This is a genomic window from Rhodobacter calidifons, assembly GCF_011174775.1.
Classification (GTDB): Bacteria; Pseudomonadota; Alphaproteobacteria; order Rhodobacterales; family Rhodobacteraceae; genus Tabrizicola; species Tabrizicola calidifons.
The window spans coordinates 110,938-218,595 of the sequence record NZ_JAANHS010000003.1 but is presented as its reverse complement, the minus strand read 5'-3'; the positions used below and the strand labels follow the sequence as shown (position 1 = coordinate 218,595).

The 107,658-nt window shown below is 67.1% G+C and carries 118 protein-coding genes and 2 pseudogenes (2 of these 120 cut by a window edge); 50 read left to right on the top strand and 70 right to left on the bottom strand.

Features of this window, described 5'->3' with window-relative positions; genetic code table 11:
- The 8 genes in view from G8O29_RS05935 to G8O29_RS05900 are tightly spaced (at most 58 nt apart) and all read right to left on the bottom strand, a layout consistent with a single transcriptional unit that may run on beyond the window.
- Positions 1-1,831, bottom strand: the 5' portion of a protein-coding gene (locus tag G8O29_RS05935) for a beta-galactosidase (RefSeq protein ID WP_166402315.1). Its footprint begins 71 nt before the window's first position; 1,831 of the gene's 1,902 nt are visible here — the first part of the coding sequence; its start codon is at positions 1,829-1,831; its stop codon lies beyond the left edge, outside the window.
- Positions 1,828-2,664, bottom strand: a complete 837-nt coding sequence (locus G8O29_RS05930) for an SMP-30/gluconolactonase/LRE family protein (protein ID WP_166402314.1) — start codon at positions 2,662-2,664, stop codon at positions 1,828-1,830. The genes G8O29_RS05935 and G8O29_RS05930 overlap by 4 nt, the downstream gene beginning before the upstream one ends.
- Positions 2,661-3,266: a 2-dehydro-3-deoxy-6-phosphogalactonate aldolase gene (locus G8O29_RS05925; protein ID WP_166402313.1), complete on the bottom strand. Its 606-nt coding sequence runs from the start codon at positions 3,264-3,266 to the stop codon at positions 2,661-2,663. The genes G8O29_RS05930 and G8O29_RS05925 overlap by 4 nt, the downstream gene beginning before the upstream one ends.
- Complete coding sequence (locus tag G8O29_RS05920) at positions 3,263-4,174, bottom strand: 2-dehydro-3-deoxygalactonokinase (protein WP_166402312.1); 912 nt, start codon at positions 4,172-4,174, stop codon at positions 3,263-3,265. Before G8O29_RS05920 ends, G8O29_RS05925 begins: the two co-directional genes overlap by 4 nt.
- Positions 4,171-4,938 (bottom strand): SDR family NAD(P)-dependent oxidoreductase, encoded by a 768-nt coding sequence (locus tag G8O29_RS05915; protein ID WP_166402311.1) that lies wholly within the window; start codon positions 4,936-4,938, stop codon positions 4,171-4,173. Before G8O29_RS05915 ends, G8O29_RS05920 begins: the two co-directional genes overlap by 4 nt.
- Positions 4,935-5,780, bottom strand: coding sequence for a carbohydrate ABC transporter permease (locus G8O29_RS05910; RefSeq protein ID WP_166402310.1), 846 nt, complete (start codon positions 5,778-5,780; stop codon positions 4,935-4,937). Before G8O29_RS05910 ends, G8O29_RS05915 begins: the two co-directional genes overlap by 4 nt.
- A gap of 1 nt (position 5,781) precedes the next feature.
- Positions 5,782-6,699, bottom strand: coding sequence for a carbohydrate ABC transporter permease (locus G8O29_RS05905; RefSeq protein WP_242678920.1), 918 nt, complete (start codon positions 6,697-6,699; stop codon positions 5,782-5,784).
- Between the two features lie 58 nt (positions 6,700-6,757).
- Positions 6,758-8,008, bottom strand: a complete 1,251-nt coding sequence (locus tag G8O29_RS05900) for an ABC transporter substrate-binding protein (protein WP_166402309.1) — start codon at positions 8,006-8,008, stop codon at positions 6,758-6,760.
- Positions 8,009-8,113: 105 nt separating this feature from the next.
- Here G8O29_RS05900 and G8O29_RS05895 point away from each other — a divergent pair, with 105 nt between their 5' ends.
- Positions 8,114-8,899, top strand: coding sequence for an IclR family transcriptional regulator (locus G8O29_RS05895; RefSeq protein WP_166402308.1), 786 nt, complete (start codon positions 8,114-8,116; stop codon positions 8,897-8,899).
- A gap of 18 nt (positions 8,900-8,917) precedes the next feature.
- Positions 8,918-9,967: an ABC transporter ATP-binding protein gene (locus tag G8O29_RS05890; protein ID WP_166402307.1), complete on the top strand. Its 1,050-nt coding sequence runs from the start codon at positions 8,918-8,920 to the stop codon at positions 9,965-9,967.
- A 159-nt stretch (positions 9,968-10,126) separates the two neighbouring features.
- Here G8O29_RS05890 and trxB read toward each other — a convergent pair whose 3' ends face one another.
- Positions 10,127-11,065 carry a thioredoxin-disulfide reductase gene (trxB, locus tag G8O29_RS05885; RefSeq protein WP_166402449.1) on the bottom strand — a complete coding sequence of 313 codons (939 nt, stop codon included), beginning with the start codon at positions 11,063-11,065 and terminating at the stop codon, positions 10,127-10,129.
- Positions 11,066-11,242: 177 nt separating this feature from the next.
- Here trxB and G8O29_RS05880 point away from each other — a divergent pair, with 177 nt between their 5' ends.
- Positions 11,243-11,743: an Lrp/AsnC family transcriptional regulator gene (locus G8O29_RS05880; protein WP_166402306.1), complete on the top strand. Its 501-nt coding sequence runs from the start codon at positions 11,243-11,245 to the stop codon at positions 11,741-11,743.
- A 3-nt stretch (positions 11,744-11,746) separates the two neighbouring features.
- On the opposite strand, the gene G8O29_RS05875 is transcribed toward G8O29_RS05880, so the two are convergent.
- From G8O29_RS05875 to lgt, 4 genes are all read right to left on the bottom strand, one after another.
- Entirely contained in the window at positions 11,747-11,941 is a 195-nt protein-coding gene (locus tag G8O29_RS05875; RefSeq protein WP_166402305.1) for a hypothetical protein, read from the bottom strand.
- A gap of 112 nt (positions 11,942-12,053) precedes the next feature.
- Complete coding sequence (gene pgeF / locus G8O29_RS05870; protein WP_166402304.1) at positions 12,054-12,812, bottom strand: peptidoglycan editing factor PgeF; 759 nt, start codon at positions 12,810-12,812, stop codon at positions 12,054-12,056.
- The gene (locus G8O29_RS05865; RefSeq protein ID WP_166402303.1) at positions 12,812-13,864 is read right to left on the bottom strand and encodes a class I SAM-dependent methyltransferase; all 1,053 of its coding nucleotides are present in this window, start codon (positions 13,862-13,864) and stop codon (positions 12,812-12,814) included. Before G8O29_RS05865 ends, pgeF begins: the two co-directional genes overlap by 1 nt.
- Positions 13,861-14,730, bottom strand: coding sequence for a prolipoprotein diacylglyceryl transferase (gene lgt, locus G8O29_RS05860; RefSeq protein ID WP_437440798.1), 870 nt, complete (start codon positions 14,728-14,730; stop codon positions 13,861-13,863). The genes G8O29_RS05865 and lgt overlap by 4 nt, the downstream gene beginning before the upstream one ends.
- Positions 14,731-14,874: 144 nt before the next feature.
- On the opposite strand from lgt, the gene G8O29_RS05855 reads away from it, so the two are divergent.
- The gene (locus G8O29_RS05855) at positions 14,875-15,129 is read left to right on the top strand and encodes an accessory factor UbiK family protein (protein ID WP_166402301.1); all 255 of its coding nucleotides are present in this window, start codon (positions 14,875-14,877) and stop codon (positions 15,127-15,129) included.
- Positions 15,130-15,221: 92 nt separating this feature from the next.
- On the opposite strand, the gene G8O29_RS05850 is transcribed toward G8O29_RS05855, so the two are convergent.
- The 10 genes and pseudogenes from G8O29_RS05850 to G8O29_RS05805 form a co-directional block, all read right to left on the bottom strand.
- Positions 15,222-15,980, bottom strand: coding sequence for a TIGR02186 family protein (locus G8O29_RS05850; protein ID WP_166402300.1), 759 nt, complete (start codon positions 15,978-15,980; stop codon positions 15,222-15,224).
- The gene (locus G8O29_RS05845; RefSeq protein ID WP_166402299.1) at positions 15,977-16,897 is read right to left on the bottom strand and encodes a sulfite exporter TauE/SafE family protein; all 921 of its coding nucleotides are present in this window, start codon (positions 16,895-16,897) and stop codon (positions 15,977-15,979) included. Before G8O29_RS05845 ends, G8O29_RS05850 begins: the two co-directional genes overlap by 4 nt.
- Positions 16,898-16,980: 83 nt before the next feature.
- Positions 16,981-17,784 (bottom strand): purine-nucleoside phosphorylase, encoded by an 804-nt coding sequence (locus G8O29_RS05840; protein WP_166402448.1) that lies wholly within the window; start codon positions 17,782-17,784, stop codon positions 16,981-16,983.
- Positions 17,785-17,882: 98 nt separating this feature from the next.
- Positions 17,883-18,681: pseudogene (locus G8O29_RS05835) on the bottom strand (ABC transporter permease).
- The gene (locus tag G8O29_RS05830) at positions 18,681-19,781 is read right to left on the bottom strand and encodes an ABC transporter permease (RefSeq protein WP_166402298.1); all 1,101 of its coding nucleotides are present in this window, start codon (positions 19,779-19,781) and stop codon (positions 18,681-18,683) included. The pseudogene G8O29_RS05835 and the gene G8O29_RS05830 overlap by 1 nt, the downstream one beginning before the upstream one ends.
- 178 nt (positions 19,782-19,959) lie before the next feature.
- On the bottom strand, positions 19,960-21,504 hold the full coding sequence (locus G8O29_RS05825; protein ID WP_166402297.1) for an ABC transporter ATP-binding protein: 1,545 nt from the start codon (positions 21,502-21,504) through the stop codon (positions 19,960-19,962).
- Positions 21,505-21,623: 119 nt separating this feature from the next.
- Positions 21,624-22,619 carry a BMP family lipoprotein gene (locus G8O29_RS05820; protein WP_166402296.1) on the bottom strand — a complete coding sequence of 332 codons (996 nt, stop codon included), beginning with the start codon at positions 22,617-22,619 and terminating at the stop codon, positions 21,624-21,626.
- 156 nt (positions 22,620-22,775) lie between these two features.
- On the bottom strand, positions 22,776-23,207 hold the full coding sequence (rimI, locus tag G8O29_RS05815) for a ribosomal protein S18-alanine N-acetyltransferase (RefSeq protein ID WP_166402295.1): 432 nt from the start codon (positions 23,205-23,207) through the stop codon (positions 22,776-22,778).
- Positions 23,204-23,806, bottom strand: a complete 603-nt coding sequence (tsaB, locus tag G8O29_RS05810; RefSeq protein ID WP_166402447.1) for a tRNA (adenosine(37)-N6)-threonylcarbamoyltransferase complex dimerization subunit type 1 TsaB — start codon at positions 23,804-23,806, stop codon at positions 23,204-23,206. Before tsaB ends, rimI begins: the two co-directional genes overlap by 4 nt.
- A 21-nt stretch (positions 23,807-23,827) precedes the next feature.
- Positions 23,828-24,391: a NifU family protein gene (locus G8O29_RS05805; protein ID WP_128513972.1), complete on the bottom strand. Its 564-nt coding sequence runs from the start codon at positions 24,389-24,391 to the stop codon at positions 23,828-23,830.
- Positions 24,392-24,530: 139 nt separating this feature from the next.
- On the opposite strand from G8O29_RS05805, the gene G8O29_RS05800 reads away from it, so the two are divergent.
- A complete protein-coding gene (locus G8O29_RS05800) occupies positions 24,531-25,652 on the top strand; it encodes a baeRF11 domain-containing protein (protein ID WP_166402294.1) in 1,122 nt (373 codons plus the stop codon).
- Positions 25,653-25,698: 46 nt separating this feature from the next.
- Here the strand turns inward: G8O29_RS05800 and G8O29_RS05795 are convergent, their stop codons facing one another.
- From G8O29_RS05795 to G8O29_RS05765, 7 genes are all read right to left on the bottom strand, one after another.
- Positions 25,699-25,851, bottom strand: a complete 153-nt coding sequence (locus tag G8O29_RS05795) for a hypothetical protein (RefSeq protein ID WP_166402293.1) — start codon at positions 25,849-25,851, stop codon at positions 25,699-25,701.
- A 122-nt stretch (positions 25,852-25,973) separates the two neighbouring features.
- Entirely contained in the window at positions 25,974-26,342 is a 369-nt protein-coding gene (locus G8O29_RS05790; protein WP_166402292.1) for a diacylglycerol kinase, read from the bottom strand.
- A 2-nt stretch (positions 26,343-26,344) separates the two neighbouring features.
- Positions 26,345-27,982 carry a phosphoethanolamine transferase gene (locus tag G8O29_RS05785; RefSeq protein ID WP_166402291.1) on the bottom strand — a complete coding sequence of 546 codons (1,638 nt, stop codon included), beginning with the start codon at positions 27,980-27,982 and terminating at the stop codon, positions 26,345-26,347.
- Positions 27,983-28,119: 137 nt separating this feature from the next.
- On the bottom strand, positions 28,120-28,575 hold the full coding sequence (locus G8O29_RS05780) for a universal stress protein (protein ID WP_166402290.1): 456 nt from the start codon (positions 28,573-28,575) through the stop codon (positions 28,120-28,122).
- Between the two features lie 80 nt (positions 28,576-28,655).
- Positions 28,656-29,966 carry an MATE family efflux transporter gene (locus tag G8O29_RS05775; RefSeq protein ID WP_166402289.1) on the bottom strand — a complete coding sequence of 437 codons (1,311 nt, stop codon included), beginning with the start codon at positions 29,964-29,966 and terminating at the stop codon, positions 28,656-28,658.
- Entirely contained in the window at positions 29,963-30,469 is a 507-nt protein-coding gene (locus tag G8O29_RS05770) for a PaaI family thioesterase (RefSeq protein WP_166402288.1), read from the bottom strand. The genes G8O29_RS05775 and G8O29_RS05770 overlap by 4 nt, the downstream gene beginning before the upstream one ends.
- Positions 30,466-30,888 carry a PaaI family thioesterase gene (locus tag G8O29_RS05765; protein ID WP_166402287.1) on the bottom strand — a complete coding sequence of 141 codons (423 nt, stop codon included), beginning with the start codon at positions 30,886-30,888 and terminating at the stop codon, positions 30,466-30,468. The genes G8O29_RS05770 and G8O29_RS05765 overlap by 4 nt, the downstream gene beginning before the upstream one ends.
- 108 nt (positions 30,889-30,996) lie before the next feature.
- On the opposite strand from G8O29_RS05765, the gene G8O29_RS05760 reads away from it, so the two are divergent.
- From G8O29_RS05760 to G8O29_RS18420, 3 genes are all read left to right on the top strand, one after another.
- Positions 30,997-31,371: a MerR family transcriptional regulator gene (locus tag G8O29_RS05760; RefSeq protein ID WP_166402286.1), complete on the top strand. Its 375-nt coding sequence runs from the start codon at positions 30,997-30,999 to the stop codon at positions 31,369-31,371.
- A 153-nt stretch (positions 31,372-31,524) separates the two neighbouring features.
- Positions 31,525-31,950: a hypothetical protein gene (locus G8O29_RS05755; RefSeq protein WP_166402285.1), complete on the top strand. Its 426-nt coding sequence runs from the start codon at positions 31,525-31,527 to the stop codon at positions 31,948-31,950.
- Positions 31,951-31,973: 23 nt separating this feature from the next.
- Complete coding sequence (locus G8O29_RS18420; protein ID WP_166402284.1) at positions 31,974-35,825, top strand: M10 family metallopeptidase; 3,852 nt, start codon at positions 31,974-31,976, stop codon at positions 35,823-35,825.
- A 61-nt stretch (positions 35,826-35,886) separates the two neighbouring features.
- Here G8O29_RS18420 and G8O29_RS05745 read toward each other — a convergent pair whose 3' ends face one another.
- A complete protein-coding gene (locus tag G8O29_RS05745) occupies positions 35,887-36,732 on the bottom strand; it encodes a universal stress protein (RefSeq protein WP_166402283.1) in 846 nt (281 codons plus the stop codon).
- A 226-nt stretch (positions 36,733-36,958) separates the two neighbouring features.
- Between G8O29_RS05745 and ccoN the strand changes: the two genes are divergently transcribed.
- From ccoN to ccoS, 8 genes are all read left to right on the top strand, one after another.
- Positions 36,959-38,557 (top strand): cytochrome-c oxidase, cbb3-type subunit I, encoded by a 1,599-nt coding sequence (ccoN, locus tag G8O29_RS05740; RefSeq protein WP_166402282.1) that lies wholly within the window; start codon positions 36,959-36,961, stop codon positions 38,555-38,557.
- Positions 38,558-38,569: 12 nt separating this feature from the next.
- Complete coding sequence (ccoO, locus tag G8O29_RS05735; RefSeq protein ID WP_166402281.1) at positions 38,570-39,313, top strand: cytochrome-c oxidase, cbb3-type subunit II; 744 nt, start codon at positions 38,570-38,572, stop codon at positions 39,311-39,313.
- A gap of 14 nt (positions 39,314-39,327) precedes the next feature.
- Complete coding sequence (locus G8O29_RS05730) at positions 39,328-39,519, top strand: cbb3-type cytochrome c oxidase subunit 3 (protein WP_166402280.1); 192 nt, start codon at positions 39,328-39,330, stop codon at positions 39,517-39,519.
- 4 nt (positions 39,520-39,523) lie between these two features.
- Positions 39,524-40,399 (top strand): cytochrome-c oxidase, cbb3-type subunit III, encoded by an 876-nt coding sequence (gene ccoP, locus G8O29_RS05725; protein WP_166402279.1) that lies wholly within the window; start codon positions 39,524-39,526, stop codon positions 40,397-40,399.
- 409 nt (positions 40,400-40,808) lie between these two features.
- Complete coding sequence (gene ccoG, locus G8O29_RS05720; RefSeq protein ID WP_166402278.1) at positions 40,809-42,224, top strand: cytochrome c oxidase accessory protein CcoG; 1,416 nt, start codon at positions 40,809-40,811, stop codon at positions 42,222-42,224.
- A complete protein-coding gene (locus tag G8O29_RS05715) occupies positions 42,221-42,673 on the top strand; it encodes a FixH family protein (protein WP_166402277.1) in 453 nt (150 codons plus the stop codon). Before ccoG ends, G8O29_RS05715 begins: the two co-directional genes overlap by 4 nt.
- 1 nt (position 42,674) lies before the next feature.
- A complete protein-coding gene (locus G8O29_RS05710) occupies positions 42,675-44,951 on the top strand; it encodes a heavy metal translocating P-type ATPase (protein ID WP_166402276.1) in 2,277 nt (758 codons plus the stop codon).
- Positions 44,951-45,109: a cbb3-type cytochrome oxidase assembly protein CcoS gene (gene ccoS, locus G8O29_RS05705; protein WP_128513989.1), complete on the top strand. Its 159-nt coding sequence runs from the start codon at positions 44,951-44,953 to the stop codon at positions 45,107-45,109. The genes G8O29_RS05710 and ccoS overlap by 1 nt, the downstream gene beginning before the upstream one ends.
- Before the next feature lie 96 nt (positions 45,110-45,205).
- On the opposite strand, the gene G8O29_RS18225 is transcribed toward ccoS, so the two are convergent.
- The 11 genes from G8O29_RS18225 to G8O29_RS05650 all read right to left on the bottom strand — a co-directional run bounded on the left by G8O29_RS18225 (position 45,206) and on the right by G8O29_RS05650 (position 56,583).
- On the bottom strand, positions 45,206-45,517 hold the full coding sequence (locus G8O29_RS18225; protein WP_207623676.1) for a type IIL restriction-modification enzyme MmeI: 312 nt from the start codon (positions 45,515-45,517) through the stop codon (positions 45,206-45,208).
- A gap of 174 nt (positions 45,518-45,691) precedes the next feature.
- Complete coding sequence (locus G8O29_RS05695; RefSeq protein ID WP_166402275.1) at positions 45,692-46,696, bottom strand: GlxA family transcriptional regulator; 1,005 nt, start codon at positions 46,694-46,696, stop codon at positions 45,692-45,694.
- Complete coding sequence (locus G8O29_RS05690; RefSeq protein WP_166402274.1) at positions 46,689-47,759, bottom strand: heme-dependent oxidative N-demethylase family protein; 1,071 nt, start codon at positions 47,757-47,759, stop codon at positions 46,689-46,691. The genes G8O29_RS05695 and G8O29_RS05690 overlap by 8 nt, the downstream gene beginning before the upstream one ends.
- A gap of 9 nt (positions 47,760-47,768) precedes the next feature.
- Complete coding sequence (locus tag G8O29_RS05685) at positions 47,769-48,731, bottom strand: PDR/VanB family oxidoreductase (RefSeq protein WP_166402273.1); 963 nt, start codon at positions 48,729-48,731, stop codon at positions 47,769-47,771.
- Positions 48,728-49,354 carry a dimethylamine monooxygenase subunit DmmA family protein gene (locus G8O29_RS05680; protein ID WP_166402272.1) on the bottom strand — a complete coding sequence of 209 codons (627 nt, stop codon included), beginning with the start codon at positions 49,352-49,354 and terminating at the stop codon, positions 48,728-48,730. The genes G8O29_RS05685 and G8O29_RS05680 overlap by 4 nt, the downstream gene beginning before the upstream one ends.
- Positions 49,355-49,409: 55 nt before the next feature.
- The gene (locus G8O29_RS05675) at positions 49,410-50,546 is read right to left on the bottom strand and encodes an aminomethyl transferase family protein (RefSeq protein WP_166402446.1); all 1,137 of its coding nucleotides are present in this window, start codon (positions 50,544-50,546) and stop codon (positions 49,410-49,412) included.
- A gap of 159 nt (positions 50,547-50,705) precedes the next feature.
- Positions 50,706-52,469 (bottom strand): trimethylamine N-oxide permease, encoded by a 1,764-nt coding sequence (locus G8O29_RS05670; RefSeq protein WP_166402271.1) that lies wholly within the window; start codon positions 52,467-52,469, stop codon positions 50,706-50,708.
- 347 nt (positions 52,470-52,816) lie between these two features.
- On the bottom strand, positions 52,817-52,978 hold the full coding sequence (locus G8O29_RS05665) for a hypothetical protein (protein ID WP_166402270.1): 162 nt from the start codon (positions 52,976-52,978) through the stop codon (positions 52,817-52,819).
- Positions 52,979-52,994: 16 nt separating this feature from the next.
- Positions 52,995-54,386, bottom strand: a complete 1,392-nt coding sequence (locus tag G8O29_RS05660) for an ammonium transporter (protein WP_166402269.1) — start codon at positions 54,384-54,386, stop codon at positions 52,995-52,997.
- A gap of 259 nt (positions 54,387-54,645) precedes the next feature.
- On the bottom strand, positions 54,646-55,989 hold the full coding sequence (locus G8O29_RS05655; protein WP_166402268.1) for a trimethylamine monooxygenase: 1,344 nt from the start codon (positions 55,987-55,989) through the stop codon (positions 54,646-54,648).
- Between the two features lie 180 nt (positions 55,990-56,169).
- Entirely contained in the window at positions 56,170-56,583 is a 414-nt protein-coding gene (locus G8O29_RS05650; RefSeq protein WP_166402267.1) for a universal stress protein, read from the bottom strand.
- Positions 56,584-56,692: 109 nt separating this feature from the next.
- Here G8O29_RS05650 and G8O29_RS05645 point away from each other — a divergent pair, with 109 nt between their 5' ends.
- Entirely contained in the window at positions 56,693-57,055 is a 363-nt protein-coding gene (locus tag G8O29_RS05645; RefSeq protein ID WP_149076108.1) for a cupin domain-containing protein, read from the top strand.
- Positions 57,056-57,309: 254 nt separating this feature from the next.
- Here the strand turns inward: G8O29_RS05645 and glnT are convergent, their stop codons facing one another.
- From glnT to G8O29_RS05625, 4 genes are all read right to left on the bottom strand, one after another.
- A complete protein-coding gene (gene glnT / locus G8O29_RS05640) occupies positions 57,310-58,617 on the bottom strand; it encodes a type III glutamate--ammonia ligase (RefSeq protein WP_166402266.1) in 1,308 nt (435 codons plus the stop codon).
- Between the two features lie 47 nt (positions 58,618-58,664).
- Positions 58,665-59,993 (bottom strand): FMN-binding glutamate synthase family protein, encoded by a 1,329-nt coding sequence (locus G8O29_RS05635; RefSeq protein WP_166402265.1) that lies wholly within the window; start codon positions 59,991-59,993, stop codon positions 58,665-58,667.
- Positions 59,994-60,093: 100 nt separating this feature from the next.
- On the bottom strand, positions 60,094-60,783 hold the full coding sequence (locus tag G8O29_RS05630) for a GltB/FmdC/FwdC-like GXGXG domain-containing protein (RefSeq protein WP_166402264.1): 690 nt from the start codon (positions 60,781-60,783) through the stop codon (positions 60,094-60,096).
- Between the two features lie 4 nt (positions 60,784-60,787).
- Positions 60,788-61,684 (bottom strand): class II glutamine amidotransferase, encoded by an 897-nt coding sequence (locus G8O29_RS05625; RefSeq protein WP_166402263.1) that lies wholly within the window; start codon positions 61,682-61,684, stop codon positions 60,788-60,790.
- A 230-nt stretch (positions 61,685-61,914) separates the two neighbouring features.
- Between G8O29_RS05625 and G8O29_RS05620 the strand changes: the two genes are divergently transcribed.
- From G8O29_RS05620 to G8O29_RS05595, 6 genes are read left to right on the top strand one after another with little or no spacing between them, the layout of a single operon-like run.
- Positions 61,915-62,214: a hypothetical protein gene (locus G8O29_RS05620; RefSeq protein WP_242678917.1), complete on the top strand. Its 300-nt coding sequence runs from the start codon at positions 61,915-61,917 to the stop codon at positions 62,212-62,214.
- Entirely contained in the window at positions 62,214-62,591 is a 378-nt protein-coding gene (locus G8O29_RS05615) for a hypothetical protein (protein ID WP_166402262.1), read from the top strand. Before G8O29_RS05620 ends, G8O29_RS05615 begins: the two co-directional genes overlap by 1 nt.
- Positions 62,592-62,596: 5 nt before the next feature.
- Positions 62,597-62,782: a hypothetical protein gene (locus tag G8O29_RS05610; RefSeq protein WP_166402444.1), complete on the top strand. Its 186-nt coding sequence runs from the start codon at positions 62,597-62,599 to the stop codon at positions 62,780-62,782.
- Entirely contained in the window at positions 62,775-64,211 is a 1,437-nt protein-coding gene (locus G8O29_RS05605; protein ID WP_242678915.1) for an APC family permease, read from the top strand. The genes G8O29_RS05610 and G8O29_RS05605 overlap by 8 nt, the downstream gene beginning before the upstream one ends.
- Positions 64,212-64,250: 39 nt before the next feature.
- The gene (locus tag G8O29_RS05600) at positions 64,251-64,925 is read left to right on the top strand and encodes a hypothetical protein (RefSeq protein WP_166402261.1); all 675 of its coding nucleotides are present in this window, start codon (positions 64,251-64,253) and stop codon (positions 64,923-64,925) included.
- Positions 64,922-65,197, top strand: coding sequence for a hypothetical protein (locus tag G8O29_RS05595; RefSeq protein WP_166402260.1), 276 nt, complete (start codon positions 64,922-64,924; stop codon positions 65,195-65,197). Before G8O29_RS05600 ends, G8O29_RS05595 begins: the two co-directional genes overlap by 4 nt.
- Before the next feature lie 54 nt (positions 65,198-65,251).
- Here G8O29_RS05595 and G8O29_RS05590 read toward each other — a convergent pair whose 3' ends face one another.
- Both G8O29_RS05590 and hemF read right to left on the bottom strand, forming a co-directional pair.
- Positions 65,252-65,605, bottom strand: a complete 354-nt coding sequence (locus G8O29_RS05590) for a hypothetical protein (RefSeq protein ID WP_166402259.1) — start codon at positions 65,603-65,605, stop codon at positions 65,252-65,254.
- A gap of 4 nt (positions 65,606-65,609) precedes the next feature.
- A complete protein-coding gene (gene hemF / locus G8O29_RS05585) occupies positions 65,610-66,470 on the bottom strand; it encodes an oxygen-dependent coproporphyrinogen oxidase (RefSeq protein WP_166402258.1) in 861 nt (286 codons plus the stop codon).
- Between the two features lie 76 nt (positions 66,471-66,546).
- On the opposite strand from hemF, the gene G8O29_RS05580 reads away from it, so the two are divergent.
- Entirely contained in the window at positions 66,547-66,936 is a 390-nt protein-coding gene (locus G8O29_RS05580) for a hypothetical protein (protein ID WP_166402257.1), read from the top strand.
- Here the strand turns inward: G8O29_RS05580 and G8O29_RS05575 are convergent, their stop codons facing one another.
- The 3 genes from G8O29_RS05575 to clpS are packed head-to-tail and all read right to left on the bottom strand — an operon-like array spanning position 66,937 to position 69,103.
- Positions 66,937-67,749, bottom strand: coding sequence for an SDR family NAD(P)-dependent oxidoreductase (locus G8O29_RS05575; protein ID WP_166402256.1), 813 nt, complete (start codon positions 67,747-67,749; stop codon positions 66,937-66,939).
- Positions 67,750-67,756: 7 nt separating this feature from the next.
- Positions 67,757-68,737, bottom strand: coding sequence for a class I SAM-dependent methyltransferase (locus G8O29_RS05570; protein WP_166402255.1), 981 nt, complete (start codon positions 68,735-68,737; stop codon positions 67,757-67,759).
- Positions 68,738-68,782: 45 nt separating this feature from the next.
- Positions 68,783-69,103, bottom strand: coding sequence for an ATP-dependent Clp protease adapter ClpS (gene clpS / locus G8O29_RS05565; RefSeq protein ID WP_166402442.1), 321 nt, complete (start codon positions 69,101-69,103; stop codon positions 68,783-68,785).
- Positions 69,104-69,209: 106 nt separating this feature from the next.
- Between clpS and G8O29_RS05560 the strand changes: the two genes are divergently transcribed.
- The 3 genes from G8O29_RS05560 (at position 69,210) to G8O29_RS05550 (ending at position 72,796) form a co-directional block, all read left to right on the top strand.
- The gene (locus G8O29_RS05560) at positions 69,210-69,905 is read left to right on the top strand and encodes an HAD family hydrolase (RefSeq protein WP_166402254.1); all 696 of its coding nucleotides are present in this window, start codon (positions 69,210-69,212) and stop codon (positions 69,903-69,905) included.
- 244 nt (positions 69,906-70,149) lie between these two features.
- Entirely contained in the window at positions 70,150-72,120 is a 1,971-nt protein-coding gene (locus G8O29_RS18870; RefSeq protein WP_207623675.1) for a D-alanyl-D-alanine carboxypeptidase family protein, read from the top strand.
- 1 nt (position 72,121) lies between these two features.
- Positions 72,122-72,796 carry a fumarylacetoacetate hydrolase family protein gene (locus G8O29_RS05550; protein ID WP_166402252.1) on the top strand — a complete coding sequence of 225 codons (675 nt, stop codon included), beginning with the start codon at positions 72,122-72,124 and terminating at the stop codon, positions 72,794-72,796.
- 134 nt (positions 72,797-72,930) lie between these two features.
- Here G8O29_RS05550 and G8O29_RS05545 read toward each other — a convergent pair whose 3' ends face one another.
- Positions 72,931-73,791 (bottom strand): DMT family transporter, encoded by an 861-nt coding sequence (locus tag G8O29_RS05545; RefSeq protein WP_166402251.1) that lies wholly within the window; start codon positions 73,789-73,791, stop codon positions 72,931-72,933.
- A 126-nt stretch (positions 73,792-73,917) separates the two neighbouring features.
- Here G8O29_RS05545 and G8O29_RS05540 point away from each other — a divergent pair, with 126 nt between their 5' ends.
- From G8O29_RS05540 to G8O29_RS18405, 3 genes and pseudogenes are all read left to right on the top strand, one after another.
- Positions 73,918-76,287: a trimethylamine N-oxide demethylase gene (locus tag G8O29_RS05540; protein ID WP_166402250.1), complete on the top strand. Its 2,370-nt coding sequence runs from the start codon at positions 73,918-73,920 to the stop codon at positions 76,285-76,287.
- 89 nt (positions 76,288-76,376) lie between these two features.
- Positions 76,377-76,505 (top strand): annotated as a pseudogene (locus G8O29_RS18410) (cyanoglobin); the annotation flags it as partial.
- Positions 76,506-76,512: 7 nt separating this feature from the next.
- Positions 76,513-76,761: a globin domain-containing protein gene (locus G8O29_RS18405; protein WP_242678913.1), complete on the top strand. Its 249-nt coding sequence runs from the start codon at positions 76,513-76,515 to the stop codon at positions 76,759-76,761.
- Here G8O29_RS18405 and G8O29_RS05530 read toward each other — a convergent pair.
- From G8O29_RS05530 to cbiB, 3 genes are read right to left on the bottom strand one after another with little or no spacing between them, the layout of a single operon-like run.
- On the bottom strand, positions 76,758-77,663 hold the full coding sequence (locus G8O29_RS05530; RefSeq protein WP_166402249.1) for a glycosyltransferase family 2 protein: 906 nt from the start codon (positions 77,661-77,663) through the stop codon (positions 76,758-76,760). The genes G8O29_RS18405 and G8O29_RS05530 overlap by 4 nt on opposite strands.
- Positions 77,663-78,820: a lytic murein transglycosylase gene (locus tag G8O29_RS05525; protein WP_166402248.1), complete on the bottom strand. Its 1,158-nt coding sequence runs from the start codon at positions 78,818-78,820 to the stop codon at positions 77,663-77,665. The genes G8O29_RS05530 and G8O29_RS05525 overlap by 1 nt, the downstream gene beginning before the upstream one ends.
- A gap of 22 nt (positions 78,821-78,842) precedes the next feature.
- Positions 78,843-79,742: an adenosylcobinamide-phosphate synthase CbiB gene (gene cbiB, locus G8O29_RS05520; RefSeq protein WP_166402441.1), complete on the bottom strand. Its 900-nt coding sequence runs from the start codon at positions 79,740-79,742 to the stop codon at positions 78,843-78,845.
- 222 nt (positions 79,743-79,964) lie between these two features.
- Between cbiB and G8O29_RS05515 the strand changes: the two genes are divergently transcribed.
- Entirely contained in the window at positions 79,965-80,318 is a 354-nt protein-coding gene (locus G8O29_RS05515; protein WP_166402247.1) for a hypothetical protein, read from the top strand.
- Between the two features lie 79 nt (positions 80,319-80,397).
- On the opposite strand, the gene G8O29_RS05510 is transcribed toward G8O29_RS05515, so the two are convergent.
- Both G8O29_RS05510 and G8O29_RS05505 read right to left on the bottom strand, forming a co-directional pair.
- Entirely contained in the window at positions 80,398-80,937 is a 540-nt protein-coding gene (locus tag G8O29_RS05510; RefSeq protein WP_166402246.1) for a L,D-transpeptidase family protein, read from the bottom strand.
- Positions 80,934-82,106, bottom strand: coding sequence for a MalY/PatB family protein (locus tag G8O29_RS05505; RefSeq protein ID WP_166402245.1), 1,173 nt, complete (start codon positions 82,104-82,106; stop codon positions 80,934-80,936). Before G8O29_RS05505 ends, G8O29_RS05510 begins: the two co-directional genes overlap by 4 nt.
- Positions 82,107-82,312: 206 nt before the next feature.
- Here G8O29_RS05505 and def (G8O29_RS05500) point away from each other — a divergent pair, with 206 nt between their 5' ends.
- Genes def (G8O29_RS05500) through G8O29_RS05485 form a run of 4 tightly spaced genes read left to right on the top strand, consistent with a single transcriptional unit; the run spans position 82,313 to position 84,497 of the window.
- The gene (gene def / locus G8O29_RS05500; RefSeq protein ID WP_166402244.1) at positions 82,313-82,825 is read left to right on the top strand and encodes a peptide deformylase; all 513 of its coding nucleotides are present in this window, start codon (positions 82,313-82,315) and stop codon (positions 82,823-82,825) included.
- Positions 82,822-83,325: a peptide deformylase gene (gene def, locus G8O29_RS05495; protein WP_166402243.1), complete on the top strand. Its 504-nt coding sequence runs from the start codon at positions 82,822-82,824 to the stop codon at positions 83,323-83,325. Before def (G8O29_RS05500) ends, def (G8O29_RS05495) begins: the two co-directional genes overlap by 4 nt.
- Positions 83,322-84,212 carry a methionyl-tRNA formyltransferase gene (fmt, locus tag G8O29_RS05490; protein ID WP_166402242.1) on the top strand — a complete coding sequence of 297 codons (891 nt, stop codon included), beginning with the start codon at positions 83,322-83,324 and terminating at the stop codon, positions 84,210-84,212. Before def (G8O29_RS05495) ends, fmt begins: the two co-directional genes overlap by 4 nt.
- 51 nt (positions 84,213-84,263) lie before the next feature.
- The gene (locus G8O29_RS05485) at positions 84,264-84,497 is read left to right on the top strand and encodes a GlsB/YeaQ/YmgE family stress response membrane protein (protein ID WP_166402241.1); all 234 of its coding nucleotides are present in this window, start codon (positions 84,264-84,266) and stop codon (positions 84,495-84,497) included.
- Here the strand turns inward: G8O29_RS05485 and G8O29_RS05480 are convergent.
- From G8O29_RS05480 to G8O29_RS05445, 8 genes are all read right to left on the bottom strand, one after another.
- Positions 84,490-84,990, bottom strand: coding sequence for a transcriptional regulator (locus G8O29_RS05480; protein ID WP_166402240.1), 501 nt, complete (start codon positions 84,988-84,990; stop codon positions 84,490-84,492). The genes G8O29_RS05485 and G8O29_RS05480 overlap by 8 nt on opposite strands.
- Positions 84,991-85,031: 41 nt before the next feature.
- Positions 85,032-85,676 (bottom strand): trimeric intracellular cation channel family protein, encoded by a 645-nt coding sequence (locus G8O29_RS05475; protein ID WP_166402239.1) that lies wholly within the window; start codon positions 85,674-85,676, stop codon positions 85,032-85,034.
- Positions 85,676-86,134, bottom strand: a complete 459-nt coding sequence (rnhA, locus tag G8O29_RS05470; protein ID WP_128515848.1) for a ribonuclease HI — start codon at positions 86,132-86,134, stop codon at positions 85,676-85,678. The genes G8O29_RS05475 and rnhA overlap by 1 nt, the downstream gene beginning before the upstream one ends.
- Position 86,135: 1 nt before the next feature.
- Entirely contained in the window at positions 86,136-86,597 is a 462-nt protein-coding gene (locus tag G8O29_RS05465; protein ID WP_166402238.1) for a DUF3429 domain-containing protein, read from the bottom strand.
- A gap of 36 nt (positions 86,598-86,633) precedes the next feature.
- Entirely contained in the window at positions 86,634-86,816 is a 183-nt protein-coding gene (locus tag G8O29_RS05460) for a hypothetical protein (RefSeq protein WP_166402237.1), read from the bottom strand.
- Positions 86,817-87,104: 288 nt separating this feature from the next.
- Entirely contained in the window at positions 87,105-88,058 is a 954-nt protein-coding gene (ispH, locus tag G8O29_RS05455) for a 4-hydroxy-3-methylbut-2-enyl diphosphate reductase (RefSeq protein WP_166402236.1), read from the bottom strand.
- Between the two features lie 227 nt (positions 88,059-88,285).
- Positions 88,286-88,714, bottom strand: coding sequence for a YqaA family protein (locus tag G8O29_RS05450; protein ID WP_166402235.1), 429 nt, complete (start codon positions 88,712-88,714; stop codon positions 88,286-88,288).
- A gap of 46 nt (positions 88,715-88,760) precedes the next feature.
- Complete coding sequence (locus G8O29_RS05445) at positions 88,761-89,336, bottom strand: LabA-like NYN domain-containing protein (protein ID WP_166402234.1); 576 nt, start codon at positions 89,334-89,336, stop codon at positions 88,761-88,763.
- A 155-nt stretch (positions 89,337-89,491) separates the two neighbouring features.
- Between G8O29_RS05445 and folK the strand changes: the two genes are divergently transcribed.
- From folK to G8O29_RS05395, 10 genes are all read left to right on the top strand, one after another.
- Positions 89,492-90,052, top strand: a complete 561-nt coding sequence (folK, locus tag G8O29_RS05440) for a 2-amino-4-hydroxy-6-hydroxymethyldihydropteridine diphosphokinase (RefSeq protein WP_166402233.1) — start codon at positions 89,492-89,494, stop codon at positions 90,050-90,052.
- 97 nt (positions 90,053-90,149) lie between these two features.
- Complete coding sequence (gene rpoZ, locus G8O29_RS05435; protein WP_128515841.1) at positions 90,150-90,503, top strand: DNA-directed RNA polymerase subunit omega; 354 nt, start codon at positions 90,150-90,152, stop codon at positions 90,501-90,503.
- Positions 90,504-90,534: 31 nt separating this feature from the next.
- Positions 90,535-92,652: a RelA/SpoT family protein gene (locus G8O29_RS05430; RefSeq protein WP_166402232.1), complete on the top strand. Its 2,118-nt coding sequence runs from the start codon at positions 90,535-90,537 to the stop codon at positions 92,650-92,652.
- A 64-nt stretch (positions 92,653-92,716) separates the two neighbouring features.
- On the top strand, positions 92,717-93,400 hold the full coding sequence (locus G8O29_RS05425; protein WP_242678911.1) for a DUF2062 domain-containing protein: 684 nt from the start codon (positions 92,717-92,719) through the stop codon (positions 93,398-93,400).
- 40 nt (positions 93,401-93,440) lie between these two features.
- Positions 93,441-94,196 (top strand): pyridoxine 5'-phosphate synthase, encoded by a 756-nt coding sequence (locus tag G8O29_RS05420; RefSeq protein WP_166402440.1) that lies wholly within the window; start codon positions 93,441-93,443, stop codon positions 94,194-94,196.
- Positions 94,196-94,609, top strand: a complete 414-nt coding sequence (gene acpS / locus G8O29_RS05415) for a holo-ACP synthase (RefSeq protein WP_166402230.1) — start codon at positions 94,196-94,198, stop codon at positions 94,607-94,609. Before G8O29_RS05420 ends, acpS begins: the two co-directional genes overlap by 1 nt.
- Before the next feature lie 108 nt (positions 94,610-94,717).
- A complete protein-coding gene (gene lepB, locus G8O29_RS05410; protein ID WP_166402229.1) occupies positions 94,718-95,521 on the top strand; it encodes a signal peptidase I in 804 nt (267 codons plus the stop codon).
- 10 nt (positions 95,522-95,531) lie between these two features.
- Positions 95,532-96,218 carry a ribonuclease III gene (gene rnc, locus G8O29_RS05405; RefSeq protein WP_166402228.1) on the top strand — a complete coding sequence of 229 codons (687 nt, stop codon included), beginning with the start codon at positions 95,532-95,534 and terminating at the stop codon, positions 96,216-96,218.
- A 154-nt stretch (positions 96,219-96,372) separates the two neighbouring features.
- Positions 96,373-97,284 (top strand): GTPase Era, encoded by a 912-nt coding sequence (gene era, locus G8O29_RS05400; protein ID WP_166402227.1) that lies wholly within the window; start codon positions 96,373-96,375, stop codon positions 97,282-97,284.
- Positions 97,285-97,410: 126 nt separating this feature from the next.
- A complete protein-coding gene (locus tag G8O29_RS05395) occupies positions 97,411-97,746 on the top strand; it encodes a DUF1491 family protein (RefSeq protein WP_166402226.1) in 336 nt (111 codons plus the stop codon).
- Here the strand turns inward: G8O29_RS05395 and G8O29_RS05390 are convergent.
- Positions 97,735-98,343: a Pr6Pr family membrane protein gene (locus G8O29_RS05390; protein WP_166402225.1), complete on the bottom strand. Its 609-nt coding sequence runs from the start codon at positions 98,341-98,343 to the stop codon at positions 97,735-97,737. The genes G8O29_RS05395 and G8O29_RS05390 overlap by 12 nt on opposite strands.
- Positions 98,344-98,476: 133 nt before the next feature.
- Here G8O29_RS05390 and recO point away from each other — a divergent pair, with 133 nt between their 5' ends.
- A complete protein-coding gene (gene recO, locus G8O29_RS05385) occupies positions 98,477-99,196 on the top strand; it encodes a DNA repair protein RecO (RefSeq protein WP_166402439.1) in 720 nt (239 codons plus the stop codon).
- Positions 99,197-99,258: 62 nt separating this feature from the next.
- Positions 99,259-100,482, top strand: a complete 1,224-nt coding sequence (locus G8O29_RS05380; RefSeq protein WP_166402224.1) for an MFS transporter — start codon at positions 99,259-99,261, stop codon at positions 100,480-100,482.
- Positions 100,483-100,574: 92 nt separating this feature from the next.
- On the opposite strand, the gene G8O29_RS05375 is transcribed toward G8O29_RS05380, so the two are convergent.
- From G8O29_RS05375 to G8O29_RS05365, 3 genes are all read right to left on the bottom strand, one after another.
- On the bottom strand, positions 100,575-101,585 hold the full coding sequence (locus G8O29_RS05375) for an SDR family oxidoreductase (RefSeq protein ID WP_166402223.1): 1,011 nt from the start codon (positions 101,583-101,585) through the stop codon (positions 100,575-100,577).
- 59 nt (positions 101,586-101,644) lie between these two features.
- Positions 101,645-103,306: an acyl-CoA dehydrogenase family protein gene (locus G8O29_RS05370; protein ID WP_166402222.1), complete on the bottom strand. Its 1,662-nt coding sequence runs from the start codon at positions 103,304-103,306 to the stop codon at positions 101,645-101,647.
- Between the two features lie 112 nt (positions 103,307-103,418).
- Positions 103,419-103,934: a DUF3859 domain-containing protein gene (locus G8O29_RS05365; protein ID WP_166402221.1), complete on the bottom strand. Its 516-nt coding sequence runs from the start codon at positions 103,932-103,934 to the stop codon at positions 103,419-103,421.
- Between the two features lie 62 nt (positions 103,935-103,996).
- Here G8O29_RS05365 and G8O29_RS05360 point away from each other — a divergent pair, with 62 nt between their 5' ends.
- Complete coding sequence (locus G8O29_RS05360; protein WP_166402220.1) at positions 103,997-104,767, top strand: sulfite exporter TauE/SafE family protein; 771 nt, start codon at positions 103,997-103,999, stop codon at positions 104,765-104,767.
- Between the two features lie 75 nt (positions 104,768-104,842).
- Here the strand turns inward: G8O29_RS05360 and G8O29_RS05355 are convergent, their stop codons facing one another.
- Complete coding sequence (locus G8O29_RS05355) at positions 104,843-106,441, bottom strand: phosphoenolpyruvate carboxykinase (RefSeq protein WP_166402219.1); 1,599 nt, start codon at positions 106,439-106,441, stop codon at positions 104,843-104,845.
- A 355-nt stretch (positions 106,442-106,796) separates the two neighbouring features.
- Here G8O29_RS05355 and G8O29_RS05350 point away from each other — a divergent pair, with 355 nt between their 5' ends.
- The gene (locus tag G8O29_RS05350; protein WP_166402218.1) at positions 106,797-107,498 is read left to right on the top strand and encodes a response regulator transcription factor; all 702 of its coding nucleotides are present in this window, start codon (positions 106,797-106,799) and stop codon (positions 107,496-107,498) included.
- Between the two features lie 12 nt (positions 107,499-107,510).
- Positions 107,511-107,658 carry the 5' portion of a sensor histidine kinase gene (locus G8O29_RS05345; protein WP_166402217.1) on the top strand. It continues 1,547 nt past the right edge of the window, so the window shows 148 of its 1,695 coding nt (coding positions 1-148); its start codon is at positions 107,511-107,513; the stop codon falls past the right edge of the window.

Below are 107,658 nucleotides of genomic sequence, written 5' to 3'. Positions count from 1 at the left end.
AGTTGAACAGGAAGCGGTGCGTCGCGGTATCCCTGCGGCGCAGTCCTTCGGGCAGCGGGTCGGTCTCGATTCCTTCCGCCGCGCAGGCGCGGTGCAGGATGCGGGTCAGCGCCACCTCGTCCGGCCAACCGCCCAGATAGTGTAGCTTCCCCGCCGCGACCAGCGCCGGCCAGCCGTCCTCGGCCTCTTCGACTGTCTGTGCATTGCCCTCGAGCTTCTCGCGCCAGTTGACCAGCGCGCCGCCTTGCGCCAGCGGCACCGGCACGTCCGGCGGCAGGCTTTCGACCCGCGCGACCACGGCATCCAGTCCGGGCAGGGCGGGCGGCAGCGGGACGGGAATGGCAAAGTCCGGCGTCCTGGAATTGGTCCGCGGCCCCAGGATCGCGGTGCCCTGGAAGGCCGCCAGCGCCGCCTTCAGCTTGTCCGACAGGCTGAACAGCCCCGGGGCCAGCACCAGCCGATAACCCGACAGGTCCGCCGCATCGGGGGGCAGAATGTCCACGTTCAGCCCCAGCCGCCGCAGCCCCTTGTAGATGTGGAACACCAGCCAGAAATAGCTGAAGCTGCGCCCCTGAGGCTGGATCTCCCAGGCCCAGTCCGATTCGTAATCGAACACCAGCGCGACATCCGCCCTGGCCGTGCCCGCGTCCGGCATCGCGGCCAGCTCGCGCGCCACCTGCTCGGCCTCGCCGAAGGCCTGCGCCGGGGCGCTGTCGGGGCGCAGCAGGCCCGCATGCATCTGTTCCTGCGCAAAGGGCGCCTGCCGCCAGCGGAAATAGCAGACCGCCTCGGCGCCATGGGCGAAGGCCTCCCAGGCCCAGAGCCGGGCCATGCCGGGCAGCGGGTCGGGGTTCCAGGGCGCCCAGTTCACCGGGCCCGGCTGCTGTTCCATGATCCACCAGCGGCCCCGCCCCACGGCGCGGTAAAGGTCATGGTGGAAGGCCTGGAAATCCGGGTCCCCCTGCCGCACGAAGCGCCGCTTGTGCTCGGGCTCTGCCGGGATCCGGTCCGACAGGAAGCCCAGCGGATAACTGTCCCAGCTTGCGATATCCAGATCGGCGCCGACCCTGAAGTGATCGAACTCGGTCACCGCGCCCATGTAGTTGTGGGCAATCGGCGCGTCAGAGTGGCGGCGGATGATCTCGACCTGAAGCCGGTTGAAGCTGACCACCTGATCGCTGGAAAAGCGTCGGAAGTCCATCACATGGCTCGGGTTCGGCTCGGTCACCGTCAGGTTCGGCAGGCCGACCTCGCGGAAATCGCGGTATTCCATCGACCAGAACACGTTGCCCCAGGCCCGGTTCAAGGCGTCGGGGGACTGGTATTTCTGCGCCAGCCAGTCCTGGAAGGCCACTTTTGCCGCCTCGGAATAGCTGAGCGTCGTCGCATGGCAGGCATATTCGTTGTCGGTCTGCCAGGCCGCCACATGGGGGTTCCGGCCATAGCGTTCCGCCAGGGCCGTCACGATCCGCGCGCATTCCGCCCGATAGCCCGGATGCGAGAAATCGTAGTGCCGCCGCGAGCCGAAGCCGCGCGCGCGCCCCTCCCGGTCCACCGCCAGCATGTCCGGGTGCCGTTCCAGCATCCAGCGCGGCGGCGTCGCCGTGGGCGTGCCCAGCACCACCTTCAACCCGCGCTTGCCCAGCGTCTCGATCGCCCGGTCCAGCCAGCCCCAGTCATGGCGGCCCGGCTCGGGCTCCATCCGGCTCCAGGCGAACTCGCCGATGCGGACCCAGGTCAGGCCCAGCCGCGCCATGCGGGCGGCATCCTCGGCCCATTGCGCCTCGGGCCAATGTTCGGGGTAGTAACAGACGCCAAGCGTGCGTTTCATAGGGTGACCTGCGGTTCGGGAAGGCCTTTCCCCGCGCCGGGGAAGGCGAAAAGCTGGCCGGAGGCCGGGTGCCGCGCCCGCGCCTCGGCGTCCATGTGTTCCAGCGCGGTGGTGACGTAAAGCGTCGAGAGGTCCGGCCCGCCGAAGGCCGGGCAGGACGATTGCGGCGCGCCCGGCGTCTCCACGGCATGCAGAAACACCCCGTCCGGCGCGTAGCAGGCCACGCGCCCGGCGCCCCACTGCGCATTCCAGAAGCGCCCCTCGGCGTCGATCACTGCCCCGTCCGGGTTCAGCCCTGCGCGTTCCAGATCCAGCCAGACCTCGGGCTCACCCACCGGCCAGCCCGCCGCGTCCAGCGCGACCTTCATCACCTTGCCCGTCGCCGTATCGGCGAAATGCGCGGCCCTTCCGTCCGGCGTGAAGCAGATCGCGTTCGGGATGGTGATGCCGGGAAACAGCTGGCGCAGCTCGCCCCGATACCAGCGCCAGATCGCGCCCGCGCCCTTCTGGGCCCTTTTCCCCATCGTCCCGAACCAGAACCCGCCCTGCCGATCCGCGCGGCCGTCGTTCGACCGGGTGTCCGGCGTGCCAGCCTCTGCCACGGCGGTCCGCTCGCCAGAGGACAGGTTCAGCCGGAAGAGACCCGTCTCGCAGGCCACCAGCAGCTCCTCCGCGCTGATCCAGCCTGCCGCAGAGACATAGTCCGCGAAGGTCCAGGACCGGGATTGCGAATGAAGAGTCCGGTTCAGGATGTCGAACCAGAACAGTTGTTCACGAACCGGGTGCCACAGCGGCCCCTCGCCCAACTCGCACGGGCGTGCATCGAAGATCATGCGAACACCTCGTCATAGGCAGCCACGATGGCCTTGGCGCGTGAGGCGATCTCGGCGGTGGACAGGCCCGGCGTATAAAGCGCCGTCCCGATCCCGAACCCCTGCGCCCCCGCCTTCGCCCAATCGGCAAAGTTCGCAGGCCCCGCCCCGCCCACGGCATAGACCGGCAGGTCCTTCGGCAGCACTGCGCGGATCGCCTTCAGCCCCTCGGGCCCGATCAGACTGCCGGGGAACAGCTTCAGCCCCGTTGCCCCCGCCCTGATCGCCGCGAAACACTCGGTCGGCGTCATCACCCCCGGCCAGGAGGCCATGCCCGCCGCCACCGTCGCCCGGATCACCTCGACATCCGCGTTCGGAGACACGACCAGCGTCCCGCCCGCCGCCTTGACACGGGCGACCTCCTCGACCGTCAGCACCGTCCCCGCGCCGATTTCGGCCCCCGGCACGGCGGCCACCATCGCCGCGATGGACGCGAACGGATCGGGCGAGTTCAACGGCACCTCGATCCGGGTGATCCCCGCCGCGACCAGAGCGCGCGCGGCTTCGGCGGCCTCGGGCGGGGTGATCCCGCGCAGGATGGCGATCAGGTTGCGATGGGTCATCTGGTCCTCTCGGTCTGCCGGATCAGCGAGGCAAGCCCGGCCAGAGTGCAGTCGGTGGCGGGCAGGCGCTGTGCGGCCACGCCCTGCGCCGCCAGCGCGCGGGCATAGGCCGCCGACAGGGTCTCGGCCCCGATCAGCGTCACGCGCTGGCCCAGCCAGTAGGGCCGGGCTGCCGCGAGTTCCGTCCCGATCAGAAGGCCCGACAGCCGTGCCCGCGCTGCCGCCGCCGACAGCCCCGCGATCAGCCCCTCGGCACGCAGGGAGAACAGCCGCGCGCCCAGCCGTTCCGGCCGCGACAGCGCATCTGCCACGGCCCCATCGAAGGCCGCATCGTCCCAGCCCCCGCCCTGCATTCCATGCCGCAGGACCGAGGATTCGGACAGCAGCGCGAACATCTCGCCGGTCATGAAGGTCTGGAAACTGACCACCTCGCCCGCGCTGATGTGCGCCCATTTGGAATGGGTTCCGGGCAGGCACAGCACACCGTCATAGCCCGGCATCAGGTGCAGCGCCCCGGCGATCTGGGTCTCCTCGCCGCGCATCACGTCGGCGGGCCGGATCTGCTTCAGCCCCGGCGCGATGCTGACCCGCAGCCGCGGATCGGTCGTCGGCGCCATGACCAGCGCGGCCGGATCAAGCGGCGTGCAGGGCACGGCGCGATAGGGCGCCTCGCACCAGCCCTGACGGCTGCCCACCATGCCGCAGGCGATGACCGACGGCCGACCCTCCAGCCAGGGCGCGATCAGACGCAGTAATGCGGGCTCGAACCCGTCGCGCGTCAGTTTCCCCATGCCGTCGTCCGACGACGCCTCGGCCAGCACACGCCCATCCGCCGACATGGCAAAGGCGCGCAGGTTCGACGTGCCCCAGTCGACGGCGATCCAGTCCGGCGTCTCGGTTTCGGTCATGACGAGATGAACCCTCCGTCCAGCACCAGGGTCTGCGAGGTCATCATGCGCGAAGCGTTCGAGGCCAGGAACAGGACCGCGCCCGCCATGTCCTCGGGCTGGATCGGGTCGGGCAGACACTGGCGGGCCAGATGGGCGGACAGGGCCTCGGGGGTGACCCAAAGCTCTTTCTGCCGTTCGGTCAGCACCCAGCCGGGCGCGATGGCGTTGACGCGGATGCGATCGGGGCCGAACTCGCGCGCCAGCGTCCGGGTCAGCCCGACGATCCCGGCATTGGCGGTGATGTAGGCGGCATAGCCCTTGTCGGCCATCATGAAGCTGATCGAGGAGAAGTTGATGATCGACCCGCCGCCCGCCGCCTTCATCCCCGGAATCACCGACTGGCAGGCAAAGAAATACGACCGCAGGTTCACCGCCATCGACCAGTCCCAGAAGGCCTGATCGGTTTTCAGCGTCTCGTGGCGTGTGTCGTTCGCGGCGTTGTTCACCAGGACGGTGATGTCCCCGTGCACCTTTGCGGCCGTCGCCAGCGTCAGTTGCAACTGGTCGGTGACAGAGATGTCGCAGGGCAGGAACAGGGGCCGATTGCCGGTGGCGGCCTCCATCGCATCGCAGAATGGCGTGGCATCCGACCGCTGGCAGAAGGCCACCTTTGCGCCCTGGCGCAGGAAGGCCTCGGTCAGGGCCGCGCCGATACCCGACCCGCCTCCGGTGATGAAGACCGACGCGCCGCGCAGGTCGGGGAACGTGGCACCTTCGGTCATTTCACCGCCCCCAGCGTCAGGCCGGCGATGAAGTGCTTCTGCATCAGGAAGAACATCGCCACCGGCGGCAGGGCCGCAAGGATCGATCCGGCGCTGACCAGATGCCATTGCGCGATCCACTGGCCGTTGAGGCTGGACAGCCCCGCCGTGATCGGCTGGCTGTCCACACCTTGCGTCAGCACGGTGGCCCAGAAGAAATCGTTCCAGATGAAGGTGAAGACCAGCACCGACAGCGCCGCGATGGCGGGCCGCATCAGCGGCAGCACGATATACCAGAAGATGCGCCATTCGCTGACGCCTTCCACCCTTGCCGCCTCGATCAGTTCAAACGGCAGCGCCTTGATGAAGTTGCGCATGAACAGGGTGCAGAACCCGGTCTGGAACGCGATGTGGAACAGCGCGAGCCCATACCAGGTGTTGTACATGCCCAAATTCAGCGTCATGTCGCGGACCGGGACCATCAGGATCTGGAACGGGACGAAGTTCCCCGCCACGAACATGAAGAACACCAGGATGTTCGCCCGGAACCCGTAGACCGCCAGCGCGAACCCGGTCATCAGCGACAGGCTGACCGCGCCGATCACCGTGGGGATCGTCACCCACAGCGAGTTCACCATGTACTTGCCGATAGGCGTCTTGGTGAAGATGAAGACGTAGTTCTCCCAGGCGATGCCGGAGGGCATGCCGAAGTAGTTGCCCTGCGCCAGGTCCGAGGCCGGGCGCAGCGAGGTGAGGGCGACACCGAGCAGCGGGAACAGCCACAGGATCAGCGCCACGGGCAGGGCGATGGTGTAGACCCACTGCGCGACGGGCGAGGATTTCTGGATCGGACGCGGAAACATCTCAGCGCTCCCTCTCGTCGCGCCACATCTTCCAGATGAAGCCCGAAATGAAGATCATCATGATGGCGAACAGCACCACGGCAATCGCCGCGCCATAGCCCATGCGGAAGCCGTATTCGCCGAGCGCCATCTCGAACATGTAGTAGGACAGCACGCGGGACGACCCGAACGGCCCGCCGTTCGTCATGATCGACACCAGGTCGAACGACCGCAGCGCGCCGATCACAGTCACGATCACCGCGATGAACGTGGCCGGGCGCAACTGCGGCAGCACCACATACCACAGCATCCGCCAGCCCTTGGCCCCGTCCAGCCGTGCCGCCTCGATCTGGTCGGGGGCGACGTTGTTCAGGCCGGTGAGATACAGGATCATCACATAGGCGATCTGCGGCCAGAGGCCCGCGGCGATGATGCCGTAGGTCACGAGGTTCGGATCGGCCAGCACCGCGACCCCCTTGCCGGTGATGGATTCGATCAGCTTGTAGAACAGCCCGAAGTTCGGCGCGTAGAACCAGCTGAAGATCAGGCCGACGACGACCTGGCTGATGACGAAGGGAAAGAAGAACAGGGACTTGTAGAGACGAATGCCCCTAACGGTCTGGTTCAGGAAGATCGCGATGAACAGCCCCGCCGGCAGCGCCAGCATGTAGAGGACCAGCCATTTCAGGTTGTTCCACAGGCTGGTGGTGAAGGCCGGGTCGGTCATCAGTTCCCGGTAGTTCCCCATGCCGACAAAACGCCCGGTGAAGTTGCCGTCCCGGTCGTAAAGCCCGTTCCAGTCGTAGAACGACAGCGTCACGCTTTCGACGATGGGCCACAGCACATAGACCGTGAACATGAACAGACCCGGCGCAAGGAACAGCCATGGGGCCACCGTCCTCTGCGTCCAGCGCCGTGGTGTCGAAGCTGCCTCTGCCATGTTCCCCCCCCGGAAAACGAAAAGGCGCCCCCCGCGAACGGAGGGCGCCAGAATCAGCTTACTGCGGATAAAGCCGCGTGCGGGCCTGTTCCAGCCGCGCCAGGATCGCCTCGCGCTGTTCGGGCTGCACCAGGAACTGCTGGAAGCCTTCCATGCCGACCTTGGCATATTCGGCATCCGCGTCGCGGTCCCAGAACTGGGCGATGCCGCCCGTCGCGGTGGACAGCGCCTCGAACCCGGCCACCAGGAACGGGTCATCCGCCGGAACACTCGCGTTCTTGTTCGTGGGCAGCTGGCCCACCGCCGTGTTCCACTTCGACTGCGCCTCGGCGCTGGCCATGTAGGCCAGGAACTTCTTCGCATCCTCGGGGTTCTTCGCGCCCGAGGTCAGGTGGATCGTGTCGGTCGGCGCTTCCTCGGCCCGCGGGATGCCGGGGGTGATCTCCGGGAACACCATGAAGCCCAGGTTGTCGTTCGTCATCCCGCCTTCCTTGAAGACGCCGACGGCGAAGTTGCCCATCACGTAGTTCGCAGCCTTGCCCTGCACCAAGAGAGCCGCCGCATCCTGCCAGTCGATCGCGGCATGGTTCTCGGTGACGTAAGGTTGCAGCTTGCCGAAGTTGTCGAACACCGCCGCCACTTCCGGCGAGGTCCAGCTGACCTTGCCCGCCGCCAGATCGCTGTGGAACTGGTAGCCGTTGGTACGCATCGACACATAGTCGAAGATCCCCGCCACCGGCCACAGCGCCGACGAGCCCGTGGTCACGCAGTCGATGCCTGCCGCCTTGAACTTCTCGCAGTTGGCCAGGAACTGATCCCAGGTCACGCCTTCCGGCCCCGGCACCTCGACCCCCGCCGCCTTGTAGGCGTCGCGGTTGTAGTAGATGCCCCACTGATAATAGGTGTAGGGGATGGCGTAGAACTTGCCGTCGATCGAGGCCGAGGACACCGACGAGGCCAGCGCCTCCTTCAGCCCGTTCTCTTCCCAGACGTCCGAGATATCGGCAAACAGCCCGGCTTCCACGAAGGGCCGCATCCGGTTCGCGGCATACCAGTTGGCCAGATCCGGCGGGTTCGCGGTCAGGAAGTTGCGGATCGCGTTCTTGTAGGCTTCGTGGTCGAAGTTGGTCATCTGAACGTCGATGTCGGGGTTCGCGGCCTCGAAATCGGCGATCAGGGCCTCGGCCGCGGCCAGCGGAATCGGGTCGTAGTCCGCATTCCAGGTAACGACGCGCTGCTGCGCGAAGGCCGAAGTGGACAGCATGAGCGCCGCCCCGAGCGTCACAGCGCCCGTCAGTTTGTGAACCATGGTTTCCTCCCGTTTGGTTTCACTATTTGAAACTTAGTCTTGAATATTGAAAACTATGTCGGCTATCCTCTATCCTGTCAACAACGACGTTCCGGGGAGGGGACGATGGGGGCAGAGGGAAATGCCGACGGCACGGTGGGCAAGGCGCTGGATGTCCTGGACATGGTGGCCCGCCATGGCCGCCCCGTGCGCTTCTCCGATCTGCTGACGCAATCGGCCTATCCCAAGGCCACGCTCTACCGCCTGTTGCAGACCCTGACGCATCAGGGAATGCTGACGCTCGACCCCGACACCGGCACCTATGCACTTGGCGTCCGGCTTGTCCGGCTGGCGCATGCCGCCTGGTCGCAATCCTCGCTCGCCCCGATCGCGCGGCCCTATCTCGATGAACTGGCACGCGAAACCGGCGAGACGATCCATCTGGCCCAGCTCGATCTCGGCCAGGTCCTCTATGTGGACAAACGCAACGCCGCCCGGCCGGTCGAGATGTTCGCCCAGGCCGGCAAGGTCGGCCCGGCCTACTGCACCGGGGTGGGCAAGGCGATGCTTGCGTTCCTGCCGCCCGAGGCGCTGGAGGCGGCGCTCGCCCGCCAGTCCTTCCACCGCTTCACGCCCCACACCCTCGCCTCGCGCGAGGCGCTGCTGGAGGAGCTGGAGGCGATTCGGAAACGTGGCCATGCCTGGGACCGGGAGGAACACGAGGCGGGAATCATCTGCTGCGCCGTCCCGATTCTCTCGCGTCAGGGCCGGGCGATGGGGGCCTTGTCGATCACTTCGACCACGGCGCGGACGACTTTGGACGCACTGGGGACGCTGGCGCCAAGGATCAGGGACATCGCGGCGAAGATCGCTGCGGAAGCGGAAAGCTGGCGCTTTCCGGAACAGGTTTGAACGGGGGAAGGAAAACCCATGACGGGAGTGACGCTGGAAGGTGTCGTCAAGCGCTTTGGCGACGTGCAGGTGATCCACGGGGTCAACCTGACGGTGGAGGACGGCGAGTTCTGCGTTTTCGTCGGCCCCTCGGGCTGCGGGAAATCGACGCTGCTGCGGATGATCGCGGGGCTGGAGGAGACAAGCTCCGGCAGCATCCGCATCGGCGCGCGGGACGTGACCTATATCGACCCCTCGGAACGGGGCGTCGCGATGGTGTTCCAGACCTATGCTCTTTATCCCCACATGACGGTGGCGGAAAACATGGGTTTCGGTCTGAAGATGACCGGCCATCCCCGGGCCGAGATCGACCGCAAGGTCGCCGAGGCCGCCCGCATCCTGAAGCTGGAGCCGCTTCTGGACCGCAAGCCCAAGGCGCTCTCGGGCGGCCAGCGCCAGCGCGTCGCCATCGGCCGCGCCATCGTCCGCGGGCCGGAGGTGTTCCTGTTCGACGAACCGCTTTCCAACCTCGACGCCGAGTTGCGGGTGGAGATGCGGGTGGAGATCGCCAGGCTCCACCGCGAAATCGGGGCGACGATGATCTACGTCACCCATGACCAGGTCGAGGCGATGACGCTCGCCGACAAGATCGTGGTGCTGCGCGCGGGACGGATCGAACAGGTCGGCAAGCCGCTCGACCTTTACAACAACCCCGACAACCGCTTTGTGGCGGGCTTCATCGGCAGTCCGGCGATGAACTTCGTGGCCGGGGTGGCCGAGGCCGGGTCGGTGGCAACCCGGGGCCTTGGCCAGGTGGCGACCTCTGTCGCGCTTCCCGCGAAGGGCGCCGAAGTGACCGTCGGCCTGCGTCCGCAGCACCTGAAGATCGGCCCCGGCGACACGCACCGGGTGGAGCTGACCGAGGCTCTGGGCGGGGTGTCCTATGTCCACCTTTCCGCGCCCTCGGGCGAAAAGCTGATCGTGGAACGTCATGATCAGGTGAGCCTGGAGCCGGGCGCGATGGTGGGCCTCAGCTTCGACGTCCGGGACGCGATGCTGTTCGACAAGGACGGCCTGCGGCTGCGCTAGCCATATCGCTCGTCGTTCGCCTTCGGCTCCTCCTCGCCAGGCCCCAAGCGACGGGAAGCCGAAGGCGAATGAGGAGCCGCCGGTTAACGAACGCTGAACGCCCGCAGCCAACGCATTGATTTTCAACGACCCGCAAGGCTGACCACGCGTGGTGCGCCCCTAGTGCCCCGCCAGGAACTTCTCGGCATCCAGCGCCGCCATGCAGCCCATCCCGGCACTCGTCACCGCCTGCCGGTAGATGTGGTCCGTCAGGTCCCCCGCCGCGAAGACCCCGGGGATCGCCGTCCGGGTGGACCCGGGCTCCACCACCACATAGCCCCCCGAATGCAGGGGCAGCTGGTCCTTCACCAGCTCTGACGCCGGCGCATGCCCGATGGCCACGAAGAATCCGTCGCAGGGGATGACCGACTCGGCCCCCGTCTTCACATTCCTGACCCGCACCCCCGTCACCCCCAAGGGGGCCTCGGTCCCCAGGATCTCCGTCACTTCCGTATCCCAGACCACCGCGATCTTCGGGTTCCTGAACAGCCGGTCCTGCATGATCTTCTCGGCCCGGAACGTGTCCCGCCGATGCACCACCGTCACCTTCGACGCGAAGTTGGTCAGGAACAGCGCCTCTTCCACGGCCGTATTGCCGCCCCCGATCACCACGACCTCTTTCCCGCGATAGAAGAAGCCGTCGCAGGTCGCGCAGGCCGACACGCCGAAGCCCTTGAACTTCTCCTCGCTCGGCAGCCCCAGCCACTTGGCCTGCGCCCCCGTTGCCAGGATCACCGCGTCTGCCGTATAGGTCGTCCCGCTGTCCGCCGCCGCCACGAAGGGCCGCTGCGACAGGTCCAGACTGGTGATGTAGTCCGAGATCACCTCGGCCCCCATCGCGCGGGCATGTTCCTCCATCCGCGCCATCAGGTCCGGCCCCTGTACCGAATGGTCGCCAGGCCAGTTTTCCACCTCGGTCGTGATGGTCAGCTGGCCACCGGGCTGCAAGCCCTGGATCAGGATCGGGTTCAGCATCGCGCGGGCCGAATAGACCGCCGCCGTATAGCCCGCCGGGCCGGAGCCGATGATCAGAACCCGTGTATGCCGCGTGTCGCCCATGTCGTCCCCCAATTGTCGGACCCCGATATAGCCACGCGGGGCAGAGGCGGAAAGCCCCTGCATCGCGGGATTGCCGCCCGCGCAGAACTTGCCGGAGGAAGGTTTTCTTGCGGCAGGTTGAAACATTATTGCGCCGGACAGGCCCCGCGCGTAAGTAAGTCGCGAACAGGAGGCATCATGGTCGCGCACAAGCTGGATTCCATCGACCGCCAGATTCTGGCCGAGTTGCAGGCAGATGGCCGGATGACCAACGTCGAGCTTGCCAGTCGGGTGGGCATTTCGGCTCCGCCCTGCCTGCGCCGGGTGCGGGTGCTGGAGGAACAGGGCTACATCCGCGGCTATCACGCAGACATCAACGCCCGCGAACTGGGCTTCGAGGTCCAGGTCTTCGCGATGGTCCGGCTGGATTCACAGGCCGAGGCGGACCTTTCGGCCTTCGAGGCCCGCTGCAAGGCCTGGCCGCTTGTCCGCGAATGTCACATGCTGAACGGCGAGATCGACTTCATCCTGAAATGCGTCTCGCCCGATCTGTCCAGCTTTCAAAGCTTCCTGACCGAAGAGCTTCTACGCGCCGATCATGTCGCCAACGTCAAGACCAGCCTGGTGATCCGCTGTGCCAAGGACGAGCCCGGCCTGCCCTTCGACGTGCTGGAGGCGCGGCTGGCGAAATCCGCCTGAGCCTCAGCGGGCGGCGTCGCTGAGCTGCCGGGTCGCCGATTTCAGGCGCATGGCAAAGCCCTTCTGACCCGCAACCGCGGTCCGGCCCGAGGTCTGCCGCACGGTCGCGCGCGCCAGCACGCGGCTGTCGGTCCCGTCGCCCACGGCTTCAAGGATCGAAAGGATCCAGCGGCGCTTGGTCTTCATCTGGATGATCATCGCAATCCCCGGCGCTATTCAACCTGCACGAAAGATGCTGATGCGCGATTGCGGCAAGGTTGGGGAAGCGCGGTGCAGCAATCTGGGCTTTTTCAGGCCGCGTTGCCCGGGATCAAAGCCTGATTGTTGAAATGAGCCGCCCGTAATCCGCCTCTCCGGCGTGGGTTGTCCTGCGATAGGAAAAGAATCGCTCGGGATCGCGGTAGGTGCAATGTCCGGTCCACTCTGCCGTTTTCACCCCTGCGTTGCGCAGCCGATGCAGGCCGTATCCCGGCAGATCGAACAGCAGCCGGTCCCCCGGCCCCCCCGCAAAGAAGCGGGTGCTGTCCTCGTCCTCGGCGCGGAAGCGGTCGAAGAACTCGGGGCCGACCTCGTAGGCGGCCTGGCTGATCGTCGGTCCGATGACGGCGGTGATCCGCGACCGGCGGGCGCCCAGCGTCTCCATCGCGTCGATGGTCGCCTCCAGCACGCCATCCACCGACCCGCGCCACCCGGCATGGGCGGCGCCGACCACGCCCGCCTCGGGATCGGCGAACAGCACGGGCTGGCAATCGGCGGTCAGCACGGCCAGAAGCACACCCGGAGTCGCGGTGACCAGGGCGTCGGCCTCGGGGCGGATCGACAGCGGGCCGGTCACGGCAAGGGCGCGGGCCGAATGGACCTGATGCACGGTGACCAGCGCCTCGGGCCCCAGCCCCATCGCCTCGGCCACGCGCGCGCGGTTGATCGCGACGATCTCGGTCTGGTCCGATGATCCCGTGCCGCAGTTCAGCCCGGCGAAGATGCCCGAGGAGGCGCCGCCCTTGCGGGTGAAGAACCCATGGCGGGCCGCCAGCGCGTCCGAGGTGATGATTTCCAGCGTCGAGGGCATCAGGCGAATCCCGGAGGCAGCGGGGCGCCGGCCGAGGTGATGGCCAGCACCTTGAACAGCGAACCCATTTCCGCCGGATCGGTCAAGCGGCGATGCGCGGCACGATGACTCTCCAGTGCCGCGCCCGTCAGTCCCTGCGCCAGCCGCTCGGTGCGGGCGGCGATGCCCAGACGGGCAAGCACCGCCCCCTGCGTGTCATAGGCGTAGGCCGGGGCCAGGGCGGCCAGCGGCTCGAAATCGACATGGGCGGTCAGGTCGGCCTCGCCCGGATGGGCCAGCGGGTCGTCGGGCCGGTGCCGGCGCAGCGCCTGCAACGTGTCGCCCTGCGACCGCCAGCCGCCGTAGTCGATCCACCAGGCCACCCCGCCATGCCGTGCGATGCGGCGTGCGACCTCGGCCACCGCCAGACGGGCGGGCAGATTGTCCTCGACCAGCGCGCCTTCCGGTGCATGGCGGAAGGCCGGGGTATCGGGGACCTGCGGCAGGGGCGCGGACAGGCCGAAGGCCAGCCCCTTGTCGTCCAGGCCCACCAGCCGCTCGCGCCAGCCCTGCGGTCCGTGCTGGAACTGCCGGATGGGCAGCGCGTCGAGGAATTCGTTGGCGATCAGGAACAGGGGCGCCTCCGGCAGATCCTCGAGCCGGTTCACCCAGTCCGGGCGGTGGCCGGCCAGCCTTTCGGCCTGCACCGCCCGCAGATGCGGCGAGGCCTCGACCAGCACCAGCCTTGCGGCGGCATGAAAGCCGGGCACGCCCCGCGTCGCGCGCAAGGCGTCGGCCATCAGCGTGCCGCGGCCGGGGCCGGCTTCGGCCAGCGTGAAGGGGGTGGGCGCGCCCCGGTCCAGCCAGGCCTGCGCCAGCGCCAGGCCGAAAAGCTCGCCGAACATCTGGCTGATCTCGGGGGCGGTGATGAAATCGCCGCCCGCGCCGAACGGATCGCGGGTGGCGTAGTAGCCATGGACCGGATGCAGCAGACATTCGGCCATGTAGTCGGCAACGCTGATCGGCCCGGTCTCGCGGATGCGCTCGGCGATCAGGCGGGCGAGGGGGGTCATGGCCTTCGCGCGCGCAGGGCGAACCAGAGGCCCAGGGCGATCATCGGCAGCGACAGGAGCTGCCCCATGGTCAGACCGGCCTGCCCGACCTGCACCGCCCAGCCGATCGGATTGCCCTCGCTGACGAACTGCGCATCGGGCTGGCGGACGAATTCCACCAGGAACCGCGCCAGGCCATAGCCGGCCAGGAACACGCCCATCACCAGCCCCGGCCGCTTCAGCGCGCCGGTGCGGAAGGCAAGCCACAAGAGGACCAGAAGCAGGACCAGCCCCTCCAGCCCGGCCTGGTAAAGCTGGCTTGGATGGCGGGCGCACAGGCCCTCGACCCCCGGGCAGTATTGCGCGGCCTCGCCCGGGAAGATCACCCCCCAGGGCAGGGTGGTCGGGCGGCCCCAGAGCTCGGCATTGACGAAGTTCGCCAGCCGGCCCAGCATCAGGCCCAGGGGCGTGGCCAGCGCCAGCAGGTCGCCCAGCGACAGAAGCGGGATCCCCTCGCGCCGGCCGAACCACAGCGCGGCGACGACGACGCCCAGGAAACCGCCGTGGAAGGACATGCCGCCTTCCCAGACCTTCACGATCTGCAAGGGGTCGGCCAGGTAGGTCGGCAGATCGTAGAACAGCACATAGCCGAGGCGCCCGCCCAGGATCACGCCCAGGATGATCCAGGTCAGCAGGCGTTCCACCTGTTCCGGCACCATCGGCGCGGCGCCCTGCCACAGCCGCGGGCTGCGGATGGCGCGCAGCACGATCCACCAGCCGAAGAGGATTCCCACGATATAGGCCAGCGCATACCAGCGCAGCGCCAGGGTGAAGCCGAACAGCTCGATCTCGAAGAGATTCGGCGAAAGGTCGGGAAAGGGGATCATTCGGGCCCTCATCGCTTTGGCCCCGCTTGTCGCGGGCGGGGCTGGGGAAGTCAACCGCGCCACCCCCGGGCGCGACCCCGGCGGTTCGCCTTGTCCTCGTGCCCGGTCGGGACCATATAGGGTGTAAAGCCAGGAGGTGGCCAGATGCAGTCCCGCAACAAGTTCTTCGACGACATGAGCCAGCTCATGACCAATGCGATGGGCGTCGCCCAGGGTGCCCGGACCGAGGCCGAGACCGCGTTCAGAAGCTGGGTGGACCGCTGGCTGGCCGACCGCGACTTCGTGACGCGCGAGGAATTCGACGCCGTCCGCGCCATGGCGCAGAAGGCGCGCGAGGAGAACGCGGCGCTGGAGGCGCGGATCGCGGCGCTGGAGGCGGCGCTGGCAGGGAAGACGTGACCGGCCGACCGGCGCGGCGGCTCCGCTCGTCGGTGCCTTCGTCCCCGCTCGCCGCGGCAACCGACCAGGACAGGTAGTCGCACGAGGAGGCGTCAGGCCCGCATCAGCCGGAAGGCCGTCGAGGCGCCCCATCCGGCCACGGCGGCCAGAACCAGTGACAGCAGGCCATAGATCAACGGCCGCTCCTGCGCCAGATTGAAGAGGAACCGCTCCAGCCCTTCCTTGCGCACGCCGATCACCCGTTCCTGGCTGGCGATCACCTGCTTGGCGCGCAGCAGGAACAGCCGCACCTTGTATTCGCCCTCGGTCAGGTTCGAGGGCAGCACGATGTCGGTGCGGAACAGCGTGTCCTCGGTCAGTTCGACCTTGCCTTCCAGCACGCGGTAGCGCCCTTCCCCTGTCCGCACACGCATCAGCGCCTCGACGAATTCGCCGGACCTGTCGGCTTCGGCCGAGATGCCGATCGCGCGGATCACCCTGTCGATGGTGATGCCGTGGCGCAGGTTCTCGGTGTCCGACAGGATGTGCCGCAGCGGTCCGGTCGAGGCGACGGCATAGAAGCTGGGCGCGCTGTCGATCCGGACCGAGGCGGTGTTGACCCAGATCCCCGCGACGCGCCCCTTGCGGCGTACGGCAACGGGGGTGGAGGGGCCTTCGACCGTGATGATGACCTCGATCGGCCCGCCTTCCGGCGGCGGCGCCTCGCGCTTGACCGCGCCATAGATCAGGATCTCGGACCCGTCGAAATCCGCGGTGATCGAGACGCGGTTCTGGCTCAGCCCGGCGACGATCACCTCTTGCGCGGCGGCCGGCAGGGCCAGCAGCAGGTAAAGGGCCACCGCGCGGATCATGGCAGCACTCCGGCGACCGAATAGAGCTCGGACGGCATGACCAGCAGGTCGATGGCGATCCGCAGCGACACCGTAAGCACAAGCAGGGACAGCAGGATGCGCAGCTGTTCGGCCTTCAGCCTTACGCCGACCCGCGTGCCGATCTGTGCCCCGACCACGCCGCCAAGGATCAGAAGCAGCGCCAGAAGCATGTCCACCGTCTGGCTGGTGACGGCATGCATGACGGTGGTGAAGGCGGTGACGAAGATGATCTGGAACAACGAGGTGCCGATCACGACCTTGGTGGGCATGCCCAGAAGGTAGATCATCGCCGGCACCAGGATGAACCCGCCGCCCACCCCCATGATGGCCGACAGGACGCCGACCGAGGCGCCGATCAACAGGGGCGGGATCACGCTGATGTAAAGACCGCTGGCGCGGAACTTCATCTTGAACGGCAGGCCATGCACCCAGGAATGGACATGGGCGCGGCGGATGGGGGCCCCGCCGCTTTTGCGCGACTGCAAGAGGCTGCGCAGGCTTTCCTGGAACATCATCGCGCCGATCAGGCCGAGGAAGATCACATAGGACAGTTGCACGAACAGATCGACCTGCCCGCGCCGGGTCATCCAGGCGAAGATCCAGACCCCGATCGCCGAGCCGATCACCCCCCCGACCAGCAGCACCGTCCCCATGGTGAAGTCCACGCCCTTGCGGCGCAGCTGTGCCAGGACACCCGAGATCGACGAGGCGACCACCTGATTTGCGCCCGTGGCCACGGCGACGGCGGGCGGGACGCCGATGAAGAAGAGAAGCGGCGTGATCAGGAACCCGCCGCCGACGCCGAACATGCCCGACAGGAACCCCACGATCCCGCCCAGCCCCAGGATGAGGAAGGCATTGACCGAGACCTCGGCGATGGGGAGGTAAAGCTGCATCGGGGCGGCCCATTCCGGGCGAAAGCGGCGGGATCATCAAAGGGTTGCTTGGCTTTGCCGGCGAAGTCAAACCTCCAGTCGTCTCAATGCCGTGAGCGCAGGAATTCCCTCAGGATGCGTTCCAGTTTTGCCGCACCCAGGGGCGCCATGGTCTTGGTGTGCTCGTGGCTGATCCTTTCGTCCGACATGCCGGCGGCCATGTTGGTTATGGTGGAGATCGCCGCGACCCTCAGCCCCAGGAACCGCGCCAGGATCACCTCGGGCACGGTGGACATGCCGACCGCATCGCCGCCCAGCAGCTTCAGCATCCGGATCTCTGCCGGGGTCTCGAAGGAGGGGCCGGAATACCAGCAATAGACGCCTTCCGGCAGGTCGATCCCCTCGGAGGTCGCGGCGGCCTTCAGGGCCTCGCGCAGGGCGGGGTCGTGGGCATCGGTCATCGGCACGAAACGCGCATCGGTCTTTTCGCCGATCAAGGGGTTCAGGCCGGAAAAGTTGATGTGGTCGGACAGAAGCATGACGCTCCCCGGCGGCACGTCAGGCCGCATCGACCCCGCCGCATTGGTCAGGATCAGGCTTTCCGCGCCAAGCGCCTTCAGCACCTGCAACGGGAGCAGCATCGCCCGAGGATTGCCGCTTTCATAATAGTGCTCGCGCGCGCCGAAGACTGCGACGCGGACACCCTCCAGCCTGCCGATGTGCAGGTTCGGATTGTGGCCCGATACGCCCACATGCGGGAAGCCGGGCAGGTCGGCGTAGGGAATGGCAACGCCATCCACCGCATGGGCCAGATGGCCAAGGCCCGAGCCGAGGATAAGGCCCAGGGCTACAGGGGCATCCCCCGAACGGGCGCGGATCAGGCGGACAAGGGTTTCGGCATCGGACATCGGGTCGCCTCTGGCTGGCCGGAGAAGCGGGGGGTTTCGCACCCCCCGCACCCCCCGTGGGATATCTGCGGAAGAGAAAGACGATTTTCGTCGAAGTGTCAGCGTTCCTTCACATAGGGCTCGCCGCCCGCGCGGGGCGGGATCGCCTTGCCGATGAAGCCGGCCAGCACGATGACGGTCAGGATGTAGGGCAGGGCCTCGATGAAGGACACCGGCACCTTCACCCGCACGATCCCTTCCACAATGTCCGGCCGCGTCGCCAGCGCCTGGAAGAAGCCGAACAGCAGACAGGCCCACCACGCTGACCCCGGCGGTATCGACGGCGGCCGGGTTTTCCCCGACCGCGCGCAGGCGCAGGCCGTAACGTGTGCGGTAAAGCACGAACCAGGTCAGCGCGACGATGGCGAAGGCCATGTAGACCAGCACCGAATGGCCCGAGATCACCTCGGCATAAAGCGGCCCGATCACCGGCACCGGGCGCAGGGCCTCGGCGAAGGGCAGGGTCAGCTCGCCGAACCGCGCCGCTCCGGTCAGGGGCGGCGTGCGCCCGCCCTGGCCGAACAGCGCCTGCGCCGTCAGCACCGTCAGCCCCGAGGCCAGGAAGTTCAGCGCCACCCCAGCGATCAGCTGGTTGCCGCGAAAGGTGATCGAGGTGACCCCATGGATCAGCGCAAAGATCAGCGAGCCGCCGATCCCCGCCAGCGCGCCCACCCAGGCCGAGCCGCTGTAGAAGGCCACCGCGCCCGCGCACATCGCGGCCACCAGCATCTTGCCTTCCAGCCCGATGTCGAAGACGCCAGACCGTTCCGAGTAAAGCCCGGCAAGGCAGGCCAGCAAGAGCGGCGTTGCAAGCCGCAGGGTGGAATCGAGCAGTTGCAGCAGCGTTGCGTAATCCATCACGCGGCCTCCAGTCTGGACGTGCGGAACAGGGCGAAGATGCGCACCAGAAGCATCCGCACCATCATGTCCAGCGCTCCGGTGAACAGGATCACCAGACCCTGCACCACGGTGCGCAACTCGATCGGGATCTTGGTCCAGAGGCCCAGCTCGGCCCCGCCCTGGAACAGGAAGCCGAACAGCAGCGCCGCCAGCACCACGCCGATGGGATGGTTCCGCCCCATCAGCGCCACCGCGATGCCGATGAACCCCGCGCCCGAGGCCGAGTTGCCCAGCAGGCGTTCGGCTTCACCCATCACGTTGTTGATCGCCATCAGCCCGGCAAGGCCCCCGGAAATCAGCATGGCGATCATGATGATCTTGGTCGGATTGATCCCGGCATAGCGCGCGGCGGGTTCCGACTTGCCGAAGGCGCGGATCTGGTAGCCCAGCCGCGTGCGCCACAACAGAAGCCAGACCACCACCGCCATCGCCAAAGCGATGAAGAAGGTGACGTTGGCGGGCACGCCGCTGGTGAAGATCGCGTTCAGGCCCGGAATCTCGTTGAAACTCGGCAGATGCGTCGCGGGCGGGAAGTTCGCCGTGGCCGGGTCCATCTTGCCGGGGGGGCGCAGCACATCGACCAGCATGAAGATCATCAGGCTGGCCGCGATGTAGTTGAACATGATCGTGGTGATGACGATATGGCTGCCGCGTTTCGCCTGAAGATAGGCCGGGATCGCCGCCCAGGCCGCCCCGAACAGCGCCGCCCCCAGCGAGGCCGCGACCAGCGCGATCGTCCAGTGCGGCCAGGGGATGAACAGCAGCGTCAGCGCGACGCCAAGACCCCCCAGCTGCGCCTGTCCCTCGCCGCCGATGTTGAACAGGCCCGCGTGGAAGGCCACGGTCACCGCCAGCCCGGTGAAGATGAAACTGGTCGCGTAGTAAAGCGTGTAGCCCCAGCCGTAGGCGTTCATCACCGATCCCTTGACCATCACCGTGATCGCCTCCCACGGGTCCTGGCCGATGGCGACGATGACCAGGGCCGAGATGATCGCGGCCAGCGTCAGCGACACGAAGGGGACAAGGGCCACATCGGCCCAGCGTGGCAAACGGTCCATCAGGCGGCCCTCCAGAATGAACGGGGGGCGGCCCCCCCACCCCATCCCTCCCCCACGGCGGGAGGAGGGAGGTGCCCGGACGCTCCGTCAGGCATTCCGCGCACCCTCGCGAAATCAGGGCCTCTCCTCCCCCTCCGTGGGGAGGGGAGGGGGGTGGGGGGCTGCGTCAGGCCAACCATCATGCCGCCTCTCCCTTCCCCGTCACCCCGGCCATCAACAGGCCCAATTCCCGCTCATCCGTGGTCTCGGGGTCGCGGAAGCCCATGATCCTGCCGTCGAACATCACGGCGATGCGGTCCGAGAGGCTCATGATCTCGTCCAGTTCCACGCTGACCAGCAATATGGCCGCCCCCGCATCGCGCAGGGCGATGATCTGCTTGTGGATGAACTCGATCGCGCCGATGTCCACCCCCCGGGTCGGCTGGCCGATCAGCAGCAGCGCCGGGTTCTGCTCGATCTCGCGTGCCACAACGATCTTCTGCTGGTTCCCGCCCGAGAAGGACTTGGCCGCCAGCGTCGGGATCGGCGGGCGCACATCGAACTTCGCCATCTTCCGTTCGGTGTCGGTCCGGATCGCGTCGTTGTCCATGAAGAGCGCGTTCTTCTGGTATCTGGGATCGTTGAAATAACCGAAGGCCACGTTCTCCCAGGCGGTGAAGTCCAGGATCAGGCCATGGTGATGCCGGTCCTCTGGCACATGGGCGATGCCCGTGCGGCGGCGGCTCTGCCCATCCGCCCCCGTGCCGGAAAGCGGAAGGTCCGCCCCCTTCAACCACGCCCTGCCGGTGGCGCGGATCATGCCGCCAAGCGCTTCCAGAAGCTCGGTCTGGCCGTTCCCGGCCACGCCCGCTATCCCGAGGATCTCACCCGCGCGGATCTCGAAACTGACGCCTTTCAGCCGCTCCACCTTGTGCTCGTCGCGTACGCGCAGGTCCTCGACCTTCAGCACCACCTCGCCCGGTTTCGCAGGCGCCTTCTCGACCTCCAGCAGCACCTTGCGGCCCACCATCAGCTCTGCCAGCTGCTCCGGGCTGGTCTCGGCCGTCTTGACCGTGGCCACCATCGTGCCCCTGCGCATGACGCTGACGTTGTCGGTGGCCTCCATGATCTCGCGCAGCTTGTGGGTGATCAGGATCACCGTCTTCCCCTGATCCTTCAGCCCTCGCAGGATGCGGAACAGGTGGTCTGCCTCGTCCGGGGTCAGCACGCCCGTGGGTTCGTCCAGGATCAGGATGTCGGCCTGCCGGTACAGCGCCTTCAGGATTTCGACCCGCTGCTGGTGGCCGACCGACAGGTCCTCGATCAGCGCGTCGGGATCGACGTCCAGCTCATAGTCCCGGGCCAGCCGTTCCAGCTCGTTCCGCGCCTTCGACAGCGAGGTGTTCAGCATCGGGCCGTCCTCGACCCCAAGGATGATGTTCTCCAGCACCGAGAAATTCTGCACCAGCTTGAAGTGCTGGAAGACCATCCCGATCCCGGCGCGGATCGCGCTCTGGCTGTCGGGGATGGGGGTCGACTGGCCGTTGACGAAGATCTGGCCCGCGTCGGCCTTGTAGAAACCATACAGGATCGACATCAGCGTGGACTTGCCCGCGCCGTTCTCGCCGATGATGCCGTGGATCGTGCCCTTCGGCACCGCGATGTTGATGTCCCTGTTCGCCTGCACCGGACCGAAGGCTTTCGAGATGCCCTTCAGTTCGATGGCATAAGCCGGATCCGCCATGTCTTCCCCCTTGTCGGCCAGGGCACCCGCCGCTTGCGGCGCGGCTTTTCGGGGTGCTCTTGCTAAGATGCCGCGCCAGAGGTCTGGCGCGGCATCCTTCGTCTCGGGCTGTCAGCCGATCAGAACGAGGCGGCCGGGCAGGTGTTGTCCGACATGTAGTCGTGCACCACCAGCTCACCCGACTTGATCTTCTCGGCCGCGGCATCGACCGCCGCCTGCATCTCCGGGGTCACCAGCGAGGCGTTGTTCTCGTCCATCGCATAGCCGACGCCATCGTTCGCCAGCCCCATCACGTTGATGCCGGGGGTCAGGTTCTCGCCTTCCTTGAAGGCCTCATAGACGGCGTTGTCCACCCGCTTCAGCATCGAGGTAAGGACCTTGCCGGGGTGCAGGTAGTTCTGGTTGCTGTCGACGCCGATCGACAGGATCCCTTCGTCCGCCGCCGCCTGCAGAACGCCCACACCGGTGCCGCCGGCGGCCGCATAGATCACGTCCGCGCCTTGCGCCTTCTGGCCCTTGGCCAGTTCCGCACCCTTCACCGGGTCGTTCCAGGCGGCCGGAGTCGTCCCGGTCATGTTCAGCACGACCTTGGCATTCGGGTTGGCCGCCAGCACGCCCTGGGCATAGCCGCAGCCGAACTTGCGGATCAGCGGGATGTCCATGCCGCCGATGAAGCCGACGGTGCCGGTCTTGGTGGCCAGACCCGCCATCATGCCGACAAGGTAGGAGCCCTCATGTTCGTTGAACACGACCGATTTCACGTTCGGCTGCTCCACCACCATGTCGATGATCGCGAACTTGGTATTCGGGAAATCCGGAGCGACCTTGTTCAGCACGTCGCCGAAGGCAAAGCCGGTCATCACCACGGGGTTCGCGCCCGCTTCGGCCAGACGACGCAGCGCCTGCTCGCGCTGGGCCTCGTCCTGCATCTCCAGCTCCTTGTAGGTGCCGCCCGTCTCCTTCGCCCACCGCTCGGCCCCGTTGAAGGCGGCCTCGTTGAAGGATTTGTCGAACTTGCCGCCCAGATCGAAGATGATCGCCGGCTCGGCCGCCGCGACGCCCGACAGAAGGGCGACTGCCGATACGGCCCCGGCGAGGGATTTCATAAGGCTCATGGGTGTTCTCCCGGTTGATACAACACTTCTCCCGCCCAGTCCGCCGGTTTCCCGGTCGCGGGCGAGGTCTGGCGTTGATTAGCGACAAAGCCTCGATGAGGGTCAAGCCAGATTCGCGTGTGATCGGCAAAAACCTGACTCGTTGGTCAGGAAGGTCTAGGCCCCCGCTGCAACCGCCAGATCGCGTTGCAGGACCAGAGCGTCGATCGCTGGCCCGCCCTGGGTCCGGTAATAGCCCTTGCGCCGCCCCGCTGCGGTGAACCCCGCCGATTCGTAAAGCGCCAGCGCCGCGCCATTTTCGGCGGAAACCTCAAGAAAGGCGCGCTTGGCGCCGCGCAGCCGGGCCTGATACAGAAACCGCGCGACCAGCCTGCGGCCAAGGCCCCGGCGCCGGGCCTCCGGCTGGACGGCGAGTGTCAGAAGCTCGGCCTCGCCCGCGACCGCCCGGCCCAGAAGAAAACCCGCGTCCGCCTCGACCAGAAGAAAGCACAACGGGTCGGACAGGAAGCCGCTGAAATCGGCAGCACTCCACGGGGCAGGAGTGCGGAAACACCGGGCATGAAGCGCGGCCAGAGCCTCGGGCGTCACGGCAGAATCACCGGCGGCGGGTCAGCGGGCGGGGCAGCGTCGGCCCCGCGCAGGTAGAAGGGTGCAGGGCTGGGCTGCGGGCTGGCCGCCCGTTCGGCACCGATGCGGGCGATGGCCTCGACCAGCGGCATCGCCGGGGGCAGGGCGCCCGGCCCGGCGGCCGAGCCGGTGGCGGGGCAGGCCGGGACGATCCGGTCGGCCAGATGGGCAGGGCCCGGGCCTGCGGGGGTGAACAGCTGGACATAGACCTGACCGCGCCGCGCGTCCTCGATCACGACCAGCGGGCGCGGCAGGCCGTGGGCCAGTGCCTCCAGCCGGGACACGCCCACCGCCGGGATCCCCAGACCCAGCGCCAGCCCCCGGGCGGCGGCCACCGCGATCCGCACGCCGGTGAAGTTGCCCGGCCCGGTCCCGACCGCCAGCGCCCTGAGGTCGCGCCAGCCGATCCCGCCTTCGGCCAGCACCTCTTCCAGCATCGGCATCAGCCGCTCGGCCTGACCTCTTTCCATCGGCTCCAGCCGCTGGATCACCCGGCCCTGCAAAAGCAAGGCGGCCGCGCAATGCGCGGCCGAGGTGTCGAAGGCCAGGATGGGCAGCAGCACGTCCGTCAGGCCGCCCCGTTACGCAGCAACCGGGCGGACTTCCAGCACTTCCGGGATGTAGTGCCGCAAGAGGTTCTCGATCCCCATCTTCAGCGTCAGGGTCGAGGACGGGCAGCCCGCGCAGGCGCCCTGCATGTGCAGGTAGACCACACCCCGGTCAAAGCCATGGAACGTGATGTCCCCACCATCCTGCGCCACCGCGGGCCGGACGCGGGTGTCCAGCAACTCCTTGATCTGGCGAACCACATCGCCATCCTCGCCGGTGTGCTCGGCATGGCCGCCGCCGTTCGACCCCTCACCCTCGATCACCGGGGCGCCCGACTGGTAATGCTCCATGATCGCGCCCAGGATCTGCGGCTTGATATGCGCCCAGTCCACATCCTCGGCCTTCGTCACCGTCACGAAGTCGGTGCCGAAGAACACACCCGTCACGCCCCCCGCCGCGAAGATGCGCCTGGCCAGAGGCGATTTCGCCGCCGCCTCGGCGCTGGGGAAGTCGGCCGTCCCAAGCTCCAGCACGGTCTGGCCGGGCAGGAATTTCAGCGTGGCAGGGTTCGGCGTGGATTCGGTCTGGATGAACATCTGCGATCTCCGACAGGATCAAGCGGATATGCGCTCGCGACCCCCGCCTGTCAAGGCAGAGCGCCGCCGCAACCCCGCCGCAAGGTTGAACCGGGGCGGCACAGGCCCCACCTGTCCAAGGCATCACAATGAGGTCCAAATGCTTTACGTCGATATTCCCACCGCGCCCGAATTGCAGAAACTGGTCGCTCATCGCGGCGAGGCATCCGTGTCCTTCTACCTGCGCACCACGCCGGAAACCCAGAACATCGGACCGTCCCGGACCGAGCTGGGCAAGCTTCTGAAGACCGCGGTTGCGCAGCTGGAGGCCGTGGGCACCGAAAAGCGCACCATCTGGCCGATCGAGGAACAGGTTCACGACCTTCTCGACGACGACGACTTCTGGAAATTCCAGGCCAATGCGCTGGCCATTTTCGTCACACCCCAATCCTTGCGGTCGTTCCGCCTGCCGAACCACCTGACCGACATGGTCCAGGTCTCGGACCGGTTCCACATCAAGCCCCTTCTGCGCGCCGTGTCGGTCCAGCAGCATGCCTTCGTGCTGGCGCTGGCGGAAAACGAGGTGCGGCTGGTCGAGGTCTTTGCCGACCTGCCCGCGCAAGAGGTCAAGGTGCCCGGCATGCCGAAGGATGCGGCCTCGGCTGCGGGGACGGCAAATGTGAATACCCGCAGCTATTCGCAGCGCAAGGGGGGCGCCGAAGGGCAGAACATCCTGCTGCGCGCCTTCTGCCGCAAGGTTGATGCGGCCCTTCGCCCGGTGCTGGCGGGCCGGTCCGAACCCCTGATCCTGGCCGCGACCGAGCCCCTGGCCTCGATGTTCCGTTCGGTGTGCAGCCATGACCACCTGGCCGCCGATGGCATCAGGACCAGCCCGGTCCGCATGTCGGCCGCCGAACTGGCCGAGGCGGCGCGCCCGATCCTCGATGCGCTGCACGCCCGGATGATCGGCGACGTCCACGCGCTGTTCTCGGCGCGCGAGAACGAGGGCCGCGCCACGACCCAGATCGCCCGCGCCGCCCGCGCCGCCACCTTCGGTGCCGTTGACACGCTTCTGGTCGATATCGACGAGGTGGTGCCCGGCACCGTGGACGAGACCACCGGCGAAGTGACCTTCGAAAAGGAGGAAAGCGCCATCAGCTATGGCGTGGTGGACGAGATCGCGGGCCGGGTGCTGGCCTCGGGTGGGCGGGTGCTGGCGGTGCGGCGCGACGACATTCCGCAGCGCGCCTCGCTGGCGGCCATCCTGCGCTACGCGATCTAGGGCGCTGCCCCGGCCGGAGTGTCCCGGCCGGGGACAGATCCGGGCGTCAGGGCCGGTCGGACCCCCAATAGGCATACATCTGCTCCAGCGCCGTCAGGGGGCGCAGGGGCACGACCGGGGTCTCGGGCTTCTCGGCCTGATAGTAGGGTTCCACCGGCACGGGCGCGGCGGTTCGGCGCGGAAAGAGGTGGATCGACATGGTGCGGGCCTTTCATGGCAAGGCTCCTCCCTGCCTGCCAATATAGGCCGGTCGCGTGACGATCCCAAGGCAGATTTCTGCAATGCAGCATTGCACGCCCTGCCTGGGCGGCGGTCCGCCTGTCAGATCAGCACGATGCCCGCAAAAAGGACGATCGCGCCGATGACACAGGCCACCGCCAGCGAGCCCAGATCCTTGGCATCCCTGGCGAACTGCGACCAGCCCGGCGACAGGTGATCGACCAGAACCTCCAGCGCGGTGTTCAGCGCCTCGACCGCGATCAGCACCAGCCCCAGCGCCAGAAGCCCGCCGATTTCGGCCAGCGAGGCGCCGAAGACCAGGAAGACGACCAGAAGGCCCAGAATCAGCAGGATTTCCTGCCGGAAGGCACTTTCCCGCGCCAGCCGCCGCAATCCGGCCAGCGAATAGCCGGCCGCGGCCAGGAAATGCGCCGGCCCTGTCTTGCGCGGGGGCTTCTCCTCGACCGCCATCCTCAGCCCGTGCCCCGGCGGCAGGCCCCGGCGATGTCCAGCGCGTCATCCCGGGCCGAGGTCGTCACGTTCAGCATTCCAAGCACCGTCGAGAACATGTTGTCATGGCTGACCGGCGCATCCGTCCTGGCCGCAAGACAGGCCCTGTCCAGCCCGAGACTGGCACGGAACCGCTCGGACATCCAGATCACCATCGGCACCCGCGTCTGATTGTCGGGCGCCATGAAATAGGGCGTGCCGTGCAGATACAGCCCGCCTTCCCCCAGGCTCTCGCCATGGTCCGAGACATAGTATAGCGCCGGGATCACCCGATCCGAGCCGTCCAGCAGGTCGATCACCTCGGCCAGGACATGGTCGGTGTAGGCGATGGTATTGTCATAGGCGTTGACGATCTCCTCTGCCGTGCAATCCGTCAGCTCGGGCGTCTTGCAGGCGGGGGCGAAGATCTCGCGGTCGGCGGGATAGCGCAGCCAGTCGCTCGGGCCGTGGCTGCCGATCTGGTGCAGGACGATCACCGTGTCCTCGGTGATCGTCGCGGCCTTCTCTGCCAGCGCCTTGAGGAAAACGCCGTCGATGCATTCCGGCTGGCAGAAGTCGGCCCCGTCCGCCGCCGTCATCGTCCGCCGCGGGATCCGGTCGGCGATGTTCTTGTCGCCGGTGTTGTTGTCCCACCATTCCACCCGGAATCCGGCATGGCTCAGCACGTCCAGCAGGTTCTCGTGGCTCAGGCCCCCCTCGTAGGAATAGTCCGCCTGCCCGAGCGGCGAGAACATGCAGGGCAGCGAGGTCGCGGTCGCCGTGCCGCAGCTGGTCGCCTGCGGGAAATACAGGATGTCGCGCGCCGCAAGCTCCGGGTTGGTCTGGCGCGCATAGCCGCCCAGCGACCAGTTCTGCGCCCGCCCGGTCTCGCCCGCGACGATCACCATCAGCACCGGCTTGCCGGCCGTGCTCAGGTAGGGCCCCTTGCCGGCATCGCGGCCGGTGGGCTGCAACACGACCTGCGTCGATTTCATCATCATCCTGGCATAGCGCAGGGCGCCCGACAGCGGGGCCAGCGGCTGGACCGCGCCCAGAAGCTCCTTCTCGGCGCGCAGGACAGTGGAATAGGCCTTCAGATTGGTGAACAGAAGCCCCGCCACAAGCGCCGCCGACAGCGCCAGCATCAGGCCCGCCCCGGCCGCCGCGCGCAAGGCAGGGGCACGGCGGATGCGGACCCAGAGCACCAGCGCCGAGGGCAGAACCCCGTACAACGCCACATGCGCCAGGAATTGCGGGGTGATCAGATGTTTCGATTCCGCGAAGGTCGTGGTCATCGCGTTCTGGATCATCTCGCGGTCGATGACCACGCCCAGCACATCGACGTAATAGGAACTGACCCCCGCGATCATGAGAAGCGCCACCAGCACCGGCTTCTGCATCCGGCGCAGCGCCAGCAGCGAGATCACCAGCAGCAACAGCGCCCAGACCGCCCCGGCAAAGACCAGCGCGGTCACCGTGCGGCCCGCGAAGATGCGGAAAAGATGCCCCCAGAAGGTCGCGTTGCACAGGGCCAGAAGCCAGGTTGCGACAAGGGCGTTCAGAAGTGCGGGCGAAAGGCTGGGGCGGCGGCCGTTGCCGGCGGCCTGGGTCGGGTCGATCATGCGGAGATCCAGGATGACAGGGCCTGATGCGGCCCACGTAGACCATAGTCTCCGCGACCCGAGGATGCAGTAAGCAGGCGCTTACAGCGGCGGTATCGTGAAAAAAAGCGCAGGGAACCGCCCGATCCGGGGGTGGATCAGGTGATGCTTTCCAGCCGTTCCTTCGACATGTCGCCCGGAACGATGGTGATCGGTATCGGCAGACTGCCCGCATTTCGTGTCATGGCCGTGACAAGAGGCCCCGGCCCGGACTTGTCGGTCCCCGCGCCCAGCACCAGGATGCCGATCTCGGGATCCTCCTTGACGAGGGACAGGATCTCGGTCACCGGATCGCCCTCGCGGATCACCAGTTCGGGGTTCACCCCCTGCTTGTCGCGCATCCACTTGGCGAAGACCTCGAAATGCGCCTCGATCCGCTCGCGCGCCTCGGCGCGCATCAGGTCGGCGACGCCCATCCAGGTCTGGAACTCCTCCGGCGGGATGACCGACAGGATCGTGACCCCACCCCCGGTATGCGCCGCCCGCAGCGCGGCAAAGCGCATGGCATTCAGACACTCGCGACTGTCGTCCAGCACGACGAGGAATTTCCGCATGATGCTCCCCTCTGGCGGGCGGATCATGGCAGGGGCGGCGGGGGGAAGGCAAGCCTCATGCAGCGCGCGGCGCGGCCGGGTCACGCCCGCTGCGGCAGGGCCAGCACCTTCGGATACAGCCGTCCCATCGCCAGCGTGCGCGCCCCGTTCATCACCATCAGCGCCGCCCAGAGCCCGTGGTTCCCCGCCAGCGGCACCAGGACGGCCAGCGCCAGGGCATAGACTGCGACCGACACCAGCATCGCGCGCAGCATCTCGCCCGTCAGCAGCGCGCCGATGAAGATACCGTCATAGATCCAGGCCGCCACGCCGATCAGGGGGGCCAAGACCAGCCAGGGCAGATAACCGCGCGCCGCCGCGCGCACTTCGGCCGCGGTGGTCATCAGGTCGATGATCTGCGGCCCGGCCAGGGCAAAGACCAGCGCCAGCGCCGCCGCGCCGCCGAAACCCCATTGCATGGTGATCCGCCCTGCCGCGCGCGTATCCGCGGCCGAGCGCGCCCCGACCGCCTGCCCCACCAGCGCCTCGGCGGCAAAGGCAAAGCCGTCCAGCGCGAAGGCGGTGATCTCCAGGAACTGCATCAGCACCTGGTTCGCCGCCAGCGTCACGTCGCCGAACCGCGCGCCCAGAAAGACGAAGGTGGTGAAGGCCAGTTGCAGAAGGATCGTCCGGCCCATGATGTCGCGGCTGGCCGAGAACATGCGGCGGATCGCGATCCCGTCGCCCAGCCGGGCCAGCGCGCCGCGCAAGGCCGGCCCGAAGGCATCGCGGGCCAACCACAGGGCCAGCGCCAGCCCCGTCCATTCCGCGATCAGCGTGGCCAGCGCCACGCCCTCGACCCCCCAGCCAAGACCCAGCACGAACCACAGGTCCAGCGCGATGTTCAGCCCGTTCTGCCACAGCTGCAACAGCAGCACCGCCCGCGTCCGCTCCAGCCCGACCAGCCAGCCGGTCAGCGCGTAAAGCGCGATGGTCGCGGGCGCCCCCCAGATGCGGATCGCCAGGTAGTCCTGTGCCAGCCCCTCCACCGTCGCCGAGGCCGGCGCCAGCCAGAAGGCCCCGGCAAACAGCGCCACCTGCGCCAGGATCAGCGCCAGCCCCGCCCCCGCCCCCACGATCAGCGCGCGAAGCAGGACGGCGGACCGCTCGGCCATGTCGCCCGCCCCCTGCGCCTGCGCCGCCAGGCCCGAGGTGGACATGCGCAGGAAGCCGAAGGCCCAGTACAGCGTCGCCAGGATCACCGCGCCGATCCCCACGGCGCCCAGGCTTGCCGGATCGCCAAGCTGCCCGATCACCGCCGTATCCACCGCACCCAGCAAGGGCACTGTGGCATTGGACAGCACGATCGGGCCGGCGATCCTCAGCATGCGGCCATGGGTGATGGCGGTCATGCCTTGCTGCCGGGGCGCAGCGGCTGCGGCATCAGGAAATGGCCCGTGGCCTGCGCGAACAGGCGCGCGCGGTTGTCCTGCCAGGCCTCGACATGGACCGACGCATAGCGCCGCCCCGACCGGTTCACCCGCGCCCGGGCATAGGCATCGCGCGGCAGCCCGGGCCGCAGGTAATCCACCGTGAAGTCGATCGTCTTGGGCAGCCGCAGCGGCCCGTCCGGCAGGGCGCCCTCGCTTTCCACCCCGTCCCAGAGCGTGCTCCAGGCCAGCTCGATCATCGCCGCGATCTCCAGGAAGGCCGCCGTCGCGCCTCCGTGCAGCGCGGGCAGGCGCGGATTGCCGATCAGACTGTCCTTGAAGGGCAGGACGGCGGTCAGCTCGTCGCCGCGCCGGTCGAATTCCACCCCGAGGAACCGGATATAGGGCACGCCATCGACCAGCGTGCGCAACAGCCCCTCGCGGCGCCGCTTGATGACATGCAGCGGTTCCGGCGGCGGCCTCATCCCTTGCGCTCCACCGTGAAGGCGCCCGAGGCCATGGCCACCGGGCGGCTTTCGTCGTCGTCGGTCGCCACCGCACGGACGAAGGCCACCGACCGCGTGACATGGTGACATTCCGCCCGGGTGCGGATGGTCTGGCCCGGCGTGGCGGGTCGCATGTAGTCGATCCGCAGGTCCAGCGTCGCGGTCGAGAAACCCGCCTGCGGATGGCTCATCACCGCGGCACCGCAGGCCGTGTCCATCAGGGCCGACACCGCGCCGCCATGGATCACGCCCGTCTCCGGGTCGCCCACCAGCGCCGGGTCGTAAGGCATCGAGATGGTCACCTGCCCCGCGCCGATCGACTCCAGCTGCATGCCAAGCGCATGACTGTGCGGCAGGGCGGCGATGAAACTGCGGGCGATGTCGGTGATGTCGGTCATGTGTCCCTCGGCCCGCATCAAACCGCCGCGCCCGAAGGAAGGCAACCCCCCGAAACCGTTGCGTGATCCCGGCGCCCGCCTTAGGCTGCCCAGCCGGGAGGACTGCGCATGACCGAGACCCGCCTCAGCTTCAAGGAGATGTGCGCCCGTTTCGAGGTGACCCCGCGCACCCTGCGCTATTACGAATACATCGAGCTTCTGTCCCCCGAGAAAGAGGGCCGCGCCCGGTTCTACGGCCCGCGCGAGGTGGCGCGGATGAAGCTGATCCTGCGCGGCCGCCGCTTCGGCTTTTCTCTGGAAGAGATCCGCCAGTGGCTGCTGATCTACGGCAAGAAGGGCGAACGGCCGCAGCTCGAAGCCTGGCTTCAGCTTGCCGACCGCCAGCTTCTGGCGCTGGACCGCCAGCGGCAGGACCTGGAGGCCGCCATCGCCGACCTGCGCGCCCTGCGCGAGACCGCCGTGCAAGAGCTGGAGCGGCTCTGATCTGCGCCTTGTCCTGCCCGACGGTCGGCCCTGCGGCAAGCGCATCGCGGAACGCCGCCATTGCAGGCTGCCCAGAATTTGCCGTAAACCTGCCAAACCGCTGAAACGGTTCCGGTGCATGGCTTTCGGATCAGGCAGGTTAGGGGTATCGGCATGCGGCGCGCAGCCTGTCGTTCGGGCCACATGCTGAAGGTTCTGGGAGCAGTCGCCTTGTCCGCATCTTCGGCCGGAGGAGAATCCGTCAGCGACCGCCCGCTGCACTTTGCCTGCCTGTCCTCCACGCATGTCGATCCGTCCCGTCTGGCGGCCGTCTGCGCGGGCTTTCTGGATACGCTGGGCGCGCAGCCGGGCTACCGGGTGCAAGGGACACAGGACACCCCGCTGTCCACCGGCCCCGGTCTGGAAATCGATGTGATCCGTGCCACCGAGTCCCAGCTGGAACTGCTGCCGACCTGGGTCGATGCCTCCGGGGTCCGGACCGCAATGCCATCGACCGGACTTGTCATCGCCGACGCCGCGATGACCGAGCCGATGCGGCGCAGGCTTTACCTTGGCGTGCTTGACCAGCTTCCGAAGTGACCATTTCCGGGGGGTAGATTTCCATGTGCGTGCTTTGCGCCATCCGCGAACCGAACGATCCGCTTGCCAGCCTTGACCAGCATCTGCTGGCAGCACCCGGCCGGGCCGCCCTGGCACCGTTCAGCTGGGACCAGATCGCCCAGCAGCTGACCAGCGGATACTGGAACTGGGCCTCCGGTGGCACCTTCAACGGCACCTATCGCTTTCAGCTGAACGCAGCGCGCACCCTGACCTACAACGTGGCCGGCCTTTCGGCGGCCGAACAGGCCATCGCCGAGGCCGCACTCGAGGCCTGGTCGGAAGTCTCGGGCATCACCTTCCTGCGCAGCACCTCGTCCGCTGCCAACCTGATCTTCGACAACAACGATCCGGATGGCGCCTACGCCTACTTCAACCTCCAGGGCGGCCGGATCAGCCAGTCCTTCATCAACATCCCCCCGAACTGGAGCCCGCAGCACCTCAACGGCTACATGCTTCAGACCTACATTCACGAGATCGGCCATGCGCTGGGCCTTGGCCATGCCGGCTACTACAACGGCAGCGCGACCTTCGGCGGGCCCGGCACGCTCTATCGCAATGACAGCTGGCTTGCTTCGGTGATGTCGTATTTCAGCCAGACGGACAACACCCTCGTCCCGGGCAGCTTCGCCTATCTTGCGACCGTCATGCCGGCCGACGTCATCGCGATCCAGAACCTGTACGGCTTTTCCGGCGCCACGAACCAGGGCAACTCGGTCTACGGTGTCAACTCGAACATCGGCGGCTATCTTCAGACGCTGCTGAATCAGTGGACCGGGACGATCCCCGCGACCCCGAACGTCTATGTCGGCCAGCCGATTGCCTTCACGATCTACGATTCGAACGGGATCGATACGATCGACTTCTCGAACTTCAGCCAGAACCAGGAAATCTCGCTGATCGAGCTGACCTATTCCGACATCGGCGGTCTGATCGACAATGTGACCATCGCCCGCGGCGTGGTGATCGAGAATGCGACCTCGGGCAACGGAAACGACACCCTGATCGGGAACCATGTCGACAACGTCCTGACCGGAAATGGCGGCGATGACCGCATGTCCGGCAACGCGGGCAACGACACGCTGTACGGCGGCTCGGGCAACGACACGCTGTATGGCGGCGACGGCGAAGATCTTCTGGACGGCGGTCTGGGCAATGACCGGCTGGAAGGCGGGGCGGGCCGTGACACGCTCTATGGCGGCGAGGGCAATGACCTGATCTACGGCGGCGAGGACGACGACCTGCTGGAGGGCGGGGCGGGCAACGACACGCTGTCCGGTGGTCCGGGCGACGATCTTCTGGACGGCGGTCTTGGCAATGACTTGCTGGAAGGCGGGACGGGCCGCGATACGCTTTCGGGCGGAGACGGTGACGACACGCTGACCGGAGGAGCCGGCGCCGACATCCTCTATGGTGGCGATGGCCTCGACCTTGCCTCCTATGCCGGCGGCGGTCCTGTCCGGGTGGACATGGAGGATGCGGCGCTGTCCACCGGCGATGCGGCGGGGGACCAGTTCTTCGGGATCGAGGGGCTGATCGGCAGCGGCGGGGCGGACACGCTTCTCGGCAATGCCGAGGCCAACCTGCTGATCGGCGGGGCGGGCAACGACAGCCTCGATGGGCGCGACGGAAGCGACACGCTCATGGGCGGTGACGGGCTCGACACGCTGGTGGGCGGCGGCGGAGAGGATGTCCTGGACGGTGGGTTCGGCAACGACCGGCTGTTCGGCGGGGCGGACAATGACACCCTGTACGGGGCGGCCGGCAATGACACGCTTTATGGCGGAGAGGCCGACGACCTGCTGTCGGGCGGCGATGGTCTTGACCTGCTCCATGGCGGCGAAGGCGCCGACACGCTGGACGGCGGCACCGGCGCGGATGTGCTTTACGGCGATGCGGGCGATGACCGGCTGGACGGCGGCAGCGGCAACGACCGGCTCTTTGGCGGAGAGGGGGCAGATCTGGTACTGGGCGGGGACGGCAACGACACGCTCTACGGTGGCGATGGCGGCGACACGCTGGACGGCGGGGCCGGGTCCGACCTGCTGTACGGAGATGCCGGCGACGATGCAATCGATGGCGGGCTGGGCGACGACCGGCTGTTCGGCGGCGCGGGCGATGACCTGGGGCTGGGCGGGGACGGCAACGACACGATCTTCGGTGGCGAAGGCAACGACACGCTGTCGGGCGCAAGCGGCAACGACGTGCTTTACGGCGATGTGGGCGACGATCTGCTGGACGGCGGCCTTGGCAACGACCGGCTCCATGGCGGCGCGGGCGACGACGAAATCCTCGGGGGTGACGGCAACGATCAGCTGTTCGGCGGGGACGGCAACGACCGGCTGCAAGGCGCGGTCGGCAACGACCTGCTGTATGGCGGCGCCGGCGATGACCTGCTGGATGGCGGGGCCGGCGCCGACCTGATCTACGGCGGTGCGGGTGCGGACAGGCTGGACGGATCGAACGGCAACGACACGCTGTTCGGCGAGGCGGGGGACGACCTCGTGGATGGCGGGCTGGGCGATGACCGGCTGTTCGGCGGGGAAGGCAGCGACACGCTGCGGGGTGACGAGGGCAACGATACCCTTCTCGGCGGCCTCGGCGACGATCTGCTGGACGGCTCGGTCGGCAACGACCTCATCTACGGCGGCGCGGGCAACGACGATCTGGACGGAGGTGACGGCGACGACCGGCTCTTCGGCGGTCTCGGGTCGGACCGGCTGTCGGGCGGGGACGGCAACGACAGCCTCTGGGGCGAGGACGGCAACGATCTGCTGGACGGGGGCGGCGGCAACGACCTCATGTACGGCGGCGCGGGCAACGACGATCTGGACGGAGGTGACGGCGACGACCGGCTCTTCGGCGGTCTCGGGTCGGACCTGCTGCTTGGCGGGGACGGCAACGACAGCCTCTGGGGCGAGGACGGCAATGATGTGCTGGACGGGGGCGCGGGCGACGACCTGCTTTACGGCGGCGCGGGTAACGACACTCTGGATGGCGGCACGGGCGATGACTGGATGGCGGGGGGGCTTGGCAACGATCTCTACATCGTCGATTCCGCCGGCGATGTCGTCGTCGAGGCGGCCTCGGCGGGGATCGACACGGTGCGAACCGGCCTTGCGGCCTATACCCTGGGTGCCAATGTCGAGAACCTGATCCTCACCTCGGCCTCGGGTGCGGTCGGCACCGGCAACGCGCTTGGCAACGTCATGTTCGGGGGAACGGGCGGCGACACGCTGTCGGGGCTCGCCGGGCGCGACCTGCTCTATGGCGGCGAGGGCAACGACAGCCTGGACGGCGGCGACGACGCGGATACCCTCTGGGGCGGAGGCGACGACGACACCCTGTCCGGCGGCAGCGGCAACGACATCCTGCATGGCGAGGCAGGGCAGGACCTGCTGTATGGCGGCAACGGCAATGACAGCCTGACCGGCGGTCTCGGGGACGATACCCTGTTCGGCGATGCCGGGTCCGACACGCTTGACGGTGGCGAGGGCGACGACTGGCTGGCCGGAGGCGCAGGACGCGATGTCCTGCGCGGCGGCGCCGGGGTCGATCACTTCGTCATCGCCACCGCCGATGCGACCGACCAGTTCCTCGACTTCACCTCCGCCACCGACCGCGTGGTGCTGGACCGCGCCGGCCTTGGCATCGCGGCCGAGGCGGTGCTGTCCGAGATGTGGCAGTCCGGCACGGGTCTGCCGTCCAGCTTCGGCGGCGGCCCGGTGCTCTATTACGACCTTGCCAGCCGGTCGCTGTTCCTTGACCTCGACGGCGGCTCCAGCGCGAATGCGGTCGCCCTGTTCAACCTTCAGGCCGGCGGCACGCTGGACCTGGGCGACCTGTTGCTGGTCTGACGGTCACGGGGGCGGCAGGCGGCGGCGCGGTCCGGCGCGCCCGCCTGCCGCCGGCCATGGCTCAGTGCGCCAGGAACACCGGCAGTTCGGCGCGTTCCAGCATGTCGCGGGTCGCTCCGCCAAGGATGGCCTCGCGGAACCGCGAATGGCCATAGGCGCCCATGACCAGAAGATCGGCGTCCGTGTCCCTGGCGTGGCGGGCAAGGACCTCTGACACCCGGGGCAGGGTCCGCGCCAGGATCATGACTTCGGCCCGCACGCCGTGGCGGACAAGATACTGGCACAGAAGCCCGCCCGGATCCGACCGCTCCGGGCCGTGGGTCGGCGGATCGACCACCACGATCTGCACCGATTCGGCGCGCTTGAGGAAGGGCATCGCGCGGCGCGCGGCGACCAGGGCCTCGCGGCTCTGGTTCCAGGCCAGGATGATCCGCTTCGGCTCGGACGTGCGCAGGCCCGCAGGCGGCACGATCAGGACCGGCGCCATGCCTTCGAACAGCGCGGCCTCGGTCACGGCCTCATCCTCGACGCCCCGGTTGTCGCCATAGGGCAGCGGCAGGACGACCAGGTCGCAATAGCGCGCCCGCGACGCCACCACATCGGTCAGCGCGCCCAGCTGGGTCACCAGCGATTCGACCGAAGCGCGCAGGGTCGGCGACTGCGCCCGCAGGGCCGCGTTCAGCGCCGCCTCGACGTCGCGGGCATCCGCCTCGGCGCGTTCCATCGCGGCGGCGATCACCACCGCACCGGAACCGACATAGCTGTAGCCGATCTGGGTTCGGTCCACGCCCAGGGCCAGCGCGTCCAGATGGGCGTCCATCGTCTGCGCGATCTGGGCGGCCGCGGTGACCGTGACAAGCAGGTTCTCGGCCGAAGTCGCAACGGTCAGGATGGATTTGTAGGCCATGGTCAACTCCTGTGAGGGGCTGATGGATTGCAGATGGCGCAGCCTTTCCGATCCCGGTACGCGGCGCCTTGACCAGGGTCAATCGCGCCGGTGCTTCGGCTTGACGCAGATCAAGGCGCCTTTTGTCGCTGCGCCGCAGTACTCACGCTGTCGTAGACTGCGGCTGTCAGCCCCGAATCGTCAACGGGGGGCAGAGCGCGACTGACAGGACGAAGGGACGCAAACCATGTGGGATTATCTGAAACTGGCCGGACTTGGCCTCGTCGCGGTTCTGGCCGCGATCGCGGCCAACTACGCCCGAGACCTGGCCTACCAGGTGAACGCGATCACGGTGATGCTGGCCGCGGCCATCGCGTTTCTCTGGGTGCTGCGCACGGCCGGCGATCCGAAGCCGGATCTGAGCCACGAATATTTCGACGGCGTGGTGCGGGCGGGGGCGATCGCCACCGCCTTCTGGGGGGCGGTCGGCTTCCTCGTCGGGGTCGTGATCGCGCTGCAACTGGCCTTTCCGCAGTTGAACTTCGAGTTCCTGCAAGGCTACGGCAACTTCGGCCGCCTGCGCCCGCTCCATACCAGTGCGGTGATCTTCGCCTTCGGCGGCAACGCGCTGATCATGTCCGCCTTCTACATCGTGCAGCGCACCAGCGCAGCGCGTCTGTTCGGCGGCAGCCTTGGCTGGTTCGTGTTCTGGGGCTGGCAGCTTGTCATCGTCCTGGCCGCGACGGGCTATGTCCTCGGCGCCACGCAAGGCAAGGAATACGCCGAACCCGTCTGGTACGTCGACATCCTCATCACCGTGGTCTGGGTCGCCTTCCTCATCACCTTCATGGGCACCCTCTTCAAGCGGAAGGAACCCCACATCTACGTGGCGAACTGGTTCCTCCTGTCGATGATCCTGACCGTGGCGATGCTGCACCTGGTGAACAACGCCGCGATCCCGGTGTCGATCTTCGGCTCGGCCCAGGTCCAGCTTTATGCGGGCGTGCAGGACGCGATGGTGCAGTGGTGGTACGGCCACAACGCCGTGGGCTTCTTCCTGACCGCGGGCTTCCTGGGGATGATGTACTACTTCGTCCCGAAACAGGCCGAACGGCCCGTCTTCAGCTACAAGCTGTCGATCATCCACTTCTGGGCGCTGATCTTCCTCTATATCTGGGCCGGTCCGCACCACCTGCACTATACCGCGCTGCCCGACTGGGCCTCGACCCTGGGCATGGTGTTCTCGGTGATCCTGTGGATGCCCTCCTGGGGCGGGATGATCAACGGCCTGATGACCCTGTCCGGCGCCTGGGACAAGCTGCGCACCGACCCGATCATCCGGATGATGGTCGTCTCCATCGGCTTCTACGGCATGTCCACCTTCGAAGGCCCGATGATGTCGATCAAGGCGGTGAACTCGCTGTCGCACTACACCGACTGGACCATCGGCCACGTCCACTCCGGCGCGCTTGGCTGGAACGGGATGATCACCTTCGGCGTCCTCTACTACCTCGTGCCGCGCCTGTGGAACCGCGAGGGGCTCTACTCGCTGAAACTCGTCTCCTGGCACTTCTGGCTCGCGACCATCGGGATCGTCCTTTACGCCTCCTCGATGTGGGTCACGGGCATCATGGAAGGCCTGATGTGGCGCGAGGTCGATGCGAACGGCTTCCTCGTGAACGCCTTCGCCGACACGGTGGCTGCGAAATTCCCGATGTATGTGGTCCGCGCCCTGGGCGGTGGCCTCTTCCTGACGGGGGCGCTCATCATGTGCTGGAACCTCTGGATGACCGTCCGGGCGCAACCCGCCCGCGTCACCCAGAACTCCGCCGTTCCGGCAGAATAAGGAAACCCGACAATGGCAATTCTCGAAAAGCACAAGGTCATCGAGACCAACGCGACGCTCCTCATGATCCTTTCGCTGCTGGTCGTGACCATCGGCGGGATCGTGCAGATCGTGCCCCTGTTCTACCTGGAAAACACCATCGAGAAGGTCGAAGGGGTTCGTCCCTACACGCCGCTCGAACTGGCAGGCCGGGGAATCTACATCCGCGAGGGCTGCTACGGCTGCCACAGCCAGATGATCCGCCCGATGCGGGACGAGGTGGAACGCTATGGCCACTACAGCCTTGCTGCCGAGTCGATGTATGACCGGCCCTTCCAGTGGGGCTCGAAACGCACCGGGCCGGACCTGGCGCGGGTGGGCGGACGCTATTCCGACGAATGGCACCAGGACCACTTCCACAACGCCAAGTCCGTGGTGCCGGAATCGGTCATGCCGCCCTACGGCTTCCTGGCGCGCAACATCATCGACGGCCGCTACATCCAGGACGTGGTGGTCACCAACCGCCTGACCGGCGTGCCGTACACCGACGACATGGTGGAAAACGCGCTGGCCGACTTCACCGCGCAGGCCGATCCGAACGGCGACAGCTCGGGGCTCGAGGAACGCTATGGCGAAGCCGCCTTCGGCACGCCGGTCAATGTGCGCAACTTCGACGGCCAGCCCGAACTGACCGAGATGGACGCGCTGATCGCCTACATGCAGGTCCTGGGCACGATGGTCGATTTCTCGACCTACACGCCCGTGGCGAACCGCTGAGGGGGGGGGCGAAGATGGAAACCTATTCCTTCCTCCGCCACATGGCCGACAGCTGGTTCCTGCTGGCCATGACCATCGGTTTCCTGGCGCTCTGCCTCTGGGCCTTCCGACCCGGCAGCCGGGCGCTGCACCAGGATGTCGCCAATTCGATCTTCCGCAACGACGACCGTCCTGCGGAAGCCAATCCTGCCAAGAAGGAGGGCTGAGGCCATGGCCAAGCCAATAAAGAAGGACGTCCGGCAGGTGGAAACGACCGGCCACAGCTGGGACGGGATCGAGGAATACAACAACCCCCTGCCGCGCTGGTGGGTCTGGGTGTTCTACGCCACCATCGTCTGGGGCATCGGCTACACCATCGCCTATCCGGCCTGGCCGATGATCACCCGGGCGACGCCCGGCCTCCTCGGCGCTTCGACCCGCGCCGATGTGGCGGCCGAGATCGCGGCGGTGGATGCGGCAAATGCGGCGATCAAGGAAAGGCTGATCGCGGCGGACCTGAACGCCATCGGCGACGACCCCGAACTTGCGGCCTATGCCGAACGCGCAGGCGCTGCGGTCTTCCGCACCAACTGCACCACCTGCCATGGCTCGGGCGCGGCCGGATTCGAGGGCAAGGGCTATCCGAACCTGCTGGACGACGACTGGCTCTGGGGCGGCACGATGGAGGACATCCATCTGACCATCACCCACGGCATCCGCAACACGACGGACCCGGACGCGCGCTATTCCCAGATGCCCGCCTTCGGGACGGACGGCATCCTCGACGAGACCCAGATCGCCCAGGTCGCCGAACATGTGCTGGCCATCTCCGGTCAGCAACATGACGCGGCCATGGCGACGGAAGGCGCCACGATCTATGCCGAGAACTGCGCCGCCTGCCACGGTGAGCAGGGCGAAGGCGACCGTACGCAAGGCGCGCCGCGGCTGAACGACGCGATCTGGCTGTACGGCGGGTCGCGCGAAAAGATCATCGAGACGGTGACCAGGGCCCGCTTCGGCGTGATGCCGAACTGGAACACGCGCCTGTCCGAAGACGAGATCCGCGCCGTGGCCTTCTATGTCCACGGTCGCGGTGGCGGGGAGTGACGCCCCCGGTTCCCTTGAACCTGAAAGGGGGCCTTCGGGTCCCCTTCCTTTTGCCGCGCACCCGGTTCGTGCCGCCTGTCAGAGGGCGCGCATGCCGGCGCAAGCCTTTCGTCGCGCCGTTTTGCGGGAAGACCGCAAAGCGGCCCGGTGTGCCTTCGGCGGGAATATCTGTCGAAGGGAAAGACGAAGTTGCACAAATTGCCTTCGCCCATGTCCCGAATACCCCGCGCGGACCGCGCTCGGGTCGAAAGTTGCCCGGTCGGGCCCGGGCGATCACGCGGCTTTGAGCCGCATTGCCGCATTCACCCCGGCGCGCCGCATCCCTATTGATGCAGGTCAAGGCCCTGACCGCGCAAATGACCGATTGCAGTCGGGATGACAGACTGGCCCCGCCAGTGAAGGAGATCCCGTGTCCACCCCCGCAGCCGAACCCAGCCTATATGCCGCCCGCGAGCCGGTCTTTCCCCGGCGCGTGAAGGGCAAATTCCGCACGCTGAAGTGGTGGATCATGGGGATCACCCTCGGCATCTACTACATCACCCCCTGGCTGCGCTGGGACCGGGGCCCGAACCTGCCCGACCAGGCCGTGCTGGTGGACCTTGCCAACCGCCGCTTCTTCTTCTTCATGATCGAGATCTGGCCGCACGAATTCTACTTCGTCGCGGGCCTGCTCATCATGGCGGGCCTCGGGCTCTTCCTCTTCACCTCCGCCGCCGGCCGCGTCTGGTGCGGTTACGCCTGCCCGCAGACCGTCTGGACCGACCTTTTCATCCTGGTCGAACGCTGGATCGAAGGCGACCGCAACGCCCGCATCCGGCTGCACCGTCAGCCCTGGAACTGGGAGAAGCTCATCAAGAACGGCATCAAGTGGTGGGTCTGGCTCTTCATCGGGCTGGCCACCGGCGGCGCCTGGGTCTTCTACTTCACCGACGCGCCCACGCTTCTGCGCGACCTCGTGACCTTCCAGGCCCACCCCGTCGCTTACATCACCATCCTCATCCTCACCTTCACCACCTTCTTCTTCGGCGGCTTCGCGCGGGAACAGATCTGCATCTACGCCTGCCCCTGGCCCCGCATCCAGGCCGCGATGATGGACGAGGACACGCTGACCATCGCCTACCGCGAATGGCGGGGCGAGCCGCGCGGCAAGCTTGGCACCACCACGGGCGACTGCATCGACTGCATGGCCTGCGTCAACGTCTGCCCGATGGGGATCGACATCCGCAACGGCCAGCAGCTGGCCTGCATCACCTGCGGTCTCTGCATCGACGCCTGCAACGACGTGATGGACAGGATCGGCAAGCCGCGCGACCTGATCGGCTACCTCGCGCTGACTGACGAGACCCGCGAACGTGCCGGCCAGCCGCCGAAGTCGGTCTGGTCCCACGTCTTCCGCGTCCGCACCGTCCTTTACACCGTGCTCTGGGCCGGGGTCGGCATCGGCATGATCGTGGCGCTTTTCCTGCGCTCGCCCATCGACATCAACGTCACCCCCGTGCGCAACCCGACCTTCGTCACCCTCTCCGACGGCTCGATCCGCAACGCCTACGACATCCGTCTGCGCAACAAGTCCGGCGACGACGCCCAGTTCACCATTGCCGTCACCTCTGACGCCTTCGTCACCCTCAGCCTGGAAGGCCAGCCGGGCCTCACCGTCACCGTCCCCGCGAACGAAACCCTGTCCCAGCGCGTCTACCTCACCGCCGCCCCGGGCAGCCCCGCCGCGACCACGGACCGCACCGCCGTCCGCCTCTGGGTCGAGGAACTGGGGACGACGAACCGCGTCCACCATGATACGATCTTCAACGGGAAGGAATCGCAATGACCGAACTCACCGGCAAGCATGTCCTTGCGATCACAGTCGGCGCCTTTGCCGTCATCATCGGCGTCAACCTCACCCTTGCGTTCAAGGCCGTCAGCACCTTCCCCGGGCTCGAGGTCGAAAACTCCTACGTCGCCTCCCAGGGCTTCAACGCCCGCAAGGCCGCGCAAGAGGCGCTGGGCTGGACCATGACCCCCGCCTATGACCAGGGCCGCATGACGCTTGCCTTCCTCGGCGCGGACGGCCAGCCGGTTCAGGTGAACGACCTCCAGGTCCTCGTCGGCCGCACCACGGAAACCACGAACGACACCTTCCCCGCCTTCACCCGCGTCGGCGACCTCTACGCCGCCGACCTCCCCCTCAACCCCGGCAAATGGATGGTCAAGGTTACCGCCACCTCGCCAGACGGCACCCTCTTCGAACAGCGGTCCGAACTGTTCGTGAAAGGCTGACATGGCCCTCGCCGAAGACTTCGCCGCCACCCGCTCGCCGGTCTCTGCCTGCCCGGCCTGCACCGTCGTCCCCGCCGCCGAACGCATCGCCGCGCTTCGCGCCGAACGGGCGGGCCGCATCATCCTGTCCCTGCCGAACGCCGGCGGCGCGCAGTCGATCGCCCTGGTCGAGGCCGCGCTCCAGGCCCTCCCCGGCGTCCGCTCCGCCCGCGTCAACCTCACGCAAAAGCGCGTCTCCGTCGAAGCCGAAGGCCACGTCACCGCCGCGCAACTCATCGCGGTCCTCGCAGCCGAAGGCCAGGAAGCCCACGAGCTTGACCCCGGCCTCCTCTCCACGACCGAGACCGACCGCCAGGGACGAGAGCTTCTGATGCGCCTCGGCGTCGCCTTCTTCAGCATGATGAACGTCATGCTCCTCTCGGTCGCCGTCTGGTCCGGGGCCGAGGCCGCCACCCGCGACCTCTTCCACTGGATCTCCGGCGCCATCGCCCTGCCGACCGTCATCTTCGCCGGCCAACCCTTCTTCAAATCCGCTTGGGCATCGCTCCGCCAGGGCAAGCTCGGCATGGATGTCCCGATCTCCCTCGCCCTGATCCTCGCCTCCTCCATCTCGGTCTATGAAACCGCGATGTCCGGCCACCACGCCTATTTCGACGCCGCGGTGATGCTGGCCTTCTTCCTCCTCCTCGGCCGCTACCTCGACCACCGCACCCGCGCCATTGCGCGCTCTGCTGCCGAGGAACTCGCCGCCCTCGAAGTCCCCCGTGCGATCCGTCTGATCGACGGCACGGAAGTCGAAACCCCCATCGACGCAGTCGCCCCCGGCGACACCGTCCTCGTCCGCCCCGGCGCGCGGATGCCGGTGGACGGCGTGGTGCTGCACGGCGCGTCGGAACTCGACCGCAGCCTCCTCACTGGCGAAAGCCTGCCCGTCCCGGCAGGGCAGGGCACCGTGGTCAGCGCGGGCGAAGTGAACCTCACCGGCCCCCTGGCCGTGCAGGTCACAGCGGCGGGCAAGGACTCCAGCCTGCACCGCATGGCCGACCTCGTCGCCGTGGCCGAGGGCACGAAGACCCGCTATACCAGCCTCGCCGACCGCGCGGCCAAGGCCTATTCGCCGCTGGTGCATATCCTGTCGTTTGCGGCCTTCGGCTACTGGATGTGGGCCACCGGCGGCGACGTGCGCTATGCGATCAACATCTCTGCCGCCGTCCTGATCATCACCTGCCCCTGCGCGCTGGGCCTCGCCGTTCCGGCGGTCGTGACCTCCGCCTCCGGTCGCCTGTTCCGCAAGGGCCTCCTTATCAAGCACGGAACGGCTCTCGAACGCCTGGCCGAAGTCGATACCGTCGTCTTCGACAAGACCGGCACCCTGACCCTCGGCACGCCTGAACCCGTGGCCCTTGCCGACCAGCCACAAGACGCCGTGGCCATCGCCGCCGCTCTTGCCGCAGGTTCTTCCCACCCGCTCGCCCGCGCGCTGGCCGAAGGCGCGAAAGCCGCAGGCATCGCCCCCGCGAACGTCACAGACATCCGCGAAATCCCCGGCCAGGGCATCGAAGGCGACTTCAACGGAACCCGCGTCCGCCTCGGTCGCGCCGACTGGTGCGGGGCCGAAGCCCTTCCCGCAACCGCGACCTACCTCTCCATTTCCAGCGCTCCCGCAACCCCAGGCGCCTCCCCTCCCCCCGGTGGCGAGGGGAGGGGGGTGGGGGGCACCCCGCTGAAGGCCAAGACCCACGCCTTCCCCTTCACCGACCGCCCCCGCCCCGGCGCCGCCGAAGCCGTGTCGAAACTCCAGGCCGCAGGCCTGAAAATCGAACTCCTCTCCGGCGACACCGAAGCCCCGGTCCGCGACCTCGCCCGGCGTCTCGGCATCACGGACTGGCAAGCGGGCGTCCTCCCCACCGGAAAGGCCGCCCGCATCGCGGAACTCTCCGCCCAGGGCCGCAAGGTCCTCATGGTCGGCGACGGCCTGAACGACACCGCCGCCCTTGCCGCCGCCCATGTCTCGATCTCCCCCGCCTCGGCGCTGGATGCCGCGCGGGTGGCCTCGGACATCGTGCTTCTGGGTCAGGACATGGCCCCCATCGCCGATGCCGTCCGCATCAGCCGCCAGGCCACCCGCCGCATGGTCGAGAACTTCCTGATCTCCGGCGGCTACAACGTGGTGGCCGTGCCGCTCGCGCTGGTCGGCCTCGCCACACCGCTTGCTGCCGCACTGGCGATGTCGCTCTCGTCGATCACCGTATCCCTGAACGCGATGAGGCTGAAATAATGGAGATTCTGGCGATCCTCATCCCGGTCTCGCTGTTTCTGGGCGGCGTCGGTCTTGTGGCCTTCTTCTGGGCAATGCGGACCCGGCAGTTCGACGACCCCGAGGGCGACGCGAACCGCATCCTGCTGAAGGACTGGGACGACCGGCCCCGACCCTGAAACCCGCCCCGGACCTGATCCGGGGCCTCCCTGGATGACCCGAGGCCCCGGATCAAGTCCGGGGCGGGGCCTCCCCTGTGACCTGCCTCTGGCCTTTCATCCAGCCACGACCGGAGCCCGGAGGTCATCGAGGAACAGCGGGCCGATCAGTTTCAGGATGTTCTTCTCGGTCGTGTAATGCGCGCCCTTCCGGCGGCGTTCGGCCTTGTCCATCACCGACTGGAAGAGCGAGCCGAAGATGGCGGGGGAAATCGGCGTCCAGTCGAAGCGGCAGGCGTTCAGAAGGGCGGTGCGCATCTCCTCGTTGAAGTCGGGCGAGGGGAACTGCGTCTCGAACAGGTGGCCGTTGATGTAGGGGAACCCCTTGCCGCCCTTCAGCTTTTCGACCGAGTGTTCGTAGGTTGCCACGCGCTTGCGGTCGATGTCGAAGATCTGGAAGAAGGCGTTCCAGAAGGACTGGGTTTCGCCCTTTTCCTACTGCGCATGGGCCCAGTCGCGGGCGAAGGCGGCGGCACGGGCGCGGAGTTCGTTGTTCGACAGCCTCATGCGCCGGTTGTGCCACGGGTCGGCCGGCCTGGGAAGTTATTCCGCGGCCTCGACCCGTGCCGGCGCGCGGCGGAGCGACTGGGTCAGGCGGCGTTCGTCGCGGGGGGAGACGCCGAAGAATTCGGTGTAGTGGCGGATCATCGGGCTGGAGGTCATGTAGCCGACCGAGGCCGCGATCTCGCGCAAGGAGTCGTTGGAGTAGAGCACGCGCTGGCGGGCCTTCATCAGGCGCAGGTGGTGGTAGTAGCGCAGGGGGCTCTGCCCGGTCTCGCGCTTGAACAGGCGTTCGAAGTGGCGGCCGGACAGGCCCACGGCCTGGGCGACGTCGGGGATGCGGAGGGGGTCCTCGACATGGGTCTCGAACAGCCGGATCGCGGCGCGGATGGCGGCGGGCAGGCTGTCGGTGGTGCCGCCGGCGCGGGCGACGGGGACCTTCTGGCTGGCGTCGGCGTCGCGGACGAAGGGGTGCTGGAACCAGCAGGCGACTTCGGTCATGCAGTCGCGGCCCAGACGCTCCTCGATCAGGCGCAGCATCAGGTCGAAGACCGCCCCCGAGCCGCTGGCCGTGATCCGGCGGCCTTCGCGCAGGATCGTGACCTCGCGGGCCTCCACCGCCGGGAAATCCGCCTTGAAGGCCGCCTCATAGCACCAATGCACCGAACAGGGCCGCCCCTCCATCAGCCCTGCCCGCGCCAGCGGAAAGATCCCGCCCGAAAAGGCGCCAAGCGTCACTCCCGTCCGGTCCAGCCAGCGCAGTTTCGCCGGGCTGCGGCGCGGATCGGCGAAGGCCGCCGTCGGGGGCGACAGGAGGTAAAGCTGATCGATCCCCTGCAGGTCCTGCAACGTGACATCCGGGTCAAAACCGATCTCGGCCGAGGACCGGATCGGGCTGGGCGCTTCGGCGACCAGTTGCCAGACGAATTCGCGCCGTCCGGTGATCTCGTTCGCGGCGCGCAGGGGTTCGATGGCCGAGGTCAGGCAGGCCATGGGAAAGCCGGGGAACATCAGGAACCCCAGCCGCAGGGGCCCCCGCTCAGTCATCGGGGAACCAGCCGGGCGAGGTGGGCGCGCCGTCGTCGCATTTCGACAGCCATTCCACCATCGCGTCGCGGTTGCGGATGAAGCCCTTGTAGGTCGCCAGTTCCTCCGGCAGGTCGCGGATCACCCGGTGCAGACGGCGGGCCCATTTCGGGACCGTGACGATCTGCTCGAAGCTGCACAGATAGCAGCGGATGTCGAAGGCGATGGCGTTGGACCGGGGCAGGCGATAGAGGCTTTGCAGCTCGACCCGCAGGTGCATCTTCTGGCCCATGTTCTCCTGCGTCAGGGTCGTGCGCATCGGCCCCCATTTGTGGTAGGTCTCGGGCGCGGTGTCCAGCAGCGGGTTGACCGTCATCGTCCAGTTGAACCGCCGCACCGGCGCGCCGTGCTGGAGTTTCAGCAGGAACTTCAGCGCCCGGTCGAACACGCCCTTCTCATGCGCCAGAGGCACGGGCGCGTGCCATTCGTGAAAGTTCATGCCGACGTCGAAATCCACCGACCAGTCGGCCTGCGACGTGGCGATGCCCGCGTCCATCCACAGCGTCCCGTCGCGTTCGTCCTGCAAGGTCCAGTCGCCCTGCGTCTGGCGCATGATGTATTCGAAGGGCGGATAGGGCAGCGTGCTTTCGTCCAGGAATGTGAACGACTGTTCAATCCCCAGAGGCCGGTTCACCCAGTGCCAGCGGTTGCCGTCCCTGGTCAGGCTGAACCACTGCGGATAGTCGCGCGCCTTCGCCTCCATGATCAGCTCCAGCGTGTCCCAGCCGGCCAGCGTCATGTGCGGCAGCGACTGGCAGCGCAGCGGATCCTCGGCCAGCACCTTGGCGCGGTCGATCATCTCGGCGATGTAATGTTCGTCCACGTCCAGCATGTGCTCGAAGGCCGTGCCCTTCCGGCCCGGCATATGCGGCTCCAGGTTCACCGCATACATGTAGTCGTCGCGGTCGAAGGGGAACGGGAACCGGCGCGGGTCCGAGTTGCGGTAGGTGAAGGTGTCGCGGAAGGTCTCGTCCCGGAAGAAGCCGCCGAAATCGTCGGGAGCGAACTTGAAATCAAGGCTCATGGTCGTCTCCTATCGGTCGATGACAAGGGTCTTGCCCTCAAAGCGGCTGACGCAGGGCATGATCTTGGTGTTGGCCGCCTGCTCTTCCGGCGTCAGCCAGTGGTCGCGGTGCAGGATGGTGCCGTCGCATTTCCGAACGACCGTTTCGCATTGCCCGCAGGCCCCGCCCCGGCAGAGGTAGGGCGCCTCCACTCCGGCGGCCTCCATCGCCTCCAGCAGGCTTTGCGTCGGGCCTACGGTGATCGTCTTGCCGCTGGCCGCGAGTTCCACGGTGAAGGGCAGGCCGGTGCCGGGGGCCAGGAATTCCTCGTGGTGCAGCGCCTGTTTCGGCCAGCCCATGGTTTCGGCGGTGGAGAGGACCCAAGTAATCATCCCCTTCGGCCCGCAGACGTAAAGATGCGTGCCGATCGGCTGATTTTCCAGCACCTTTTCCAGGTCGATCACCTGCTGCCGGTCGTCGAAGTAGCAATGCACCCGGTCGGGATGGGCCGAGGTCAGCCGGTCCATATAGGCCCCCAGCGCCTTTGACCGCGCCGCATAATGCAGCTCGAACCTGCCGCCGAAATGCGTCAGCTGCGCGATCTGCGCCAGGAACGGCGTGATCCCGATGCCGCCCGCGATCATCAGATGCTTCCGCGCCCGGTTATCCAGCGGGAACAGGTTGACGGGGTAGGACAGCGTCATCTCCATCCCCGGCACCACATGCCGGTGCATGTAAAGCGACCCGCCCCGGCCCTGATCGTCGCGCCGGACGCTGATCTCATAGCCCGACCGATCCTCGGGGTCGGACATGAGCGAATAAGGGTTCAGCCTGCGCGTGCCATGGTCGTCCATCTCGACCACGGTATGCGCCCCGCCCGAAAACGCGGGCAGCAGCGAGCCGTCCCGCGACACGAAGCGGAAGCGTTTGACCAGCTCGTTGACCTCCACCACCTCGGCCACGCGGACCTGAAGTTTCGCGCCGCCGCTCATTGGAACCTCACCACGCTTTCGGGCACCTGGCCGGGGTCTTCCGCGTCGATGCAGACCCCCATGAAGGCCGCGATCCGGCGCGAATAATGGTCGCGCACAAAGAGATTCAGCCCGCAATGGCTGCACTTGAACGGGTCGGTCGCCACGTTCTCGGTGATCCCCTTGCAGTGCACGCACTGCACCCGGCGCAGGGTGGATCCCCGGTGCTCCTTCTGGATGGACGCAAACGGAAAGCCCGTCGCCATGATCTCGCGTTCGGCCTGGCCGATCAGCCCCTCGGTCCCGGCCAGGTAGAACTGCGTGCCCATATGCGCATCCGCCAGCACCCGCACCAGACGCGGCAAGAGCGCCGGTAAGGTCGGCGCGCGGAAGAACTGCGCCGCGCCCAGCACCTCCAGTTGCGCCGAAAGATCCGTCCCCGTCGGGCCGGGGCAATACATCACATGCGACGCCGCCAGCATTCCAGAACGATCGTTCGTCTTGCCCAGCATCTCAACCACCGCCGCCGCGCCCTCGTCGTCGGCGACGATCACATGCAGCTTGCCCGGGCGCGGCTCCAGGGTCGCATAGACCGGGCGCGAGCGGATCGAGGGGGCATTCACCGGGGTCAGGTCTACTTTCACGGAGCCACTTCCCTTGGGTAGAACGGGGCCCACCGACCGGCAGGCCCCGAAAACATCAGTCCTTCGCCGTCCGACGCTTCTTCTCCACGTCATAGAAGGGCAGCGGCGCCGAGACCGCCTTCAGCGGCCCATGCGTGCCGCAACGCACCTCCAGCTCGGTGCCGTTGTTGGCGCAGTCCACGTCCAGCCGCGCAATCGCCACCACCCAGTCGTTCAGCGGCGAATACATCGGCTGCGTCACCACGCCGACCTTCCTGTCGCCCTTGTAGATCGGCGCGTTGCCCGGAACCTTCTTGTCCTCGAACTTCAGGCCCGAGATCTTGAAGCGTTCCTTGCCTTGCAGGCGGTAGTGCTCTTCCGCGCCGCGGAACCCGGTCTTGCCCTTGCTGACCGTCCAGTCGAGGCCCAGCTCCCACAGGGTGTCGCCCGGCCCCTCGTTCTCGAACGGATACATCTCGGAATTGTCGAAGGGATAGAACAGCAGATAAGACTCGGCCCGCAGCATGTCCAACGTGGTGAAGCGGCAGGGGATGATCCCCATGCTCGCGCCCTCTTCCAGGATGCGATCCCAGATTTCCACCGCGTCCTGGCCACGGCAGAAGATCTCGTACCCCCGCTCACCCGTATACCCCGTCCGCGACAGGGTGATCGGCTTGCCGAACAGCATCGCGGGCATATGGCCCATGTAGGGCAGTGCCCGCACGCCCGGGATATGCTTTTCCAGATAATCCACCGCCAGCGGGCCTTGCAGCGACAGGTCGTGCAGGTTGTCGTCGAAGCGGATCGAGACGTCGCGCCCCGTCGCCGCCATGGTCAGCTGCTCATGCCCCTGACCGGATCCATGCACCACCGTATAGCTGTTCGGGCCGAAGCGGTAGATGATGCAGTCGTCGATGAACTTGCCCGCGTCGTTCAGCATGCAGGCGTAAAGCGACTTGCCCGGCGCGATCTTCTCCGGGTCGCGCGTCGTCGCCCGGTCGATGATGTGGCTGGCGGCGTGGCCGGTGATATGCACCTTCTTCAGGCCCGACACGTCCATCAGCCCCGCCTTGGTGCGGATCGCCATGTATTCCGCATTCGGGTCGCCCTTGGAGTAGGACCAGGCCGTGCCCATCCCGCTCCAGTCCTCGAGGTTGGAGCCGAGCGCCCGATGCCGGTCCATCAGTGCCGAGAAACGCCAGGAATTCGTCATGCGCAGTCCCTCCCAGTGGGCTTTCATTTTCGCCGAGTGTCAGGCGATTCCCGCCAGAAAGCAATAATGAAGTGCAACAATCTTTCTTGGCAGAAAACATTCGCTCAAGAAAAAGGCCGCCCGTGCGGGGCGGCCTTTCCCGAGAATGGCTTACCCGGTTCAGGCAGGCAGGACGAAGAACCAGTTGGCCCAGAGAACGACCACGGCCCCGGCCGCCAGCGCCAGATAGGGCAGCATCCCAGCCCTCCTTTGGCCCATCTCGCCATAGGGCAGGCCCAGGTCCTCATAGGCTTCCTTCGGGAACTTGCCGCCGTCCACCAGATAGTGGCGATACCAGAACACCGGGAAGATGAAGGCCGCGAAGATCAGGCCGGACCACAGCGCGTTCTCGTAGCCCCAGACCTTTGCACCGGCGCCGAGGAACAGCGCATTGACGAAGGCAAGCACCGTGTTCAGCCCGATCAGCCAGGTCGGCGCCTTCCAGGGCCGCTCCATATGCGCGTTGTCGATGCGGTGGATCCAGCCGGCATTCAGGTTCAGGAAGTTGAACAGGATGTAGCCGACGTTCGAGATGGCGAGAACGTAGAAATACCCGCCCGCATCCGAGGCCAGCGCCAGCAGGAACACGTTGAAGGCCACGTCCGTCCACATCGCCCGGCGCGGCACGCCATGGTCGTTCAGCTTGGACAGGTAAACCGGCAGCCAGCCATCGCGCGAGCCCTGGTAGAGCGTCCGCGACGAGCCCGCCATCGCGGTCATGATCGCCAGGAACAGCGCCATGATCATCAGGATCACGAAGATCTGGGTGACGACCGGCCCGCCGCCGATCATGTTGCCCAGCGCCTCGCCGATCCCGGTGCCGTCCACGATTTCGGGGGCAAGCATCCCCTCTTGCCCCAGAACCCCCTGAAACGAGAAGGGGATCAGGAAGAAGAACACCATGCACAACAGGCCGGAATAGAAGATCGCCCGGAAGGTGTCGCGCTTGGGGTCCTTCAGCTCGCGGGTATAGCAGACCGCCGTCTCGAAGCCGTAGGTGGACCAGGCCGCGATGTAAAGGCCGCCCAGGACCAGCGTCCAGCCGCCCAGGTTCCATTCCCCGTCCACGCCGGAATAGGCCGCCGTGGGGGGGACGATGTTGGTGACGTTCATCCAGTCGATCGCCCCGGTCAGCAGCGGCACCAGGCCCACGAGCAAGAGCGGCGTCAGCACGATGATCGCCAGCCATTTCTGCGCATTGGCCGTGTTGGCGATGCCGCGCTCCTGGATCGCCAGGATCAGCAGCATCAGGATCACGCCGATGATGAAGGTCGAGTTGAAATGCAGCGTGCCGAGGCCCGGGATGGAGATCTGGAACGCCTCGTAGACCCGGAACCAGGGCGTCAGCGCGCTGACCGCATCGGCCGAGGCCACGGCCTCGATCGCCGCCTCTGCCGTCACCCCGGCATTGTCGGCCATGTACTGCACGACCGACGGCGTCTCGGCGGTATAGTTCGCCAGGTTCGCCGTCACCCAGTCCAGCACCGGCTGGCTGTCCGCCAGCGGGATCGGGAACAGCGCGTTCAGGATATAGCCCGCCGCGATGGCGCAGCCGAGCGACAGCACGGGCGTCCAGGCGAACCAGTTGCACCAGACCGACAGGGGCGCGATCAGCTTGCCATAGCGCAGCCAGGCCGTCGCGCCGTAAACGCTCGTCCCGCCCGACTTGTTGCCGAACATCCCCGCCATCTCGGCATAGGTGAAGCTTTGCAGGAACCCCATCACCATCGAGACGATCCAGACCACGAAGGCAACCTTGCCCGTCGTCCCCGCGATCCCGCCGATGGAGAACAGCACCAGGGGCGGAACCCCCGCCGCAACCCAGAAGGCGCCCTTCCACGTCAACGCCCGGACCATCTGGCCCGATCCAGTTTCAGTCGTCATTCCCTCACTCCTGTTGGACGGGGCGAACCGAAGCCAGTATCCTGAGGCTGGCAAGAAACGGGGCCGGTCCGCACCGCGATGGATGGCTTATCGGATGAGATGTGAACTTTCGCCGCAGTGGCCCGGAGGCTTCTCCTTGATCCGTCGCCGTTTCATCCTGGTCAGAGCGCCTTGCGTCCGAGACCAGTTGCCGCAAAAGTAAGCATGGAACATGGCGTTTGGCGAGAAGAATTTTATCAGGGCGAAAATTTGTTTCCCCGACACCGCATTCATTCGCAGAGAAGCCGGAACGCGCAGGGGCTCCGGTTGACCGGAGCCCCTGTATCAGTCTGTCGTGCTGCGCCCGGTCAGCCGGACTTGCGGTAGGCGGCCTTTTCGTGGCGCGCCCCCAAGACCAGCGCCGCCACGCACAGTGCTATCGAAAGGGCCAGCCAGAGCGCTTCACTGCCCATGCCGGCGTAATAGGCGCCCTCGACCGCGTCCCAGCCGGTGATGTCGGTTCCGATCATATCCGTTCTCCTTTCGTCATTGCGCCGGGGTCACCGGCCCGCGTGCCGGTTCGCCCAGGATTTCGGGATAGGCGACGGCCGGAACCTTCACCTTGTCGAGGCCCAGCAGCTCGGCCTCTTTCGGCACGCGCAAGAGGCCGAACCGCTTCAGCAGCAGCGAGACCGCATAGCCCGGCACGAAACCCAGCAGCACCATCACCACCGCGCCGCCCAGCTGGCCAACCAGCGTGATCACCGGCGCGCCGTCTGAGGTCAGCGCCGGATAGCCGCTGGCGAAGATGCCCACGGCCAGCACGCCCCAGACCCCGACCACCCCGTGCAGCGCCACCGCACCCACCGCGTCGTCGATCCGCCGCCGTTCGACATAGCGCGAGGCCAGCGGCATGATGACGCCCCCGATGGCGGCGATGACGAAGGCCATCGGCGGCCAGTAGAGGTCCAGCCCCGCCGCGACCGAGATGATCCCACCCAGCGCGCCGGACATCATCCAGAATGGATCATGCGTCATCACCCAGGCCGCGATCGCGCCTCCGGCAAAGCCCATCAGGATGTTGAAGGTCATCGCCGACAGGGTGACGGGGGTGCCGTAGATGGTGGCAAAGATGCCCGTGCCCCAGGACCAGGGCTCTCCCGGAAAGATGACGCAGGCCATCAGAAAGCCCCAGAAGCCCGCGATGATCAGCATGAGGCCCACCAGCGTCGCCGGCAGCGAATGGCCGGGGATCGAATTGGCCGTCCCGTCCGGGTTGAACTTGCCCACCCGCGCGCCGAGGTTGATCAGAACCCCCAGCGTGAAGAAGCCCGCGATGGCATGCACCACGCCCGAGGCGCCGAAATCGTGGTAGCCGAGGCTTGTCACCAGCCAGCCGTCCGCATGCCAGCCCCAGGCCGCGCCCAGGATCCAGACGAAGCTGCCCAGCACGATGGCAAGGATCGTGAAGCCGACAATCTGGATCCGCTCGATCAGGCTGCCGGACATGATGCTGGCGGTGGTGGCCGCGAACATCGCGAAGGCGCCGAAGAAGACGCCGGTCGCGCTGTCGGCCACGCTTGGCCCCATGACCGACCCGACGGGGCTTGCCGCGCCCACCGCATAGTCCCAGCCCGAGATCCCGGCCGGCCCCGGCGATGTGCTGAACCCGGTCGGGAAGGCCCAGTAGATGAACCAGCCCGCATAGTAGAAGGTCGGGATGATGAAGGCGAAGGCGAGGATGTTCTTGATTCCCGAAGCCAGCGCATTCTTGGCGCGCGAGGCTCCCATCTCGTAGGACAGGAACCCGGCGTGGATCAGCACCATCAACGGGATGGTGACGTAGTAGAATGTTTCGGCGGCGGTCCGGTTCAAGCCTGCCGTCGCGTCCTTCACTGCGGCAAGCTCCGCCGCAAGGGCGGCAATCTGTTCTTCCATGTTGTCTCTCCCCAGCTGGTCCGCTTCCCCCTGTTCGACCGGAGGATTTGCGCCCAGCCTAGACGCAGCAAGTCGCGCCCCGACCCAGAAATTGTCGCGTGCGGCAACTTTCTTTCAAGACAAGGGCGGCATTCGATGTTTCATGGTCAATCGCTACGCTTTCCGGCCGGGATCTGCGTGAAAATTCGGCACAGTCTGTCTTGCGGAAAGCAAAGGCCCCGGACGATGCCGGGGCCTTCGCGCCTTGCCGACGGTCAGGTCAGTTGCGCAGATAGCTTTCCATCGAATCCTCCAGCGCGTCCTTCCAGGGCGTGTGGTGGACCGGCGCCATCGTGCCGGTGATGACCGACTTGTAGGCGTTGTCGCGGAAGGCCATGATGTCCTGCTTCTTGTGCTCTTTCCATTCGAAGAAGGCCTCGCAGGCGCCGTCCACGTCGAAGGAGGGATAGTCCGTCTCGGCGATCAGCTCCTTCACGTAGTCGCCCTGATAGTGGATCGCGTCATGGGCATCCTTGCCCGCATCCTCGGCCGCGACCCGGTCCTCGACATCCTTCAGCAGCACTGCCTTGTCCTCGGGGATCCTGATCTTGCCCATGATCGCGTCGCGCACCCACCAGGCCTGGGCGTCGAACATGTTGAAGGTGAACCACTGGTCCTGCATCCCGATGTAGAACAGCTTCGGGTTGTGGACCCAGACCACCCCCTTGTACAGGTCCGCCGTCGCCAGCCGGTTCGCCGTCTTCAGCCGCAGGTCATCGGGCAGGAAGGGGAAATGGTGCTTGTAGCCGGTGCACAGGATGATCGCATCCACCTTCTTCGAGCTTCCGTCCGCGAAATAGGCGGTGGTCTCGTCCACCCGCTCCAGCTTTGGCACTTCCTTGAAGTTCTCCGGCCAGTTGTAGCCCATCGGCGCGTGACGATAAGCCACGGTCACCGACTTGGCGCCGTATTTCCAGCACTGGCTGCCGATGTCCTCGGCCGAATAGCTGGAGCCCAGAAGCAGGATGTCCTTGCCCGCGAATTCGCGCGCGTCGCGGAAATCGTGGGCGTGCAGGACGCGGCCGTTGAACTTGTCGAAACCGGGGTATTCCGGGACGTTCGGCACGCTGAAGTGGCCGGTGGCCACGACCACGTTGTCGAACTCCTCGGAATACATCCGGTCGTCAATCAGGTCATGCGCTGTGACGGTGAAGTTGCCCTTGTCCGCATTGTAGTTGACCATGCGGATCGTGGTCGAGAAGCGGATCCAGTCGCGCACGCCCGCCTTCTTCACCCGGCCCTCGATATAGTCGAACAGCACGGCGCGCGGCGGGTAGCTGGCGATCTGCTTGCCGAAATGCTCCTCGAAGGAATAGTCGGCGAATTCCAGCCCCTCTTTCGGGCCGTTCGACCACAGATAGCGATACATGCTGCAATGCACCGGCTCGCCGTGTTCATCCAGGCCCGTGCGCCAGGTGTAATTCCAAAGGCCCCCCCAGTTCGACTGCTTCTCGAAACAGACGACCTCGGGGATGTCCTCGCCCTTCGCTTTCGCCGACTGGAACGCGCGCAGCTGCGCAAGGCCGGACGGCCCCGCTCCGATGACGGCAACTCTTTTCTTCATGGTCAACCTCCGCATGCTGGATTCGTGGCGGCCACAGGGGCGCCGGTTTTTGGTAAGCCTAGGGGCAATTTTGCGCCTGTGTCAAATCTTCTTCCTGCCGGTAAACAAGACGGACCCCGGCACGCGGGGCGCCGGGGTCGGGACTTGCAACCCTTGCACGAAGTTTATGCAGATGCGGTGTCAGCGGGCAATGGTCACGGTGCAATGCGCGCGGGAGGCGACTTCGCCGGCCACCGAGCCCAGCACCAGCCGCTGCAATCCGCGCTTGTCGCCGGTGCCCATGACGATGTGGGTGTAGCCGTTCTGCTCGGCATAGGCGATGATCGCCGGGGCGGCCTCGCGGGCGACGACTTCCAGCGTGCCCACATCCGTCGCACCTTCGGCTTTCGCCAGGGCCTCGGCATCGGCCAGTAGTTTCTGAACCTCCTCCGGCCTCCAGTGGCTGATCGTCGGGCCGCGCATGCCGCCATGGGCGATGTTGACCGCGCAGATCGTCAGATGGGCACCGGTCGCCTTGGCGAATTCCGCCGCAAGCAGGACGCCCGTTGTCGCGTGATCGGACCCGTCGGTCGGGCAGAGAATCTTGCTGGTCATCGGTCTTCCCCTTGTGATTGTCCTCGGGATTCATCAATCATCAAAGCGTCGCCTGAGCCTTGACCTGGGTCAAGAAATTTCACCTTCAGGCAAAAGAACGGAGCCCGCGATGCAGCCCATCGACCCGAAGGACCGCCGGATCGCCAACATCCATCAGGCCAGCTTCACGCCGTTCGTCTACCCGGACGGCGTGGCGCTGGGGGATGCGGTGCTGCAACTGGACGACGACCGCCCGCTTGGAACCGGCTTTCACATCTACCGGATGCCCCCCGGCATGACGACGCGCGGGCATCGCCACAACGGGCACGAACAGTTCCTGATCCTGGAAGGCGAACTGATCGAAAGCGACGGCACCGTGCTGCGCGCAGGCGACATGGTGTTCTACCGCGACGGGACGGAACACAATTCCCACACTCCGACCGGCTGCCTGCTGGCCGTCCACATCGCCGCGCCGGAGACGCCGCTGGAATGACCGGGGCCTTCTCGTGCGCCTTCGGCTTCTCGTCGGTGGGCCCGCGAGGAGGGACGAAGTCGCCGACGAGCTCCTCCGTTGCGCAGAAGAAAAGCCCCGGATCGCTCCGGGGCAAGTCGGGGGCTCAGGTCAGGCAAGCCAAGTCGCTGGGCAGGGGCGAAGCCGCGCCGCCAGGGTCTTAACCGTTGGTAAATGCCCACAGGCAACCCATTGATTTCGCTGGCCTCGAAAACCGCGCCACGCGCGGCGCGCCCTCAGATATCCAGCGTCGTCTGGGTCTCCCAGGCCGAGAAATGGGAACAGTAGTCGTTCCATTCCTTGTGCTTCAGCTTCAGGTAGGCCGCGCTGAACTCTTCACCCATCATCGCCTTCAGGGTGCGGTCCCGGTCATACGCCCGCAGCGCGTCCAGCAGGTTCAAGGGCAGCTTCGGCGCCCCCTTCACCTTCCAGCCCTCGGCATACATGTCGATGTCGTGCCGCTTGCCCGGATCCGCCTTGGTCCGCATCCCGTCCAGCCCGGCCGCCAGGATCACCGCCTGCATCAGGTAGGGGTTGGCCGCCCCATCAGGCAGCCGCAGCTCGAACCGCCCCGGCCCCGGCACGCGGACCATGTGGGTCCGGTTGTTGCCGGTCCAGGTCACGGTGTTCGGCGCCCAGGTCGCGCCCGAGGTCGTCCGCGGCGCATTGATCCGCTTGTAGCTGTTCACCGTGGGATTGGTGATCGCCGCCAGCGCCGAGGCGTGCTTCATGATCCCGCCCAGGAAGTGCCGCCCCTGATCCGACAGGCCCAGCTCCTTCTTCGGATCGGCAAAGGCGTTCTTCCTGCCGTCCAGCGACCAGACCGAGATATGCGCGTGGCAGCCCGAGCCGGTCAGCCCCTTGAAGGGCTTGGGCATGAAGGTGGCGCGGAAGCCGTGTTTTTCGGCCACCGACTTGACCATGAACTTGAAGAAGGAATGCTTGTCCGCCGTGGCCAGCACGTCATCGTATTTCCAGTTCATCTCGAACTGGCCGATCGCGTCCTCGTGGTCGTTCTGGTAGGGCTCCCAGCCCAGCTCCAGCATGTAGTCGCAGATTTCCGAGATCACGTCATAGCGCCGCATCACCGCCTGCTGGTCGTAGCAGGGCTTCTCGGCGGTGTCGTAGATGTCGGACGGCCCCGAGCCGTCGGCGTTCAGGATGAAGAACTCGGGCTCCACCCCGGTCTTGACCCGCAGCCCCTCTTTCGCGGCCTCGCCGACCAGGCGTTCCAGCACGTTGCGCGGGGCCTGATCGACGAGCTTCTCCTCCATCGTCGCGCGGGCGGCGACCCAGGCGACCTCTTTCTTCCATGGCAGCTGGATCACGCTGTCGGGGTCCGGCACCGCCATCAGGTCGGGATGCGCGGGCGTCAGGTCCAGCCAGGTCGCGAAGCCCGCGAAGCCCGCCCCTTCCACCGCCATGTCATTGATCGCCTGCGTCGGCACCAGTTTCGCGCGCTGCCCACCGAACAGGTCGGTGTAGGAGATCATGAAATACTTGACGCCCTTTTCCCTGGCCCATTTGGCAAGGTCTTTCGCCATCTTGTCGCTCCCTGGTCTTTTCTATCGTTGATGTGGAAACGGCGGCCTTACCAGCCGCCGTTCCGTCCCGGTATCCAGTTGGTGCCTGCCAGCGGAACCCCCGCCATCGCCGCCGCCTCGATGGTCAGCGAGACCAGATCCTCGGGTTCCAGATTGTGCAGGTGGCTCTTGCCGCAGGCCCGCGCGATGGTCTGCGCTTCCAGCGTCATTACCTTGAGGTAGTTCTTCAGCCTGCGCCCGCCGAGGATGGGATCGAAGCGCGAATAGAGCTCGGGGTCCTGCGTGGTGATCCCGGCCGGGTCGCGGCCTTCGTGCCAGTCGTCATAGGCATCCGCCGTGGTGCCGAGCTTGCGGTATTCCTCCTCCCATTTCGGGTCGTTGTCGCCCAGTGCGATCAGCGCGGCCGTGCCGATGGCCACGGCATCCGCGCCCAGGGCCAGCGCCTTGGCCACATCCGCGCCCGACCGGATCCCGCCCGAGACGATCAGCTGCACCTTGCGGTGCATCCCAAGGTCCTGAAGCGCCTTCACCGCCTGCGGAATGCAGGCCAGGATCGGCATGCCCACATGTTCGATGAACACATCCTGCGTTGCCGCCGTGCCGCCCTGCATCCCGTCCACCACCACCACATCCGCGCCCGCCTTCACGGCCAGGGCGGTATCGTAATAGGGCCGCGCGCCGCCGACCTTCACATAGATCGGCTTTTCCCAGTCGGTGATCTCGCGCAGTTCGAGGATCTTGATCTCCAGATCGTCCGGCCCGGTCCAGTCCGGGTGACGGCAGGCCGAGCGCTGGTCGATCCCCTTGGGCAGGTTGCGCATCTGCGCCACGCGGTCGGAGATCTTCTGGCCCAGCAGCATCCCCCCGCCGCCGGGCTTGGCGCCCTGGCCGACCACGACCTCGATCGCGTCCGCCCGACGCAGGTCGTCGGGGTTCATGCCGTAGCGGCTGGGCAGATACTGATAGACCAGCGTCCTGGAATGGCCGCGTTCCTCCTCGGTCATGCCGCCGTCGCCGGTGGTGGTCGAGGTGCCGGCGGCGGTCGCGCCCCGGCCCAGGGCCTCTTTCGCCGGGCCGGACAGCGCGCCGAAGCTCATCCCGGCGATGGTGATCGGGATTTCCAGGTGGATCGGGTTCTTCGCAAAGCGGGTGCCGAGCCAGACATCGGTCGCGCATTTCTCGCGGTAGCCTTCCAGCGGGTAGCGGCTGATCGAGGCGCCGAGGAACAGAAGGTCATCGAAGTGCGGCAGGTGCCGTTTCGTGCCGCCGCCGCGGATGTCGTAGATGCCAGAGGCGGCCGCGCGGCGGATTTCGGCGTTCACCGCGGGGGTGAACGTGGCCGAGAAACGGGGCGGGGTACGGGGAAGATCGGTCATTCGGCACCTGTCGCGGCGGTTGGGTTGGGGCAAGAGTTTTCGAAAACTCTTGCAAATCTTTTCGAAAAGATTTGCGGCCTGCTGAGAGAACGGTTGCGCATCAGTAGCTCGATGCGTTGTCGATGTTGAAATTGTACAGTTTCCGGGCGCTGCCGTAGCGCCTGAACTCTTCGGGCCTGGCCTTGCCGTCCGCCTCGCCGCGCTTCAGAAGGTCGGCGAGCAGCGCGAGGTGTTCCGGCCGCATCTCCTTCTCGATGCAGTCGGCACCCAGCGACTTGACCTTGCCGCGCACGAAGATCCGCGCCTCGTAGAGCGAGTCGCCCAGCGACTCGCCCGCGTCGCCCAGCACCACAAGGTTCCCCGACTGCGCCATGAAGGCCGACATGTGGCCGATGTTGCCGTGCACCACGATGTCGATGCCCTTCATCGAGATGCCGCAGCGGCTGGAGGCATTGCCCTTGATGACCAGAAGGCCGCCACGGCCCGTGGCCCCGGCATACTGGCTGGCGTCGCCGTCGATGATGACGGTGCCGCTCATCATGTTTTCGGCCACGCCGGGGCCCGCCGAGCCCTTGATGCGGATCGTCGCCTGCTTGTTCATCCCCGCGCAGTAATAGCCGGTGGAGCCGCGCACCGTGATGTCCACCGGCGCGTCCACCCCGGCGGCGATCGCGTGGGCGCCCTTGGGATTGATGACCTCCCATGCCGTCATGTTGGTCTGGCCCTTCAGGGCGTGCAGCGAGGAATTGAGCGCGCGGAGGCCCTCGCGTTCAAGGTCGAAGGTCTGCATTCTCTCAACGCTCCCAGAAATAGACAGTGGCGGGTTCCGGTTCCCAGACGCGGGCGTCCTCGATCCCCGGCAGGTTGACCAGCGCCCGGTATTCGCTGCCGAAGGCGACATACTGGTCGGTTTCGGCCATCACGGCGGGCTTGCAGGCGATGGGGTCGCGCACGACGCCGAAGCCGTTCCGGGTGCCGACCACGAAGGTGAAGAAGCCGTCGAGATCGGTCAGCGTCGCCTCCAGCGCCCTGCCCAGATCCTCGCCTTCCTTCAGTTTCTGGCTGACATAGGCGGCGGCGACCTCGGTGTCGTTCTGGGTCTCGAAGGTCATGCCCTTGCGGATCAGCTCGCGCCGGACGCCGTTGTGGTTCGACAGGCTGCCGTTGTGGACAAGGCACTGGTCCGCGCCGGTGGAAAACGGGTGCGCGCCCATCGTGGTCACGGCCGATTCGGTGGCCATGCGGGTATGGCCGATGCCATGGGTGCCCCTCATCTTCGACAGATCGAACCGGGCGGCCACGTCCTTGGGCAGGCCGACTTCCTTGAAGATCTCGATGCAATCCCCCGTGCTCATCACCTTCACGCCAGGGCGCAGATGCGCAAGCGCCGAGCGGGCGGCCTCCATCTGGTCGAGCGGCACTTCCAGCACCGCATGGGTGGACTTGACCTTCATGGTCACGGGCTGGCCGAGGGCCTCATGCAGATCGCCGTCCAGGTCCTTGAAATCCTTCGCCGGGTCCGCCGACTGGATCGTCAGCTTGCCCAACCCGTCCTTCGCCCCGCTGTAGATCGCGATGCCCGCGCTGTCGGGGCCGCGGTCGGTCATGGTGATCAGCATGTCCGTCAGCATGGCACCGAGCTGCGGTTCCAGCTTCGGGTCCTTCAGGAACAGGCCAACGATGCCGCACATGGTGAGTCTCCTTCACATGGTTGAAATGACGCTAGCACCGCTTTTTCCGCCTATCAACTGGTAAGAAACAATTTTCACCGGCCGGGAAAATCGCTGCGCAAGGATTGGGCATGTGCGGTTTTTCTTGACAGATTGTCGCAGGTGCCTTTCCCTGTGGAAAACAAATTTTCCGTGCGGGGAAACGTCGGGTCCGCGTTGCACGGAGAAGCCAAGCGCCCAAGGGAGGTAGTATGGGAGACCTTAATCAGCGGATCGAGGCGATGCACAAACGCGACGTGCTGGTGGCATGGGCGTTCGTGGTCGGCCTCTGGTTTGCCGTGATCTTCGTTGCCATAGCGACCTGGGACCTTGCGCCGACGGGAGGGGCGCGAACCCTGCTGTTGATCGGCGGCACCATCGTCCTGATCTTCAACACTGCGGCCATCCTGGCGATGCTGCGGCACTACCGCGAGGACCGCGACTTCATGTACGGCCTCGACATCAAGTTCCTCGACGAATCCCGAGGACTGAAGACCGGGGGGAGGCGCTGATGGCACATTACCAACCTCCGAAACAGGGCAAGGCCAGCCAGCTGATCGATGTGGTGGTGCTGGTCGTGATGACCATCGGCGCCTTGTTCGTGCCGCTTTGGCTGAACATGGCGGGTGCCGCAAAGTCGGTGACCAACCCCGCCACCGAGGCGACCTGGGAGGCCCTGGGCCAGAACGCCGCGCAGGCCGCGAAATACGAGGCGCTGGGCTATACGCCCGAGACCGCGCATGACCTGATCCTTGCGCGGTTCGACTACAGCTTCTCGGTCGCGGCGCTGCTGACGATGGTTGCAGTCATCCTGCTTTACTACTTCCTGATCCTGCGGTTTTCCGAAGTGGAATACCGCGAGGTCATCTCGGAAAAATTCGGGGAGTGACCGACATGGACCTGTGGAACTGGCTTGAATACGGCGCCTGGGGGCTTTCGGCCCTGTTGGGGCTGCACATGGCCTTCGACTGGCTGAAGACCGACTCGACCTATTCGGAAGAGGTTCTGACCTCCTCGCGCGAGGGCGAGATCGAGGCCCTGGCCGAACAGCACAAGGCCGGAGGCGCACATCATGGCTGACGTGGACATCACCTCGCAGACCATGGACGGCATGGGGCCGCATGGCACCAAGGTGGGCCTCTTGCGCGTGCTTGGCCCGGCCCATGTCTGGGCGCTGGGGGTCGGCATCGTGCTGGTCGGCGAATACATGGGCTGGAACTTTTCGGTCGGCAAGGGCGGCGCCTATGCCGCGCTGATCGCCTGCTGGTTCGCGGGGATCCTCTATTCCTGCGTCGCCATGATCGATTCCGAAGTGACCTCCACGGTCGCTTCCGCAGGCGGGCAATATACCCAGGCCAAGCACATCATCGGGCCGCTGATGGCGTTCAACGTCGGCCTCTACCTCGTCTTCGCCTATACGATGCTGGAGGCGGCGAACGCGATCACCGCGGGTTACCTCTTCTCGGTCGTGGCCTCGATGACCGGGCACGAGGGCGAACTTGACCAGCGGCCCTTCATCATCCTGGTCATCATGTTCCTGGCCTGGCTGAACTATCGCGGCGTGCTGGCGACGCTGACCTTCAACCTCGTCATCACCGCCGTGGCCTTCTGCGCCATCATCGTCCTGTTCCTGTCCACCAGCGGCGTCCTCGGCGGCGGGATCATGGATCATGCCAACCTGTTCGAGGGCCACGAACTGCCCTATGGCTGGATCGGCGTGCTGGCGGCCATGCACTTCGGCCTCTGGTATTACCTGGGCATCGAGGGGACCACGCAGGCGGCCGAGGAAGTCCGCTCTCCCGCCCGCGCGCTGCCGTTCGGCACGCTGGCCGGGATCATGACGCTGCTGATCGCGGCCACGCTGACATGGTATGTCTGCTCGGGCATCCTGCCCTGGGAATATCTGGGCGACGGCGTGGACGGGGCGGTGGCCCCGCTGTTCGACGCCGCGCGGCTTTCGGGATCGACCGGCCTTGTCTGGCTTCTGGGCTTCGGCACGCTCTTCGCCACCCTCGCCTCTGCCAACGGCTGCATCAACGACGCCAGCCGCGCCTGGTTCGCCATGGGCCGCGACAAGTATCTGCCCGGCTGGTTCGGCGCGGTGCATCCGCGCTATCGCACCCCCTACCGGGCCATCGTCTTCCTGGTGCCCATCGCGCTGATCTTCGCCCTTGGCGCGCCGCTGGATCAGGTCATCACCTTCTCGATCCTGTCGGGGCTCCTCGGCTACACCTTCATGCCGCTGAACATCATCCTGTTCCGCCGCAAGTGGCCGCTGGAGACGATCAAGCGCGGCTATGAGCACCCGTTCCACCCGGTGCCCGCGATCACGCTGCTCACGCTGTGCGGCGTGACCTTCTTCGCGGTGTTCCTGGGTTACGGTACGCAGCTGGTGGCGATGATCGGCTTCTACATCGTGGTGTCCTTGTGGTTCCACTTCTGGCGCTACCGCTTCGTGAACCGGGGGGCGCAGTTCACCATGCCCTGGCCGAAACCGCGCGGCTATTGAAAGACAGCGGCCCGTCCCGGAAGGGGCGGGCCTTTTGCCATGTCCCCTCTCCTCCCCCCTGGTCTTGCCCTCGCCGCCCTCGGCCTCTGGCTGGCGTTCCGCCTGATCCGCGAAAGCCGCGCCCGCACGCAAAGCCGCGCCGCCTATTTCGACGCCGTGAAGCCCCTGTTCGATGGCGGCGAAAGCCAGATGCAACCCACCGGCTTTCCCCGCATGACCGGTCGCCGCGCGGGTCTTGCCTTCGACCTTCAGGCGATCCCCGACACGCTGACCTTCCGCAAGCTGCCTGCGCTTTGGGTCATGGTGACGCTTGTCGAACCCCTGCCGCTGGAGGCCACGCTGGACCTCATGGCGCGCCCCTCGGGCAACGAGCCCTTCACCAGGTTCGCCACCCTGCCCCAGTCGCTGCCTACCCCGCCGGGGTTGCCGGGAGAGATCGCCATCCACAGCGATGACGCGAGGCGCATCCCAACGCCGGACCTGATCGCGCGCCATGCCGACCTGTTCCAGGACCCCCGTGTCAAGGAACTGGTCCTGTCCCCCAGGGGCCTGCGCATCGTGATCCTGGCCGAAGAGGCCGACCGCGGCCGCTATCTGATCTTCCGCGAGGCCGAGATGGGGCGCACCCCTCTTTCCCCCGCGCGGCTGGAGCCGCTGCTCGACAGGCTGGCCGCGATCCGCAAGGATGTGCTGGCCCTGAAGGACCCCAGATGAAACAGCCGCCGAACCCCTACCTCGTCCTGGTCGTGGCGATCCTCCTGCCGGGCGTCGGTCAGGTCCTGAACCGCCAGCCGGTGCGCGGGCTGATCTTCGTCTGCTTTGCGATCCTGCTGGGGGCCTTCACCCTCAAGACCGCCGCCCCGGAGGTGTCCTTCGTGGGGAAGATTGCGGGCGGCCTGTTCGTCTGGGCGATGGCGGTGCTGGATGCCTACAAGACCGCACGCATCCGCCACGCGGTGTGGAGCCATTCACACCAGAAGCCGTAAGAGGGCAAATTCCTTCGAAGGAATTTGCAAAAGTCTTCGAAGACTTTTGGCCTTCTATTCCCGCCACAGCGCCCCGAGCATTCCGTGCAAAGCCGCCAGCGCTTCGGCCCCGTCCTCGCAGCCCGGCCCGACCTTGACCGCCACCGTCGCCGCAAACCCGAAGGCCGCGCGCTTGCCCTCGCGGATCGTCACCTCGAAGCCCTTCGGCCCCGCGACCACGCTTTCGATGGCATCCTCGGCCCCGAAGGTCTCGTCGCTCGCCTCGAACCAGACCGGTCCGCCGCCCACCGGCTGCCGGAACAGCACATAGCCATCCGCCTCATCCTCGCCCGCTGCGAAGCCGACGAACAGCATCCCCTCGTCCTCGACGACGGACCCATAGGCCGCCTTCACCGTGATGTCGGCCATTGCCTCAGTACCACTTGGCCACGGGCGGCAGGCTCATCAGAACCGCGTTTGCATCGTGCCCGGTTTCCAGCCCGAACTTCGTCCCCCGGTCATAGACCAGGTTGTATTCGGCATAGAGCCCACGGTGCTGCAACTGCACCTCGCGGTCGGCCTCGGTCCAGGGCGTCTGGACCCGGCGTTCGGTCACGGGCAGGAAGGCGGGCAGGAAGGCCTCGCCCACGGACCGGGTGAAGGCGAAGTCGCGGTGCCAGTCGCCGGTGTTCAGATCGTCATAGAAGATCCCGCCCACGCCCCGCGCCCGGCCGCGATGCGGGATGAAGAAATACTCGTCCGCCCAGGCCTTGAACTTCGGGTAGTAATCGGGGGAATGCGCATCGCAGGCCTTCTTCATCTCGGCATGGAAATGCGCGGTGTCCTCGGCATATTCGATGCAGGGGTTGAGGTCGGACCCGCCACCGAACCACCAGGCGCCGGGGGTCCAGAACATCCGGGTGTTCATGTGGACCGCCGGCGCATGCGGGTTCTGCATATGGGCAACGAGGCTGATGCCGCTGGCCCAGAAGCGCGGATCGCTGTCCATGCCGGGCACGCCACGCGCGGCCATCGCGCGCTGCGCCTTTTCGCCCAGCACCCCGTGCACCTCGGACCAGTTGACGCCCACCTTCTCGAATACCGCGCCGCCGCGCATCACGCTCATGATCCCGCCGCCGCCATCGGCGCGGCTGGTCGGCGTCACCTCGAAGCGGCCCGGCTTGCCGGTCGCAAACCTGTCCTCCAGCCCCTCGAAGGCCGCCACGATGCGGTCGCGCAGGGTCCGGAACCAGGCGGCGGCGACGGCGTTGCGGCTGTCAAAGGGATCGGTCATGATCTGGTCCTCGGATGTTGGCGCCCGCATGCCTAGCATCCCCGCGCGCCGCTTTCCACCGTTCCCGGAGGCCAGGATGAAACGGCTTACCATCCTTGCACTTGCCGCCCTTGCGGCCTGCGGCACCCCGCAGGAACAATGCATCAGCCGCAACACGCGCGACCTGCGCACCGTGGACCGGCTGATCCAGGAGGCGGAGGGCAACCTTGCGCGCGGCTATGCCTTCGAGACAGTGACGGTCTACGAGACCTACTGGACGACCTGCGAACGGCCCGCGCGCGAGGGCCAGCCGGCCCCGCCGCCGCGGCCCTGCCTGGACGAACGGCCCGTCACCCGCCAGCAGCCCAAGGCCATCGACCTGAAGGAAGAGGCGCGCAAGCTGGACAGCCTGAAGGAAAAGCGGAAGGAGCTTGCCCGGCAGGCCGAAAAGGTGATCGCCGCCTGCAAGGCGCAATACCCCGAATGATCAGTGCGCGGGGGCGCCGACGACATCGACAAGCCCCCGCCCGCCGTCCACCGTCAGCACCTGTCCGGTGACGAAGCCCGCGGCGTCCGAGGCGAGGAACTGCACCGCCTCGGCCAGTTCCGCCGGGGCCGCGATCCGGCCCAGCGGCGTCGCCCCGGCGATCTGGTCGCGATAGCCGGGATTTTCCTTCAGCGCAGCCTGGAGACTGGCGCTCATCACGCTGCCGAAGGCCACGGCATTCACCCGGATCCCCTTCGGCGCCAGCGCCACCGCCAGCGAGCGCGTCATCTGGTTCATCGCCGCCGCGGCCATGGAATAGCCCAGAAGCTCGGGCCGCGTGGCCTGGGCGGTGATCGACGAGAGGTTGATGATCGAGCCCAGCATCGCGCCCTCCTCGATCTCGGACCGCTGGGCGTGCTGGATCATCCGCCGGGCGGTGATCTGCGAGATGCGCAGCGCCGACAGGACATTGTAGCGCCACAGCTCCTCGACCCCGTCGGCCTCGGGGTTCAGGACGTCCGAGACCATCATCCGCCGGCTGGCATTGACCAGGATGTCCACGCGGTCGAAGGCGTCGATTGTGGCGGACAAGAGGTTGGCGATGGTCAGCTTCTCGGTCAGGTCGCCCGCGAACATGCGGACCGGCCCCTCGGCCCGGGCCTCTTCGCCGATCTCGGCTTCCAGCCGGGCCTCGTCGATGTCGGCGAACATCACGTTCGCCCCCTTGTCCACCAGATGCCGGGCGATGGCGAGCCCGATACCCGCGGCCGAGCCGGTGACGATGGCGGTCTTGCCGGAGACGGAAAAGGACATGGGACCTCTAGGCTTTGGCCCTGCGGGGCCTGGTGGCATGGATCACGCGAAAGCCGCTGTCGCCGGGCAGATCCTCGACGGTCAGGAAGCAGTCCGACAACACGGCATCGTAAGGCAGATGGCGGTTGGCGACCAACCAGAGCTCTCCGTTCTGGGCAAGCATCCGCCCGGCGGCGCGGATGAAGGCGGCGCCAAGGGCCGGGTCGGCCGCGCGGCCAGAGTGGAAGGGCGGGTTCATCACCACCAGGTCCAAGAGCGTCTCGGGCCGCCAGGTCGTGGCATCTGCCCAATGGAACCGCGCGCGGGGATCGGTGATGTTCACGCGGGCGCAATCCAGCGCGTCGGCTTCGGCCTCGACCAGGTCCAGCCGCCTGACGCCCGGGCGCTTCAGGATCTCGGCCGCCAGGAACCCCCAGCCGGCCCCGAGGTCGGCGACCTTGCCCGAAAGCCTGGCCGGCAGGGCCGCGGCCAGCAGGACCGACCCCCGGTCCGGCCCGTCCGCCGAGAAGATGCCGGGCAGCGTCTGGAAACCCTGGACCCGATGCAGGGTTGCCCGCCAGTCCGACAGGTCCACCCCGGCCGCGAACGAGGCCAGCTTGCCATGCGCCTTGGACAGGGCTTCGGACAGGTCCACCCGCCCGCGCAGGTCCTTCAGCGCGGTGTCGATCCCGTCGGTCTTCTGGCCATCGACCGCGATCCAGCCGCCGGGCGCCACCTCGGCCGCGGCCCGGGCGATCAGCGCCCGCGCCGCCTCGCGCGAGCGGGGCAGGCAGACGAGCGCGGCCGCATAGGGCGGCGCGGGTGCGACCGAGCATTGCGCGGCGAAATGGTCGCGGTCGGGCCGGAAGCCGGTCAGCACCGTCACGCGGTCCAGCGGCAGGGCAGAGAGGTCGTCGCCCATGCGGGGACGATAGACGGCGATGCGACCTTCGGACGGAAGGGCCAGCGCGCCGCTGTCCAGCGCCATGTCAAGCCGGGCGGATCGCATGAGCGGGGGCCTAGGCCCCCCGGCCCCTTATGCCGGGGCGACGGATCATTCCTTTTCCATCGTGCATTGCAGCGGATGCTGGTGGCGGCGGGCAAAGTCCATCACCTGGGCGACCTTGGTCTCGGCCACCTCGAAGCTGAACACGCCCACGACCGCCAGGCCCTTCTTGTGCACGGTCAGCATGATCTCGAAGGCCTGGGCGTGGCTGAGGCCGAAGAATCGTTCCAGCACATGCACCACGAACTCCATCGGCGTGTAATCGTCGTTCAGAAGCAGCACCTTGTACAAGGGCGGGCGCTGCGTCTTCGCCTTCGGCTTGGTCAGAAGCGAGGTGTCATGCCCCGGGCCATCCGTCTTGTCGGACATGGTGATCTGACGGAAGGACACGGCCATCGGGCTCCGGCTACGGGATTCGGGGTTGCACTTGATGTCGGAAATATAGCCTCTTTTGCCGCAGGGAAAAGAGGTGCCCATGCTGACCACGATCGGCTTCGACGCAGACGACACGCTTTGGCAGAACGAAAGCTATTTCCGGCTGACGCAGGACCGCTTTCTGGAACGGCTGGCCGACCATGCCGACCCCGACCACCTGGTCGAGCGCCTGACCGCGGCCGAACGCCGGAACCTGGCCTATTACGGCTTCGGCGTGAAGGGCTTCACCCTGTCGATGATCGAGACCGCGATCGAGGTGACCGAGGGCCGTGTTCCCGCAAGCGTCATCGGCGAGCTTGTCGCGCTGGGGCGCGAACTGCTGGAACATCCGATGGAGCTTTTGCCGCATGTGCGCTCCACCGTCGCCGCGCTGGCGGAGGACTACCGGCTGGTCCTGATCACCAAGGGCGACCTTCTGCACCAGGAACGCAAGCTGGCGCAGTCCGGCCTGGGCGATCTGTTCGACGGGGTCGAGATCGTCTCGGACAAGACCGAAGCGACCTACCGGCGGGCCTTTGCCCGGCACGGGACCGGGGCCGACCAGGCGATGATGGTGGGGAACTCGCTGAAATCCGACGTGATCCCGGCGCTTCAGGCCGGCTCCTGGGGGGTGCATGTGCCGGCCGAGACGGAATGGTCGTTCGAAGCCGCGCCCGAACCGACCGGCCATCGCCGGTTCCACAGGGTCAGGGACCTTGGGGATCTGCCGAATCTGGTGCGAAGCCTGCGTCCGTGACCCCATAAGTCGGTCGCCTGTCCCTTGCTGCCCCAAGATGTGCCCCTGCGGGCGCCAGGTGCTGCTTTGCTGCAACGACTTGAACTCTGTCCTGAAACCCTTTGGAATTTTTGGGTTTTCGCATTCCACTTCCTGTGCTAGCCTTCCGTTCGAGGCAGAATTCGGCACCGGAAAATCCGGGCCAGACAGGCAAAGGGTGGGCGAGGTGACATCGCTTCTCGGGCGGATTTTTCGCGCTTTCTTGATGTTTTTTGTCGTCAGCACGGTCGTGGTGGCGTTCCCCCTGAAGGCCGCCCCTTTCGCGGCCATCGTGATGGATGGCCGGACGGGCGAGATCCTTTACGAGAAGAACGCCTATGCAAGGCTGCATCCGGCCTCGCTGACCAAGATGATGACGCTTTACATCGCCTTCCAGGAGATCGAGGCGGGGCGTCTGTCGCTGGACACGATGGTCACGGTGTCGAAATACGCGGCCTCGCAGCCGCCCTCGCGGCTGGGGTTGAAGCCCGGCCAGCGGATCTCGATGCGCCATCTGATCCGCGCGGCGGCGATCAAGTCGGCCAATGACGCGGCCTCCGCCATCGGCGACCACATCAGCGGCGACCATGAGGCCTTCGCCAAGCGCATGACCCGCACCGCGCGGCAGCTGGGCATGAACAACACCACCTTCCGCAACGCGAACGGGCTGACGGCCGAGGGCCACCTGTCCACCGCCCATGACATGAACGTGCTGGGCCGGCATCTGTTCTACGACTTCCCGCAGTATTACCACATCTTCTCGCGCCGGACGGCGGATGCCGGGATCGCGACCGTGACCAACACGAATTCGCGCTTTCTGGACAGCTACGAGGGCGCGGACGGGATCAAGACCGGCTTCACCAGCCCGGCGGGCTTCAACCTGACGGCCTCGGCCCGGCGCGGCAACAAGCACATCATCGCCACCATCTTCGGCGGCACCTCTTCGGCGGCCCGCAACGCCAAGATGGCCGAACTGATGGACATCGGCTTCGGCAAGGCGCGCAACGGGGTGAAGGAGCAGCCTCCGAAGGTTGCCCCGATCGAGGACGCGCTGGTGGCTTCGCTGGACACCGCGATCGACGAGATCGACGCCGTGGGCGGGGCGGGCAAGACGGTGCGCGTCTCGGGCGAGGTGCGGAAATCGCCGCGTCCGAAGGCACGACCGGCCGTGCCGGTGGTGCCGGATGCGGTGGCGGTGGCCATGGCGCAGGGGATCGAGGGGGCGCTGGCCGAGGCCACGGCAGAACCGGCCCCGGAAGGCACGCTGGACTTCCAGGCGCAGGCCATGGCAGCGGCGGAACAGGCGACCGAGGCACCGATGGCGCTGGCCGAGGCCGCCCCCGCGGCCGAAGCGCTGCCGGAGACGCTGATCGCCGCTGCCGTCGAAGAAGCGGCCGTCCCTGTGGTCGCGCCGGAGCCGGGCACCCTTGAGGCCCAGGCCATGGCGCTTGCGGCCCCGGCGGCCGGGACGCTGCTGGCCGAAGCGGCGCCGGAGATGCCCGTCGCCTCCGCCTCCGAGGCGCTGGCCGATCCGGCCCTTGCGGCGTTCAAGCCGAAGGCGCGACCCGAACCCTCAACGACCACCGACATCGCGGCGGCCGAACCCGAACCCGAACCCGAAGCCGGGGCGCCGGTCGCGCCGGTGGCCGAGGTGACCGCCGAAACCATGGCGCCCGGGATCGTCCTGGCCGAGGCCGGGCCTGCGCTTGAGGTCACCCATCCCGGACCGGACGCTGCGGCCGAAGGGCCCGCCGCCCTTCTGGCGGACGTGACCGCCGTCGAGACCGTCGCAGGGGCCGCGGCCATGGCGCCTGCGGCACTGGCGGCAGACCTGGCACCGAACGGGGCCGCATCGGTCATGCCCAAGCGGCAGGCCCCGATCTTCGAACGGCCCCAGACCGCCGAAGTGCAGCAGGAGCCGCGGCCGACCGAAGAGGTGGTGGTGGTGATGTCCACCTCGGGCGGGCGTCACTTCGGGGTGAATGTCGGCGAATATTCCTCGCGCTACGAGGCGGATCGGGCGCTGCTGAAGACCGCGCTGGCCGAAAGCGCCACGTTGAACGAGGGGAACCGCCGGGCGATCCAGTCGGGCGGCAAGTGGCGGGCCAGCTTCATGGGATTGACCGAAGAGCAGGCGCAGCTGGCCTGCCGTCGCCTGATGGCCCGGGCGATTCCCTGCGAAACGGTGGGAGGCTGACATGGTCGCTCTGGTTTTCCCGGCCCTGCCGACGGTCACGCTGCCCGTCACCGGCCGCGCCGAACGCTTTCCGGTCCGCCGCATCTTCTGTGTGGGCCGGAACTATGCCGAACATGCCCGCGAGATGGGGGCCGACGAGAGGGAGGCGCCGTTCTTCTTCACGAAGCCCGCCGATGCGGTGGTCGAGAGCGGATCCCGCATCCCCTACCCGCCCGCCACGACGAACCTGCACCACGAGGGAGAGCTGGTGGTGGCGATCGGCAAGGCGGGGAAGATGGTCTCGGAGGCAGAGGCCCAGGTGATGATCTGGGGGCATGCGGCGGGGAACGACCTGACCCGGCGCGACCTTCAGGCCGAGGCGAAGGAACGCCGCCGGCCCTGGGACATGGCGAAGGGTTTCGACAAGTCGGCCGTGGTGGGCGCGATCCGGCAGGGCGCGCTGCCGGACGGGCGGCTGCGGTGTTCGGTGAACGGCATGGTCCGGCAGGAGGCCCGGATTTCCGAGATGATCTGGTCTCCGGCGGCGATCATCGCGGCGCTGTCGCAGATGGTCAGCCTGTCGCCGGGGGACCTGATCTTCACCGGGACCCCGGCGGGGGTGGGGCCTCTGAACCGGGGAGACAGCTGCAAGGTGGAGATCGAGGGCCTGCAACCGGCGACGGTGACGATCGTCTGACCTGCCCACGCGTGGGCACTTTTTGCAACCAAGCAAAATCGACGGGTTAGGAATCCGCGTTCAAGTGGGGTAAACGCCCACAGAAAAGCCCTTGGAATCATTGGGTCTGAAAGACGCGCCGCGCGTGGGCAGGCTCACGTCCCCAGCAGCCCCAGCGCCGCGATCCCGCCGAAGACGCAGGCGATGCCCAGCCACTGGACGGCCCGGACCTTCTCGCGCAGGAACCAGGCGGCCAGCAGGACCGTCAGCACCCCGAACAGCGACGAGGCGACCGCGGCATACTCGGCCCTGGGCAGGCCGCCCGAGGCGGTGACCAGCCCCAGCGCAAGCGCGTCCAGCAGGCCCATCAGGGCCAGCACCCCCAACTGCCCCCGCTGCGGCGCAAGCGACCCGCGCTGCCAGAGGAACAGCCCCAGCATCGCCAGCAGCGCCACGACCCGCCCGACCAGTATCGCCGGCAGCTCTGCCCCAAGCCGCGTCGCCTCCTGCGCCAGGGCGAAGGTCGCGGCAAAGCCCGCCGCCGCGAACCCGGCCCAGCCCATCGCCACTCCGGGCGCGGCCGCATAGCCTTCGGGGGCGTCGTCGCGGGCGGCAAGGGCGACGACGGCGATGCCCAGCACGATGGCCGCGACGGCCAGCCAGTGTCCACCCGAAACCGGCCGCCCCTGCGCCGCGGCGATAAGCAGGGTCAACAACGGATAGGCCCCCACCACCGGAGAGACCACGCGGACGGGGGCCAGGCTGAACGCCTTGTACAGCCCGCCGATGGCCAGCGCGAAGCTGAGGCCCGAGAGAACGGCCATGGCCAGCGCGGGGCCGGTCATCCTGTCCCACCCGCCCAGAGCCAGCGCGACCGGAAGCAACCCCAGCGTGCCCGCCGCCAGCACCACGACCAGGATCGCCAGCAGCGGCGCACCCTGGCTGAGTTTCCGCGCCAGCAGGTCATGCACAGCCCAGAGACCGGCCGCCACCAGACCGAAGGCTAACGCCAACATTCCCCCGCCTTCCCCCCAGCCCGCGCTTGTGTCAGGCTTACCCTGGCGCTATTCTTGCGGATGAACAAGTTTTATCCTCATTAAACTGATGCGGACGAGGCCAGGCCGAATCGCTGCGGGGAAACCATGCTTGACACGATCTATCCTTCGGTTCTTCCGGGTCCACCGCGCCCAAGTCGGATTCTGACGCCGCAGGGCTTTTCGCGGCACCATGGGCAAGAGCGGCATGTGGTGCCGGGCGCGGGCGCGGTGCTGGTGCAGCTGATGACGGGCGACCGGCTGGTGCTGGTGAACGACGAGGGCGGGCAGCCGGTGGAACTGGTGGCTGCCGCCAAGGACGGACGCATTGACGCCGCGATCCTGGGTCAGGCGGCGAATTCGACGGCCGAGGGCTTGAAGGCGATGCTTGCCTCGGGCGAGCAGAGCCTGACCCGGTTGCGCAAGGGGCTGGAGGCGCGGCGGATCGATCTGGCCACCGCCGGGGGGCTGCGCCTGTTCGGAGAGAGCACGCCGGCAGGCGCGCGGGCCGACCTGACGGCGCTGGACGAGGGCTGGCTGGTGGCCTGCGCGCCGGGGCTACCGATGGCGCCGGAGGCGCAGGATACGGCGACGCCGATCACAATGCTGATTCAACGGGCCAAACCTCGCATGGTGGGGCACTATGACTTGCCCGATCCGCTGGCCGACCCGATCCTCGACCTGCGGGTGAAATCGGCGACGGCGGAAAGCTATGTCGTCAAGGCCGGGGACTATATCCAGATCATCGACGTGGACGGGCGGCAATGCACCGACTTTCAGTGCTTTGATGCGCGCAAGCTGGACCGGGGCATCCAGCATGCGCTGGACGTGACGACAAGCCGCACCCTGATGGGGCATGCCTATTCGATGCCCGGCCTGCATTCGAAATACTACGATCAGGACTGGGTGCCGCTGGTCGAGGTGGTGCAGGACACCGTGGGGCGGCACGATGCCTTCGCCATGGCCTGTGCGTCGAAGTATTACGACGACATCGGCTATCCCGGCCATGTCAACTGTTCGGACAACTTCAACAAGGCGCTGGCGCCGCACGGGGTTGACCCTCGCCCCGGCTGGATGGCGGTGAACCTGTTCTTCAATACGAACATCGATTCACATGGCGTCCTCATCAGCGACGAACCCTGGTCGCGGCCCGGCGATTATGTGCTGTTCCGGGCGCTGACCGACATCGTCTGCGTCAATTCGGCCTGCCCGGACGATACCTCTCCGGCCAATGGCTGGTATCTCAGCGACATCCATGTCCGCACCTATTCGGGGGCGGAGAAGTTCAGCCGGGCCATCGCCTGGCGCCCCACGCCCGATGCGGAGCCGAAGATGACCAAGGAAACCGCCTTCCATTCCCGCATCAGCGAAAGGACCCGGCACCACGTCGAATACAAGGGCTACTGGCTGCCGCAGGTCTATTCCGCGAACGGCGCGCTGGAGGAATACTGGGCCTGCCGGCAGGCGGCCGTGGTGCTGGACCTGTCGCCCCTGCGCAAGTGGGAGATCACGGGGCCGGATGCCGAGGCGCTCATGCAATGGGTGCTGACGCGGGATGTGAAGAAGCTGTCCCAGGGCCAGGTGGTCTATTCCGCGATGTGTTATCCGCATGGCGGCATGATCGACGACGGGACGCTGTTCCGGCTGGGCCGCGACCAGTTCCGCTGGATCGGAGGCGACGAATACGGCGGGGTCTGGATCCGGGAACAGGCCGAGAAGCTGGGGCTGAAGGTGATGGTCCGCAGTTCCACCGACCAGCTTCACAATCTGGCGGTGCAGGGGCCGAACAGCCGCGAGATCATGAAACGCATGATCTGGACCGCGCCGCACCAGCCGACGATCGAGGAGCTGGGCTGGTTCCGGTTCACGGTGGGGCGGATCGGGGGGCCGTCGGGGGCGCCCGTGGTGGTATCGCGCACGGGCTATACCGGCGAACTTGGCTTCGAGGTCTTCTGCCATCCGAAGGACGGGGTAACGGTCTATGATGCGGTCTGGGAGCATGGGGCCGATCTGGGGCTGAAGCCGATGGGTCTGGCCGCGCTGGACATGGTGCGGATCGAGGCGGGGCTGATCTTCGCGGGCTACGATTTCTCCGACCAGACCGACCCGTTCGAGGCCGGGATCGGCTTCACGGTGCCCTTGAAGTCCAAGACGGATGACTTCATCGGCCGCGAGGCGCTGATCCGGCGGAAGGAGCACCCGGCGCGCCGCTTCGTCGGGTTGGAGATCGATGCGAATGTCGATGTGGGCCATGGCGACCCGCTGCATGTCGGGCGCGCGCAGGTGGGGGAGGTCACGTCCGCGGTCCGCTCGCCGATCCTTGGCAAGAACATCGCGCTGGCGCGGGTGGATCTGGCGCACAGCGAGGTCGGGACGGCGCTGGAAGTGGGCAAGCTGGACGGCCAGCAGAAGCGGCTGCCGGCGGTGATCGTGCCCCTGTCGCACTACGACCCGAAGAAGACCCGGCCGCAGAGCTGAAGGGCGCCGGACTTTTCGAAAAGTCCGGTTCGGAGCCTTTGCAGGCTCCGGGCCGATTTCTTCGAAGAAATCGGCGAGAGGAGGATGCGATGGAGCCGATGATCGACCGGATCGGGGGAGAGTCGCAGGTCAGGCTGCTGGTGAACCATTTCTACGACCTGATCGAGACCCTGCCGCAGGGCCGCGCGATCCTGGAGATGCATCTGAAGGGCCACGGGCTTTCCCATGTCCGGCCCGAGCAGTTCGACTTTCTCTGCGGCTTCTTCGGGGGGGCGGCGCTATTACCACGAACGGCACGGGCACATGAACCTGCGGGAAATCCATGCGCATGTCGAGATCCGCCGTCAGGACGGCGAGGACTGGCTGGCGGTGATGCAGCAGGCGATGGTCGAGACCGGCGTGGGCGGGCGCGAGTGCCGCGAGATCATGGCCACCTTCCGGCGCGCGGCCCTGATGCTGGTGAACACGGACTAAAGCGTGCCGTTGCGCAGTGCCTGCACCTTGGCGCGCAGGGAAAGGTCCGCAACGATGACCCGGCCGACCCGGACCAGTTCGTCGCGCAGGTCGAGGGGCAGGATCTGCGTGCGCCGGTAGAAGCGGTCGATCTCTTCGGGCGGGGCCTCGGCGAGGAAGGCCTGCAATTCCGGCCGGAACTGGTAGGCGCCCTTCGTCATCCGGAAGGGCAGCGCCGCCAGCCAGGCGGCCTTGTCCTGGGCGTGAAAGTGCAGAAGCCGGATCTCCGGTTGCCAGTCCGGGGTCCGGACGAATTCGCCATCGACCATCACCGCATGCAGCCGCGGCAGGAGCCCGGGGACGCGGGTGCGGTAGATCATCTTGCCGACCGAATGGGACAGCATCCCGTCGCGGATCACCTTGCGATAGGGACCAAGGGCCGCGCGGCGGCGCGGCCAGTGTTCATGGCGCAGCGCGCCGCGAAACTCGCGCGAGGTGTAGATGTCGTCGGGCAGAAGCGGATCGTGCATCGCCTCGAAGGGTTCCAGCTTCATGGCGATGGTCTCGTCCGGGATGTCGTCCAGAACCTCGGCGATCGGGCGCGGGGATAGCAGGAACTCGTCCACGTCGATATGGACGATCCAGTCCGATGTCACCCGCGCCCGGTAGGTCAGGCGGGCGTTCTGGGTCTGCCGGTTCTGGTGCTGCGGCGGGCGTTTCTTGCCGACCGTCTGCCAGTGCGCATCATCGCAGAGGCTGACGGTCACCCGGGGATGGGCGCTCAGCGGCGCGGGGATCGGCTGGTCGGGGTCGTCGAAGTAGAGCCACAGATGATCGGCGCCAAGCGACAGATGATGGGCGGCGAAGGCGAGAACCTTCTCTTCCGGCGCCTTCATGGTGGAGACGACGGCCCAACTGGCCATCAGAGCGCGTCCAGCAGCGCAAGTGTCGGCCAGCCGTCGGCGGGCAGGCCGAGGCGGGCCTGTTCCGTCTGCACCGCCCTGCGGGTGCCTGCGCCGAGGATGCCGTCGATCTGGCCCACGTCATGGCCGAGGGCGGTCAGCCTTTCCTGCAAGCGCTTCATCCGGTCGAGGTCAAGCGCGGGGTCGGGGCTGCCTGCGGCATAGGGGGGCGCGCCCTCGATCCTTGTGGCGAAATAGGCGGCGGTGGTGACGTAGACGAAGCTCTGGTTCCAGTCGAAAAGGACGCGGTAGTTCGGATAGGCCAGGAAGGCCGGGCCCTTGCGGCCCTGCGGCAGAAGGATCGAGGCGGAGAGGCCCGGCGCCAGCGGTCCGTTGCGGGGGGTGACGCCAAGCGCCTGCCAGTCCTCGGTCGGGCGTTCCGTCTCGAGGCCCGTCAGCGACCAGTCGAAGGTTTCGGGCAGCGTGACCTCGGCCAGCCAGGGCTCATTCGCGCGCCAGCCGTGGTGCTGAAGCAGCCGCGCGCCCGAAAGGATCGCGTCGGCCTGAGAGGTCTTGAGCAGGATCAGCCCGTCGCCATCGCCATCGACGCCGCGTTCCAGGATGTCCTTCGGCAGCATCTGGACCATGCCGATCTCGCCCGCCCAGGCGCCGGTGGTGTCCAGCGGGAAGTCGCCCATCGCGTAAAGTTGCGCGGCGGCGAGGACCTGGGGCTGGAACAGATCGGGGCGGCGGCAGTCGTGGGCAAGGGTGAGCAGCGCGTTGCGGGTGTTGAAGTCGCCCTGAACCTGGCCGAAGTCGGTCTCGAAGGCCCAGAAGGCCAGCAGGATGCCGCGGCTGACGCCGTAGTCGGCCTCGGCGCGGGTAAAGATGTCGTCCAGGGATTCGGCCTTCTGGCGGGCGGTGGAGAGGCGCTGTTTCGAGATGAGCGACTGCGAGAAGTCGAGGAAGGTCTTGCGGAAGACGCCCTGACTGCGGTCGGCCTTCAGCACCCTGGGGTCCTGCTGCGCGCCCGCGAAGAAGGCGGCGGCCTTGTCGGCCGGGGTGCCGCTGGCCACGGCCTCGGCCTCCATCGTCTTGAGGAAGTCGCCGAAGTCACCGCCACAGGGGGCTGCGGCGGCGGGAGAGGTCAGCAGCAGGGCAACAAGGGCGGCGCGCATGAGATCTCCTTCAGGCCTGGCCCTAGAAGATGACGATCAGCGCGGCGATGGCAAGCACCGCGGCCCAGACCCGCCAGAGCGCATCGGCGGCGGCGTCGATGTCGTCCGGTCCGGGGTCGCGGCGGCCCTCGGGCCAGACCCAGGGATAGTCCTTGCGGACGCCGTCATAGCTGCGCGGGCCGGAGAGGGCGACGTTGAGGACCGGCGCCAGGGCGGATTCGGGCCAGCCGGCGTTCGGGCTGCGGTGCTTGGGCGCGTCGCGGAGGATCGGGGCGGGGTCCAACCAGCCATGGGTCAGCGCGATGAGCAGAGCGGTCAGACGCGCGGGGATCAGGTTCAGCACATCGTCAAGGCGGGCCGAGGCCCAGCCGAAGTCGCGGTATTTCGGCGTCATGTGGCCGATCATGCTGTCGGCGGTGTTCACCAGCTTGTAGGCCAGGATCCCCGGCAGGCCGAGGACCAGATACCAGAAGACCGGGGCGACCACGCCGTCCGACAGGTTCTCGGCCGCGCTTTCGATGGCGGCGCGGGCGATGTCGGGGCCGGTCATCTGCGCGGTGTCGCGGCCGACGATCATCGCGACGGCCCGGCGGCCTTCGGGGACCGAACGGCGCAGCGCGCTGGCCACGGCGCGGACGTGTTCGACCAGGCTTTTCTGCGCGATCAGGATGGCGACGGCGAGCGCTTCAAGCAGGCCGTGGTCGGGGATCAGGTGGATCAGCCAGCCAAGCGCGAGGCCGGTCAGGGCAAGACCCGCGGCGACCAGGGTGCCCTTGAGCTTGCGGTCCTCGCCGCGGTTGAACCGGCTGTCGCACCAGCCGACGAGACGCCCCATCAGGACGGCGGGATGCGGCAGGCGGTCCCAGAGCCAGCGCGGCTCGCCGAAGGCGGCGTCAAGAAGGAGGGCGGCGATCAGGATCATGCGCAGGGCTATTCCGCCGCCGGTGCCGATTCGCAAGCGCAACTGCTGCGTTGCGGCGATTTCGCCGCGCAGCATGGCGGGATCGACCGGGATCAACCAGAGGTTGCCATGCCCCTTGCCCGAACGCACATGCAGCCTTCATATTCCGGTAATACCCTTGTGGCAGCTTGATTTTCTGCGGGTCGTCCCCAAACTTCGGATGGGGGAGAGGGTGAGGTTGCCATGCTTGAGTTTCTGCCGCCGGAAGTGCGCGAGGGGCTGGACGCCGCACGCAAGCGTGACCAGAAGCGCAAGTCGAAGCTGCGCGTTCAGGTTGGCGAAGCGGTCTATCCCGTGCTGCGGTTCTGGGACAACGGCTTTGCGCTGGATGCGGATTTCAGCCCGGGCAAGCTGCGCGGTCTGGTCGATGTGTTCGACGGCTCCCGCCATGTGTTCCAGTGCCTGATCGTCGCCTCCGGCATCGAGCATGGCGAGCTGGTCTGCGACTTCAAGCGCGCGACCGCCGTGACGGAACGGGCGCCGCTGGACTTCTGGCGCGACGAGAACGCGCCGATGGGATACCTGTCCAAGGCGTGATGGCCTGGCCGCCTTCTCCTGCGGCTTTGTCGTCTTGTCGGGGCGACATGGCCCGGCGCGACGACGAAAAGGGCGCGCGTCAGGGCCTGATTTCCACCCTGGTCCCGATGGGGGTGACGGCCCAGACCTCGCGCATCTCGGCATTGGTCAGGGCAATGCAGCCCGCCGTCCAGTCGCCTTTCAGCTTGAACCCTTCCGGCAGCGCGTTCGGCTGGCCGTGGATGAAGATGTCCCCGCCCGGAGAATAGCCGCCCTTCGCCGCGCGGGCACGGTCCGCGGGCCGCGGGTAGTCAAGCCCGAGCGACAGGTGAAAAGCGCTTTCATCATTACGGCGGTCGATGGTGAATTCGCCCTCGGGCGTCCTGCCGTCGCCCTGACGGATCTTGTCGCCCTCGGGCGTGAACCCAAGGGCGATCCGGTAGGTGCGCACCGGTTTGCCATCCTGGAAAAGCTGCATCCGGCGGGCGGCCTTTTCGATCACGATCCGGTCCACCGTGCCGGTCAGCGGCGGGGGCGGCGGTGCGGCGACCCGCACCGGCGGGCTGTAGAGTGACGCGGCGATGAAGCCGAGGACGGCCAGCAGGACAAGGTAAAGGACAAGGCGCAGGAAGCGGATCATTGCAGGTCGGCGAAGGCCCTTTGCAGCCGGCTGACCGCCTCGGCCACCTGGGCGCGCGGGCAGGCGAGGTTGAAGCGCAGGAAGCTCTCGCCCCCGGTGCCGAAGGCCGAGCCATGGTTGGTGGCGATCCTGGCCTGTTTCTCGACCCGCGCGATGAATTCGGCCGGGGCCATGCCAGTGCCCGAAAAGTCGACCCAGGCGAGATAGGTCGCCTCCAGCGGCGTCGAGCGCAGCCCGGGGATCGCCGCGATGCCGGCGTCGAAAAGCTGCCGGTTGGCGTCAAGGTAGGGCATCAGCGCGTCGAGCCATGCGGCGCCTTCGGGCGAATAGGCGGCGGTGGCCATGTGCATCCCGAAGGAATTGGGCGAGATGCCCAGTGCCATCATCGTGTCCGCGAAGGTCTTGCGCAGGGCGGGATCGGCGATGATGACATTGCCGATATGGGCGCCGGCGATGTTGAAGGTCTTTGTGGTCGCGGTCATCATCACCAGCCGGTCGGCGATCCCGGGCGCGGCCAGGGGCATGACGGTATGTTTCCGGCCCGGATAGACGAGGTCGTGGTGGATCTCGTCCGACACGAGGATCAGGTCGTGCCTGACGCAGAAATCGGCAACGGCGCGGAGTTCGTCCGGGGTCCAGACCCGGCCGCCGGGGTTGTGCGGCGAGCAGAGGATCAGCATGGTCTCGCGCCCGGTGAGACGCTGTTCCCAGGCGGCGAAATCCATCCTGGCGGTGCCATCGACAAGGGCGAGCGGGCATTCCACCACCTCGCGCCCGGCGGCTTTGATGATCCGGGAAAAGGCGTGGTAGACCGGGGTCATCAGGATGATGCCATCGCCCGGTTGCGTGAAGCTGTGGATGCACAGCGCGGTGCCGTTCACCAGGCCATGGGTGGTGAAGATCCAGTCCGGCTGCACCTCCCAGCCGTGGCGGGTGGACATCCACCAGCGGATCGCCTGAAGATAGGCGCGGTCGTCGCCGAAATAGCCGTAGACGCCGTGGTCGAGCATCCTTTGCAGCGCGTCCTGCACCACCTGCGGCGGCCTGAACTCCATGTCCGCAACCCACATCGCCAGGCCCTCGTCGGGCTTCAGGCCGTAAAGGGGTTCCAGCATGTCCCACTTGACGCAATGGGAGCCCGCGCGGGAGATTGGAGTGTCGAAGGTCATTTCGCCTGGCCTGAGGTTTGGGATTTTCATCCGATTATTGCATCCTGATCGGTAAGTCATCCCGATTTTTCGTATTATTGTGGAACATTGATCCAACATTTTGCCCATAAACGGAACTAACGTATTTCCAGTCCGTCTGCCGGTTCGGGGCCGCGGATCTGCGCCAGCCTCTTGCCATCGCGGGTCCGCTTTCGTAGATCGCAGTCATGATCCGCCCCATCCTGATCCATCCTGACCCGCGCCTCAAGAAGGTCTGCGATCCCGTGGGCGAAATCACCACCGAGATCAGGCAGCTGGCCGCCGACATGCTGGAGACGATGTATGACGCGCCCGGCATCGGCCTTGCCGCGCCGCAGGTCGGGGTGACCAAGCGCTTGATCGTGATGGACTGCATCAAGGAGGGCGACCCCGAGCCGATGGCGCTGGTCAACCCCGAGATCGTCTGGTCCTCCGAGGATCTGTCCTCCTACGAGGAAGGCTGCCTGTCGATCCCCGAGCAATATGCCGAGGTGAAGCGCCCCGCCGAAGTCAGGGTGCGCTGGCGGGCGCTGGACGGGTCAGAGCAGGAGCGGCAGTTCTCGGGCCTCTGGGCGACCTGCGTGCAGCACGAGATCGACCATCTGAACGGCAAGCTGTTCATCGACTATCTGGGCCCGCTGAAGCGGCAGATGATCACCCGCAAGATGGAAAAGCTGAAGCGGGAACGGGCGCGGGCGTGACGGTCCGGCGCTGCGTTCCCTGGCCTGCGGCGGTGTTGCGGACACCCGCTGCGGATGTGGCGGCGATCAGCGATGAAATCCGCGCGATCTGGGCCGACATGATCGACACGATGGAGGCGATGCCGGGCTATGGCCTTGCTGCCGTGCAGATAGGGGTGCCGTTACGGCTGGCGGTGGTGGACTGTTCCGAAGGCCGGGGGCAGGCGGTGCGGATGGCGAACCCCGAGGTGCTGCATGCCAGCGGACAGATGCGCGAGCATGAGGAAGCCTCGCCCAACCTGCCGGGTGTTTCGGCGGTGATTTCCCGTCCGCGGGCGGTGACGGTGCGGTTTCTGAATGAGAGGGGCGAGGTCGAGGAGCGGGATTTCGTCGGGCTTTGGGCGACGAGCGTGCAGCATCAGATCGACCATCTGGCGGGGAAGATGTATTTCGACCGCCTCTCGCGCCTGAAGCGGAAGATGCTGATCGCAAAGGCGCAAAAGCTGGGGCGACGCGGATGAAAGTCGTTTTCATGGGCACGCCGGAGTTTTCCGTCCCGGTGCTGGAGGCGCTGCACGCCCGGCATCGGATCGTCGCGGTCTACTGCCAGCCGCCGCGTCCGGCGGGTCGGGGCAAGGCGGACCGGCCAAGCCCGGTGCAGACCCGGGCCGAGGCCCTGGGGCTGACCGTGCGCCATCCGGTCAGCCTGCGCAGCGAGGAGGCGCAGCGGGACTTCGCCGCCCTGGATGCGGATGTCGCGGTTGTGGTCGCCTATGGGCTGATCCTGCCGCAACCGGTGCTGGATGCGCCGCGTCTGGGGTGCCTGAACATCCACGCGAGCCTTCTGCCGCGCTGGCGGGGGGCCGCGCCGATCCATCGGGCGATCATGGCCGGAGACCGGGAAACCGGGGTCTGCATCATGCAGATGGAGGCGGGGCTTGATACCGGGCCGGTCCTTCTGCGCGAGGCCGTGGAGATCGGCGCCGAGGAGACGACGGCCGAGCTGCACGACCGGCTGAGTGCCCTGGGCGCGCGGCTGATCGTGCAGGCGCTGGACAGCTTGCCGCTGCCCGCCACGCCGCAGCCCGAGGAGGGCGTGACCTATGCCGCCAAGATCGACAAGGCCGAGGCGCGGGTGGACTGGACCCGCCCGGCGGTCGAGGTGGACCGGCTGATCCGCGGCCTGTCGCCCTTTCCGGGGGCGTGGACCGAAGTCAACGGCGAGAGGGTGAAGCTCTTGCGCTCGCGGCTTGCCGAGGGGCAGGGCGCTCCGGGGCAGGTCCTCGGCGGCTTTACCGTGGCCTGTGGCGAGGGCGCCGTCGAGGTGCTGGAAGCACAGCGCGAGGGCAAGCGGCCGATGCCCGCAGCCGACGTGCTGCGCGGTCTGATTCTGCCTGCGGCGCTATAGCGCGGGGGCATCGGGGTTCCCATATTCCGCTGACAGGGTGGGAGGGACGCCATGCCGCTAGTTGCTCTCTTGATCGTCGGGGTTGCCGCAGGCTTTCTGGCCAGCCGCATCCTGAAGGTGAACCTGGACACGCCGTCCACCATCGCGCTGGGCGTGCTGGGCGCGCTGATCGGGACGGTGGTCCTGCGCGGGCTGGTGATGCTGGCGGGGATCGGGGCCGGCTTCGTCGGCGCGCTGCTGGGGGCGTTGCTGCTGATCTGGGCGTGGAAAACCTGGGTCAGGTAAGCCGTTTCACCGCATCCTTCAGCCGCAACTCCGTCGGCCCCGCCGCCGACCAGAGCGCCAGGCCCTGCCAGGCGGCAAACAGAAGCGCCGCGCTTTCGCGGGCCTTGGTGCCAGAGCCGAGCCGTTCGGCCAGCGCGGCCTCGACCCCTGCGCGCCAGGCAGACGCGCGTTGCGCGAGGTCGGGATCGCGCAGATCTGCGGCAATTTCCGTGACCTTGACCGGGCCGATCGCCTTCAACAGCCCCTGCGGCCCCTTGCCGGCGGTTGCGGCCACCGCTTCGCCCGTCCGCTGGTCCAGCGCATCCCAGAAGGCCAGCCGCGCCGCGCGCACCATCGCATCGCGGCTGCCATAGCGCTGCACCAGGGTCGGCGGCGCAAGGCCGGTCGCGGTGGCGACAGAGCTGAAGGAGACCGCCTTGTCGCCGCCCTCTTCCAGCAGGCGCTGGATGATGCCAAAGACGGTTGCGTCCGGGATGATGCGTTTGCGCGCCATTCCCCGAACCTAAACGAATGTTCGTTCACGGATCAAGCCTGCTAGCGCTTCGGCGCCCCCGGCCGGGGTGGCTGCGACCTGTAGACCGGGAGCCGCCAGCCCAATGCGATGCTGCCCGCGCGCAAGGTAAAGACGAGCGCGGCGCAGATCACCAGCGACAGGCCGTCCCCCAGCCCGGCCGCGCCCGCCAGGACCGCCCCAAGCGACCCGGCCATGGCGCAGGTAGCGTAAAGCTCGCCCTGTTTCAGGATCAGCGGCACTTCGTTGCAGACCACATCGCGCAGAAGGCCGCCCATGCAGCCTGTCAGCATCCCCATCACCAGGACGATGGGCCAGCCCTGACCCTCGGCGAGGGCCACGGCGACCCCGGCGGGGACGGCGACGGCAAGGGCGAAGGCGTCGAACCATAAAAGCGCGCGATAGCGGCTTTCCAGAAGATGCGCGGAGAAGAAGACCAGGATCGCGGCGGCGGTGGCTACGCCCAGCGGCAGGGGATCGGCGACCCAGAACACCTCGCGGTTCAGGATCGTGTCGCGCAGGGTGCCGCCGCCGACGGCCGTCAGGCAGGCGATGAAGATGAAGCCCACGATGTCCAGCTGCGACCGGCTGGCCGCCAGCGCCCCGGTCAGGGCGAAGATGAGGACCGAGGCATAGTCGAGACCGTTCTGAAGCGTGAAATCCAGCATCAGGCCGGGGCCTTGAACGGCGCCATCCCGGCGCGGGCGAGCGCGTCGGCGCGTTCGTTTTCCGCGTGGCCCGCATGGCCCTTGATCCAGCGCCAGGTTACCTTGTGCCGGGCGGCGGCAGCCTCAAGCCGTTGCCAAAGCTCGACATTCTTGACCGGAGAGCCCCCCGCCGTGCGCCAGCCCTTGCGCTTCCAGCCGTCCAGCCATTCGGTGATGCCGTTCTTCACATAGGCGCTGTCGGTGACGATGGTCACTTCGGAGGGCCGGGTCAGAGCCTCCAGCGCCGAGATCGCGGCGAGGAGTTCCATCCGGTTGTTGGTGGTCAGCGCCTCGCCGCCGGAAAGCTCGCGTTCCTTGACGACGGTGCCGTTCTCGCGGGCGATCAGCAGCACGCCCCAGCCGCCCGGGCCGGGGTTGCCGGAACAGGCGCCATCGGTATAGGCGAACAGCTCGGCCATCTCAGGCCTGCAAGGGGATGGCGAGGCAGGCGAGGACAACCACCGTCAGCATCACCCGCAGCCGCAGCCACCAGCGCGGGGCAAGGCCCCAGGCCTGGAAGGTGGCGTCCAGAAGAAGCAGCCCGACGAACCCCGCCGCGAGGAAGATCGCCGAGGTGTCGGAGGCGTCGGTCACCATGAAGAACGCCCAGAGCGCGGGGATGACCGAGAGCGTGTAGGCCAGGGTCGCCTCACGACCTTCGGCCCTGGTCGCAAAGCCCCAGAGGACGCCGGACATGAAGGCGAGGATGACCGTGCCATAGGACAGCCCGACATAGGCGCCCAGGAACATCGGGGAAAGCCATTGCCCGGCCATGCCCGACAGGGCCGGGGACAGGTGCGTGGCGGCCGACCAGAGGAACGGGATCAGCCCGGCAAGGCCGAGCAGGAGGGCAGGACGGGGAATGCGGGTGTCGTCGGTCATGGCGCTGATCTAGCCTGAGGCGGGGCGCAAGGCCAGTCAGTCCGGGTCGGTGAAGCGGTCAAGGCGCTGCGGGATCGCGGCGGCGATGGCGGCCCGGACCTTGGCCACGCGCTCGACATCGGCGTCGCGGGGCTGGGAGGGAAGGTCGACCGTGCCCTCGGCAAGGGTCACGCGCCCCCAGGGCCAGCCCCCCGCCGACAATCGGGGTATCCGTCTCACGGGCGGGCCTTTCGAGCAGGCCGCTTCCCCTGGCTGCCGTCCGGATCGCGTCCAGCGCGGCCTCGGGAACCTTGGCGCGGCGCAGTTTGCAGGCCGGGCCTTCCGTCTCATATCCCTTGCAGTGCTTCAGCTCCAGCTGCCCGTCCTCGCGGATCAGAATGCTGGTCTCCCAGGCATATTCCGGGGGAAGGCTGCCGTTGTTGGTCCAATAGTTGACGAGGACCTGGGCGAGTTCGTCGGCTTGGACGGGCAGGCTCAGGGCGAGAAAGAGGGCGAGGCGACGCAACATCAGACAGGCTCGCGCAGGATGCGGGGGACCTTGAATTCGATGTCCTCGACGGCGGTTTCCACCAGATCGAGGGTAAGATCGTAGCGGGCGCGGAAGGCGTCGATGACTTCGGTGACGAGGATCTCCGGCGCGCTGGCCCCGGCGGTCAGGCCGATGGCGCGTACGCCTTCGAGGGCGCGCCAGTCGATGTCGGCGGCGCGCTGGATCAGCATGGAATAGGGGCAGCCGGCGGCGGTGCCGACCTCGACCAGGCGTCGGGAGTTCGAGGAATTGGGCGCGCCGATCACGAGGAGGGCGTCGATCTTCGGCGCCATCGCCTTGACGGCGGCCTGGCGGTTGGTGGTGGCGTAGCAGATGTCGTCGTGGGCGGGGGCCTGGATCAGGGGAAAGCGGGATTTCAGGGCGGCGGCGATCTCGGCGGTGTCATCGACCGAGAGGGTGGTCTGGGTGATGAAGGCGAGTTTCGCAGGGTCGCGGACCGTGAGCTTCGCCACGTCCTCGACGGTCTCGACCAGCAGGACCTCGCCCGGGGGGAGCTGGCCCATGGTGCCGATGGTCTCGGGGTGGCCGGCGTGGCCGATGTAGATCATCTGGGTCCCGGCCTCGTGGTGGCGGGCGGCTTCGTTGTGGACCTTGGTGACGAGGGGGCAGGTGGCGTCCACCGCGATCATGTTCCGGGCGGCGGCCTCGGCGGGGACGGATTTGGGGACGCCGTGAGCGGAGAAGACCACGGGGCGGTCGGTGGGGCAGTCTGCCAGTTCCTCGACGAAGATCGCGCCTTTCGCCTTCAGGGCGTCCACCACGAACCTGTTGTGGACGATCTCGTGCCGGACGTAGACGGGGGCGCCCCATTTCTGCAGGGCCATCTCGACGATCTTGATCGCCCGGTCCACCCCGGCGCAAAAGCCGCGAGGGGCGGCGAGGGAGAGGGTCAGGGGGGGCAGGTCGGGCATGGGGCGGGTTCCGGCAGGGGTCGGGCACAGGTTTAAGGGGTGAAGGCAGCCGCGTCCAGCGCCGCGCGCGGCGCGATTTGCGAGGTGAGGGATTTCAAGGGGTTGGCTGTGGGCGTTAGGGATTGGTTAACTTCTACGCCTTCTCGTCCGCCTCCTCGTTCGACTTCGTCTCCTCGTCGGGTGGGACCCGAGCGAGGAGGCCCGAAGGGGGCCGTCGAGCGGTGTGGTCAGGCGCCGAAGGCTGCGGCCCCGAGCCAACCCAGCGCGATGTAGCGGCCCGTCTTGGCGATGGCGACGAGGAGGAGGAACACCGGGAACGGCACGCGCAGCACCCCGGACAGGGCCACGATCATGTCGCCGAAGGGCGCCCAGCTGAGCAGCAGCAGCCACAGGCCCCAGCGCGCCCACCAGCCTTCGGCCCGCGCCATCCGGGCGGGCTTCAAGGGAAACCAGCGGTGGTTGCGCTGGTCCGAGAGCCAGCGGCCAAGGCCATAGGTCACGCAGGACCCAAGCGTGTTGCCGACAGAGGCGACAACGACCAGCCAGAACGTCTCTGATCCCGCAGCCTGAAGGCCGAGGAACACCACTTCCGACTGGAACGGAACCGGCGTCGCAGCCAGGAAGGCCGCGACGAACAGGCCGGACAGCGCGATCATGCTGCGATCACCAGGCGCTCCCCAGCCGCCCCGGTGATCCCTGACCTCACTTCGCCTCGACCGCGACCTCTTCGCCGGTCACGGGGCGCGGTTCGCGCGGCGGGCGGCCGATGACTTCGCGCAGCTCGTCCAGCTCGATGAAGTTGTCGGCCTGGCGGCGGAGTTCGTCCGCGATCATCGGCGGCTGGCTGCGGATGGTGGACACCACCGACACCCGAACCCCCTGACGTTGCAGGCTTTCCACCAGCGGACGGAAGTCGCCGTCGCCGGAGAAGAGCACCACATGGTCCAGCCGCGGGGCCAGTTCCATGGCATCGACGCAAAGCTCGATGTCCATGTTGCCCTTCACCTTCCGCCGCCCCTGGCTGTCGGTGTATTCCTTGGCCGGTTTCGTGCGCATGGTGAAGCCGTTGTAGTGCAGCCAGTCCACCAGCGGGCGGATCGGCGAGTAGTCGTCGTTTTCCAGCAGCGCGGTGTAGTAGAAGGCGCGAAGCAGCTTGCCCCGGCGCATGAACTCCATCCGCAACAGCTTGTAGTCGATGTCGAAACCAAGCGCCTTGGCGGCTGCGTAAAGGTTCGATCCATCAATGAACAGCGCAAGCCGTTCGTCCTTGTAAAACATTCAATGTTCCCCTCAATGTCGCCGCGCGGATGCTGTGCTCCCCGGATGCTGCACGACGAAAATTTCGGTCGCGCGGCCGACAGTCTCTGAATAGCAGTCCGGGCCGGTTTTCGACAAGTGAAGTTGGGAAATAATCTCTCCTGAAGGCGAAATCCATGCACGCTTTGGTTGCAATCGGCGCAAACCTGCCATTCGAGGGCGATCCCCCGGAAGTGACCCTGCGCCGGGCGATCCGGGCGCTGGAGGAAGAAGGCGTTTCGGTTCCGGCGGTTAGCCGGTTCTACGCCACGCCCTGCTTTCCGGCCGGTGCGGGGCCGGATTATGTGAACGGCGCGCTGCTTCTGGCGGTGGATGAGGAAACTGACCCGACGTCAGTTCTGGAGATCCTGCACCGGGTCGAAGCGAAATTCGGTCGGCGGCGCGACAGTCGCTGGGGCATGCGGACGCTTGACCTCGACCTTCTGGCGCTGGGCGATTCGGTCCTGCCGGATGCCGCGACGCAGGATTTCTGGCGCGGCCTGGCCCCCGAGAGGCAGGCCCGGGCGGCGCCCGACCGGCTGATCCTGCCGCATCCGAGGATGCAGGACCGGGCCTTCGTGCTGGTCCCTCTGGCCGATCTGGCGCCCGACTGGCGCCACCCGCGCGACGGGCGCACCGTGGCCGAGATGCTGGCGGCCCTTCCCGAGGCCGACCGCGCGGCGGTGCGTCCGCTGTGACAAACCCACGAGAATTTGCCTGTTTTGCCGCTTGTCAAGCCCGGCGCGCCGGCATAAAGAGGCGTCTTCCAGCGAAGCTTCCGATTGGAGTATGCCCATGGCCCGCGTGACGGTCGAAGATTGCGTTGACAAGGTTCCGAACCGGTTCGAGCTGGTGATGCTGGCCGCCCACCGGGCGCGCGAGATCGCTGCGGGCTCGCCTGTCCTGGTGGATCGCGACAACGACAAGAACCCGGTCGTCGCGCTGCGCGAGATCGCGGAAGAGGCGATTTCGGCCGAGGTTCTGCGCGAGCGGATGATCGAAAGCTATCAGACCCAGATCGAGGTCGATGAGCCGGAAGAGGATCAGATGGCGCTGCTCATGGGTGGCGAGATCGATCGTCCGATGGCCGACGACATGTCGGAGGAAAAGCTCCTGCGCGCGCTGATGGAAGCCCAGGGCGAGTTCTGACGGGCCTTTAGCCCAGCGAAGCGGGGCGGTGATGATCGACGTCGAAGACCTCATCGCCCTGGTCCGCAACTACAACCCGCGGTGCAATGCCGACCTGATCCGCCGGGCCTATGCCTACGGCCTGAAGATGCACGAGGGCCAGTTCCGCAAGTCGGGCGAGCCCTATTTCACCCATCCCGTCGCCGTGGCCGCGATCCTGACCGAGCAGCGGCTGGATGATGCGACGATCGTCACCGCGCTGCTGCACGACACGATCGAGGACACGCGGTCGACCTATGCCGATCTGGCGGCCGAGTTCGGCGAGGAAGTGGCCGAGCTGGTCGATGGCGTGACCAAGCTGACGAACCTGCAACTGTCCAGCACCGAAAGCCAGCAGGCCGAGAATTTCCGCAAGCTGTTCATGGCGATGAGCCGCGACCTGCGGGTGATCCTGGTGAAACTGGCCGACCGTCTGCACAACATGCGCACGATCCGGTCGATGAGCCCGGAAAAGCAGGCCCAGAAGGCGCGCGAGACGATGGAGATCTACGCTCCGCTGGCCGGGCGGATGGGCATGCAGTGGATGCGCGAGGAGCTGGAGGATCTGGCCTTCAAGGTCCTGAACCCCGAGGCGCGCAACTCGATCATGCGGCGGTTCCTGACGCTTCAGCGCGAAACCGGGGATGTGATCCACCAGATCAGCGGCGACATCCGGCACGAGCTTGAAAAGGCGCGGATCGAGGCGGATGTGTTCGGGCGCGCGAAGAAGCCCTACAGCATCTGGCGCAAGATGCAGGAGAAGGACCTGGCCTTCAGCCGGCTGTCCGACATCTACGGGTTCCGGGTGATCTGTTCCTCGGTCGCGGATTGCTACCGGATTCTGGGCGTGATCCACCAGCGCTGGCGCGCGGTGCCGGGGCGGTTCAAGGATTACATCAGCCAGCCGAAGAACAACGGCTATCGGTCGATCCACACCACGGTTTCTGGCCGCGACGGCAAGCGGGTCGAGGTGCAGATCCGCACGCGCGAGATGCACGAGGTGGCCGAGGCAGGCGTTGCGGCGCATTGGTCCTATCGTGAGGGCGTGCGCGCGGTGAACCCCTTTGCGGTGGACCCGGCCAAGTGGATCGCGGCGCTGACCGAACGGCTGGACGAGGGCGACACCGACGAGTTCCTGGAGCACGTCAAGCTGGAGATGTATTCCGACCAGGTCTTCTGCTTCACGCCGAAGGGCGACGTGATCCAGTTGCCGCGCGGGGCGACTCCGCTGGATTTCGCCTATGCGATCCATACCCGGATCGGCAATTCCTGCGTCTCGGCCAAGATCGACGGCATCCGGGTGCCGCTGTGGACGCGGCTGAAGAACGGCCAGTCGGTCGAGATCATCACGGCGGAAGGGCAGCGGCCTCAGGCCAGCTGGATCGACATCGTGACGACGGGGCGGGCCAAGGCGGCGATCCGGCGCAGTCTGCGTGAGGAGGACCGGGGGCGGTTCGTCAAGCTGGGCCAGGAGCTGGCGCGGGCGGCCTTCGACCATGTCGGCAAGAAGGCCACCGACAAGGCCCTGCGCACGGCAGCCAAGATGCTGGGGCTCTCGGACGAGAACGACCTTCTGGCGCGGGTCGGGTCGGCCGAACTGCCGGCGCGGCGGGTGGTGGAGACGCTGTATCCCGAACTGGCGCAGGCGGTGGCCGAGGAAGTGGATTCCGGCCGCCCGGTCGCCGGGCTGACGGCGGATCAGGCCTTCCGGCGGGCGAACTGCTGCCAGCCGGTGCCGGGAGAGCGGATCGTGGGAATCACCTACCGGGGTCAGGGCGTGGTGGTCCATGCCATCGACTGCCCCGCGCTGGAAGAGTTCGAGGACCAGACCTCGCGCTGGGTCGATCTGCACTGGCATTCGGGCCGCCACAAGCCGGTGTTCACGGTCAGCCTGGACCTGACCATTTCCAACGATGCGGGCGTCCTGGGGCGCATCTGCACGCTGATCGGCGAGCAGAAGGCCAATATCAGCGACCTGCGCTTTACCGACCGGAAACCGGACTTCTATCGCCTCATTGTTGACGTGGACCTGCGGGATGTTGAGCATCTGCACATGGTCATGACCGCACTGGAAGCCGAAACCGACGTGGCGCAGATATCGCGTCATCGGGATTTGACACGGCGGCCATAGGACAGCAGAACGGGCTTAATCGGGTCGAAGAGGCAGTCAGTTGGTTTTCAAGCGCAGGGATCCGATGCCATGGGGCGCCTGGCTGCGCGAGCAGGTCTATCCGCGCTCGGGCTTCAAGCGCGCGACGCGCTATGTGATCTACCGGATGCGGCGCCTGCCCGACCAGCCGCACCGGGTGGCGCGCGGGGTCTTTGCCGGCTTCTTCATCGGCTTCCTGCCCCTGCCGGGGATGCAGTTCCTGGCCGCCTGGGGCATGGCGCGTCTCATGCGCGGCAATGTGCTGGCGGCCCTGCTGGGCACCTTCAACACCAATCCGCTGACCACGCCGCCCTTCACCGTCTTTTCGGTCTGGCTGGGGCACTGGATCCTGGGGATCGAGGCGCCTTTGAACTTCACGTACATCTGGAGCGCGCTGGAAAACGCGGGCCATGACCTGTGGTTCAACTTCATGTCCCTGTTCGGGCCGGAAAAGGCGCAGTGGGACGGGCTGATCCAGTTCTGGAACGAGATCTACCTGCCCTGGTTCATCGGCGCACTTGGCCCGGCCATCGTGATCAGTACAGCCGCATACTATGTCACGATCCCGCTGGTCGAGGCCTATCAGAAGGCCCGCGCCGCCACTGCCCACGAACGGGCCGAACGGCGCAGCAAGATGCGGGCCAAGCTGGCCGAAGCTGCGGCGAAGCTGAAGCTGCGCAACGAAAGGGGCGGCGAGGAAGCCGATGACGACGCCCCGAGAACCCCCTAGACTGGCGGCAGAATCTGAAGGAAGGCGACAGACGATGGCAATGCGGAACGGCGGCAGGCTGCGGCTTGGGGTGAACATCGACCATGTGGCGACCGTGCGGAATGCGCGCGGCGCGGCCTGGCCTGACCCGCTGCGCGCGGCCCTCTTGGCCGAGACGGCGGGAGCGGACGGGATCACCGCGCATCTGCGCGAGGATCGCCGCCACATCCGCGACAGCGACATCGACGCGCTGATGGCGGCCTTGGCGGTGCCGCTGAATTTCGAATGTGCCGCGACGGCGGAAATGCAGGCCATCGTATTGCGCCACCGGCCCCATGCCGTCTGCCTGGTCCCCGAAAAGCGCGAGGAGCGCACGACCGAGGGCGGCCTCGACGTGGCCGGCGACCAGAGCCGGCTGGCCGATTTCATCGCCCCCCTGCGCGAGGCCGGCTGCCGGGTGTCGATGTTCGTCAGCCACGACCCCCGCCAGATCGAGGCGTGCGCGCGCATCGGCGCGGCGGTGGTGGAGCTGCATACGGGGCTATACTCGGACCTTCTGGCCGATGGCGAAACCGCGCTGGCCGAGCGGGAGCTTGCCGCGCTGCGGTCGGGGGCCGAGTTCGCCGCAAGTCTGGGGCTTGAGGTCCATGCCGGGCATGGGCTGACCTATGAAAACGTGGAACCCATCGCCGCGATCCCGGAGCTGATGGAGCTGAACATCGGGCATTTCCTGGTGGGCGAGGCGATCTTCCGCGGCCTGGGCCCGGCAATCGAGGAAATGCGCCGCAGGATGGATCTGGCGCGCGGGATCATCTGATGATCCTCGGGATCGGCAGCGATCTGTGCAACATCGAGCGGATCGAGGCGGTGCTGGCCCGCCATGGCGATCGTTTCAGGGACCGGGTCTTCACCGAGGCCGAGCAGAAGAAGGCCGAAAGCCGGGCGCGGGCGGTGGCGGCGACCTATGCGAAACGCTGGGCGGCGAAGGAGGCCTGCTCCAAGGCGCTGGGGACGGGGCTGCGCATGGGGATCTCTTGGCGCGACATGGCGGTCACGAACCTGCGGTCGGGCCAGCCGGTGATGCATGTCACGGGCTGGGCGGCCGACCGGCTGCGCGCGATGACGCCCACGGGCCATGAGGCGGTGATCCATGTCTCCCTGACCGACGACCACCCCTGGGCGCAGGCTTTCGTGGTGATCGAGGCAAGGCCGGTTGCGGACAGGGTGTAGGCCAGGCCCCGGCCCTTGCGTCCCGGCCGCGCGGTCACGGCCGGTTGCCTTGACTTCGCCCCGCGCTTGCGCGCAAGAAGCGGCGAACCGGATGAGGCAGGACAGAGAATGGCGAGCAGGGACAAGGGCGATGGCGGCATCGTCGAGACGATCAAGACGGTCTTCTGGGCGCTGGTCATCGCCATCGGCTTCCGGTCGGTGTTCTTCCAGCCGTTCTGGATCCCGTCGGAGTCGATGAAGGACACGCTCTTGATCGGCGACTTCCTGTTCGTGAACAAGATGGCCTACGGCTATTCGCGCTATTCCTGCGAGATCCCCTTCACCACGATCAGCCTCTGCCCCTTCGAGGACCGCTTCCTGGGATCCGAGCCGGAACGCGGCGATGTGGTGGTGTTCCGGCATCCGACCGCCGGGACCGATTACATCAAGCGGCTGATCGGTCTGCCGGGCGACAGGATCCAGATGCAGAACGGCGTGCTGTTCATCAACGGGGTCGAGGCGCCGCAGACCCCCGATGGCGTGTTCGAAGAGATCTACGAAGCCCAGGGCCCGATGCGCAACCGCCCGCGCTGCGAGAACGGGGCGGTGGGCGAAGGCGGCATCTGCAAGAAATCCCGGTCGATCGAGACCCTGCCCGGGGGGCGTAGCCACCATGTCCTGAACATCGACGCCAACGGACCGGGCGACAACACCGATGTCTTCACCGTTCCGCCCGGGCACTACTTCGTGATGGGCGACAACCGCGACAACTCCACCGACAGCCGGTTCAGCCAGGCGACGGGCGGGGTGGGCTATCTTCCGGCACAGTACCTGATCGGCCGGGCGGACCGCGTGATGTTCTCTTCGGCCGGGCGCAGCCTGTTCTATGTCTGGACCTGGCGCCCCGACCGGTTCTTCAAGGCGATCGAGTGAGGCGGGCGGGGTGAGGCTGTCGGCGGACCTTCTGGCCCTTCAGGGCCGGTTGGGGCACAGGTTTCGTCAGCCCGACCTGCTGTTGCGCGCGGTGACGCATGCCTCCATCGGGACCGCGACCCGGCCCGACAACCAGCGGCTGGAGTTTCTGGGCGACCGGGTGCTGGGCCTGGTCATGGCCGAGGCGCTGCTGGCCGCCGATCCGCAGGCGCGCGAGGGGCAGCTGGCGCCCCGGTTCAACGCTTTGGTGCGCAAGGAGACCTGCGCCGATGTCGCGCGCGAGGTGGGCCTGGGCGAGGTGCTGAAGCTGGGCCGGTCCGAGATGCTGACCGGGGGCCGCCGGAAGGAGGCTTTACTGGGCGACGCGATGGAGGCGGTGATCGCGGCGGTCTACCAGGATGCGGGCTTCGAGGCGGCCCGGGCGCTGGTCCTGCGGCTGTGGGGCGCCCGCATCGCGGCGGTGGAGCCCGATGCGCGGGATGCCAAGACCAGCTTGCAGGAATGGGCGCAAGGCAGGGGCATGCCGCCGCCGGCCTATGAGGAGACGGGACGCTCCGGTCCCGATCACGCGCCGCAGTTCACCGTGCGCGTGGTGCTGGCCAGCGGCGAGACGGCCGAGGCCACGGCGGGGTCGAAGCGCGTGGCGGAACAGGCGGCGGCAAGGGCGCTTCTGGAGCGGCTGGAGCGGGAGGGCTGAACGGCCGCTCGTCGAGCACGTCGTGCTCTCCTCGCTGTGCGCACCGACGTCTGGGCGACCTGCGCGAGGAGGTTTTCAGGCCATGTCGATTGCCAACTGGCCTTTTTCCCGGCTTTCGCCTATGGGGACGGCTTGAGGAAAGGGTTGCCACCACATGACCACACGCGCGGGCTTTGTTGCCCTGATCGGAGAGCCGAACGCCGGCAAGTCCACGCTTCTGAACCGGATGGTAGGAGCGAAGGTCAGTATCGTCACGCACAAGGTGCAGACGACGCGGGCGCGGATCCGGGGGATCGCGATGGCGGGGGAGGCGCAGATCGTCTTCGTGGACACGCCCGGCATCTTCCGGCCGCGGCGGCGACTGGATCGCAGCATGGTCAAGGCGGCCTGGGGCGGGGCCTCGGATGCGGATGTGATCGTGCTTCTGATCGAGGCGCATCGGGGGCTGACCGAGGGGGCGCAGGCGATCATCGAGCGTCTGCGCGACGAGATGCCGCAGGGCAAGCCCGTGGCGCTGGCGATCAACAAGATCGACCGGGTGAAGGCCGAGACGCTCTTGGCGCTGGCCGAGGAGGCGAACCGGGCCTTCCCCTTTGCCAGGACCTTCATGATCAGCGCCGAGCGCGGGCATGGCGTGGACGACTTGCGCGACTGGCTGGGGGCGACCCTGCCCGAGGGGCCCTGGTTCTATCCCGAGGACCAGATCGCCGACCTGCCGATGCGGATGATCGCGGCCGAGATGACGCGCGAGAAGCTGACGCTGCGGCTGCATGAGGAGCTGCCCTATCAGCTGACCGTCGAGACCGAGAAATGGGAGGACAAGCCCGACGGATCGACCCGGATCGACCAGGTGATCTACGTGGCGCGGGACGGGCACAAGGGGATCGTCCTGGGCAACAGGGGCGAGACGATCAAGGCTATCGGTCAGGCGGCGCGGGCGGAGATCGCCGCGTTTCTGGGGCGGACGGTGCACCTGTTCCTTCAGGTCAAGGTGCGGCCGAACTGGCTGGACGAGCCGGAGCGCTATTCCGAGATGGGGCTGGACTTCAGCGACGGCGATGCCTGAGGGCGCCGAATTCCTTGCGGAATTCGGGCAAATTCCTGCGAAGGAATTTGGTCCCGGATGGCAGATGGCGCGCGGGTGGCGGCGTCGGAGCCTCCGGCGGGAGTATTTGGGACGTGAGCAAGCTGCATGAGCGCGCGGCTTGCCTCGGGGGTCTGGGTCTCGGCCTATCTTGCGCGGCTGCGGCTGGCCGACATTCCGGCCTATGTCACCGCGAAGGGCGATGCCGAGGCGGGCGCCGTGGTGGTGAAGGTGGCGCTGCTGGACGGGACGGCGCGGGCCTATGAGCGGCGGTCGGACCTGATGACCGGGGCGCGGGCCTGGTTCCTGCTGGCCGAGGGGCCGGAGGCGGAGGTGGACGCCCTGGTCGCGCGGACCCGGAGCCGTGACCCGGACCTCTGGGTGATCGAGCTGGAGGATCGGCGGGGGCGGACGCTTCTGGATGAGGAAGGTCTATCGGACTGAGACGCGGGCGAGCGCGATCAGCACGAGGCCGAGGGCAGCGAAGGCCAGAACCATGCCGGCGAGGTTTCCGGCGACCTCGGCCCAGCCCAGCCGGTCGGCATCGAGGAAGGGATAGGGCCAGAAGCCGGTCGCTGCACCGCGCAGCAGCGCATAGACCGCATAGAGCGCCGGCCAACCCAGCCAGACGGGCAGATCGTGAAGCCCGACGCGCCGGTCGCCGAAGCCCAGCCACCAGACCAGGGTCAGAAGCGGCGTGGCGCTGTGCAGGGCCTGGTCCGTCCACCAGGCAAGGCCCCGGGGAGCCCAGAGCCGGGCAAGGAGCGCGTGATAGACCAGACCGACCATCAGGATCGACAGCACCAGGCCCCCCTGGACCCGCGCGGAGAGCCCCGAGCCGAGTGCGATCCGGCCCATGAGCGCGGCCACCGCGAGGTTCGTCAGGATGGTGAAATAGCCCGCAAGCCACCACCAGGCCGCCATCCCGGGCGGGCGGTTCGCAGCCGTCGCGGCAATCCACAGCTGCATGGCCAGCGCGACCAGGGCGACGAGGGCCGTCGCGGTCGCAAGGCCGCGGGCGAGGGGGGTAGTCGCAGGCATGCGGCAGCATATCATGCGCGGTCGCATCGGCAAGGCGCGGCCCGGCGCGGGCGGCGGCTGCCGGGAGACCGGCACGGGGGGCGCGGTCAGGACCGGCCTTGCGGGACTGGCGCGCGCAGGGGATAGTCGGCGCATGGACTGGCGCGACGAGGGCGTGATCCTGGCCATGCGCCCGCATGGCGAGACCGCTGCGATCATCGAGGTGCTGACGGCCGGGCATGGCCGGCATGCGGGCGTGGTGCGCGGTGGCGCCTCGCGCCGGATGGCGCCCGTCCTGCAACCGGGAAGCGGCGTGCGGCTGGACTGGCGCGCGCGGCTGGACGAGCATCTGGGGGTCTTCACGGTCGAGCCGGTCCGGAGCCGGGCGCATCTTCTGGGAGACCGGCTGGCGCTGGCGGGGCTGCTGTCGGCCTGCGCGCTCTTGCGCGCCGCGCTGCCGGAACGCGAACCGCATCCGGGGCTGTGGCGGCCGACGCTGGCGCTGTTCGATGCCCTGGGAGAGGCGGGCTGGACCGCGACCTACCTGCGCTGGGAACTCCTGCTGCTGGAGGAGCTGGGCTTTGGCCTTGATCTGGGCGCCTGTGCCGTCACCGGGGCGAGGGCGGGGCTGGCCTTCGTCAGTCCGAAGACGGGACGCGCGGTCACGCGCGCGGCAGCGGGCCCCTGGGCCGAGCGGCTGTTGCCGCTGCCGCCGGGGCTGACGGGCAGCGGACCGATGGATCCGGACGAACTGATCCAGGGGCTGAGGCTGACCGGCCATTTCCTCGACCGGGGCCTGCGGCCCGTGTTGCAGGACCGGCCGCTGCCCGAGGCGCGGTCGCGGCTGGCAGAGCTGATCGCGCGGCGGGTCTGAACCGACAGCATGTGTCGCCTTTGTGACAGACGGAAGCCGGGGCCGCAGGTCCAAGCTGCCGCATGGCCAACCGTTACATTCCGCTGGCGTTGCGCCACAGCCCGACCCCGCGGATCGAGCATTTCGCGCTGCTGTCGGGCCTTGATGCCTCGATCCGGGGCGTGATGATCTCGACCATGCCGCTGGTGGTCTACGATGCGCTGGGCGATGCGCAGACAACCTCGGTGGTGTTTTTCATCTCGGGCATCGTGGCGCTGATCTGGGGGCTGATGGTGCCCTGGGCGACCCGCCTGGTGCCAAGGCGCTGGGTCTATACGGGGGGCGTCGGCCTGTATCTGGCGGGCAATGCGCTGGGGGCGATGGGCACGATCTGGTCGGTGCCGCTGGCGCTGATCTGCAATGCCATGGCGACGGTGACGATCTTCGTCTGCCTGAACGCCTATGTCCTGGACTATGTGGAACGCGAGGATCTGGGCCGCAGTCAGTCCACCCAGATGGTCTATGCCGCCGCCCCCTGGGCCATCGGGCCGATGGCGGGGGTCTGGCTGTACCATCAGGGCCATGCGCTGCCCTTCCTGGCCTCGGGCGCATTCGCGGCGGTTCTGCTGGTCAGCTTCTGGGTGCTGCGGCTGGGCAACGGCAAGCAGATCGCGCGCGCCAGGCGACCGGCGGTCAATCCGCTGGGCTATCTGGGGCGCTTCTTCAGCCAGCCGCGGCTGATCGCGGGCTGGATGTTCGCGGTGATGCGGTCCTGCGGCTGGTGGGTCTATGTGGTCTATCTGCCGATCTTCTGCATCGAGGCGGGCCAGGGCGACAAGGTGGGCGGCATCGCCCTGTCGATCACCAACGCGACGCTTTTCGCCGCCCCCGCGCTGAACCGGCTGGCCCGCCGCCTGTCGGTGCGCCGGTCGGTGCGGCTGGCCTTCGGCGCCTGTGGCGCCCTGTTCCTGGCGGCGGGCCTTCTGGCCTTCCTGCCCGGGGTCACGGTTGCGCTGGTCATGGCGGCGTCGATCTTCCTGGTCACGCTGGACGTGGTGGGAGGCCTGCCCTTCCTGATGTCGGTCAAGCCGTCGGAACGCAACGAGATGTCGGCGGTCTATTCCAGCTTCCGGGACGTGTCGTCCATCGTGACCCCGGGCATGGCCTGGCTGGTGCTGTGGGTGGCGCCGCTGCCGGGGATCTTCATCGCGGCGGGGGTGGGGCTGGTGGCGTCCTGGGCCGTGGCGGGCCGGTTGCACCCGCGGCTGGGGGTCACGCGGCCCTCGCGCGGCGGGGCTGTCGCCTGAACCCGCTTCTCGATGGTCTTGACCTTTCGTCGCTGGCCGGTTGGCGCGCGACGAGAAGCCGAAGGCGCAGGAGGAGCCTCGGGCCGGTCGCTTCAGGCCCCGACCCTGCCGTGCCTGACCAGCCAGTCGGCCGCAGCCAGCAGCGCGGCCTTGGGGGCGATGAACTCCATCCCCATTTCGCTGACCGCGCGGGCGTTCGACACCCGTTCCAGATGCCCGAGCCTGGGCAGGATCGACCGGATTTCGGGATCGAACAGCGCAAGGAAGCGGACCAGCGCATTGGGCGCCTCGCGCGTCGGGATGCGGCGGGTCGGGTAGGCGGCCTTCAGCGTGCGCCCCATGTCCACGAAGGCCATCGAGCCCGAGGCGGCGAGGTAGCGGCGCCCCTCGGTTGCCGGCCTTTGCAGGGCGCGCAGGTGCATCTCGGCCACGTCGCGGACATCGACGACGGGAAAGCCCATGGCCGGCAGCATAGGATCTTTCCCCCGGAGCAGCCGTTCGACCAGACCAAGCGAAGCGCCGTAATGTTCGTCCAGGGGCGGGCCCAGGACCAGGCCGGGGTTGATCGTGGTCAGCTTCAGCCCGCGCGCCCTGGCGATCTCCCAGGCGGCGCGTTCGGCAAGCGTCTTGGACCGGGCATAGGGCGTGGTCGAAGGCAGGTGCACGTCGCACCAGTCGGCCTCGTCGTGCAGCGTGTCCGGCTTCGACCCGTTCAGCACCGCCACCGTCGAAGAGGTCAGGACGACCCGCGTGACCCCGGCGGCGGCGGCGGCCTTCAGCACCCGCTCGGTGCCCTCGACCGCCGGGCGCAGGAGGACGGCGGGATCCTTCGGCTGGGCGATGGGGAAGGGCGAGGCGGTATGCACCAGCGCCGCGGCGCCGGACATCGCCTCGGCCCAGCCCGCGTCGGATTCAAGGTCCGCCTGGACCAGGCTCAGCCGTCCCGCGGATTCGGTCAGATAGGGTTGCACCGCGGCCTGCACCTCGGCGGCGCGGTCCAGCCGACGCAGCGTGCCCCGGACGTTGTAGCCCGCGTTCAGCAGTCTGAGGGCGACGTGCTTGGCAATGAAGCCGGAAGCCCCGGTCAAGAGCACAACATCCATGCCCACCCCCTGCAACGCCCTGGTCAAAGCTTAGGGTCAGCGGGCGTGAAAGCAAGCGGTCACTCCAAGAGACGCCGGGCGATCACGGTCGCCTGGATCTCGGCCGCGCCTTCGAAGATGTTCAGGATGCGCGCGTCGCAGAGGATGCGGCTGATGCGGTATTCCAGCGCGAAACCGTTGCCGCCGTGGATCTGCAAGGCGTTGTCGGCCGCGGCCCAGGCGACGCGGGCGCCCAGCAGCTTGGCCATCCCGGCCTCGAGGTCGCAGCGCTTGTCATGGTCCTTCTGCCAGGCCGAGAAATAGGTCAGCTGGCGCGCGATCATGATCTCTACCGCCATCATGGCCAGCTTGGATTCGATGCGCGGGAATTCGATCAACGCGCGGCCGAACTGCTTGCGGTCCTCGGCATATTGCAGGCCGGTCTCCAGCGCCGCCTGCGCAACGCCGATGGCGCGCGCGCCGGTCTGGATGCGGGCGGATTCGAAGGTCTGCATCAGCTGCTTGAAGCCCTGGCCCTCGACCTGGCCCAGAAGATTCTCGCCCTTCACCCGGAAATCGTCGAAGTTGACGGTGTATTCCTTCATGCCGCGATAGCCCAGGACCTCGATCTCGCCGCCCGAAAGGCCGGGATCGACGAAAGGAGTCTCGTCCGTGCCGGGGGTCTTTTCGGCCAGGAACATTGACAGGCCGCGATAGTCGGTGGTGCCCTCGACGCTGCGCGCCAGCACGGTCATCACATGGGTGCGGGCGGCATGGGTGATCCAGGTCTTGTTGCCGGTGATGATCCAGTCGTCGCCATCCTTCCTGGCCCGGGTCCGCAGCGCGCCGAGGTCCGAGCCGGTGTTCGGTTCGGTGAAGACGGCGGTGGGCAGGATGGCCCCGCTGGCAAGGCCGGGAAGCCATTTCTGCTTCTGCTCTTCCGTCCCGCCGCAAAGGATCAGTTCCGCCGCGATCTCCGACCTTGTGCCAAGCGAGCCCACGCCGATATAGCCGCGCGAGAGTTCCTCGGACACCACGACCATCGAGGCCTTCGACAGGCCGAGCCCGCCGTAGGCCTCGGGGATGGTCAGGCCGAAGACGCCCAGTTCGGCCAGCTCGTTGATCACCTCCATCGGGATCAGCTCGTCCTTCAGGTGCCAGTCATGCGCGACGGGAATGACCTTTTCGTCCGAGTAGCGACGGAACTGGTCGCGGATCATCTCCAGGTCCTCGTCAAGGCCGGTGGCCCCGAAGGTCGCCCGCCCGTGGTTGTCGCGCATGAGGCCGACCAGCGCGTGGCGGGCGTCGGCCGTGTTGCCCTCGGCCATCAGCCGTGCGGCGGCGGGGCCGGGCGTGTAGGCGAGGCCGAGGTCGGACAGCCGGGCGAATTCGGTCTGGCTCATCGGGATGCCGCCCGCGATCTGGGCCAGGTATTCGCCGAAGCTGATCTGGAGGATCAGCGCCTCCATCCGGCCGAACTGGCCGGCTTCGGTCAGCCGACCCGCCCAGGCGTCAAGCTGGCGCAGCGCCTCGACATAGGTCGCAAGCCAGGCCAGCGCATGCGCCTGATACTGCCGCGCCTCGAGCGCCTGGTTGGACACCTTGCCGCCCGCCGAGACCTGCGCCTTCAGCCCGTCGCGGGCCGTGGCGAACAGCGCCTCGACCTCGGGCAGGGCGGCCCTGGTCAGCGCCTGGAGGTCGGAAAGGATCGGGCTTTCGGTCATGGGCTGTCCGTCGGGCATGGGTCGGCTCCAGCAAGATTCTGCACCTGCGAAGGGGTAACGCCTTCGCAGCGGCGGCGCAACAAGATTTCAATCATGATTTCGGATGAGACCGAAAATGTCGCAGCCGGTCTCACGAGATGGCGCCGCAAGCCTGCGCCATGTCAGGTAGGGCCGCGGCGGGGACGACTTCGAAGGCGATGGCGTAAAGGCGTTCGCCATCCGCCCAGGCCTCGAAGCGCCAGAGGCCGGGCAGAAGCTCGTCCTCGCGGTCGAAGCGGAAGAAGGCGATCTGCTCTCCCGTGTCGGAGAAGCCGGACTCCCAGGTTTCGGGGGTGGTGCTGCCGGGCCGGAAGACGCGCATCTCGCCGTCGCGGAAGATGCCGGGTTGCAGCCGCGACCTGACGCCGAAGGCCAGCCCGATCTGCGCCGGGACGATGCGGGTGTCGGGCCAGTGAAAGTCGATCGGGCCGTCGGGGACATGGATCCAGCCCGACAAGGTGCCGGGGGCGGGGCGCTGGTCCATGGCGTGCAGGGCACAGAAGACGCCGGCGGTCAGGCTGGCGACTTCTGGCGCGACCTGCGGGGGGGCGGGCTCGGCCCGCAGCGGGGTCGCAAGCGTCAGCACAAGCAACAGGGCGGGTCGCATGTCATCTCCGGGTCTTTTCCCTGTGCAAGGACTGCGCCACAAGGGGCGGGAAAGGGCAAGTCATGTTCGATCTGGTCTCTGGCGGGTTGTCCGGGCAGGCCTTCGCGGCGGCGCTGGCGGTGACGCTGTTCGCGGGCTTCGTGAAGGGCGCGGTGGGCTTTGCGATGCCGATGATCCTGGTTTCGGCCTTTGCGGTGTTCCTGCCGCAGGACATGGCCCTGGCCGGGCTGATCCTGCCGACGCTGGCGACCAACCTGTCGCAGGCCTTCCGGCAGGGGATCGGTCCTGCGGTCGAGACGGCGCGGACCTACCGGCGGTTCCTGCTGGCGACGGTGGTGTTCATCGCGGTTTCCGCACCTTTCGCCGAGGCGATCCCGCGCTGGCTGTATCTCTTGATGCTGGGGGTGCCGATCTCGGCCTTCGCGGCGCTGCAACTGGCCGGGCGCAGCCTGGCGATCCCGGTGCGGAACCGGGTAAGGGCCGAATGGGGGCTGGGGGTGATCGGCGGGTTGTATGGGGGCGTGTCGGGCATCTGGGGGCCGCCGCTTCTGGTGCTTCTGCTGTCCACGGGGGCGGACAAGCTGACGATGATCCGGGCACAGGGGGTGGTGTTCCTGATCGGAGCGGTGGCGCTCTTGGTCTCGCATCTGGGGACCGGGGTGGCGAACGGCGCGAGCCTGGGATTTTCGGCGGCGCTGTCGGTTCCGGCGCTGGCGGGGCTTTACGCGGGCTATTGGGTGCAGGACCGGCTGAACCAGGCGCGGTTCCGGCGCTGGACGCAAGCGCTGCTGGTCGTGACGGGGCTGAACATGGTGCGGCTGGCGCTGGTGTGACCGCTCGTCGTGCGCTGCGCTTCTCCTCGCTGGGGGCCACCGAGGAGAAGCTGAAGGCGCAGGACGAGGCGTTCCTTAGCCGATAGCCGCGGCCTTCACATCGGCGTCGATGAAGGGCACATACTGGGCAAAGTTCTTCTGGAACATGGCCACAAGCTTCGCGGCCTGTGCGTCGTAGGCGGCCGGATCGGCCCAGGTGCGGCGCGGGTCGAGAAGGGCGGCATCGACGCCCGGCACCTCCACCGGCACCTCGAAGCCGAAGTTCGGATCCTTGCGGAAGCTGGCATTGGCCAGCGAGCCGTCCAGCGCCGCCGCAAGCAGCGCCCGCGTCGCCTTGATCGGCATCCGGCGGCCCGTGCCATAGGCCCCGCCGGTCCAGCCGGTGTTGACCAGCCAGCACGAGGCACCGTGCCTGGCGATCTTCTGTTGCAGCAGCTTGCCGTAGACCTCGGGCCGGCGCGGCATGAAGGGGGCGCCGAAGCAGGTGGAGAAGGTGGGCGTGGGCTCGGTCACGCCGCGTTCCGTCCCGGCGGCCTTGGAGGTGAAGCCGGAGAGGAAGTGGTACATCGCCTGCGCGGGGGAAAGGCGCGCGATGGGGGGCAACACGCCGAAAGCGTCGCAGGTCAGCATCACCACATGGCGCGGATGGCCGCCGAGGCCGGTGGCGCTGGCGTTCGAAATCGCTTCGAGCGGGTAGGCGCAGCGGGTGTTTTCGGTGAGGCTGCGGTTGGAAAAGTCCAGTTCCAGCGTCTCGGGGTCATAGACCATGTTTTCCACCACGGTGCCGAAGCGGTGGGTGGTGGCGTAGATCTCGGGCTCGGCCTCGGGGGACAGGTCGATGGTCTTGGCGTAGCAGCCGCCCTCGAAGTTGAAGATGCCGCGGTCGGACCAGCCGTGTTCGTCATCGCCGATCAGCGTGCGGTCGGGGCTGGCCGAAAGCGTGGTCTTGCCGGTGCCCGAGAGGCCGAAGAACACGGCGGCATCGACCGGGTTGCCGATGGCGTGGTTGGCGCTGCAATGCATTGCCATCACGCCCTTTTCCGGCAGAAGGTAGTTGAGGACGGTGAACACCGCCTTCTTGTTTTCGCCCGCATAGGCGGTGTTGGCGATCAGCACCGTCTTTTCGTCGAAGTTCAGGACGATGGCGGTTTCCGTGCGGGTGCCGTGGCGCGCGGGGTCGGCCTTGAAGGACGGCAGGTTGATGACCGTCCATTCGGGGGTGAAGCCGTCCAGTTCCTCACGCGCGGGGCGGCGGAGGAGATGGCGGATGAAGAGGCTGTGCCAGGCGAGTTCCGTCACCACGCGGACGTCAAGCCGGTGGATCGGGTCGGCCCCGGCGTAGAGGTCCTGCACGAAAACCTCGCGCCCGTGAACATGCGCCAGCATGTCGGCTTTCAGGCGGGCGTAGGCGTCCGGCGTCATCGCGGCGTTGTTGTCCCACCAGATCGTGTCTTCGGTCGTGGCCGTGCGGACGACGAACTTGTCCTTCGGCGAGCGGCCGGTGAACTGGCCGGTGGAGCAGAGAAACGCCCCGCCGCGGCCCAGACGACCCTCGCCCCGCGTGACCGCCGCCTCGACCAGAGCCGCCTCGACATAGTTGTAGTGGGCGACCGCCGCACCCGTGATGCCGAGGTGTTCAAGTGTCTGGTTGGGGTTCACGCGACCGTGGATCATCCTGCAAGCTCCCTTTGCCACAAGCGACATGTGGCGGTTCAAATGCGTCGGCACCCGGGCCAATGAATGCCGTGACAAGCCCCGGCGGGGGCCGGCCATAATGGGCCTATAGCATGGGATTTTCGCACGGGAATAGCGTGATTTCAAACAGTTAGCGCAATCATTCCGCCGTTAGCGCCACCATCGCCCGGCAAATCCGGAATGGTTGCGAAATTGTCGCCGGCATGGGCGAAATTGTCACCAGTCGGGCCATTGTTTCGGGGGTGATTCGGATTTCTGTTGATTATCGCGGTGTCAGCCCTGAAAATGCTTGGAAAATAAGGACAAGGCAGCAGCAGTATAGGGAGGCACGAAGATGTCCCGCATCGCCCTGGTCGACGATGACCGGAATATCCTGACCTCGGTCGCGATGACCCTGGAAGCCGAAGGGTTCGAGGTCGAGACCTACAACGACGGTCAATCCGCGTTCGAGGCCTTCAGCCGCCGGATGCCCGACATGGCTGTCCTGGACATAAAGATGCCGCGGATGGACGGGATGGACCTGTTGCAGCGGATGCGGCAGAAGACCTCGATCCCGGTGATCTTCCTGACCTCGAAGGATGACGAGATCGACGAGGTGCTGGGTCTGCGCATGGGCGCGGACGATTATGTGAAGAAGCCCTTCAGCCAGCGCCTGCTGGTGGAACGCATCCGCGCGCTGCTGCGCCGGCAGGAGGCGATCAATACCGGCGAGGCGGCGGCCACCGAAGAGTCGCGGATGATGGTGCGGGGCAACCTGCGCATGGACCCCCTGCGCCATTCGGTGACCTGGAAGGGCAAGGAGGTCGCGCTGACGGTGACCGAGTTCCTGCTGTTGCAGGCCCTGGCGCAGCGGCCGGGCTTCGTGAAAAGCCGCGACCAGCTGATGGACGTGGCCTATGACGATCAGGTCTATGTCGACGATCGGACCATCGACAGCCACATCAAGCGGCTGCGCAAGAAGATGCGCTCGGTGGATGAAACGTTTTCGGCCATCGAGACGCTGTATGGCATCGGCTACCGTTACAACGAAGAGTGACGGCCGCCTGACATGACCTCGGCCCCCAGGCTCAACCCCAATGACGTCCGGCCCAAGCGGTCGGGTGACGTTCTGCTGGGCGAGGACTGGGTATCGCCCGATGCCACTGTCGAACGGCTGAAGGAAGGCCGTGGCGGCCGCAGCATCGTCGGGCTGAACC

Bases quoted from the DNA above. Each gene is read 5' to 3' on its own strand.
- G8O29_RS05615 (WP_166402262.1), top strand. From the start codon at position 62,214: ATGGCACATTACCAACCTCCGAAACAGGGCAAGGCCAGCCAGCTGATC.
- G8O29_RS05570 (WP_166402255.1), bottom strand. From the start codon at position 68,737: ATGCGATCCGCCCGGCTTGACATGGCGCTGGACAGCGGCGCGCTGGCC.
- acpS (WP_166402230.1), top strand. From the start codon at position 94,196: ATGATCCTCGGGATCGGCAGCGATCTGTGCAACATCGAGCGGATCGAG.
- G8O29_RS05430 (WP_166402232.1), top strand. From the start codon at position 90,535: ATGATCGACGTCGAAGACCTCATCGCCCTGGTCCGCAACTACAACCCG.
- ccoO (WP_166402281.1), top strand. From the start codon at position 38,570: ATGGCAATTCTCGAAAAGCACAAGGTCATCGAGACCAACGCGACGCTC.
- def (WP_166402244.1), top strand. From the start codon at position 82,313: ATGATCCGCCCCATCCTGATCCATCCTGACCCGCGCCTCAAGAAGGTC.
- trxB (WP_166402449.1), bottom strand. From the start codon at position 11,065: ATGGGCGACACGCGGCATACACGGGTTCTGATCATCGGCTCCGGCCCG.
- G8O29_RS05790 (WP_166402292.1), bottom strand. From the start codon at position 26,342: ATGGCGGTCGAGGAGAAGCCCCCGCGCAAGACAGGGCCGGCGCATTTC.
- G8O29_RS05510 (WP_166402246.1), bottom strand. From the start codon at position 80,937: ATGATCCGCTTCCTGCGCCTTGTCCTTTACCTTGTCCTGCTGGCCGTC.
- ispH (WP_166402236.1), bottom strand. From the start codon at position 88,058: ATGCCCGACCTGCCCCCCCTGACCCTCTCCCTCGCCGCCCCTCGCGGC.
- G8O29_RS05630 (WP_166402264.1), bottom strand. From the start codon at position 60,783: ATGCAGACCTTCGACCTTGAACGCGAGGGCCTCCGCGCGCTCAATTCC.
- G8O29_RS05785 (WP_166402291.1), bottom strand. From the start codon at position 27,982: ATGATCGACCCGACCCAGGCCGCCGGCAACGGCCGCCGCCCCAGCCTT.
- G8O29_RS05620 (WP_242678917.1), top strand. From the start codon at position 61,915: ATGGGAGACCTTAATCAGCGGATCGAGGCGATGCACAAACGCGACGTG.
- G8O29_RS05905 (WP_242678920.1), bottom strand. From the start codon at position 6,699: ATGGCAGAGGCAGCTTCGACACCACGGCGCTGGACGCAGAGGACGGTG.
- G8O29_RS18420 (WP_166402284.1), top strand. From the start codon at position 31,974: ATGTGCGTGCTTTGCGCCATCCGCGAACCGAACGATCCGCTTGCCAGC.
- G8O29_RS05545 (WP_166402251.1), bottom strand. From the start codon at position 73,791: ATGTTGGCGTTAGCCTTCGGTCTGGTGGCGGCCGGTCTCTGGGCTGTG.
- recO (WP_166402439.1), top strand. From the start codon at position 98,477: ATGGACTGGCGCGACGAGGGCGTGATCCTGGCCATGCGCCCGCATGGC.
- G8O29_RS05730 (WP_166402280.1), top strand. From the start codon at position 39,328: ATGGAAACCTATTCCTTCCTCCGCCACATGGCCGACAGCTGGTTCCTG.
- G8O29_RS05480 (WP_166402240.1), bottom strand. From the start codon at position 84,990: ATGGCGCGCAAACGCATCATCCCGGACGCAACCGTCTTTGGCATCATC.
- clpS (WP_166402442.1), bottom strand. From the start codon at position 69,103: ATGTCCGACAAGACGGATGGCCCGGGGCATGACACCTCGCTTCTGACC.
- ccoN (WP_166402282.1), top strand. From the start codon at position 36,959: ATGTGGGATTATCTGAAACTGGCCGGACTTGGCCTCGTCGCGGTTCTG.
- G8O29_RS05610 (WP_166402444.1), top strand. From the start codon at position 62,597: ATGGACCTGTGGAACTGGCTTGAATACGGCGCCTGGGGGCTTTCGGCC.
- G8O29_RS05645 (WP_149076108.1), top strand. From the start codon at position 56,693: ATGCAGCCCATCGACCCGAAGGACCGCCGGATCGCCAACATCCATCAG.
- G8O29_RS05920 (WP_166402312.1), bottom strand. From the start codon at position 4,174: ATGACCGAAACCGAGACGCCGGACTGGATCGCCGTCGACTGGGGCACG.
- G8O29_RS05670 (WP_166402271.1), bottom strand. From the start codon at position 52,469: ATGACGACTGAAACTGGATCGGGCCAGATGGTCCGGGCGTTGACGTGG.
- ccoP (WP_166402279.1), top strand. From the start codon at position 39,524: ATGGCCAAGCCAATAAAGAAGGACGTCCGGCAGGTGGAAACGACCGGC.
- G8O29_RS05350 (WP_166402218.1), top strand. From the start codon at position 106,797: ATGTCCCGCATCGCCCTGGTCGACGATGACCGGAATATCCTGACCTCG.
- G8O29_RS05635 (WP_166402265.1), bottom strand. From the start codon at position 59,993: ATGACCGATCTTCCCCGTACCCCGCCCCGTTTCTCGGCCACGTTCACC.
- fmt (WP_166402242.1), top strand. From the start codon at position 83,322: ATGAAAGTCGTTTTCATGGGCACGCCGGAGTTTTCCGTCCCGGTGCTG.
- G8O29_RS05650 (WP_166402267.1), bottom strand. From the start codon at position 56,583: ATGACCAGCAAGATTCTCTGCCCGACCGACGGGTCCGATCACGCGACA.
- G8O29_RS05695 (WP_166402275.1), bottom strand. From the start codon at position 46,696: ATGACTGAGCGGGGGCCCCTGCGGCTGGGGTTCCTGATGTTCCCCGGC.
- G8O29_RS18405 (WP_242678913.1), top strand. From the start codon at position 76,513: ATGTCCGGCCCGAGCAGTTCGACTTTCTCTGCGGCTTCTTCGGGGGGG.
- G8O29_RS05600 (WP_166402261.1), top strand. From the start codon at position 64,251: ATGTCCCCTCTCCTCCCCCCTGGTCTTGCCCTCGCCGCCCTCGGCCTC.
- G8O29_RS05380 (WP_166402224.1), top strand. From the start codon at position 99,259: ATGGCCAACCGTTACATTCCGCTGGCGTTGCGCCACAGCCCGACCCCG.
- G8O29_RS05910 (WP_166402310.1), bottom strand. From the start codon at position 5,780: ATGTTTCCGCGTCCGATCCAGAAATCCTCGCCCGTCGCGCAGTGGGTC.
- G8O29_RS05770 (WP_166402288.1), bottom strand. From the start codon at position 30,469: ATGAGGCCGCCGCCGGAACCGCTGCATGTCATCAAGCGGCGCCGCGAG.
- G8O29_RS05590 (WP_166402259.1), bottom strand. From the start codon at position 65,605: ATGGCCGACATCACGGTGAAGGCGGCCTATGGGTCCGTCGTCGAGGAC.
- G8O29_RS05800 (WP_166402294.1), top strand. From the start codon at position 24,531: ATGCTTTACGTCGATATTCCCACCGCGCCCGAATTGCAGAAACTGGTC.
- G8O29_RS05820 (WP_166402296.1), bottom strand. From the start codon at position 22,619: ATGAGCCTTATGAAATCCCTCGCCGGGGCCGTATCGGCAGTCGCCCTT.
- G8O29_RS05365 (WP_166402221.1), bottom strand. From the start codon at position 103,934: ATGCGACCCGCCCTGTTGCTTGTGCTGACGCTTGCGACCCCGCTGCGG.
- folK (WP_166402233.1), top strand. From the start codon at position 89,492: ATGCACGCTTTGGTTGCAATCGGCGCAAACCTGCCATTCGAGGGCGAT.
- G8O29_RS05895 (WP_166402308.1), top strand. From the start codon at position 8,114: ATGGGGGCAGAGGGAAATGCCGACGGCACGGTGGGCAAGGCGCTGGAT.
- G8O29_RS05840 (WP_166402448.1), bottom strand. From the start codon at position 17,784: ATGTCCGATGCCGAAACCCTTGTCCGCCTGATCCGCGCCCGTTCGGGG.
- G8O29_RS05560 (WP_166402254.1), top strand. From the start codon at position 69,210: ATGCTGACCACGATCGGCTTCGACGCAGACGACACGCTTTGGCAGAAC.
- G8O29_RS05890 (WP_166402307.1), top strand. From the start codon at position 8,918: ATGACGGGAGTGACGCTGGAAGGTGTCGTCAAGCGCTTTGGCGACGTG.
- glnT (WP_166402266.1), bottom strand. From the start codon at position 58,617: ATGGCGAAAGACCTTGCCAAATGGGCCAGGGAAAAGGGCGTCAAGTAT.
- cbiB (WP_166402441.1), bottom strand. From the start codon at position 79,742: ATGATCCTGATCGCCGCCCTCCTTCTTGACGCCGCCTTCGGCGAGCCG.
- G8O29_RS18870 (WP_207623675.1), top strand. From the start codon at position 70,150: ATGTTTTTTGTCGTCAGCACGGTCGTGGTGGCGTTCCCCCTGAAGGCC.
- lepB (WP_166402229.1), top strand. From the start codon at position 94,718: ATGGCGAGCAGGGACAAGGGCGATGGCGGCATCGTCGAGACGATCAAG.
- G8O29_RS05795 (WP_166402293.1), bottom strand. From the start codon at position 25,851: ATGTCGATCCACCTCTTTCCGCGCCGAACCGCCGCGCCCGTGCCGGTG.
- G8O29_RS05515 (WP_166402247.1), top strand. From the start codon at position 79,965: ATGCTTGAGTTTCTGCCGCCGGAAGTGCGCGAGGGGCTGGACGCCGCA.
- G8O29_RS05660 (WP_166402269.1), bottom strand. From the start codon at position 54,386: ATGGAAGAACAGATTGCCGCCCTTGCGGCGGAGCTTGCCGCAGTGAAG.
- G8O29_RS05475 (WP_166402239.1), bottom strand. From the start codon at position 85,676: ATGCTGGATTTCACGCTTCAGAACGGTCTCGACTATGCCTCGGTCCTC.
- era (WP_166402227.1), top strand. From the start codon at position 96,373: ATGACCACACGCGCGGGCTTTGTTGCCCTGATCGGAGAGCCGAACGCC.
- G8O29_RS05925 (WP_166402313.1), bottom strand. From the start codon at position 3,266: ATGACCCATCGCAACCTGATCGCCATCCTGCGCGGGATCACCCCGCCC.
- G8O29_RS05625 (WP_166402263.1), bottom strand. From the start codon at position 61,684: ATGTGCGGCATCGTTGGCCTGTTCCTGAAGGACCCGAAGCTGGAACCG.
- G8O29_RS05655 (WP_166402268.1), bottom strand. From the start codon at position 55,989: ATGAAGAAAAGAGTTGCCGTCATCGGAGCGGGGCCGTCCGGCCTTGCG.
- hemF (WP_166402258.1), bottom strand. From the start codon at position 66,470: ATGACCGATCCCTTTGACAGCCGCAACGCCGTCGCCGCCGCCTGGTTC.
- G8O29_RS05715 (WP_166402277.1), top strand. From the start codon at position 42,221: ATGACCGAACTCACCGGCAAGCATGTCCTTGCGATCACAGTCGGCGCC.
- G8O29_RS05420 (WP_166402440.1), top strand. From the start codon at position 93,441: ATGCGGAACGGCGGCAGGCTGCGGCTTGGGGTGAACATCGACCATGTG.
- G8O29_RS05575 (WP_166402256.1), bottom strand. From the start codon at position 67,749: ATGTCCTTTTCCGTCTCCGGCAAGACCGCCATCGTCACCGGCTCGGCC.
- G8O29_RS05540 (WP_166402250.1), top strand. From the start codon at position 73,918: ATGCTTGACACGATCTATCCTTCGGTTCTTCCGGGTCCACCGCGCCCA.
- G8O29_RS05450 (WP_166402235.1), bottom strand. From the start codon at position 88,714: ATGATCGCGCTGTCCGGCCTGTTCGTCGCGGCCTTCCTGGCTGCGACG.
- G8O29_RS05355 (WP_166402219.1), bottom strand. From the start codon at position 106,441: ATGATCCACGGTCGCGTGAACCCCAACCAGACACTTGAACACCTCGGC.
- G8O29_RS05775 (WP_166402289.1), bottom strand. From the start codon at position 29,966: ATGACCGCCATCACCCATGGCCGCATGCTGAGGATCGCCGGCCCGATC.
- G8O29_RS05780 (WP_166402290.1), bottom strand. From the start codon at position 28,575: ATGCGGAAATTCCTCGTCGTGCTGGACGACAGTCGCGAGTGTCTGAAT.
- G8O29_RS05675 (WP_166402446.1), bottom strand. From the start codon at position 50,546: ATGACGAATTCCTGGCGTTTCTCGGCACTGATGGACCGGCATCGGGCG.
- G8O29_RS05595 (WP_166402260.1), top strand. From the start codon at position 64,922: ATGAAACAGCCGCCGAACCCCTACCTCGTCCTGGTCGTGGCGATCCTC.
- G8O29_RS05755 (WP_166402285.1), top strand. From the start codon at position 31,525: ATGCGGCGCGCAGCCTGTCGTTCGGGCCACATGCTGAAGGTTCTGGGA.
- G8O29_RS05370 (WP_166402222.1), bottom strand. From the start codon at position 103,306: ATGCCCGACGGACAGCCCATGACCGAAAGCCCGATCCTTTCCGACCTC.
- G8O29_RS05425 (WP_242678911.1), top strand. From the start codon at position 92,717: ATGCCATGGGGCGCCTGGCTGCGCGAGCAGGTCTATCCGCGCTCGGGC.
- G8O29_RS05745 (WP_166402283.1), bottom strand. From the start codon at position 36,732: ATGGCCTACAAATCCATCCTGACCGTTGCGACTTCGGCCGAGAACCTG.
- G8O29_RS05850 (WP_166402300.1), bottom strand. From the start codon at position 15,980: ATGATCCGCGCGGTGGCCCTTTACCTGCTGCTGGCCCTGCCGGCCGCC.
- G8O29_RS05690 (WP_166402274.1), bottom strand. From the start codon at position 47,759: ATGAGCCTTGATTTCAAGTTCGCTCCCGACGATTTCGGCGGCTTCTTC.
- G8O29_RS05665 (WP_166402270.1), bottom strand. From the start codon at position 52,978: ATGATCGGAACCGACATCACCGGCTGGGACGCGGTCGAGGGCGCCTAT.
- G8O29_RS05765 (WP_166402287.1), bottom strand. From the start codon at position 30,888: ATGACCGACATCACCGACATCGCCCGCAGTTTCATCGCCGCCCTGCCG.
- G8O29_RS05580 (WP_166402257.1), top strand. From the start codon at position 66,547: ATGAAACGGCTTACCATCCTTGCACTTGCCGCCCTTGCGGCCTGCGGC.
- G8O29_RS05485 (WP_166402241.1), top strand. From the start codon at position 84,264: ATGCCGCTAGTTGCTCTCTTGATCGTCGGGGTTGCCGCAGGCTTTCTG.
- G8O29_RS05375 (WP_166402223.1), bottom strand. From the start codon at position 101,585: ATGGATGTTGTGCTCTTGACCGGGGCTTCCGGCTTCATTGCCAAGCAC.
- G8O29_RS05825 (WP_166402297.1), bottom strand. From the start codon at position 21,504: ATGGCGGATCCGGCTTATGCCATCGAACTGAAGGGCATCTCGAAAGCC.
- G8O29_RS05875 (WP_166402305.1), bottom strand. From the start codon at position 11,941: ATGATCATCCAGATGAAGACCAAGCGCCGCTGGATCCTTTCGATCCTT.
- G8O29_RS05805 (WP_128513972.1), bottom strand. From the start codon at position 24,391: ATGTTCATCCAGACCGAATCCACGCCGAACCCTGCCACGCTGAAATTC.
- G8O29_RS05760 (WP_166402286.1), top strand. From the start codon at position 30,997: ATGACCGAGACCCGCCTCAGCTTCAAGGAGATGTGCGCCCGTTTCGAG.
- G8O29_RS05505 (WP_166402245.1), bottom strand. From the start codon at position 82,106: ATGACCTTCGACACTCCAATCTCCCGCGCGGGCTCCCATTGCGTCAAG.
- G8O29_RS05845 (WP_166402299.1), bottom strand. From the start codon at position 16,897: ATGCAGCTTTACCTCCCCATCGCCGAGGTCTCGGTCAATGCCTTCCTC.
- lgt (WP_437440798.1), bottom strand. From the start codon at position 14,730: ATGATCCCCTTTCCCGACCTTTCGCCGAATCTCTTCGAGATCGAGCTG.
- G8O29_RS05865 (WP_166402303.1), bottom strand. From the start codon at position 13,864: ATGACCCCCCTCGCCCGCCTGATCGCCGAGCGCATCCGCGAGACCGGG.
- rnhA (WP_128515848.1), bottom strand. From the start codon at position 86,134: ATGGCCGAGCTGTTCGCCTATACCGATGGCGCCTGTTCCGGCAACCCC.
- G8O29_RS05395 (WP_166402226.1), top strand. From the start codon at position 97,411: ATGAGCGCGCGGCTTGCCTCGGGGGTCTGGGTCTCGGCCTATCTTGCG.
- G8O29_RS05880 (WP_166402306.1), top strand. From the start codon at position 11,243: ATGGTCGCGCACAAGCTGGATTCCATCGACCGCCAGATTCTGGCCGAG.
- G8O29_RS05900 (WP_166402309.1), bottom strand. From the start codon at position 8,008: ATGGTTCACAAACTGACGGGCGCTGTGACGCTCGGGGCGGCGCTCATG.
- G8O29_RS05530 (WP_166402249.1), bottom strand. From the start codon at position 77,663: ATGGCCAGTTGGGCCGTCGTCTCCACCATGAAGGCGCCGGAAGAGAAG.
- G8O29_RS05710 (WP_166402276.1), top strand. From the start codon at position 42,675: ATGGCCCTCGCCGAAGACTTCGCCGCCACCCGCTCGCCGGTCTCTGCC.
- rpoZ (WP_128515841.1), top strand. From the start codon at position 90,150: ATGGCCCGCGTGACGGTCGAAGATTGCGTTGACAAGGTTCCGAACCGG.
- G8O29_RS05605 (WP_242678915.1), top strand. From the start codon at position 62,775: ATGGCTGACGTGGACATCACCTCGCAGACCATGGACGGCATGGGGCCG.
- G8O29_RS05525 (WP_166402248.1), bottom strand. From the start codon at position 78,820: ATGCGCGCCGCCCTTGTTGCCCTGCTGCTGACCTCTCCCGCCGCCGCA.
- G8O29_RS05465 (WP_166402238.1), bottom strand. From the start codon at position 86,597: ATGACCGACGACACCCGCATTCCCCGTCCTGCCCTCCTGCTCGGCCTT.
- G8O29_RS05390 (WP_166402225.1), bottom strand. From the start codon at position 98,343: ATGCCTGCGACTACCCCCCTCGCCCGCGGCCTTGCGACCGCGACGGCC.
- pgeF (WP_166402304.1), bottom strand. From the start codon at position 12,812: ATGCCCTCGACGCTGGAAATCATCACCTCGGACGCGCTGGCGGCCCGC.
- G8O29_RS05445 (WP_166402234.1), bottom strand. From the start codon at position 89,336: ATGTTTTACAAGGACGAACGGCTTGCGCTGTTCATTGATGGATCGAAC.
- G8O29_RS05360 (WP_166402220.1), top strand. From the start codon at position 103,997: ATGTTCGATCTGGTCTCTGGCGGGTTGTCCGGGCAGGCCTTCGCGGCG.
- G8O29_RS05855 (WP_166402301.1), top strand. From the start codon at position 14,875: ATGCAGTCCCGCAACAAGTTCTTCGACGACATGAGCCAGCTCATGACC.
- ccoS (WP_128513989.1), top strand. From the start codon at position 44,951: ATGGAGATTCTGGCGATCCTCATCCCGGTCTCGCTGTTTCTGGGCGGC.
- G8O29_RS05550 (WP_166402252.1), top strand. From the start codon at position 72,122: ATGGTCGCTCTGGTTTTCCCGGCCCTGCCGACGGTCACGCTGCCCGTC.
- G8O29_RS05930 (WP_166402314.1), bottom strand. From the start codon at position 2,664: ATGATCTTCGATGCACGCCCGTGCGAGTTGGGCGAGGGGCCGCTGTGG.
- G8O29_RS05830 (WP_166402298.1), bottom strand. From the start codon at position 19,781: ATGGACCGTTTGCCACGCTGGGCCGATGTGGCCCTTGTCCCCTTCGTG.
- G8O29_RS05915 (WP_166402311.1), bottom strand. From the start codon at position 4,938: ATGACCGAAGGTGCCACGTTCCCCGACCTGCGCGGCGCGTCGGTCTTC.
- G8O29_RS05685 (WP_166402273.1), bottom strand. From the start codon at position 48,731: ATGAGCGGCGGCGCGAAACTTCAGGTCCGCGTGGCCGAGGTGGTGGAG.